General features: G+C 32.2%; 112 protein-coding genes and 1 other RNA gene (2 of these 113 cut by a window edge). 62 read left to right on the top strand and 51 right to left on the bottom strand.

All coding sequences use genetic code 11. The features are described 5' to 3' along the window. The 5 genes in view from AC1EUV_RS08875 to bioA are tightly spaced (at most 29 nt apart) and all read left to right on the top strand, a layout consistent with a single transcriptional unit that may run on beyond the window. Positions 1-2,919: the 3' portion of a DNA polymerase III subunit alpha gene (locus AC1EUV_RS08875; protein ID WP_480198340.1), read on the top strand. 54 nt of this gene lie to the left of the window's left edge; 2,919 of the gene's 2,973 nt are visible here — the last part of the coding sequence; its start codon lies beyond the left edge, outside the window; the stop codon is at positions 2,917-2,919. Continuing rightward, positions 2,919-4,136: a DNA polymerase IV gene (gene dinB, locus AC1EUV_RS08880; protein WP_480198341.1), complete on the top strand. Its 1,218-nt coding sequence runs from the start codon at positions 2,919-2,921 to the stop codon at positions 4,134-4,136. Before AC1EUV_RS08875 ends, dinB begins: the two co-directional genes overlap by 1 nt. Before the next feature lie 29 nt (positions 4,137-4,165). Continuing rightward, positions 4,166-5,326 (top strand): aminotransferase class I/II-fold pyridoxal phosphate-dependent enzyme, encoded by a 1,161-nt coding sequence (locus AC1EUV_RS08885; protein ID WP_480198342.1) that lies wholly within the window; start codon positions 4,166-4,168, stop codon positions 5,324-5,326. After that, positions 5,323-5,937, top strand: coding sequence for a dethiobiotin synthase (bioD, locus tag AC1EUV_RS08890; RefSeq protein WP_480198343.1), 615 nt, complete (start codon positions 5,323-5,325; stop codon positions 5,935-5,937). Before AC1EUV_RS08885 ends, bioD begins: the two co-directional genes overlap by 4 nt. Then, positions 5,934-7,199 carry an adenosylmethionine--8-amino-7-oxononanoate transaminase gene (gene bioA, locus AC1EUV_RS08895; RefSeq protein ID WP_480198344.1) on the top strand — a complete coding sequence of 422 codons (1,266 nt, stop codon included), beginning with the start codon at positions 5,934-5,936 and terminating at the stop codon, positions 7,197-7,199. Before bioD ends, bioA begins: the two co-directional genes overlap by 4 nt. Here bioA and AC1EUV_RS08900 read toward each other — a convergent pair. Further along, positions 7,185-7,619, bottom strand: a complete 435-nt coding sequence (locus tag AC1EUV_RS08900; protein ID WP_480198345.1) for a cytochrome c oxidase assembly factor Coa1 family protein — start codon at positions 7,617-7,619, stop codon at positions 7,185-7,187. The genes bioA and AC1EUV_RS08900 overlap by 15 nt on opposite strands. A 75-nt stretch (positions 7,620-7,694) precedes the next feature. On the opposite strand from AC1EUV_RS08900, the gene AC1EUV_RS08905 reads away from it, so the two are divergent. The 4 genes from AC1EUV_RS08905 (at position 7,695) to bioB (ending at position 12,052) form a co-directional block, all read left to right on the top strand. Continuing rightward, on the top strand, positions 7,695-8,849 hold the full coding sequence (locus AC1EUV_RS08905; RefSeq protein WP_480198346.1) for a beta-ketoacyl synthase N-terminal-like domain-containing protein: 1,155 nt from the start codon (positions 7,695-7,697) through the stop codon (positions 8,847-8,849). A gap of 41 nt (positions 8,850-8,890) precedes the next feature. After that, positions 8,891-9,463 carry a hypothetical protein gene (locus tag AC1EUV_RS08910; RefSeq protein ID WP_480198347.1) on the top strand — a complete coding sequence of 191 codons (573 nt, stop codon included), beginning with the start codon at positions 8,891-8,893 and terminating at the stop codon, positions 9,461-9,463. Positions 9,464-9,465: 2 nt separating this feature from the next. Next, positions 9,466-10,893, top strand: coding sequence for a flotillin family protein (locus tag AC1EUV_RS08915; protein WP_480198348.1), 1,428 nt, complete (start codon positions 9,466-9,468; stop codon positions 10,891-10,893). 61 nt (positions 10,894-10,954) lie between these two features. Next, complete coding sequence (bioB, locus tag AC1EUV_RS08920) at positions 10,955-12,052, top strand: biotin synthase BioB (RefSeq protein ID WP_480198349.1); 1,098 nt, start codon at positions 10,955-10,957, stop codon at positions 12,050-12,052. Positions 12,053-12,080: 28 nt separating this feature from the next. Here bioB and AC1EUV_RS08925 read toward each other — a convergent pair whose 3' ends face one another. From AC1EUV_RS08925 to AC1EUV_RS08965, 9 genes are all read right to left on the bottom strand, one after another. Further along, positions 12,081-12,548, bottom strand: coding sequence for a YciI family protein (locus AC1EUV_RS08925; RefSeq protein WP_480198350.1), 468 nt, complete (start codon positions 12,546-12,548; stop codon positions 12,081-12,083). A gap of 79 nt (positions 12,549-12,627) precedes the next feature. Next, positions 12,628-14,232: a CTP synthase gene (locus AC1EUV_RS08930; RefSeq protein WP_480198351.1), complete on the bottom strand. Its 1,605-nt coding sequence runs from the start codon at positions 14,230-14,232 to the stop codon at positions 12,628-12,630. A gap of 98 nt (positions 14,233-14,330) precedes the next feature. Next, positions 14,331-14,864 (bottom strand): lipocalin family protein, encoded by a 534-nt coding sequence (locus AC1EUV_RS08935; RefSeq protein WP_480198352.1) that lies wholly within the window; start codon positions 14,862-14,864, stop codon positions 14,331-14,333. A 52-nt stretch (positions 14,865-14,916) separates the two neighbouring features. Beyond that, positions 14,917-16,368, bottom strand: a complete 1,452-nt coding sequence (locus AC1EUV_RS08940; protein WP_480198353.1) for an aminoacyl-histidine dipeptidase — start codon at positions 16,366-16,368, stop codon at positions 14,917-14,919. Positions 16,369-16,375: 7 nt separating this feature from the next. Then, a complete protein-coding gene (locus tag AC1EUV_RS08945) occupies positions 16,376-17,008 on the bottom strand; it encodes an NAD(P)H-dependent oxidoreductase (protein ID WP_480198354.1) in 633 nt (210 codons plus the stop codon). A 10-nt stretch (positions 17,009-17,018) separates the two neighbouring features. Then, a complete protein-coding gene (locus AC1EUV_RS08950; RefSeq protein ID WP_480198355.1) occupies positions 17,019-18,845 on the bottom strand; it encodes an ABC transporter ATP-binding protein in 1,827 nt (608 codons plus the stop codon). Continuing rightward, positions 18,845-20,563 carry a phospho-sugar mutase gene (locus AC1EUV_RS08955; protein ID WP_480198356.1) on the bottom strand — a complete coding sequence of 573 codons (1,719 nt, stop codon included), beginning with the start codon at positions 20,561-20,563 and terminating at the stop codon, positions 18,845-18,847. The genes AC1EUV_RS08950 and AC1EUV_RS08955 overlap by 1 nt, the downstream gene beginning before the upstream one ends. 61 nt (positions 20,564-20,624) lie before the next feature. Next, entirely contained in the window at positions 20,625-21,572 is a 948-nt protein-coding gene (locus tag AC1EUV_RS08960; RefSeq protein ID WP_480198357.1) for a glycosyltransferase family 2 protein, read from the bottom strand. Between the two features lie 12 nt (positions 21,573-21,584). Next, positions 21,585-22,106: a DUF4199 domain-containing protein gene (locus AC1EUV_RS08965; protein WP_480198358.1), complete on the bottom strand. Its 522-nt coding sequence runs from the start codon at positions 22,104-22,106 to the stop codon at positions 21,585-21,587. Between the two features lie 129 nt (positions 22,107-22,235). On the opposite strand from AC1EUV_RS08965, the gene ffs reads away from it, so the two are divergent. The 3 genes from ffs (at position 22,236) to fsa (ending at position 23,959) form a co-directional block, all read left to right on the top strand. After that, positions 22,236-22,334, top strand: an RNA gene (ffs, locus tag AC1EUV_RS08970) — signal recognition particle sRNA small type. Between the two features lie 81 nt (positions 22,335-22,415). Further along, positions 22,416-23,219, top strand: coding sequence for an SDR family oxidoreductase (locus tag AC1EUV_RS08975; RefSeq protein WP_480198359.1), 804 nt, complete (start codon positions 22,416-22,418; stop codon positions 23,217-23,219). 86 nt (positions 23,220-23,305) lie between these two features. Beyond that, entirely contained in the window at positions 23,306-23,959 is a 654-nt protein-coding gene (fsa, locus tag AC1EUV_RS08980) for a fructose-6-phosphate aldolase (RefSeq protein WP_480198360.1), read from the top strand. A 47-nt stretch (positions 23,960-24,006) separates the two neighbouring features. Here fsa and AC1EUV_RS08985 read toward each other — a convergent pair whose 3' ends face one another. From AC1EUV_RS08985 to AC1EUV_RS08995, 3 genes are read right to left on the bottom strand one after another with little or no spacing between them, the layout of a single operon-like run. Further along, a complete protein-coding gene (locus AC1EUV_RS08985; RefSeq protein ID WP_480198361.1) occupies positions 24,007-24,459 on the bottom strand; it encodes a hypothetical protein in 453 nt (150 codons plus the stop codon). Beyond that, entirely contained in the window at positions 24,459-24,935 is a 477-nt protein-coding gene (locus tag AC1EUV_RS08990; protein WP_480198362.1) for a hypothetical protein, read from the bottom strand. Before AC1EUV_RS08990 ends, AC1EUV_RS08985 begins: the two co-directional genes overlap by 1 nt. A gap of 5 nt (positions 24,936-24,940) precedes the next feature. After that, the gene (locus AC1EUV_RS08995; protein WP_480198363.1) at positions 24,941-25,648 is read right to left on the bottom strand and encodes an SIMPL domain-containing protein; all 708 of its coding nucleotides are present in this window, start codon (positions 25,646-25,648) and stop codon (positions 24,941-24,943) included. 204 nt (positions 25,649-25,852) lie between these two features. Between AC1EUV_RS08995 and AC1EUV_RS09000 the strand changes: the two genes are divergently transcribed. Beyond that, the gene (locus tag AC1EUV_RS09000; RefSeq protein WP_480198364.1) at positions 25,853-26,836 is read left to right on the top strand and encodes a YceI family protein; all 984 of its coding nucleotides are present in this window, start codon (positions 25,853-25,855) and stop codon (positions 26,834-26,836) included. Here AC1EUV_RS09000 and AC1EUV_RS09005 read toward each other — a convergent pair. The 6 genes from AC1EUV_RS09005 to AC1EUV_RS09030 all read right to left on the bottom strand — a co-directional run bounded on the left by AC1EUV_RS09005 (position 26,833) and on the right by AC1EUV_RS09030 (position 33,443). After that, positions 26,833-27,876 carry an SMP-30/gluconolactonase/LRE family protein gene (locus tag AC1EUV_RS09005; RefSeq protein WP_480198365.1) on the bottom strand — a complete coding sequence of 348 codons (1,044 nt, stop codon included), beginning with the start codon at positions 27,874-27,876 and terminating at the stop codon, positions 26,833-26,835. The two genes, AC1EUV_RS09000 and AC1EUV_RS09005, sit on opposite strands and share 4 nt — an antisense overlap. A 216-nt stretch (positions 27,877-28,092) precedes the next feature. Beyond that, entirely contained in the window at positions 28,093-28,854 is a 762-nt protein-coding gene (locus AC1EUV_RS09010; protein ID WP_480198366.1) for a hypothetical protein, read from the bottom strand. Positions 28,855-28,957: 103 nt separating this feature from the next. After that, positions 28,958-30,946, bottom strand: coding sequence for an excinuclease ABC subunit UvrB (uvrB, locus tag AC1EUV_RS09015; protein ID WP_480198367.1), 1,989 nt, complete (start codon positions 30,944-30,946; stop codon positions 28,958-28,960). Between the two features lie 162 nt (positions 30,947-31,108). Then, positions 31,109-31,960 (bottom strand): ABC transporter permease, encoded by an 852-nt coding sequence (locus tag AC1EUV_RS09020; protein WP_480198368.1) that lies wholly within the window; start codon positions 31,958-31,960, stop codon positions 31,109-31,111. Between the two features lie 6 nt (positions 31,961-31,966). Then, positions 31,967-32,866, bottom strand: a complete 900-nt coding sequence (locus AC1EUV_RS09025) for an ABC transporter ATP-binding protein (protein ID WP_480198369.1) — start codon at positions 32,864-32,866, stop codon at positions 31,967-31,969. 67 nt (positions 32,867-32,933) lie between these two features. After that, complete coding sequence (locus tag AC1EUV_RS09030; protein ID WP_480198370.1) at positions 32,934-33,443, bottom strand: IS1096 element passenger TnpR family protein; 510 nt, start codon at positions 33,441-33,443, stop codon at positions 32,934-32,936. Between the two features lie 89 nt (positions 33,444-33,532). Here AC1EUV_RS09030 and AC1EUV_RS09035 point away from each other — a divergent pair, with 89 nt between their 5' ends. Genes AC1EUV_RS09035 through AC1EUV_RS09045 form a run of 3 tightly spaced genes read left to right on the top strand, consistent with a single transcriptional unit; the run spans position 33,533 to position 35,869 of the window. Further along, entirely contained in the window at positions 33,533-33,958 is a 426-nt protein-coding gene (locus AC1EUV_RS09035; RefSeq protein ID WP_480198371.1) for a hotdog fold thioesterase, read from the top strand. After that, on the top strand, positions 33,955-34,815 hold the full coding sequence (locus AC1EUV_RS09040; RefSeq protein WP_480198372.1) for an alpha/beta fold hydrolase: 861 nt from the start codon (positions 33,955-33,957) through the stop codon (positions 34,813-34,815). Before AC1EUV_RS09035 ends, AC1EUV_RS09040 begins: the two co-directional genes overlap by 4 nt. 1 nt (position 34,816) lies before the next feature. Beyond that, on the top strand, positions 34,817-35,869 hold the full coding sequence (locus AC1EUV_RS09045; RefSeq protein ID WP_480198373.1) for a chorismate-binding protein: 1,053 nt from the start codon (positions 34,817-34,819) through the stop codon (positions 35,867-35,869). Between the two features lie 117 nt (positions 35,870-35,986). Here the strand turns inward: AC1EUV_RS09045 and AC1EUV_RS09050 are convergent, their stop codons facing one another. Together AC1EUV_RS09050 and AC1EUV_RS09055 are read right to left on the bottom strand one after the other, a co-directional pair. Then, on the bottom strand, positions 35,987-36,664 hold the full coding sequence (locus AC1EUV_RS09050) for a class I SAM-dependent methyltransferase (protein ID WP_480198374.1): 678 nt from the start codon (positions 36,662-36,664) through the stop codon (positions 35,987-35,989). A 142-nt stretch (positions 36,665-36,806) separates the two neighbouring features. After that, positions 36,807-37,124, bottom strand: a complete 318-nt coding sequence (locus AC1EUV_RS09055; RefSeq protein ID WP_480198375.1) for a winged helix-turn-helix transcriptional regulator — start codon at positions 37,122-37,124, stop codon at positions 36,807-36,809. A 128-nt stretch (positions 37,125-37,252) separates the two neighbouring features. Between AC1EUV_RS09055 and AC1EUV_RS09060 the strand changes: the two genes are divergently transcribed. Both AC1EUV_RS09060 and AC1EUV_RS09065 read left to right on the top strand, forming a co-directional pair. After that, on the top strand, positions 37,253-37,618 hold the full coding sequence (locus tag AC1EUV_RS09060; RefSeq protein ID WP_480198376.1) for a cupin domain-containing protein: 366 nt from the start codon (positions 37,253-37,255) through the stop codon (positions 37,616-37,618). Positions 37,619-37,677: 59 nt separating this feature from the next. Next, positions 37,678-38,487: a CPBP family intramembrane glutamic endopeptidase gene (locus AC1EUV_RS09065; protein ID WP_480198377.1), complete on the top strand. Its 810-nt coding sequence runs from the start codon at positions 37,678-37,680 to the stop codon at positions 38,485-38,487. 94 nt (positions 38,488-38,581) lie between these two features. Here the strand turns inward: AC1EUV_RS09065 and prmC are convergent, their stop codons facing one another. Beyond that, a complete protein-coding gene (prmC, locus tag AC1EUV_RS09070) occupies positions 38,582-39,466 on the bottom strand; it encodes a peptide chain release factor N(5)-glutamine methyltransferase (protein WP_480198378.1) in 885 nt (294 codons plus the stop codon). A 1-nt stretch (position 39,467) separates the two neighbouring features. Then, on the bottom strand, positions 39,468-39,947 hold the full coding sequence (locus AC1EUV_RS09075) for a GNAT family N-acetyltransferase (RefSeq protein WP_480198379.1): 480 nt from the start codon (positions 39,945-39,947) through the stop codon (positions 39,468-39,470). A gap of 35 nt (positions 39,948-39,982) precedes the next feature. On the opposite strand from AC1EUV_RS09075, the gene ribD reads away from it, so the two are divergent. Further along, entirely contained in the window at positions 39,983-41,044 is a 1,062-nt protein-coding gene (gene ribD / locus AC1EUV_RS09080; RefSeq protein WP_480198380.1) for a bifunctional diaminohydroxyphosphoribosylaminopyrimidine deaminase/5-amino-6-(5-phosphoribosylamino)uracil reductase RibD, read from the top strand. Further along, positions 41,041-41,649, top strand: a complete 609-nt coding sequence (locus AC1EUV_RS09085) for an IMPACT family protein (protein WP_480198381.1) — start codon at positions 41,041-41,043, stop codon at positions 41,647-41,649. Before ribD ends, AC1EUV_RS09085 begins: the two co-directional genes overlap by 4 nt. On the opposite strand, the gene AC1EUV_RS09090 is transcribed toward AC1EUV_RS09085, so the two are convergent. Further along, positions 41,650-42,054, bottom strand: a complete 405-nt coding sequence (locus AC1EUV_RS09090; protein WP_480198382.1) for an acyl-CoA thioesterase — start codon at positions 42,052-42,054, stop codon at positions 41,650-41,652. Positions 42,055-42,231: 177 nt separating this feature from the next. On the opposite strand from AC1EUV_RS09090, the gene dnaA reads away from it, so the two are divergent. The 3 genes from dnaA to AC1EUV_RS09105 are packed head-to-tail and all read left to right on the top strand — an operon-like array spanning position 42,232 to position 44,825. Next, positions 42,232-43,659, top strand: coding sequence for a chromosomal replication initiator protein DnaA (dnaA, locus tag AC1EUV_RS09095; RefSeq protein WP_480198383.1), 1,428 nt, complete (start codon positions 42,232-42,234; stop codon positions 43,657-43,659). A gap of 9 nt (positions 43,660-43,668) precedes the next feature. After that, positions 43,669-44,118 (top strand): low molecular weight protein-tyrosine-phosphatase, encoded by a 450-nt coding sequence (locus AC1EUV_RS09100; RefSeq protein ID WP_480198384.1) that lies wholly within the window; start codon positions 43,669-43,671, stop codon positions 44,116-44,118. Then, on the top strand, positions 44,115-44,825 hold the full coding sequence (locus AC1EUV_RS09105) for an SAM-dependent methyltransferase (protein WP_480198385.1): 711 nt from the start codon (positions 44,115-44,117) through the stop codon (positions 44,823-44,825). The genes AC1EUV_RS09100 and AC1EUV_RS09105 overlap by 4 nt, the downstream gene beginning before the upstream one ends. 60 nt (positions 44,826-44,885) lie before the next feature. On the opposite strand, the gene AC1EUV_RS09110 is transcribed toward AC1EUV_RS09105, so the two are convergent. The 5 genes from AC1EUV_RS09110 to dapF form a co-directional block, all read right to left on the bottom strand. Next, the gene (locus AC1EUV_RS09110; RefSeq protein WP_480198386.1) at positions 44,886-45,518 is read right to left on the bottom strand and encodes a hypothetical protein; all 633 of its coding nucleotides are present in this window, start codon (positions 45,516-45,518) and stop codon (positions 44,886-44,888) included. A gap of 116 nt (positions 45,519-45,634) precedes the next feature. Further along, the gene (locus AC1EUV_RS09115) at positions 45,635-46,549 is read right to left on the bottom strand and encodes a DUF2279 domain-containing protein (protein ID WP_480198387.1); all 915 of its coding nucleotides are present in this window, start codon (positions 46,547-46,549) and stop codon (positions 45,635-45,637) included. A gap of 2 nt (positions 46,550-46,551) precedes the next feature. Then, positions 46,552-47,586, bottom strand: a complete 1,035-nt coding sequence (gene mltG / locus AC1EUV_RS09120; RefSeq protein WP_480198388.1) for an endolytic transglycosylase MltG — start codon at positions 47,584-47,586, stop codon at positions 46,552-46,554. After that, positions 47,583-48,107: a GNAT family N-acetyltransferase gene (locus AC1EUV_RS09125; protein ID WP_480198389.1), complete on the bottom strand. Its 525-nt coding sequence runs from the start codon at positions 48,105-48,107 to the stop codon at positions 47,583-47,585. Before AC1EUV_RS09125 ends, mltG begins: the two co-directional genes overlap by 4 nt. Continuing rightward, complete coding sequence (gene dapF / locus AC1EUV_RS09130) at positions 48,107-48,886, bottom strand: diaminopimelate epimerase (RefSeq protein ID WP_480198390.1); 780 nt, start codon at positions 48,884-48,886, stop codon at positions 48,107-48,109. Before dapF ends, AC1EUV_RS09125 begins: the two co-directional genes overlap by 1 nt. Positions 48,887-49,034: 148 nt before the next feature. Here dapF and AC1EUV_RS09135 point away from each other — a divergent pair, with 148 nt between their 5' ends. Continuing rightward, positions 49,035-50,480: a trypsin-like peptidase domain-containing protein gene (locus tag AC1EUV_RS09135; protein ID WP_480198391.1), complete on the top strand. Its 1,446-nt coding sequence runs from the start codon at positions 49,035-49,037 to the stop codon at positions 50,478-50,480. 125 nt (positions 50,481-50,605) lie between these two features. After that, complete coding sequence (locus tag AC1EUV_RS09140) at positions 50,606-52,048, top strand: glyceraldehyde-3-phosphate dehydrogenase (protein ID WP_480198392.1); 1,443 nt, start codon at positions 50,606-50,608, stop codon at positions 52,046-52,048. 155 nt (positions 52,049-52,203) lie between these two features. Here AC1EUV_RS09140 and AC1EUV_RS09145 read toward each other — a convergent pair whose 3' ends face one another. Continuing rightward, complete coding sequence (locus tag AC1EUV_RS09145; protein ID WP_480198393.1) at positions 52,204-52,557, bottom strand: hypothetical protein; 354 nt, start codon at positions 52,555-52,557, stop codon at positions 52,204-52,206. 148 nt (positions 52,558-52,705) lie between these two features. On the opposite strand from AC1EUV_RS09145, the gene ligA reads away from it, so the two are divergent. Together ligA and AC1EUV_RS09155 are read left to right on the top strand one after the other, a co-directional pair. Next, positions 52,706-54,700 (top strand): NAD-dependent DNA ligase LigA, encoded by a 1,995-nt coding sequence (ligA, locus tag AC1EUV_RS09150; RefSeq protein ID WP_480198394.1) that lies wholly within the window; start codon positions 52,706-52,708, stop codon positions 54,698-54,700. After that, on the top strand, positions 54,697-55,368 hold the full coding sequence (locus AC1EUV_RS09155; protein ID WP_480198395.1) for a lysoplasmalogenase: 672 nt from the start codon (positions 54,697-54,699) through the stop codon (positions 55,366-55,368). Before ligA ends, AC1EUV_RS09155 begins: the two co-directional genes overlap by 4 nt. Here the strand turns inward: AC1EUV_RS09155 and AC1EUV_RS09160 are convergent. After that, positions 55,361-55,684, bottom strand: a complete 324-nt coding sequence (locus AC1EUV_RS09160) for a YbaB/EbfC family nucleoid-associated protein (protein ID WP_480198396.1) — start codon at positions 55,682-55,684, stop codon at positions 55,361-55,363. The two genes, AC1EUV_RS09155 and AC1EUV_RS09160, sit on opposite strands and share 8 nt — an antisense overlap. Positions 55,685-55,823: 139 nt before the next feature. Here AC1EUV_RS09160 and AC1EUV_RS09165 point away from each other — a divergent pair, with 139 nt between their 5' ends. The 3 genes from AC1EUV_RS09165 to capB all read left to right on the top strand — a co-directional run bounded on the left by AC1EUV_RS09165 (position 55,824) and on the right by capB (position 60,396). Then, on the top strand, positions 55,824-57,920 hold the full coding sequence (locus AC1EUV_RS09165; protein WP_480198397.1) for a S9 family peptidase: 2,097 nt from the start codon (positions 55,824-55,826) through the stop codon (positions 57,918-57,920). Between the two features lie 57 nt (positions 57,921-57,977). Next, positions 57,978-59,015: a cysteate synthase gene (capA, locus tag AC1EUV_RS09170; RefSeq protein ID WP_480198398.1), complete on the top strand. Its 1,038-nt coding sequence runs from the start codon at positions 57,978-57,980 to the stop codon at positions 59,013-59,015. A gap of 133 nt (positions 59,016-59,148) precedes the next feature. Further along, a complete protein-coding gene (capB, locus tag AC1EUV_RS09175) occupies positions 59,149-60,396 on the top strand; it encodes a cysteate-C-fatty acyltransferase (RefSeq protein ID WP_480198399.1) in 1,248 nt (415 codons plus the stop codon). A gap of 582 nt (positions 60,397-60,978) precedes the next feature. On the opposite strand, the gene tsaD is transcribed toward capB, so the two are convergent. Continuing rightward, positions 60,979-62,010, bottom strand: coding sequence for a tRNA (adenosine(37)-N6)-threonylcarbamoyltransferase complex transferase subunit TsaD (gene tsaD, locus AC1EUV_RS09180; RefSeq protein ID WP_480198400.1), 1,032 nt, complete (start codon positions 62,008-62,010; stop codon positions 60,979-60,981). A 169-nt stretch (positions 62,011-62,179) separates the two neighbouring features. On the opposite strand from tsaD, the gene AC1EUV_RS09185 reads away from it, so the two are divergent. The 14 genes from AC1EUV_RS09185 (at position 62,180) to AC1EUV_RS09250 (ending at position 80,308) form a co-directional block, all read left to right on the top strand. Continuing rightward, positions 62,180-66,580: a translocation/assembly module TamB domain-containing protein gene (locus AC1EUV_RS09185; RefSeq protein ID WP_480198401.1), complete on the top strand. Its 4,401-nt coding sequence runs from the start codon at positions 62,180-62,182 to the stop codon at positions 66,578-66,580. A gap of 114 nt (positions 66,581-66,694) precedes the next feature. Next, complete coding sequence (gene pfkA, locus AC1EUV_RS09190; protein ID WP_480198402.1) at positions 66,695-67,681, top strand: 6-phosphofructokinase; 987 nt, start codon at positions 66,695-66,697, stop codon at positions 67,679-67,681. 12 nt (positions 67,682-67,693) lie between these two features. Continuing rightward, a complete protein-coding gene (gene gap / locus AC1EUV_RS09195; RefSeq protein WP_480198403.1) occupies positions 67,694-68,719 on the top strand; it encodes a type I glyceraldehyde-3-phosphate dehydrogenase in 1,026 nt (341 codons plus the stop codon). Between the two features lie 126 nt (positions 68,720-68,845). Then, positions 68,846-69,838, top strand: a complete 993-nt coding sequence (gap, locus tag AC1EUV_RS09200; RefSeq protein WP_480198404.1) for a type I glyceraldehyde-3-phosphate dehydrogenase — start codon at positions 68,846-68,848, stop codon at positions 69,836-69,838. Positions 69,839-69,919: 81 nt separating this feature from the next. Then, positions 69,920-70,780, top strand: a complete 861-nt coding sequence (locus AC1EUV_RS09205; protein ID WP_480198405.1) for a hydroxymethylglutaryl-CoA lyase — start codon at positions 69,920-69,922, stop codon at positions 70,778-70,780. 9 nt (positions 70,781-70,789) lie between these two features. Continuing rightward, positions 70,790-72,334 (top strand): bifunctional metallophosphatase/5'-nucleotidase, encoded by a 1,545-nt coding sequence (locus AC1EUV_RS09210; RefSeq protein WP_480198406.1) that lies wholly within the window; start codon positions 70,790-70,792, stop codon positions 72,332-72,334. Positions 72,335-72,469: 135 nt separating this feature from the next. Then, positions 72,470-73,642 carry a porin gene (locus AC1EUV_RS09215; protein WP_480198407.1) on the top strand — a complete coding sequence of 391 codons (1,173 nt, stop codon included), beginning with the start codon at positions 72,470-72,472 and terminating at the stop codon, positions 73,640-73,642. 111 nt (positions 73,643-73,753) lie between these two features. After that, entirely contained in the window at positions 73,754-74,290 is a 537-nt protein-coding gene (locus AC1EUV_RS09220) for an FMN-binding protein (RefSeq protein WP_480198408.1), read from the top strand. Positions 74,291-74,295: 5 nt separating this feature from the next. Continuing rightward, entirely contained in the window at positions 74,296-74,790 is a 495-nt protein-coding gene (locus tag AC1EUV_RS09225; RefSeq protein WP_480198409.1) for a hypothetical protein, read from the top strand. Beyond that, a complete protein-coding gene (locus AC1EUV_RS09230; RefSeq protein ID WP_480198410.1) occupies positions 74,787-75,014 on the top strand; it encodes a FeoA family protein in 228 nt (75 codons plus the stop codon). The genes AC1EUV_RS09225 and AC1EUV_RS09230 overlap by 4 nt, the downstream gene beginning before the upstream one ends. After that, the gene (gene feoB, locus AC1EUV_RS09235) at positions 75,011-76,981 is read left to right on the top strand and encodes a ferrous iron transport protein B (RefSeq protein WP_480198411.1); all 1,971 of its coding nucleotides are present in this window, start codon (positions 75,011-75,013) and stop codon (positions 76,979-76,981) included. Before AC1EUV_RS09230 ends, feoB begins: the two co-directional genes overlap by 4 nt. Further along, positions 76,982-77,107 (top strand): hypothetical protein, encoded by a 126-nt coding sequence (locus AC1EUV_RS09240; RefSeq protein ID WP_480198412.1) that lies wholly within the window; start codon positions 76,982-76,984, stop codon positions 77,105-77,107. A 72-nt stretch (positions 77,108-77,179) separates the two neighbouring features. Next, on the top strand, positions 77,180-78,655 hold the full coding sequence (gene guaB / locus AC1EUV_RS09245) for an IMP dehydrogenase (protein WP_480198413.1): 1,476 nt from the start codon (positions 77,180-77,182) through the stop codon (positions 78,653-78,655). Between the two features lie 213 nt (positions 78,656-78,868). Beyond that, positions 78,869-80,308, top strand: a complete 1,440-nt coding sequence (locus AC1EUV_RS09250; protein WP_480198414.1) for a T9SS type A sorting domain-containing protein — start codon at positions 78,869-78,871, stop codon at positions 80,306-80,308. A gap of 91 nt (positions 80,309-80,399) precedes the next feature. On the opposite strand, the gene AC1EUV_RS09255 is transcribed toward AC1EUV_RS09250, so the two are convergent. Next, positions 80,400-80,906: a flavodoxin family protein gene (locus AC1EUV_RS09255; RefSeq protein WP_480198415.1), complete on the bottom strand. Its 507-nt coding sequence runs from the start codon at positions 80,904-80,906 to the stop codon at positions 80,400-80,402. 106 nt (positions 80,907-81,012) lie between these two features. Here AC1EUV_RS09255 and AC1EUV_RS09260 point away from each other — a divergent pair, with 106 nt between their 5' ends. Genes AC1EUV_RS09260 through menD form a run of 3 tightly spaced genes read left to right on the top strand, consistent with a single transcriptional unit; the run spans position 81,013 to position 84,937 of the window. Beyond that, complete coding sequence (locus tag AC1EUV_RS09260) at positions 81,013-81,870, top strand: PPK2 family polyphosphate kinase (protein WP_480198416.1); 858 nt, start codon at positions 81,013-81,015, stop codon at positions 81,868-81,870. 8 nt (positions 81,871-81,878) lie between these two features. Then, positions 81,879-83,267: a M20/M25/M40 family metallo-hydrolase gene (locus AC1EUV_RS09265; protein ID WP_480198417.1), complete on the top strand. Its 1,389-nt coding sequence runs from the start codon at positions 81,879-81,881 to the stop codon at positions 83,265-83,267. Positions 83,268-83,272: 5 nt separating this feature from the next. Then, positions 83,273-84,937: a 2-succinyl-5-enolpyruvyl-6-hydroxy-3-cyclohexene-1-carboxylic-acid synthase gene (gene menD / locus AC1EUV_RS09270; RefSeq protein ID WP_480198418.1), complete on the top strand. Its 1,665-nt coding sequence runs from the start codon at positions 83,273-83,275 to the stop codon at positions 84,935-84,937. Positions 84,938-84,982: 45 nt separating this feature from the next. Here the strand turns inward: menD and AC1EUV_RS09275 are convergent, their stop codons facing one another. Further along, positions 84,983-85,402 carry a nucleoside-diphosphate kinase gene (locus AC1EUV_RS09275; RefSeq protein ID WP_480198419.1) on the bottom strand — a complete coding sequence of 140 codons (420 nt, stop codon included), beginning with the start codon at positions 85,400-85,402 and terminating at the stop codon, positions 84,983-84,985. A 137-nt stretch (positions 85,403-85,539) separates the two neighbouring features. Between AC1EUV_RS09275 and AC1EUV_RS09280 the strand changes: the two genes are divergently transcribed. The 3 genes from AC1EUV_RS09280 to AC1EUV_RS09290 are packed head-to-tail and all read left to right on the top strand — an operon-like array spanning position 85,540 to position 88,214. After that, positions 85,540-86,571 carry a DHH family phosphoesterase gene (locus AC1EUV_RS09280; protein WP_480198420.1) on the top strand — a complete coding sequence of 344 codons (1,032 nt, stop codon included), beginning with the start codon at positions 85,540-85,542 and terminating at the stop codon, positions 86,569-86,571. Beyond that, positions 86,561-87,091: a gliding motility-associated peptidyl-prolyl isomerase GldI gene (gldI, locus tag AC1EUV_RS09285; protein WP_480198421.1), complete on the top strand. Its 531-nt coding sequence runs from the start codon at positions 86,561-86,563 to the stop codon at positions 87,089-87,091. The genes AC1EUV_RS09280 and gldI overlap by 11 nt, the downstream gene beginning before the upstream one ends. Before the next feature lie 10 nt (positions 87,092-87,101). Next, positions 87,102-88,214, top strand: a complete 1,113-nt coding sequence (locus AC1EUV_RS09290; protein WP_480198422.1) for a peptidylprolyl isomerase — start codon at positions 87,102-87,104, stop codon at positions 88,212-88,214. A 74-nt stretch (positions 88,215-88,288) separates the two neighbouring features. Here the strand turns inward: AC1EUV_RS09290 and meaB are convergent, their stop codons facing one another. Then, positions 88,289-89,374 carry a methylmalonyl Co-A mutase-associated GTPase MeaB gene (meaB, locus tag AC1EUV_RS09295; protein WP_480198423.1) on the bottom strand — a complete coding sequence of 362 codons (1,086 nt, stop codon included), beginning with the start codon at positions 89,372-89,374 and terminating at the stop codon, positions 88,289-88,291. A gap of 100 nt (positions 89,375-89,474) precedes the next feature. Here meaB and AC1EUV_RS09300 point away from each other — a divergent pair, with 100 nt between their 5' ends. From AC1EUV_RS09300 to AC1EUV_RS09310, 3 genes are read left to right on the top strand one after another with little or no spacing between them, the layout of a single operon-like run. Next, complete coding sequence (locus tag AC1EUV_RS09300) at positions 89,475-90,023, top strand: RNA polymerase sigma factor (RefSeq protein WP_480198424.1); 549 nt, start codon at positions 89,475-89,477, stop codon at positions 90,021-90,023. Next, positions 90,016-90,576 (top strand): hypothetical protein, encoded by a 561-nt coding sequence (locus AC1EUV_RS09305; RefSeq protein WP_480198425.1) that lies wholly within the window; start codon positions 90,016-90,018, stop codon positions 90,574-90,576. Before AC1EUV_RS09300 ends, AC1EUV_RS09305 begins: the two co-directional genes overlap by 8 nt. Then, positions 90,557-91,582 (top strand): hypothetical protein, encoded by a 1,026-nt coding sequence (locus AC1EUV_RS09310; RefSeq protein ID WP_480198426.1) that lies wholly within the window; start codon positions 90,557-90,559, stop codon positions 91,580-91,582. The genes AC1EUV_RS09305 and AC1EUV_RS09310 overlap by 20 nt, the downstream gene beginning before the upstream one ends. A 47-nt stretch (positions 91,583-91,629) precedes the next feature. Here AC1EUV_RS09310 and AC1EUV_RS09315 read toward each other — a convergent pair whose 3' ends face one another. The 6 genes from AC1EUV_RS09315 to AC1EUV_RS09340 form a co-directional block, all read right to left on the bottom strand. After that, positions 91,630-93,351 (bottom strand): hypothetical protein, encoded by a 1,722-nt coding sequence (locus AC1EUV_RS09315; protein ID WP_480198427.1) that lies wholly within the window; start codon positions 93,349-93,351, stop codon positions 91,630-91,632. A gap of 10 nt (positions 93,352-93,361) precedes the next feature. Beyond that, the gene (locus tag AC1EUV_RS09320) at positions 93,362-94,549 is read right to left on the bottom strand and encodes a DUF4249 domain-containing protein (protein WP_480198428.1); all 1,188 of its coding nucleotides are present in this window, start codon (positions 94,547-94,549) and stop codon (positions 93,362-93,364) included. A gap of 225 nt (positions 94,550-94,774) precedes the next feature. Beyond that, positions 94,775-95,794, bottom strand: coding sequence for a DUF4249 domain-containing protein (locus AC1EUV_RS09325; protein WP_480198429.1), 1,020 nt, complete (start codon positions 95,792-95,794; stop codon positions 94,775-94,777). 48 nt (positions 95,795-95,842) lie between these two features. Then, positions 95,843-97,072, bottom strand: a complete 1,230-nt coding sequence (locus AC1EUV_RS09330) for a DUF4249 domain-containing protein (protein WP_480198430.1) — start codon at positions 97,070-97,072, stop codon at positions 95,843-95,845. 2 nt (positions 97,073-97,074) lie between these two features. Then, entirely contained in the window at positions 97,075-99,828 is a 2,754-nt protein-coding gene (locus AC1EUV_RS09335; protein ID WP_480198431.1) for a TonB-dependent receptor plug domain-containing protein, read from the bottom strand. A gap of 16 nt (positions 99,829-99,844) precedes the next feature. Further along, positions 99,845-100,546 carry a hypothetical protein gene (locus tag AC1EUV_RS09340; RefSeq protein ID WP_480198432.1) on the bottom strand — a complete coding sequence of 234 codons (702 nt, stop codon included), beginning with the start codon at positions 100,544-100,546 and terminating at the stop codon, positions 99,845-99,847. Between the two features lie 145 nt (positions 100,547-100,691). On the opposite strand from AC1EUV_RS09340, the gene cysS reads away from it, so the two are divergent. From cysS to ppk2 (AC1EUV_RS09375), 7 genes are all read left to right on the top strand, one after another. After that, positions 100,692-102,170, top strand: a complete 1,479-nt coding sequence (gene cysS / locus AC1EUV_RS09345) for a cysteine--tRNA ligase (RefSeq protein WP_480198433.1) — start codon at positions 100,692-100,694, stop codon at positions 102,168-102,170. A 9-nt stretch (positions 102,171-102,179) separates the two neighbouring features. Further along, positions 102,180-102,419: a membrane protein insertion efficiency factor YidD gene (yidD, locus tag AC1EUV_RS09350; RefSeq protein ID WP_480198891.1), complete on the top strand. Its 240-nt coding sequence runs from the start codon at positions 102,180-102,182 to the stop codon at positions 102,417-102,419. 79 nt (positions 102,420-102,498) lie between these two features. Next, the gene (gene lgt, locus AC1EUV_RS09355; protein WP_480198434.1) at positions 102,499-103,422 is read left to right on the top strand and encodes a prolipoprotein diacylglyceryl transferase; all 924 of its coding nucleotides are present in this window, start codon (positions 102,499-102,501) and stop codon (positions 103,420-103,422) included. A gap of 182 nt (positions 103,423-103,604) precedes the next feature. Next, the gene (gene rocD / locus AC1EUV_RS09360) at positions 103,605-104,849 is read left to right on the top strand and encodes an ornithine--oxo-acid transaminase (protein WP_480198435.1); all 1,245 of its coding nucleotides are present in this window, start codon (positions 103,605-103,607) and stop codon (positions 104,847-104,849) included. Positions 104,850-104,886: 37 nt separating this feature from the next. Further along, positions 104,887-105,327 (top strand): nuclear transport factor 2 family protein, encoded by a 441-nt coding sequence (locus AC1EUV_RS09365; protein ID WP_480198436.1) that lies wholly within the window; start codon positions 104,887-104,889, stop codon positions 105,325-105,327. Between the two features lie 10 nt (positions 105,328-105,337). Beyond that, a complete protein-coding gene (gene ppk2, locus AC1EUV_RS09370; protein ID WP_480198437.1) occupies positions 105,338-106,204 on the top strand; it encodes a polyphosphate kinase 2 in 867 nt (288 codons plus the stop codon). Between the two features lies 1 nt (position 106,205). Continuing rightward, on the top strand, positions 106,206-106,994 hold the full coding sequence (gene ppk2, locus AC1EUV_RS09375) for a polyphosphate kinase 2 (protein WP_480198438.1): 789 nt from the start codon (positions 106,206-106,208) through the stop codon (positions 106,992-106,994). Positions 106,995-107,031: 37 nt separating this feature from the next. Here ppk2 (AC1EUV_RS09375) and AC1EUV_RS09380 read toward each other — a convergent pair whose 3' ends face one another. Both AC1EUV_RS09380 and AC1EUV_RS09385 read right to left on the bottom strand, forming a co-directional pair. Beyond that, positions 107,032-107,358, bottom strand: coding sequence for a CCC motif membrane protein (locus tag AC1EUV_RS09380; RefSeq protein WP_480198439.1), 327 nt, complete (start codon positions 107,356-107,358; stop codon positions 107,032-107,034). Positions 107,359-107,375: 17 nt separating this feature from the next. Further along, on the bottom strand, positions 107,376-107,669 hold the full coding sequence (locus AC1EUV_RS09385) for a DUF2752 domain-containing protein (protein ID WP_480198440.1): 294 nt from the start codon (positions 107,667-107,669) through the stop codon (positions 107,376-107,378). 69 nt (positions 107,670-107,738) lie between these two features. Here AC1EUV_RS09385 and AC1EUV_RS09390 point away from each other — a divergent pair, with 69 nt between their 5' ends. Further along, positions 107,739-108,272 carry a Smr/MutS family protein gene (locus tag AC1EUV_RS09390; RefSeq protein WP_480198892.1) on the top strand — a complete coding sequence of 178 codons (534 nt, stop codon included), beginning with the start codon at positions 107,739-107,741 and terminating at the stop codon, positions 108,270-108,272. Here AC1EUV_RS09390 and AC1EUV_RS09395 read toward each other — a convergent pair. Further along, positions 108,269-108,781 (bottom strand): hypothetical protein, encoded by a 513-nt coding sequence (locus AC1EUV_RS09395; RefSeq protein WP_480198441.1) that lies wholly within the window; start codon positions 108,779-108,781, stop codon positions 108,269-108,271. The two genes, AC1EUV_RS09390 and AC1EUV_RS09395, sit on opposite strands and share 4 nt — an antisense overlap. Before the next feature lie 81 nt (positions 108,782-108,862). Here AC1EUV_RS09395 and AC1EUV_RS09400 point away from each other — a divergent pair, with 81 nt between their 5' ends. Then, positions 108,863-109,996 carry a cysteine desulfurase family protein gene (locus tag AC1EUV_RS09400; protein WP_480198442.1) on the top strand — a complete coding sequence of 378 codons (1,134 nt, stop codon included), beginning with the start codon at positions 108,863-108,865 and terminating at the stop codon, positions 109,994-109,996. A 148-nt stretch (positions 109,997-110,144) separates the two neighbouring features. On the opposite strand, the gene yidC is transcribed toward AC1EUV_RS09400, so the two are convergent. The 7 genes from yidC to AC1EUV_RS09435 form a co-directional block, all read right to left on the bottom strand. Next, on the bottom strand, positions 110,145-112,052 hold the full coding sequence (yidC, locus tag AC1EUV_RS09405; protein ID WP_480198893.1) for a membrane protein insertase YidC: 1,908 nt from the start codon (positions 112,050-112,052) through the stop codon (positions 110,145-110,147). Between the two features lie 245 nt (positions 112,053-112,297). Then, positions 112,298-113,194, bottom strand: coding sequence for an ATP-grasp domain-containing protein (locus tag AC1EUV_RS09410; RefSeq protein ID WP_480198443.1), 897 nt, complete (start codon positions 113,192-113,194; stop codon positions 112,298-112,300). Between the two features lie 4 nt (positions 113,195-113,198). Continuing rightward, positions 113,199-113,753, bottom strand: a complete 555-nt coding sequence (locus AC1EUV_RS09415) for a GNAT family N-acetyltransferase (protein WP_480198444.1) — start codon at positions 113,751-113,753, stop codon at positions 113,199-113,201. Continuing rightward, positions 113,753-114,415, bottom strand: coding sequence for a pyridoxamine 5'-phosphate oxidase family protein (locus AC1EUV_RS09420; RefSeq protein WP_480198445.1), 663 nt, complete (start codon positions 114,413-114,415; stop codon positions 113,753-113,755). Before AC1EUV_RS09420 ends, AC1EUV_RS09415 begins: the two co-directional genes overlap by 1 nt. Beyond that, positions 114,412-114,912: a hypothetical protein gene (locus AC1EUV_RS09425; RefSeq protein WP_480198446.1), complete on the bottom strand. Its 501-nt coding sequence runs from the start codon at positions 114,910-114,912 to the stop codon at positions 114,412-114,414. The genes AC1EUV_RS09420 and AC1EUV_RS09425 overlap by 4 nt, the downstream gene beginning before the upstream one ends. After that, entirely contained in the window at positions 114,884-115,174 is a 291-nt protein-coding gene (locus AC1EUV_RS09430; RefSeq protein ID WP_480198447.1) for a DUF1272 domain-containing protein, read from the bottom strand. The genes AC1EUV_RS09425 and AC1EUV_RS09430 overlap by 29 nt, the downstream gene beginning before the upstream one ends. Further along, positions 115,174-115,343, bottom strand: partial view of a DinB family protein gene (locus AC1EUV_RS09435; RefSeq protein ID WP_480198448.1) — the 3' portion only. Its footprint extends 349 nt past the window's final position; only the last 170 of its 519 coding nucleotides appear in the window; its start codon lies off the right edge, out of view — the gene reads right to left on this strand; the stop codon is at positions 115,174-115,176. Before AC1EUV_RS09435 ends, AC1EUV_RS09430 begins: the two co-directional genes overlap by 1 nt.

The raw sequence follows: 115,343 nt of genomic DNA on the forward strand, positions 1-115,343 counted from the left end.
GAGGAATTATTATTGCTAGCTAAAGAGAATGGTATTAAAACGTTAGCGCTAACCGATATTAATACTACTTCAGCATGCTTAGATTTTGTTCGACTGTCATCTAAATATAACATTAAACCAGTCTTAGGTGTGGATTTTAGGAATGCTGCTGATCAACAGTTTATAGTACTAGCGAAAAACAATCATGGCTTTCAACAGATCAATACTTATCTATCTATTTTTCTTCATGATGATTCTTTAAAAATCCTCAAGCGACCAATTCATATAGCAAATAGCTATGTGGTTTATCCCTTTGAAAAAGGAAAGAATTATGAACTTAGAGAGAATGAATATCTAGGCGTAAAACCTAAGGATATTAATCATTTAAAATTCTCTAAATGGAATAGAAAACTTGATAAATTAGTTATTTTAAGAACGGTTTCTTTTCAAAATAAAAAAGGTTTTAACACACATCGACTTCTTAGAGCTATTGATAATAACACCTTATTAAGCAAGCTTCCTTTAAATGAACAAGGCTGTGAAACCGATCAATTTTTATCACTAAATAATCTAAAAATCATTTATGCCGATTATCCTGAATTAATAGAAAACACACAACGTATTTTAGAAGATTGTCATATTGAATTCGATTTTTCACAAGCCACACCTAGTAATCAACGTTCTTATACAGAAAGTGAAGAATCAGATTGCAAATTATTAGAGAAGTTAACCTATAAAGGATTACAGTATCGCTATGAGAATCCAAGCGAAACCGTTTATAAACGTATTGAAAATGAATTATCTACCATAAATAAAAGAGGGTTTGTTTCTTATTTTTTGATTAATTGGCGCGTTTTAAAGTATGCGCGTAGCAAAGGGTATTTTTATGTAGGACGTGGAAGCGGAGCAAATAGTATTGTTGCTTATTTATTAAGAATTACAGATGTAGATCCGGTAGAGTTAGATTTATACTTTGAACGATTCATTAATTTATTTAGAAAGAACCCTCCCGATTTTGATATTGATTTTTCATGGGCAGATAGAGATGATATCATAGCGTTTATTTTTAAGGAATTTAAGAATACAGCACTTATAACGGTCTATAATACATTTAAATTAAAGGCTTCAATTCGAGAATTGGGAAAAGTGTTTGGATTACCAAAATCTGAAATAGACTTATTGACTAGGGGAAAATATAATTTAAACCGGTTAGATAACCTTTCTCGATTGGTTATTAAGTATAGTAAATATATTCAAGGGTTTCCTAATTATTTAGGAATACATGCAGGAGGTATTCTAATTTCAGAAAAACCTATTCATTATTATTGTGCAACCTTTCTTCCTCCTAAAGGATATCCTACAACACAATTTGATATGGTAGTTGCAGAGGATATAGGTTTGTATAAGTTTGATATTTTAAGTCAACGAGGTTTAGGAAAAATAAAAGACACTGTCGAAATAGTTAAATATAATCATCCTGAAAAAGACTCAATCGATATTCACGACATTAAACGGTTCAAGCAAGATAAAAAAATTAAGTACCTATTAAAAAATGCGAAGGCTATAGGTTGTTTTTATGTAGAGTCTCCAGCAATGCGAATGTTGCTCAAGAAACTTCAGGTAGATAATTATTTGGGTTTAGTAGCGGCTAGTTCGGTTATTCGGCCAGGTGTTGCAAAATCGGGAATGATGCGTGAATATATTTTACGATACCGTTATCCAGAACGACGTAAGGAAGCAAATGAAATATTGCTCGAGATTATGCCAGAAACCTATGGGGTAATGGTATACCAAGAAGATGTAATTAAAGTAGCAAATATTTTTGGAGGGCTAAATTTAGGCGAAGCAGATATGTTACGTCGTGGTATGTCGGGTAAATTTCGATCTCGCGACGAATTCCTAAAAGTAAAACAGCAATTTTTTGATAATTGTAAACAAGACGGAAAAACAGATAATCTTGTAGCAAATATTTGGCGACAAATAGAAAGTTTTGCTGGTTACGCATTTGCGAAGGGGCATTCAGCTTCATATGCAGTAGAGAGCTACCAAAGTTTATTTTTAAAAGCGTACTATCCTTTAGAATATATGGTCGCTACGCTCAATAATGGAGGCGGATTTTACAGAGCAGAGTTGTATGTGCATGAAGCAAGAATGCATGGAGCAAAGATAGAAGCCCCTTGTATTAATAAAAGTGATCGTCTTACTATTATTAATAATACTACTATTTATTTAGGGTTTGTTTTTTTACATGCTCTAGAATTAAATACAATCGAAAAAATAGTTGATGCAAGAAGTCAAGAAGGAGATTTTAAAAGTTTAGATAATTTTATAGATCGAGTTCCTATTTCTGTTGAACAAATTTCTATCTTAATTAAGATTAATGCTTTTCGTTTTACTAAAATTAATAAGCGTGAATTGTTGTGGGATGCTCGTATGAAAATTAGTAAAATACCTAAAGAAGAGCATATTATTACATTGTTTAAAACAGAACGTATTTCTTACAAAACACCTGAACTAAGAAGCACAGCTTTAGAAAATGCTTTTGATGAATATGAACTATTAGGTTTTCCGTTATGCAATCCTTTTGAATTATTAGCAAAACCACAAGATAGTTTCTTAAAAGCTCAAGAACTTATTAATTATAAAAACAATATAATTACTATAGAAGGTTATTTAATTACTACCAAAAACACAGCAACTTCTTCTGGAAAAGCAATGCATTTCGGCACCTTTTTAGATCGAGATGGTGATTTTATAGACACAGTACATTTTCCTCCAGTAGCAGCTAAATATCCTTTTAGAGGCAAAGGGATTTATACTATTACAGGAAAAGTTATAGAAGAATTTGATTGTATTAATATAGAAGTAATGTCAATGTATAGAAAAGCTATTATTGAAGATCCAAGATATGCGGAGGAAACAGAAAAAATAACAGCTTAATGCAAGAAGAAAGAGCTATAGTTCATATGGATTTAGATACATTCTTTGTGTCTTGTGAGCGACTATTAGATAGTAGGTTAAATGGTAAACCTGTGTTGATTGGCGGTACTTCAGATCGTGGCGTAGTAGCATCATGTAGTTACGAAGCACGTAAGTTTGGTATTCATTCTGCAATGCCAATGCGAATGGCTAAGCAATTATGCCCTGAAGCAATTGTATTAAGAGGAAATTCTGGAGTGTACACAAAATTTTCTAATAACGTTACAGAAGTTATTAAAGAAAATGTACCATTATACGAGAAAACTTCTATTGACGAATTTTATATTGACCTTACCGGGATGGACAAATTTTTCGGATGCCATCAATTAGCTAGCGAATTACGACAGCAAATCATTAAAGAAACTGGCTTGCCTATTTCTTTTGGGTTATCAATTAATAAAACAGTCTCAAAAGTTGCAACGGGCGAAGCAAAACCAAACAACCAAATTCGAATTATAAAAGGACAAGAAAAACCTTTTTTAGCACCTCTATCTGTTCGAAAAATACCTATGGTAGGTGAAGTCACTTATAAATCACTATGTGACTTAGGAATTAAGCGAATTTATACAATGCAAAAAATGCCAATGCAATTAATGTATCGTGTTTTAGGTAAAAATGGATTAAGTATATGGAAAAAAGCGAATGGAATAGATAATAGTCCAGTAGTGCAATATCACGAGCGTAAATCTATTTCTACCGAACGTACTTTTGATAGAGATACTACAGATATACATAAACTACGAAGTATTATTATCGCAATGGCAGAGAATTTAGCGTATCAATTACGACGAGGACATAAGTTAACTGCTTGTGTAACTTTTAAAATTCGTTATTCCGATTTTCAAACATATACCCAACAAAAGCGTATTCCATATAGCTCGTTAGATACTAGTATTATTCCAATAGTATTAGATTTGTTTAAAAAGCTATATAACAGAAGATTATTAGTGCGTTTGGTAGGAGTTAAATTTAGCCATTTGGTAGAAGGAGGGCATCAAATTAACTTGTTCGAAGATGACGAAAAATTAATTGGTTTGAGCCAGGCCATTGATAAAATGCGCGAACGTTTTGGAGATCGTTCTGTTATCTCTGCGGCTGGTATGGATGCTAAAAGTATCAGTAGATGGAATCCTTTTACAGGAGAACCACCTCCCTTATTAGCAAATAGAAGGAGGTAAAATATCTTAAGAGTCATATATTTGACATAATGAAAAAAAATCCTCAAAAGCTTCAACAAAAACTTAATGAACGAAAAGACGCAAATGCCTTACGTGTATTAAAGAACCAAGTAAGTCTTATTGATTTTTCGTCTAATGATTATTTAGGTTTTGCTAAATCAGAAGATATATTTGACCAGGCACATAAATATCTAGTCGATAGAAAGATTAAAAATAACGGTTCAACAGGTTCACGACTACTTTCAGGTAATCACATATTATATGATGAGGTAGAAAAAACACTTTGTAATTTTCACAAAAGTGAAGCTGCCTTAATCTTTAATTCAGGTTACGATGCTAATATTGGTTTCTTTTCGTCAGTTCCTCAAAAAGGAGATATAGTTTTATATGACGAATTTATCCATGCTTCGATACGAGATGGTGTTAAAATGAGTAATGCTAAAGCCTATAAGTTTAAGCATAATGATCTAAATGATCTGGATAAGATACTAAAACGAGTTCAGGGTAATGATAATGGTCAAACTGAGCATGCCGAAGTCTATGTAGTTACAGAATCTATTTTTTCTATGGATGGAGATTCTCCTAACTTATCTAAGATGTCACAACTTTGTAATAAGTACAATGCTTATCTTATAATCGATGAAGCTCATGCCACAGGTGTTGTAGGAAATAAAGGGGAGGGGTTAGTTCAAGAATTAGGATTAGAAAAAGATGTTTTTGCTAGATTAATTACATTTGGTAAAGCATTGGGTTGTCATGGTGCCGTCGTTCTAGGTAATGAACAATTAAAACAATATTTAGTCAATTTTGCTAGAAGTTTTATCTACACAACTGCTTTATCTCCACATTCACTCGCAACTATAAAAACTACATACGATGTCATGCTGAGCGCAGCAGAAACATCCAAAGAGCTTCACAGTAATATTCAACATTTTAAATCTGAATTTAAAAGGCTGAAACTAGGTTTTATAGAAAGTAACTCTGCTATACATTGTTGTATGATTCCTGGGAATAAAAAAATAAAATCTATTGCTCAAAAATTTAAAGAAAACGGATTTGATGTAAAACCAATTCTCTCACCTACAGTACCTAAAGGAAAAGAACGCCTGCGCTTTTGTATACACTCTTATAATTCTAAAGAAGAAATCACAAAAGTTTTAGAGAACCTTGCTACTTTTGTAGCCAGATGAAGCAAAAAAAATACTTTATTACTGGGATTGGGACTGATGTGGGTAAAACGATAGCCGCAGCTATTGTTACCGAAGCGCTAAATGCTGATTATTGGAAGCCCATTCAAGCAGGAGATTTAGATAACTGCGATACAAAGAAAGTAGAGCGATTAGTTTCAAATGACAAATCTAAATTTCATCGAAATAGTTATGCTTTAAACACGCCAATGAGCCCTCACGCTGCTGCTGAAATTGATGGAATTAGAATTGATTTAAAAAAAATTAAAGAACCTAATACTAAAAATAGTTTAGTGATCGAAGGAGCAGGAGGCTTGTTAGTTCCTATAAACGATAAGCAAACAATTTTAGATATAATTAAACCAGATTATAAGGTACTTGTTGTTTCGCGCCATTATTTAGGTAGTATTAATCATTCACTATTAACAATTAAGCTATTACAAGAAAAAGGATTTGATGTTTCAGTAATTTTTAGTGGTAGTGAGCATAAAACTACAGAATCAATTGTTCAAAAAATGACTAATGTAAAAGTTGTTGGTAGAATTGACGAAGAACCATATTTTGATCAAAACGTGGTTAAGGAATATGCTGAACGGTTTAAAAAGAATTTATGAGTCTAAAAGAGCGTGATAAAAAACATCTCTGGCATCCCTTAACACAACATAAGTTAAGCCCTGATCATATCGCAATTACTAAGGCTAAAGGATGTATTTTATATGACGAAGACGGTAATGAATACATTGATGGAATTGCATCCTGGTATACCTGCATGTTTGGGCATTGCAATGAATATATTACCAGTCGAGTGGCTAACCAAATGCAACAACTAGATCATGTTGTTTTTGCAGGATTTACACACGAACCCGCAATAAAATTATCAGAAGCTCTAATTGATATTTTACCAGATAGTCAACAAAAGATTTTCTTTTCTGATAATGGTTCTACTTCAGTTGATGTCGCTATTAAAATGGCATTGCAATATCATTTTAATAAAGGTGAAAAACGAACAAAGATTATTGCCTTAGAAGATGGATTTCATGGAGACACATTTGGTGCTATGTCTGTTTCTGGATTATCTGTTTATAATGGACCGTTCCAAGATTTTTTTATTGATGTGGAAAGAATTCCAGTTCCAACTAAGAATAATTTTGATGAGATTAAGAAACAATTCAAACAACTAATTAGTCATGATAATGTGGCTGCTTTTATTTATGAGCCTTTGGTGCAAGGCGCAGCAGCTATGAAAATGTATGAGGGCAATTTATTAGATGAGCTGCTTGCAGTTGCAAAGGAGAATAATGTATTAACAATTGCAGACGAAGTAATGACAGGTTTTGGAAAAACGGGCAAAAGTTTTGCATCTGAATATTTAAAGAATCAACCAGATATTATCTGTTTGTCAAAATCGTTAACAGCAGGATTAGTGCCAATGGCTATTACCAGTTGCACGCAAAAAATATATGATGCTTTTTTGAGTGATGAATTGGCAAAAGGTTTTTTTCACGGACATACATATTCAGCAAACCCAATAGCTTGTACCGCAGCTTTGGCAGGAATTGAATTGCTGCAGTCAAATGAGGTTCAAAATAATATTAAACGAATTATTAAATCACACCAAGATTTTAATGTTAAAATAAAAGATCACCCTAAAGTAAAAGAAACACATCAATTAGGTGTTATCTATGCGCTAGATCTTAATGTAGAAATGGAACGCTATGGTAATCTAAGAAATAAGCTATTTAATTTCTTTATGCAGAACGGCGTATGTTTACGACCTCTAGGAAACACAATTTATATTTTAGCTCCTTTTACAATATCAGACGAACAATTAGATAAGATTTATAATACGATAGAAAAAGTTTTAGATACCTTCTAGACCTTTGTTAATTAAATTTATTGTAATATTTTTCTCTTTAATTTTCACAAATAGTTCCTCATAAGTCCATTCTCCACTTTCTTTTCGACCGATAATAGTAACTGATCCTTTGCCTTTGCTTCCTTTTATAGGTATAGTAATATTAGCTTTTCCAGAGTTATTGTTTAGAGATATGTTTCCTTGGATTATTCCATCGCTTTCAATAGAATTGCCCAAATGTTCAATAACTATAGTGTCGTTTGCAGCCTTTTCAAGAGCGTATTCATAAGGTTCAGAACCTGTCATTAATTTCGTGACGCCAAAAATAGCAGCACCGACGCCAAATACTAATAATAAAATAACAACAAGACACCCACTTACTGGGACCACCCATAACCAATTTCTTGAAAACCAGCTTTTTTGTTGTACATACTCGCTCATAAGTGCTTCTTTTTATAAATATAAGTGTTTAGTAGATGGTTTTTGTTACACAGAAACTTAAATTTGCCACAGTTTATGAAAGAACCAATTTCTATTACAGCAATTTCTTCAATTTCTCCTTTAGGAGATTTTGTAGCTGATATTTGGAAAAATTATCAAAATGATAATCACTTTTTTTCTAAGAAAAGAATTCTTGATAAAGAAGTTCTTGTAGCAGCGCTCTCAACCTTATCAAAGAACAAAATTGATGAATTAAAAAATTCGAATTCAAAATATAGAGATCTCGATGATTCGGTTTTATACGCTTTGTTCGCTTCGAGAGAAGCTATAAAAAAAGCTGGATGGAATGCATCTGATAATTTTGGAATAAACATAGGTTCATCTAGAGGAGCTACTTCATTGTTTGAAAATTATCATAAAGAATTTTTAAAAGAAGGAAAGTCATCAACGTTAAGTTCACCAACAACAACGTTAGGTAATATTTCTTCTTGGGTTGCACACGATTTGCAAACTCGTGGACCTGAAATTTCACATTCTATTACTTGTTCAACAGCTTTGCATGCGTTGCTAAATGGAATTGCTTGGTTAAATTCCGGAATGACAGATAAGTTTCTAGTAGGTGGTAGCGAAGCACCACTAACGCCATTCACTATAGCTCAAATGCAGGCTCTAAAAATTTATGCAAAAGAAAATAAAGAGTATCCATGTAGAGCTTTAGACTTAGACAAGGGAAGTAATACAATGATTCTTGGTGAAGGAGCATCGGTTGCGTGTTTAGAGAAAGGTAAAAGACAAAATGCCTTAGCTGTTGTTGAAGGTATCGGTTATGCAACAGAAGTTTTAGAGCATAATGCTTCACTCTCAACTGAAGCAGATTGTTTTCAGCGTTCTATGAAAATGGCATTGGGTGATTTTTCGAAGGAAGAAGTTAATGTTATCGTTACTCACACCCCAGGAACAATTAAAGGTGATTTAGCAGAATTTAGAGCTATTGAAAAAGTATTTTGTAACAAAATTCCTTTTTTGACAACTAATAAGTGGAAACTAGGCCACACGTTAGGTGCTTCAGGCTTATTAAGTTTAGAACTGGCCGTCCTAATGTTGCAACACCAAAAAGTTGTAGAAGCGCCATACACCAAAACACAAAATCAACCAAAAACCATCCGAAAAGTATTGGTCAATGCTGTTGGTTTCGGCGGAAATGCTGTAAGTGTTTTGTTGTCGAAATAATTTTTATATTTATAATATCATTAACCAAAAAACAACTCACTATGCCAGAATGGTTTTCTGAATTAAGTCTCTTTCCCAAAATTTACTGGATTGTCGCACTTTTAGGATCTGCTATTTTTATTATCACGTTGATTATGACATTTTTAGGAAGTGATGCTGATGATTTAGATGTGGATGCTGAAGTAGATGGTGATACAGGTATGGGATTTCAATTTATTACATTCAAAAATTTGGTAGGCTTCTTTACCATTTTTGGATGGAGTGGAATCGCTTGTATTGATGCAGGCCTTTCAATGCCCCTAACAATAGTTATTTCTATTCTTTGCGGATTAGTAATGATGACAATAATGGCTGCCATGTTTTATTATATGCGAAAATTAAATGATAGTGGAACCCTAGATTTTAATAATGCTATGGATGCTGTTGGAGAAGTTTATCTTACTATAGGTGCTAATCGCTCTAAAATGGGTAAAGCACATGTAAGAATTCAAGGATCGCTAAGAGAACTTGAAGCTTTAACTGACGCCAAGGAAGACCTAAAGTCAGGTACTGTCATTAAAGTAAAAGAAGTAACTGATAACGGAATTTTAATTGTAGAACCATTAAATCAATAATCATGCTAAACATTGCCTTACAAGCGAGCCAATTTGGACTCCCGCTCGCATTAATCTTTGGAGTCTTATTTATTTTCTTATTCTTTATTGTCTTAATAAGACGTTACAAAAGATGTCCGTCAGACAGGATTCTAGTAGTTTATGGTAAAGTAGGTGGCGGTCAATCTGCCAAATGTATTCATGGTGGTGCTGCTTTTATTATGCCAGTTATTCAAGATTATGAATATTTAGACTTAACACCTATGTCTATTGAAGTAAATCTTGTGAATGCTTTAAGTAAGCAAAATATTCGTGTGAATGTACCATCAAGATTTACCATTGGTGTTTCTACAGAGCCTGGAATTATGCAAAATGCTGCTGAACGTTTGTTAGGATTAGGCTTGCCAGAAATACAAGAATTAGCGAAAGAGATTATTTTCGGTCAGTTGCGTTTAGTGGTTGCTTCGATGGATATTGAAGAGATCAATGCTGATAGAGATAAATTCTTAGCAAATATTTCTCAAAGTGTTGAATCAGAATTAAAAAAAGTTGGTTTAAAACTTATCAACGTTAATATTACAGATATTGTTGATGAGTCAGGTTATATTGAGGCACTTGGTAAAGAAGCAGCCGCACACGCTATCAACGCTGCTCGTAAATCGGTAGCAGAGAAAAACAGAGATGGTTCTATTGGTGAAGCCAATGCCGTTCAAGATCAGCGTACACAAGTTGCAGCCGCTGATGCTCAGGCAGTTGAAGGTGAAAATACGGCTAAAATTGCTGTAGCAAACTCTGACTCTTTGCGTCGTCAAAGAGAAGCTGAAGCTGAAAGAGTTGCGATTGCCTCCGAAAAAGTACAAGCTGCAAAAGCTTTAGAAGAAGCCTATGCTGCTGAGCAGATTGCCGAAGCAGCAAGAGCAGAACGCGAACGTGCTTCTCAAACAGCAGATATTATTGTACCTGCGCAAATAGATAAAAATAAAGTAGAAATCGATGCTGAAGCCGAAGCAGAAATGATACGTAGAAGAGCAAAAGGTGAGGCTGATGCCATACTATTTAAAGCCCAGGCAGAAGCACAAGGTTTATATGAGGTATTAACAAAACAAGCAGAAGGTTTAGATCAAATTGTAAAAGCCGCTGGAAATAATTCTAAGGATGCCGTTTTATTATTGATAGCAGACAAATTGCCTGAGCTTGTAAAAACACAAGCGGAAGCCATTAAGAATATTAAGATAGATAAAGTAACTGTTTGGGAAAACGGTAACGCTAAAGATGGTAAAACATCTACATCTAATTTTATTTCAGGTATGTATAAGGCGGTGCCACCTTTACAAGAAATGTTTAACATGGCTGGAATGGATTTACCAGAATATCTTAAAGGGAAAGATGCTCAAAAAGAAGCGAAACCAAAAGATAAAGAATCAGATTCTAAATTTGAAGATAAAAAGTAATTTAAAAATTCCGCTGCTAAGGCGGAATTTTTTACTTTTGGCCTAAAATTAACTCAATTATATGAGCGTTACTAGACATAACTGGACAAAAGAAGAAATCCTTGAAATTTATAATAAACCTCTAATGGAATTGCTTTATGAAGCAGCTACCATTCATAGAGAGCACCATGATCCGAATACGGTTCAAGTGTCAACTTTATTATCAATAAAAACAGGAGGTTGTCCAGAAGATTGTGGTTATTGTCCACAAGCAGCTCGTTATCATACTGATATAGAAGGTAATGATCTAATGACCGTTTCTCATGTAAAAGCGCAGGCATTAAGAGCAAAAGCTTCAGGAAGTTCTAGAGTTTGTATGGGTGCAGCGTGGCGTAATGTAAAAGATGGCCCAGAATTCGATCAAGTGCTAGAAATGGTTCGTACAATTAACAAGCTTGATATGGAAGTTTGTTGTACTTTGGGAATGGTTACTGAAAATCAAGCACAGCGTTTAGCAGAGGCTGGCTTATATGCCTACAATCATAATTTAGATTCTTCAGAAGAATATTATAAGGAAGTAATTTCTACACGAGGTTACGAGGATAGATTAGAAACCATAGATAACGTTCGAAAAACGAATGTTACTGTTTGTAGTGGTGGTATTATTGGTATGGGAGAAAAAGAAGAGGATAGAGCTGGAATGTTGGTTGCTTTAGCAACATTGAATCCACAACCAGAATCTGTACCTATAAATGCATTAGTGGCTGTGGAAGGTACACCTTTAGAAGATCAAGAACCAGTTTCAATTTGGGAAATGATTAGAATGGTAGCCACTACTAGAATTGTTATGCCAGAAACACAAGTTCGTTTGAGTGCTGGTAGAACTGAAATGAGTAGAGAAGGGCAAGCCATGTGTTTTTTTGCGGGTGCTAACTCTATTTTTGCTGGAGATAAGTTGCTAACTACACCAAACCCAGACGTAAATGAAGACATGGAAATGTTTAAGCTACTTGGTTTAAACCCTCAAAAACCATTTATAAAAAAGATGCAACCAGAAACGGTAGAAGCTAAAGATTCTCAATATAAAGATTTAGGAGAAAAACCAAAATGGACACGACCTGAGCATAATATAGATCGCAATGAAGAGGCTAAATTAAGAGCGAAAGAATTGATAAAATAAAAAAGAGACCGAAAAGGTCTCTTTTTTATTACATTTTTACTTTAGAAATCTTATCATGGTATTTATTTACTAAGCCCAAGGCCGCAGAGCCATACCAAGGGTGTAATTCCATCACCAAACTACCTGCTTTTATTGCTGGGTCAGTTTCTGTTAATTTTTTAGCTTCTTCAACAGATTCTACATTAAAAATATAGATACCACGTAATTCACCATTATCTAGAAAAGGTCCGGCAATAGCCAACTTACCTTCTTTAGCTAAACGACCAATATTTTCCATATGAGCAGCTTGTAATTTTGTTGCTTTTTCTTTGTCTTTTGTTCTATTTGGTCCTGCTTTTAAAAATGCCATTACATATTTACGCATACCATAATCATCTGCTTGCATTTCTTTGGCAAGTGCTTCATCAAAATCCGAAGTAATCGTAGAATCAGCCTGAGCAAATGAATTAAAAGAAAGCAATGCAATTAGAGAAAAAGTAAGTAAAATTCTTTTCATGATTTGTGAGTTTATCACAAATATAAAATTTTATGCTTTTTAAGAGTGTTAAAGAAAAAATAAAACTCAGAATGTCAAATTATTGTGACTTCTTATGTTTTAAAGATGCTTCTACAAACGAAATAAACAAGGGATGTGGATTCAATACAGTACTCTTATATTCTGGATGATATTGAACACCTACGAACCAAGGATGATCTGGTAATTCTATAATTTCTACTAGACCTGTTTTTGGGTTTACGCCTGTAATTTTCATACCTGCATTTGTAAGTTGTTCTAGGTATTCATTATTGAATTCATAACGATGTCTGTGGCGCTCACTTATCATGTCCTCACCATATGCATCATAAACTTTTGAATCTTTATCTAGTTTACAATCCCAGGCACCTAAACGCATGGTACCACCCATATTTGTAATGGTTTTTTGCTCTTCCATTAAATTAATAACAGGATGTTCTGTAGCATCTACCATTTCGGTCGAATTGGCTTCTTGTAATCCTAAGATGTTACGTGCAAACTCTATGACAGCCATTTGCATACCTAAACAAATACCTAAAAATGGAATATTATGTTCTCTTATATATTTTATGGCATCAATTTTTCCTTCAATACCGCGCTCACCAAAACCTGGAGCTACCAAAACGCCATCAAGATTTTCGAGCTGTTGTATTGTTACATTTTCAGAATGAATCCAATGTAAATTAACTTTTACTTCATTTGCTGCACCGGCATGAATAAAAGCTTCTGAAATCGACTTATAGGCATCATGCAATTCTACATATTTACCTACCAAGCCTATTTCTACAGTATGTTTAGGGTTTTTATGTTTATCTAAAAAACTATTCCAAGCATTTAATGTTGGCTTATTTTCTGAAGATAGCTTTAATTTATCGAGAACCACTTTATCCAAACCTTCATCGAACATTAAGTTTGGAACATCGTAAATAGTTTCTGCATCAAGTGATTGAATTACATCTTTCTGCTTAACATTGCAAAATAAAGCCAGTTTTCTTTTTATATCTTCTGAGATTTTATGCTCAGTTCTACATACTAAAACATTAGGGCTAACACCGCTTTGCATTAACATTTTGACTGAATGTTGCGTTGGTTTTGTTTTTAATTCTCCAGCGGCAGCTAAATAGGGGACTAAGGTTAAATGGATGACAATAGCATTTTCTTCGCCTAATTCCCATTGTAATTGACGAACAGATTCTACATATGGCAATGATTCGATATCACCAACGGTACCGCCAATTTCGGTAATCACAATGTCATATTCACCAGTATTACCTATTAATTGAATACGACGCTTAATCTCGTCCGTAATATGAGGGATTACCTGAACAGTCTTTCCTAAATAATCACCTTTACGTTCTCGGTTAATTACGGTTTGATAAATTCTACCAGTAGTTACGTTATTAGCTTGAGATGTAGGAATATTCAAGAAGCGCTCATAATGACCCAGATCGAGATCGGTTTCTGCACCATCATCAGTTACAAAACACTCTCCATGCTCGTAAGGATTCAAAGTGCCTGGATCAATATTAATATAAGGATCTAATTTTTGAATAGTAACAGAGAAACCTCGTTCTTGTAATAATTTAGCCAAAGATGCAGCTATAATACCCTTGCCGAGTGATGAAGTTACGCCTCCGGTAACGAAAACGTATTTGGTGTTTTTCATTGCTATTAGGTTTTGCCAAAAGTACGAAGTCTAAAAATTCTGGCAAATAAAAAAAAGAGGAAAAAATTCCTCTTTTTAATTAATGTAACTAAATAATATTATTGCTTGGTTAAAGACATTTTTGCTGTTGTTTCAGTTGTACTTGTAATACCTTGTACAACAACTTCTTGATTTACTTCAACTTCAAATTTTAAAGTTGTGTCATTGATTTCTGTTATTGTTGCTATTTGCGTTTCACTATTTTGTATTACCGTTAATTCAGATCCGTTTATTGACCAAGTACCTTCATTCAAAAAATCACTTATTTGTACAGGGATTTCTTGAGTCGTACCCTGACCTAATATGGTTATGGTAACAACACTAATATAACTACCAGAGCTCGTAAAATTATTCGGATTTTGAGTAAAAACTACTTGAGCGTTTATATTTTTACCTTCGGATGTAAAGTTTGAAGTAATTGGGACACCCTGTAAATCTGTAGTGGTAGTACCTTCTTGAGTTATTTCTGTTAATTTCCAAGTACCAACTAGCTGATTGTTTGTGGCATCAACACCTATTGTTTCATCGTCACTACAAGAGACAAAAAATAGCAATAAACAAATAAACACTAAAGATCTTTTAAACTTTTTCATTTTGATAATTTTATGTTTGATTTATAACCAAACGTGAAAAAGTAGATTTTATTTACTCTTTTACAGGAATATTCTTCAGAATTTCTAAAACGTATTTCCAATATTTTTGTGATGAGCTAATACTTGCCCGTTCATCAGGAGAATGCGCCCCTTTAATAGTTGGCCCAAAAGAAATCATGTCCATTTCAGGATAATTTGTTCCTAAAATACCACATTCAAGACCTGCGTGGCAAGCTAAAACATTTGGCTGTTCATTAAATAGATCTGTGTAGATATTTTTAAGTACTTTTAATATTGGTGAGTTTGGATTTGGCTTCCAACCCGGGTACGAGCCAGAAAGTTCTACATTGAATCCCGCTAATTCAAACCCTGATTTTATGGCGTTAGCCAAATTCATTTTACCTGATTCAACAGAACTCCGAGTTAAACAAAGTATTTTTATTTCACCATCTTTCACTAAAACTCTAGCAACATTATTAGAAGTTTCTACCAAATCTTCAATATCAGGACTCATTCTAAAAACACCATTATGAGTGGTGTAAACAGCTCTCAATAAGTTAATCTGCTCTTTTTTAGATATGATAGTAGACGGTGAAATGCACTCTTCTAATAATATTTCGATATCATTTTCAATATCACTATACTCTTCTATAATAGCTTTTGCTATTACATAAAATTCTTCTTCTAAAACTTCAGGATTATTAGTTGTTATAATAGCATTGCTCTCCCTTGGGATAGCATTACGTAAACCACCACCATCAATCTCAGATATATTCATCAAGTCATTTAACGCAAATAAAATGCGATTCATCATTTTATTAGCATTACCAAAATCTTTATGAATATCCATGCCGGAATGCCCACCTTGCAACCCTTTTACAGTTATTTTATAAGCTGAAACATCATCAGGAGTTGTTTGGGTATTGTATGATTTTGTTGCTGTAATATCTATGCCCCCAGCACAACCTACACCGATTTCATCATCATCTTCAGTGTCTAAATTTAAAAGTATTTCACCTTCAAGCAAACCACCTTCTAATCCCATTGCCCCTGTCATTCCCGTTTCTTCATCAATCGTAAATAATGCTTCGATTGCTGAATGTTCAATATCATTAGATTCTAGTATAGCCATAATAGTAGCAACACCTAAACCATTATCTGCTCCAAGTGTTGTACCGTTTGCTTTTACCCAATCTGCATCTATCATCATTTCAATACCTTGAGAGTCAAAATCGAAAGTTGTATCATTATTTTTTTGATGTACCATATCTAAATGCGACTGCATTACGATCGTTTTTCGGTTCTCCATGCCTTTAGTGGCTGGTTTTTTTACAATAACATTACCCACACTATCGACGAGTGTTTCTAAACCTAATTTATTGCCAAAATCAACCATAAATTGAATCACACGTTCTTCTTTTTTTGAAGCACGAGGAACAGCATTTAAGTCAGCAAAATTGTTCCATAATCTAGATGGTTCTAAGTTTCTTATTTCAGAATTCATAGTTCGGTTATTGAATTTTTATAACAGTTTGATTAATAGGCTTTCTAACCTTTTTTAAGGTGCTCATAAAATCATCACTTGCTCTATATCCTATAGGTAATAATAAAACGGATTTAAGGTTTTGCTCTTTAAGATTTAAGATGTCGTCATATTTTTGAGCAATAAATCCTTCCATGGGGCAAGCATCTATTTTTTCTAATGCACATACAGTCATTAAATTACCTAAAGTTATATATGCTTGATTAATGGCTGATTTTTGTTTCTCTATGGTAGATTTATTAGAGAATAAATCTTTAAGCTGTTCGCGATAAGGTTTTAAAATTTCTTCTGAGGTTCCTCTTATTTTTTTTTCTAAATCGAAATACGAATCAATATCATCTAGGGTAAAATAATCTTGAATACAAATAATAAATAAGTGTGAAGCATTGTATACTTGCTTTTGATTAAATGAATACTCAACAAGTTGCTTTTGAAGTTTTTTATTTTTTATGACTAACAATTTAAGTGGTTGCAGTCCGAATGAAGTAGCGGTAAGATTAAAAGCCTGGATTAGTAACTCAATTTTTTCTTCAGAGACTATTTTTTCTATATCAAACTTTTTACAAGCATAACGCCATTCTAAACTTTCTATAATATTCATCTTTTAATTTTTATGCAAGGGATTGCATTTCTACAAGCTTTTTGTAGATGCCATTTTGGGCTAATAATTCATCATGCTCGCCTTGTTCTACTATTTTTCCTTTTTGCATAACAACAATTGTATCGGCTTTTTGAATGGTTGATAATCTATGTGCAATAACTACCGAAGTTCTATTTTTCATCATTTTCTCTAAAGCATCTTGAACCAATCGTTCAGATTCTGTATCTAAAGCTGATGTAGCTTCATCTAAAATCATTATTGGTGGATTTTTCAACACAGCCCTAGCAATACTTAATCGCTGTTTTTGCCCACCTGAAAGTTTGTTACCGCTATCTCCAATATTAGTATCGATACCATTTGGTAAATCTTTTACAAATTCCCAAGCATTGGCAATTTTTAATGCAGCTATAATTTCTTCATCTGTTGCAAACTCAACTCCTAAAAGTATATTGTTTTTTACGGTATCATTAAATAAAATTGCATCTTGTGTTACAATGCCCATCTGATTTCTAAGGGAAGCTTTAGTTAGTTCTCTAATATCTACTCCATCAATTAATATTTCACCTTTATTGATGTCATAAAACCTGGTGATTAAATTTGCTAAAGTAGATTTACCACTACCAGATTGACCAACCAATGCAACCATTTTTCCTTTAGTGATAGTTAAGGAAAATTCATCTAAAACATACTCATCTTCATATTTAAAAGAGATGTTTTTAAACTGAATGTCTTTATCAAAACTAGTTTTCTCAATTGCATTCGGTTTATCTTTTAAAGGGTTTTCGGTTTCAATTATTTCTAAAACTCGCTCAGCCGCTGCATTACCTTGTTTAACGCTATATGATGCCTTTGATATAGCCTTAGCAGGAGTTAAAATATTATAAGCTAATCCCATATAAGCTAAGAATGCTTCGCCGTCTAGAGATTTTTCAACTAGCACAAGAGTACCACCATACCAAAGTAATACAGCAATAACTGCTATACCCAAAAATTCACTGGTAGGCTTAGCGAGGTTAGTTCTATTTAGTAAGCTATTGGAAAACTTATTGAAACGTTGAGTGGATTCTTTAAACTTAGCGTTGAACTTCCCTTCTGCATTAAATCCTTTTATAATTCGTAAACCTCCTAAAGTTTCTTCAAGTAATGATAAAAAATAGCCTTGCTCTTTTTGAACTTTATCAGATCTTTTTTTTAAGCTCTTGCCTATTAAAGAAATCAAAAAACCTGAAACTGGTATAAAAATAAAGACAAATAAGGTCAATTTTACACTTATAGTAAGCATAAAAATGATAGTGAAGATAATAGTTAAAGGTTCTCTAAATATCAATTCTAAGATTGATAAAAAAGAATGCTGTATCTCTAAAACATCTGTACCAATGCGTGCCATAATATCTCCTTTTCTTTTTTCAGAAAAATAGGAGAGAGGCAATGCTACTGTTTTATGGTACAATTCATTACGAAGATCTTTTAAAACACCATTTCGTAAAAATGTAATAAAATACATGGCTAGGTAATTAAAAATATTCTTTAATAAGAATACCGCTATTACCAAAACTATAACTACAATAAGTGCTTTTGATTTGTCATCACCAGCAATATCGGTGATATAATAATTCATAATATCTTTAAAATAATCACCAGCATTTGTTATTCCTTGAAAAACAGGTTTTTCAGTAATTTTTTCTACATCTTTTTTAAAAATAACTTGCAGTAAAGGCATAAGGACCATAAAAGATAGAGCGCTAAATAATGCATAGAAAATATTACAAACAATATTCAAAATACCATATACTTTGTAAGGAAGTGCAAAGCGGATTATCTTTTTAAAGTAGTTCATTAATATAACTTCAGTTCTTTAATAATGCGTTCAATCTTTTGATCTAGTAATCGTTCTGTTGGCATTACTTGGTCTAAATCATCTAGTTGAAGATTGACACTAAAATAAAATTTAATTTTAGGTTCAGTTCCACTAGGTCTGGCTGCAACTTTGGTACCATCTTCGGTTTGGTAGATAAGAACATTCGATTTTGGCAGGTCTATGTCAGTTTTTTTACCAGTTGACAAATTTTGGCAGATAGAAGTTTGATAGTCATAAACAAACTCAACTTTTGAACCATCAATTTTTGTAATAGGATTTTTACGCATTTTTGCCATCATCTGCTGAATTTCTTGCGCACCATTAGCTCCTTTTTTTACAAATGATACTAAATGCTCTTTATAAAAACCATGTTTTAAATAAAGGTTTAATAACTCTTTATAGAAAGTAGAATTATTATTTTTTGCATTAGCAGCAATATTGCACGCTAATAAGGTGGCTGTAACCGCATCTTTATCGCGTATAAAATCACCTACCATATAGCCGAAACTTTCTTCACCGCCACCAATAAATTCCATCTGATCGTAATCACGGATCATTTTAGCAATCCATTTAAAACCTGTTAAGCCAACTTTGGTTTCAACATTATAACTTTTAGCAATGGCTTTGACCAAATCTGTAGATACAATAGTAGATCCAACAAATTGACTCCCATTTAATTTTCCACTTTCGTACCATTGTTTGATTAAAAAATCAGTCATAACACTCATGGTTTGATTCCCATTAAGGAGAACCATGTTATTATTAAGGTCTCTAACGGCAATACCTAAACGATCTGAGTCAGGATCAGTACCAATTACTATGTCTGCGTTTATTTTCTCAGCTAAATCTAATGCCATTTTTAAGGCTTCAGGCTCTTCTGGATTCGGTGACTTTACTGTTGGAAAATTTCCATTAGGTTTCTTCTGTTCTTTTACAATAGTTACCTTAGAAAATCCAGCTTTCTTTAATGCTTGAGGAATTGACATAACAGAAGTGCCATGCAAAGGTGTAAAAACTACTGACAAATTATCTTTGTTAGATATGTTAAAATTGGTATTTTCTACCGATGCTTTAATAAATTCAGAATCTATTTTTTTACCAATTGTTTCAATTAAGTCTTCCTTAGCATTGAAGTTAATTTCAGAAAAATCTAAAGCAGCTACTTCTGCAATAATTTCACCATCTTGTGGAGGTACAATTTGCCCACCATCGTTCCAATAAACTTTATATCCATTATATTCTGGCGGGTTGTGCGAGGCAGTCAATACAATACCAATATCGCACCCTAAATGACGTACTGAAAACGAAAGCTCTGGTGTTGGTCTTAAATCTTCAAATAAAAAGACTTTTATATTATTAGCTGAAAAAATACTTGCTACAACCTTTGCATATTCTTTACTATTATGACGACAATCATAAGCTATAACAGCTTTTAATACTTTATCAGGAAAACTTTTATGTAAATAATTTGAAAGGCCTTGTGTTGCTTTTCCTAAAGTGTAATTATTAATCCTGTTTATACCGGCACCCATAACACCACGCATGCCACCTGTGCCAAATTCAAGATCTTTATAAAAACGATCTACAAGATCGTCTGAATCGTTAGCAATTAATGTTTTAATTTCTTGCTGAGTGTTATCATCAAAAGTAGGGTCAAGCCATTTATTGGCCTTTTCTAAAATAGTGTTCTTTTCCATAAAATATTTTACTCCTAATAATTGTTAGGAACAAAGATACTAATTTAGATATTCAAGAAATCTATAAATTAATGGTATTACTTATTTTATAACGATCATTATCTCGTTTACTTCTTAGAATAAGTTCACCTAAAAATCCAGCTAAAAATAACTGTGTACCTAAAAGCATTGCCACTAAAGCAATATAAAACTGAGGTCGTTGAGTTATTAATCTGCCCGACGGATTTAGAACTAGTTTGTCTATACCCAAATACAAGGCAAATAAAAATCCGATAATAAACATTAAACTACCTAGTAAGCCAAATAAATGCATTGGGCGTTTGCCAAAACGTGAGAGAAACCAAATAGATATAAGGTCTAAAAAGCCATTTATAAAACGATCCATACCAAACTTGGTAACTCCATATTTACGAGCCTGGTGCTGTACTATTTTTTCGTCTATTTTTTTAAAACCTTCATTTTTAGCTAGTACAGGAATGTAGCGATGCATTTCACCGTAAACATCTACATTTTTTACCACTTCTTTTTTATATGCTTTTAAGCCGCAATTAAAGTCATGTAAATGTAAACCAGAGGTTTTTCTGGCGGCAGCATTAAATAATTTTGACGGTAGATTTTTTCTTATTTTAGAATCATATCGTTTTTTCTTCCAACCAGAAATAAGATCGTAATCTTCTTTAGCAACTAAATCATAAAGTTCAGGGATTTCGTCTGGGCTATCTTGCAAATCAGCATCCATTGTAATAACCACATTACCTTGAACTTCTTTAAAACCTGCATGCAATGCTTGCGATTTACCATAATTTTTTTGAAATCGAATTCCTTTTACATTCGTATTCTGATGAGATAGTTCTACTATAACTTGCCAAGAATTATCTGTACTGCCATCATCTATGAAAATTATTTCATATAAAAACTGATTGGACTGCATAACACGTGCAATCCAATCATGTAATTCTTGTAAAGATTCTTCTTCATTAAGTAGTGGGATAACTACCGATATGTCCATATATTTTTCGGTTTAGTATTCTTCTTTTTTCTGCATTATCGCAGAAGAGATCAAAGATATAACAAAACCAAGAAATATTGTCCACAACATGCCAAAAGCAGCAATCATTCCTGGAGATGAGAATTTCTCTTGCATTTCTATGGCATTATCAATTTGTTCTTCAGAGAAACTAGGATTGTTAAACATTTCTTCTCTAGCCATTTCTAGTTTTTGTGCCATAAAATCTGGCTCTATTACTGACATAAAAATCATGGTATAAATTATGCCGATTACGCCACCAATTAAAGCTATTCCAATACCGGTTTTTAATCCTTGTCCTAGAGTTAAAAGACCACTGTTTAATTCCTTATATTTCTTAATACCTAGAACTATAATTACTATCATAATTACTAAACTTAATATGCCAAAAGGCATATCATTGTCATATTGCATACCTAAGGCATAACGAATAACGCCTATTAGTATAGAAATGACTCCAAGATAGAGTCCGTAGTTTAGAGCGATTTTTTTTGTTGGGTTTTGTTGATCTTCCATTGAGTTAAATTTTTTGAGTTAAACAAATATAATTATTTAAGCGCTAGGCACTTAATTTTTACACTTAAAGAGTTGTTTAAAAAAGTGCAAAAACTATAGGAAAATTAGAAATTGGTTGTAAATTTGCAGCGGCAAGTCCTACACAACCAGCTCCCTTTGAATCCTCCAGGGCAGGAATGCAGCAAAGGTATTAGGTCGTAGCGGTGTGATGTAGGTCGCTTGCCATTTTTTGTTTACAAAAAATTCTAAACTTCGATTAGTTAGTAACACAAAACTTCATTTTGTTACATTTGCTTAAACAATTTATACATGTCTAAAGTAGTTTTAATTACAGGTGCTTCTTCGGGTATTGGTAAAAGTATTGCTGAGTTTCTCTATGATAAGGGAATGAAAGTTTATGGTACTAGCCGTAATCCTGATAAATTTAAAGATACTAAAATCAATATGTTGGCTTTAGATGTGACTAATGTTAAATCTATAGATGAAGCAGTAGATAGTATAATTTCTACTGAAGGTCGCTTAGATGTATTGGTAAATAATGCGGGTATGGGTATTACCGGTCCTATAGAAGATACACCTACAGAAGAAATGCGAAAGGTTTTTGAAACTAATTTTTTTGGTGCCATTGAAGTGATGAAAGCTGTATTGCCTCAGATGCGAAAGCAACAATCTGGGCTCATACTAAATGTTACTTCTATTGCAGGCTATATGGGTTTGCCCTTTCGGGGAATTTATTCTGCCACTAAAGGAGCATTAGAATTGGTAACCGAAGCGATACGTATGGAAGTGAAACAATTTGGAATTGAAATAACAAATATTGCTCCTGGTGATTTCGCAACAAATATTGCTGCTGGGCGCTATTATACACCTGTTTTTGATGATTCTGCATACAAAGAAAAGTATGCTGAAAATTTAACATTAATGGATATGCATGTAGATTCGGGTATGAACCCTAACGAAATGGCTAAAATGGTTTATAAGATCATTAATACTAAGAATCCTAAAGTACATTATAAGGTAGGTACTTTTATGCAAAAATTTTCAATTACGTTAAAACGAATCCTTCCCGACAAGGTTTACGAAAAATTACTAATGAATCATTACAAGTTATAGCTTGTAAAACATGTTAATAAAATCTACGTTATCTATTAGCATCTATTTTTTCTGAAAAGTATATTTGCTCAACTTAAAACAACACAATGAAATTTTTTATAGACACAGCTAATTTAGACCAGATTAGAGAAGCTCAAGATATGGGTATTCTAGATGGTGTAACTACAAATCCTTCATTAATGGCTAAAGAAGGTATAACTGGCGAGGCTAATATTATGAATCATTATAAAGCTATTTGTGAAATAGTTGATGGTGATGTTAGTGCAGAAGTTATTGCAACCGATTACGAAGGAATGATTAAAGAAGGAGAGGCTCTTGCGCAATTACATCCACAAATTGTTGTAAAAATACCAATGATTAAAGATGGTGTAAAAGCATGCAAATATTTTTCTGATAAAGGAATTAAAACCAATGTTACCTTAGTCTTTTCTGCGGGACAAGCATTGTTAGCTGCTAAAGCCGGAGCTACCTATATGTCCCCTTTTATTGGTCGCTTAGATGATGTGTCTACAGATGGTTTAGGTTTAATACAAGAGATTCGTTTAATTTATGATAATTACGGATTTGAAACTCAAATTTTGGCAGCTTCTGTTCGACATACAATGCATATTATGGATTGCGCTAAAATTGGCGCTGACGTTATGACTGGACCATTAAAAGCAATAGACGGATTGTTAAAACACCCATTAACTGATATAGGCTTAGCTAAATTCTTAGCAGATTATAATAAAGGAAATTAGGTCTTTTTGAATAGACAAATGAAAATCCCGCTGGAAGCGGGATTTTTTTATTTTAAAATGTCTCTACAAATTTTTAAATGATGTTCAGTATGTAATCTTAAAAATTTCTTTGTTTGATCTAAATTAAGAATGCCAAAATAAGGATGCTTAAAATTACTTTTAGAATTTAGGCCTTTAATACTTGCTAACTGTTCTTTAGCTTCAGTAAGTTGTGAAGTTAGGTCCTCAGGTTTAATCTCATCAAAAGATCTAACACGTTTTGGTGCTTTGCCTTTCCCTCTTGGAATCCAGTTCAATGAGAAAACTACAAGACGCCAAAAATTAAAATTTGATTTATAATTAATAGGATCAGATTTTTTAAGTGCTTTAGGTACGCCAATAATCACTTTTAATGAATGATCCAAATGCCAATCGATTCCTTTTTTTGAAACCGATTCATTACTTACAGAAGCTTTCTCTATAAGTTGCGAAATCTCGGTTAATTCTTTTTCTAAAAACATTAACTTTCTATTTGTTTTAGTTCTAACTCATAATCGTATTGTAAATCTTCGTGAAGTGTAACCACTATTTTTTTAATTAATAGTAGTTGACGATTTAGAATATTTTGCAATGTCTGATTCCTAGCTATTGAGGGTTTCATATTTTTTAGAACTTCACAGAAGTGAAGTAGTATTTCGACTTCAGTTTCTTTCTTTTTAGAATAGCGAATATATTTTTTTGCCATTCGTAATATTTTGCGAACACTCTTTTTAATATAGAAATAACTACTAGTATTAATTAATTTAAATTGCTCATCAATTTCTTGTTTTACACTTTCAATATAGCCAGCTTCACTATCAGATTCAAAAAGTAAGTAGGTAAGTAATTCTTTATTTTCTTTTTTAAAACGAGAAAGCCTTAAACATAGTTCTAACAACTGCTCTTTTGTTTGGTGGTTTAGTGCAGTTTTTAGTTCTTTTACTGTAGCTGCTTTCATAAGATTTAATCTTCGAGTTGAAAGTCTATGGTAGAAACTACTCTTACAATTTTTATTTCGGGAGTATTTTGATCTCGATCATTTATGGTAAATAAACCTTGTCTAGCTTTTCTAATTTCGCCAACCTTAGAATTAGAATCTTGAGCAAATTTTTCAGCAACGTCACGTGCATTTTTTGTTGCTTCTTCAATCATAGATGGCTTTAATTCATTTAACCCAGTAAAAATATATTCAATAGGTCTCCATGTATTTTTTGAACTCAATAAAATATCTTTAGTAATTAGGTCTAAAGATTCTGCTAAAGCTTCTTGTAATTTTTCTACATTACTAGTTCTAACTGTAAACTCAGACTTTGCTAAATAACGATACCTAGTATTTTGATTATTATTATAAATATTAGCACGTGCATCATTAATAGTGGCAATACCTTTTGTTAGCTCACTTTTATCAAAACCTTGATTGATAAAGAAATTATAAACTTCGTCATTTTGTCTTTCGATCTCACTTTTCAAGGTTCTAAGATCATTTCCAGTAAGGGTAATATTCATTGGCCAAACAGCAAGATCAGCTGACACCTCACGTTCAGACAACCCCTTTACTTGTACATAACGATCATATTTTTTACCTGTTTTATGCATATTACCTATAAAGTAACCAGCTATAATTATAGCTGTTGAAAGTAAAAGTGCTAGAATCCAGTTGCTGTTTTTCATAATGCTAATTTTTAAGTCAGAATGTTCCTTGAAAAGAGTAAAACAAGATACAATTCTTTTACAATAGTTTTTATGGATTTCTACAAAAATATATGCGACTATGATATTGTTTTAAAGTGCTGTATATTAAAGTTTAACATTTTATTATTACAAACCTCAATGCGTAAAAGTTAATTTTAAGAAATTAATTATAAAATCCAAATAATGTTTAGAATTATAATTTTATTACTAACTGTTTTAACGGTACATTCACAGAAGGAAGATTTTAATATTAATGAGTTTTATCCTATAGAAAATTCACATTCCTATATTGAGTTTACTTCAAAATATATGGGATATGCCAAGGTAAAAGGCAATTTTGAAAAGTTTAATGGTACATTTCGATATGATCAAGATAATATTTCTAAAATCTCAATTTCTATAGCCATAGATGTTAATTCAATTGATACAGATAATAATTGGAGAGATAAAGATCTAAAATCAGAGCAATGGTTTAATGCAGAAAAATTTCCATTGATTACATTTAAAAGTATGATGTCAAAATCTACTGATACTGGATTTGAAATAATTGGTGACCTTACTATTAAAGAAGTAACTAAAGAGGTAATTTTTAAAATGAATCCTGCTTCTGGTGTTCTTAAAGATACAAGAGGTGATTTGCAAGTAATCCTTTCTGGTGAGACCATTATTGATAGAACTGATTTTGGAATTGAAGGTAAAAGGTGGAGTGCACTAAAAGAAGGTATTGCCGGTGTTGCTGATGAAGTTAAAATTGAATTAAGTGTTTTAGGTAAACAGGTTAAGTTAAGAAATGCTAAAAATTGGGTAAGAAAAGAGAATAGACCACAGTCAAAAATTTATAAAGTAATCTCTGAAAAAGGTGTTAAAGAAGGACTTACACTATATAGTCAAATGAAGGCAGATGCAGAGATAAAATTACGCTCTAATGTTCTATCTATGGTAGGTTATATATTACTTTACGAAGATAAAAATGATGATGCACTAGCTGTTTTTAAAGAGAATATAAAATCATTTCCAAATGAAGGCAATTCATATGATTCTTATGCAGAAGCTTTAGCTGCTTCTGGTGATTTAGAGCAAGCAAAAATATATTATAAAAAAGCACTAGAAAAAGATTCAAATAACCAAAACGCCAACGAAATTTTTAGGCATTTAAAAGAGAATTAATTTCTTTCTAAAATTAAGAACTCATCATCCATAACATTACCAGTTAAGATGAGGTTTCCAAAAGGGGCTGCCACAGTAGAAGCAGACATTTCGCTACCGTCTTCGACATAGATTTGTTCAATTGTATAATCTCCTTTTTTTCTGTAGTTTATTTTAATGATTTCTGATGGCGAAGTCTCCTTTTTTCCTTTTGCATACGAAGCAAAACGCAATAGATTAGGGTGTGCACCTATCCATAAATTACCTTCAGTATCAAATTCTATATTATCGATACCAGTATCGCAATCAATATTTTCAATAAATTCTAGTGACCCATCAGTATTTCTTTTGTATACTTTTACCAAGAACTTGCGAGGCGAGGCTACAAATAGTAAGTTTCTTTTACCATCATAATTAATACCATTGGCGTACGAAATTCCATCGGCTACTTCTGTATAATTTTTTCCATCAAAATAAATAACATTAGATATATTTAAGCCACCATAATCTTCGATTAATTGACCTAAACCTTTAGTGTATTTATGGTCATTGGTAAAATAGAAACGATTGTTATCAATTAACACAATATCATTTGGACTTATCATTGAAGAATGCTCAAGCGTTTCGATAAATTCTAAATACTGACCGATGAGTTTAAAAACCTCAATCGAATGCCCTGTAGGTGTGTGATTGACAGCCATTATTTTATAGGCACTATCTATCTTAGCCATAGAAATACCATGTGGAGCGAAAGGTTTTTTAAAATTGGAAGTTAAATGTATTGGTTTATAATCCTTGGTCTTTAAATCTAAATAATACAAACCTCCAAATTCTTCTTTAGCTCTGGGTAAGGATTGTCTTGCAGTTGCTGAAACAATAGCGAAGCTATCAACAACACTTACAGTAATGTCTTCTGCACCTGCAATTGGAATTCGTTTTACTATTTCACCTTGAAACTTAGGTTCTATAGTTCTAAAAAAACCTGTTGAAATAAAAATATGGGCAACAAAGCCAAGTAGTAGCACTAAAAGAAGTAGTGTTATTTTTTTGAAGAGCTTCATAAGAAATTATAAAAAGTTACAATTTACTTATTTTATATCTAAGTTAAAATTAGGTTGAGGATTTGGAATTTCGCTTATCGTTTGGTGTATGGTGCGTTGCGTTAGGTTTAGCACCTAATTTAATAAATAAAACTGGCGATAGTTCTTTTGCGAGTGATTTTCCGAAGGGAAAATCCGAAGCAATGAGCTATACATGTTGTTGTACACTTTTATTAACTAGTTGCCAAGTTCTTTTTGATAACTAAGTTTAAAAGTCCTTCTGTTTTCGGATAGGCCGATGATTTCATTCAATAGGCCTTCATATTCTTCTAACTTTCCATTATTTTTCATCCAATTTTTAGGAGTATCCATTCCATCAAAATTACTCGCATCAGGATAGAACCATACCAGCGTTATTTTTCCGTATCCACCTATTGATCCTCTACTGGCTTCAAGTGGGAAAGGATAGTTAGAATCTAGCAGCAGTTTTGAGAATTTTCTTAGAACCTTGTCTATTTTATCTAATGATAATGAACGAAGTTCATATTCTATCATTTCGGCATATGGAAATTCAGAAACTGACATTTCTGCAACAGTGCTCCATGGTAGAATCATTTCCTTGGTATAGTTGAACTTAATACTTATATCAAGCTTTGAAAGATTTTCTATGACGTAATCAAATAACTCACTAGAATTAGCGCTTGCAAAAACTTTTCGATAATCACTTAACGTAAGTATGCTATTCAGGTCATCGCTAAAATTAACTAACAAGAATTCACCCTTCTCAGATTCATAAGTTAGCCAATCATAATTATAATCAATTTTGAACTCTTTGGCTCTATCTGCTATGATTTTTAGATTGTTTTTAAAAGATTTTTTATCCTTTTCATTAACATTCAGAAGCGTTAATTGAGTACAAATTTCAATGTCCTTTTTGGTAAGGGAGGATTGTCCATATCCTAAGTTTACAATTAATAATGCAAGTAAGAGATTTTTCATACTAATAATTGTGTACAACAATGTTTAGATATGGCTTCGTTTTAATGAACTATATCAATCGATAAGCGAAGTTAGCCGAAAAGGAATTAAGAATCAAGTTAAACTATAATTGTTCTCGCAGTACTTTAATCTCATCTCGCAATTGAGCGGCAGCAATAAAGTCAAGTGCCTTAGCTGCTTCTTCCATTAGTTTTTGGCGATCCCTAACACGTTTTTCAATTTCTGGTTTTGGTAAATATTCTAAATCTTGCTCCGCAGCTTTTAATACCGCAGAGTCGTAATGAAAAGAGGTGATGTTATTCTTGGTTAGACTCTCATCAATATTCTTTTTAATCTGAGTAGGCGTGATATTATGTTCGGTATTATAAGCGACTTGTTTTTCGCGACGACGATTGGTTTCATCAATGGTCAATTGCATACTTCTTGTAACTTTATCTGCATACATGATTGCTCTACCATTTACATTTCGCGCAGCTCTGCCCACTGTTTGCGTTAATGATCTGTGGCTACGTAAAAAACCTTCTTTATCAGCATCTAAAATGGCAACTAAAGAAACCTCTGGTAAGTCTAAACCTTCGCGTAGAAGATTTACCCCAATCAGCACGTCGAACAACCCTTTTCGGAGGTCTTGCATAATTTCTACACGCTCAAGCGTATCTACATCACTATGAATATAACGGCAACGAATCTGAATCCTGCTTAGATATTTTGTCAGTTCTTCCGCCATTCGTTTAGTAAGTGTAGTCACCAAGGTGCGTTCGTCTTTTTCTACACGTACTTGTATTTCTTCAATTAAATCATCTATCTGATTTAAACTTGGGCGTACATCAATCACGGGATCTAGTAACCCAGTTGGGCGAATAATTTGCTCTACAAAGATACCTTCTGTTTTTTGCAACTCATAATCTGCAGGCGTAGCACTCACATAAATCACTTGATTTTGTATAGCTTCAAATTCTTCAAATTTTAATGGACGATTATCCATGGCAGCTGGTAATCTAAAACCATATTCTACCAAATTTTCCTTGCGAGAACGATCACCACCATACATAGCATGTGTTTGAGGTATGGTTACATGACTTTCATCTATAACCATTAAATAATCATCCGGAAAATAATCTAATAAACAGAAAGGTCTGGTGCCTGCTTCTCTTCCATCAAGGTAACGTGAATAATTTTCTATACCAGAGCAATAACCCAATTCGCGAATCATTTCTAAATCGAATTCGGTTCGTTCTTTAAGACGTTTAGCTTCTAAATGCTTTCCAATTTCTTTATAATAATCTACTTGTTTTACTAAATCTTCCTGAATCTGATGGATGGCATTTTGTAATACATCTGGAGAAGTCACAAATAGATTTGCAGGGTAAATATTGAGTTTTTCATATTTCTCAATAATCTTATTGTTGACAATATCGAAACTTTCAATTTCTTCTATCTCATCACCAAAGAAGTGTACGCGATAACCATAATCTCCATAAGATGGAAAGATGGTAATGGTATCACCTTTTACTTTAAATGTGCCGCTTTTAATCTCAAAATCAGTTCTAGAATACAAGCTTTGAACCAATTGGTGCAAGAATTTTGTTCTGGCTAATTTTTGATCGACTTCAATAGAAATAACATTCTTTTTAAACTCTATCGGATTACCAATACCATATAAACAAGAAACCGATGCTACTACCAGTACATCACGCCTACCAGAAAGGAGGGAAGAAGTAGTGCTTAATCGCATTCGTTCTATATCATCATTTATTGATAGATCTTTTTCTATGTATGTTCCAGAAACGGGTATATAAGCTTCTGGTTGATAATAATCATAATACGAAACAAAATATTCTACTGCGTTGTTCGGAAAGAATTGTTTGAACTCAGAATACAATTGTGCAGCCAACGTTTTATTATGTGCTAGAACCAAAGTTGGTCGTTGAATATTTTGTACCACATTTGCCACCGTAAATGTTTTACCTGAGCCCGTTACTCCTAATAAGGTTTGATAACGTTCACCGGATAAAACTTCGTTACTAATCTGCTCAATAGCTTGTGGCTGATCTCCTGTAGGTTTAAAGTCTGATTCTAGTTTAAACTGCATCCTACAAAAATACGGTAATTTGTGTTGATTTTAATTCAGAATAAAAACAAACTTTATATCAATTTGAGTGATTTTTCTAAGAAAAATTATATCGAGAAATCTTCTGTTTTTGATGCAAAATTGCTATCGCAATTCCACTCAAACTGAAAAGATTTTTCTAAACTATAAATCTCTCCTCTTAAGTAGTCTATACGATAAATAGATGAAAAGGAATGTCCAAAAAGAGACGATAAGAACATCAGTAAAATGAACTGAAAAGTCTTTAGACAAATCTTCGCCTACTTGTTTGGCAACACTTTGTACAGCATTTAATCTGGTAAATGGTTCTTTGATTAAATTAGCCATAGACTCTAATGGTAGAAACTGCATAAATTGATTCACTTTTTCAGTGATACTATCGAAGCCAGTATCTCTAAATTTCCAGAAAAGAAATCCTTTTAAAATACTTTCTAAAATAAACCAAACTAAGATACCTCCGACGGCAAAAGCAGAACGTTTTACCAAAATACCCATAAAGAGCCCAAAAGAAAAGAACCCAACTAATTTTATAAAGAACGCTAATAGATATTCTAAATCAGAAAATACAATACTAAATTCATTATAATCTGAATATGCATATCCTAAAATTAAAGAAACTACAAATACAAATACGGTAGAAACAGCAGCAAATACTAATACCGTATAAAATTTAGATAGAATAAATTCTTTTTTACTTAACCCATCTATTAAGTTCTGTTTTAAGGTTTTGTTGCTGTACTCGTTAGCCATCATAGAGACAATTACCAGTAATAAAAAGAACTTAAAACCGGCTGCCACAAAGCTGTTAAAATGCCAGATGTATGGAAAGTTGAAAATACCTTGATCTGCCAAGTGAAATTGTACTGGGCCAATATCAAACTTAATCGCAGCAATTAATGCAATTGAAGTCAGTAGAGCAAAATAGATAATAGACAGAACTTTGCTGGCTCTGTTATGTTTTAGTTTATGAAATTCTATATTTAAAAGACGTAACATGATTGATTAGTTGTTGTTGGTTAAGGTTAAGAATTGTTGCTCTAAGCTTGGTTTACGCTTTACTAAATGAGAAAGTGTAATACCATTTTTAAATAAATAAGCATTGATGTCTGTAGCTGATAATTCTTCGTTTAAAGTCGCTATGATCTTTCCTTCATCTTGCTTTACAGAACTTATTGATGCATGTTGCTCTAACAATTCTTTTAATTTGTTTTCATCTCCGTCAGTATTCAATTCAAAAAAACCGCTTGTGGCTACTATCTCGTCAACTCTACCATCATATAATTTGACTCCTTTACGGATAACAACTACATGAGAACACACCTTTTCAACTTCATCTAATAAATGTGAAGCCAATAAAATAGTAGTACCATTGCTTGCAATTTCTTTAATGATTTTTCTGATCTCATGAATACCTTGAGGATCTAATCCGTTTGTTGGTTCATCGAGAATTAATATTTCAGGATTGTTTAGCAGGGCCGAAGCAATGGCTAAACGTTGTTTCATTCCTAAAGAATAGGTTTTAAACTTACTATCTTTTCTTTCATAAAGATTAACAACCTTTAATTTTTCATCAATCTTATCATAAGACACTCCCTTAATCTTGCAAATCAGTTTTAAATTTTGACTTGCTGTCATGTATGGGTAAAAATTAGGGCGCTCTATAATAGCTCCAACTTTTTTAAGTGCTTCATGCGTTGAGATGTTTCCATCGAACCAACTGAAATCACCAGAAGTGCGGTTTACTACATTTAAAATGATGCCTAAAGTGGTAGACTTCCCACTTCCGTTTGGCCCTAAAATACCATAAACATTTCCTTTTTTAATATCAAAAGAAAGGTTATTTACGGCATGTACAGATCCAAATTTTTTATCAAGATTTTTTAGGGATAAGATTGTTTCCAAGTGTATGATCGTTTTGGTTGTTGTATAGTATGACGACCAAAATAATCTTTTGTAACAAAAAAATCGATTAATTCATGAGTTCATCGAAATTATCGAAGTCAAAATCATCGATGTTTATATCGTTGTCTACAATATTAGAAACATCATCAACCAATTCGCTTTTAAATTCTTTTTCAGGAGCTTTATCTGGTACATTTCCAAGAGAAAGAAGTAGTAGTGGTAATTCACTTTCACTAAGGTTATCTATAATATCTACCAGTTCAACAAAGAAAGACCACATAGAAAAGAAATCATACACATAGATTAACTTCGATTTTTCCTCATCTATAATTTCAGATAATAAGATGTGTTGCATGGTGATAGCGTCTCCATTTTCACTCATATCGAATAGAGGAATCTCCTCACCTTGATTCCAATTGTCGTCTGTCGTAAAGAACGAAGCCATTTCCGATCCATCGAAACCAAAGGCATTAGTAACTGCATTGTGCAAATCTTCTAACGAATCATTTTTATGAATAGCGATTTCGCGAATAACGTCTTGCTCGGTGTCTAATATGATGCGTAATTTGTATACCATTAATAGTTGTAAATACTGTGCAAAGTTAGCTATTTTAGTAGGATATAATAGTATAGTTTTAATTACTTTTACCTTTCTAAATTTTATAAATGGAAAAAGAAACATTGCTAAAATTGGTAAATCAAGCTTCGCAAAACACTTTAATGGAAACATTAGAAATAGAGTTTATAGAAGTTTCGCAAGATAAAATGGTAGCTAAGATGCCAGTATCATCTAAAGTACATCAACCTGATGGTGTTTTGCATGGTGGTGCTAGTGTCGCTTTAGCGGAAACCGTTGGTAGCTTTGCTTCTTTCTTTTCAATAGATAGAGAGAAAAAAATAGTACGAGGTCTAGAAATATCAGCAAATCACTTACGTGGAATTAAAGATGGATGGGTAATTGCTACGGCAATACCATTACACAAAGGTAGAACTACTCATCTATGGGAAATTCGTATTGAAGATGAGCAACAGAGACTTATTTCTTTATGTAAACTCAGTACTATTATTTTAGACAAAAAACCATCTAAATGATGCGTGTGCTAAAACGTATTTTTAAAATTTTATTAATTATAGTTAGCGTACTTGTTCTCGGATTGCTAATAGCTGCTCATATATTTATGAGGTCCAGTTCAGACGAAAAAATATTGGAAAAACTAACAACAAGTTTTACGAATCCTCACGTTACTTATAAGAACTATAAAGGTTTTGAATATCGTGTTATTTCTATGCAAAAAGGAATAGATACAATATTACCTATTTTGGTTTTTGTGCATGGTTCTCCAGGTTCAGCAATGGATTATGAACGTTATTTTAAAGATTCTTTATTGAATGCAAAAGCAAATATTTTAGCTTACGATCGTGTAGGATATGGCCCGAAGAATCTTGGCGATGTTCAAGCATCTACTGCTTTTGAAGTTGAGGTGTTGCACGATCTAATTAAAGATTATCCAACAGAGAAGATTGTGCTAGCTGGCTATTCGTATGGAGGCCCAGTAGTATTAGCTTCAGATAAGGATTATAAATACAAAGTTTCTATGGCCAGCGCAGTAGTTGGTGAATATGAACCCATGTTTAAGGTGTTGAATTTTTATAAATGGAAGTTAACAAGGTGGTTACTTCCAGCTAAGGTAAAGGCCGCGGCAAAAGAAAAGTACGCGCATGTAGAAGAGTTTCCAAAATATAAAGATGTATGGAATAAAAGCCCTTCAAAGATTATTAATATACATGGAGATAAAGATTGGATAGTGCCCTATAAAAACTCTGAATTTTTACAACAGGTAATTGATAAAGATAAGTTTGATATGGTTACTATTGAAGAGGGAGGGCATGATCTTATATGGGCAGACTTTGATTTGATTAAGACTGAAATTTTAAAAACATTGAATTAAGTTGGAGTTTCAAGAACTTTTAAGAAAAATAGAGTCTTCACATAAAAGTAGGTTGCCTTTTGCTGCTTATAATAAACCGAATGCTAATAAAATTATTGGTTATTTTCAGAAGAATGATGAGTTAAATTTTCTTGGTTCTTTTTCTGATTCAGGTTTTATTTTCGCTCCATTTGATGATAAGCAGCAAACTATTATTATTCCTGAGCTTTATTCAACAAAATTAGTTGTTGCGCTTCCTTCTAAGCAATATCGTCAAGATGATATTGCAATTGAGTCTTCAGAAACTCGTAAGCAGTTTCATTTAAATTTGGTTACAAAAGGAATTGATTTTATAAAGTCTGACAAGGCAAAAAAGATAGTATTATCTAGAAAAGAAGAGATTATTTTAAGTAATTTCTCTGTGGCTTCTATTTTTGAAAAACTATTATTTAGTTATCCACAAGCAATAACCTATGTGTGGTTTCATCCAAAAGTTGGATTGTGGATGGGTGCAACGCCCGAAACGCTGATTTCAGTGCAAGAAGATACTTTTGAAACTATGGCATTAGCGGGGACTCAATCTTTCACGGGGAATTTAGATGTTAAATGGGATCAAAAGGAATTAGATGAACAGCAATTTGTAACCGACTATATAAATAATCAATTAGATGAGAAAGTTGAAGAATTAACTTTTTCAAATCCATATACTGTTAGAGCTGGAAATTTGTTACACCTAAGAACAGATATTTCTGGAAAGGTAAAAAATAAAGAAGATTTAAAAACTTTAATTGATGGTTTACATCCAACCCCGGCTGTTTGTGGTTTGCCAAAAGTAATAACAAAGCAGTTTATTTTAGATAATGAAAATTATAATAGGGAATTCTATACAGGCTATTTAGGAGAGTTGAACATTAATGATTCGTCGAACTTATTTGTAAACCTACGTTGTATGAAAATTGAAAACAATGTAGCATCGGTTTTTGTGGGTGGTGGTATTACCAAAGATAGTATTGCAGAGAATGAATGGCAAGAAACTGTAGAAAAATCGAAAGTAATAAAGAGTTGCTTGATTTAAAGCATAAAAAAAGCCTTAGCTTTTTGCTAAGGCTTAACCCCTTTATTATACTTTGTTTTTAATTTCTATATATAAAACAATCATTGTTTAAAAACTCCTACCTTGTTTTGAGAATTTTTATTTTTGAGCTTTAAAGTGTACCCAATAAGTGTCTTTTATTGAGATTTCAAAGTTTTTAAAACCTACTTTTTTTAACCAATTAAGTTGATCTGTTAAGCTGTCTGGCTTATCAAATTCATTATAATGATCCATGAGCCACTCCCACTTTTCATTGTTAGAATAGTTATTTAAAACAAAACTCTGCCAATATTCTAGTAATTGTTTATGCTCAAGAGAATTTTTATTGATCATAAGATCAGAACTAGTATAGATGCCATTTAGTTTTAAAGATTGGTAAATGCTTTTAAAAATTTCTTGTTTTTCTTCTCTATTACAATGGTGTATACTAAACCCGCTCGCAATTAAATCAAAATTATTTACTGGAAATTCATAATCATTAAAATAAGACTCAACTATATTGATGTTTTTAAAGCGCTTTTGACAATTAGAAAGCATTTCTTGCGAAGCATCTAATAATGTGTATTTCGCATTTGGGAATAATATTGATAATTGTTCAGTAACATTACCATTACCACAGCCAAGGTCTAAAATAGCTGTTGGATTAAAACCTTTTGGGTAACCATTAGAAAAACAAGACAGCAAAAAATCATAATGCGGTACACACTTTTGCATATCGCTAGTATAGTTTTTAGAAAACTCATCAAACTCAGATGCTATATTACTTTGTATTTTCAAGTTTCGCTTATCGTGTTCGTGTATGGTTAGTTGCGTAAGCAACTAAGATAACAAAAAAGCGTAGGAGTAAGGAAATCCTTCGGATTTCCGAGACACTCTTTAAACACCATTTGCAATGAACTATACACGTTGTTATCTGCTTTTATTTATTCTCTTTTCCCCATTTTTGCATGCTATAAATAATGGGCATTAATGACACACCTGTTTTAGTTAAAAAATATTCAACTCTAGGAGGAATTTCTGCATAAATCTTTCTTTCAATAATTTCATCTTTTTCTAATTCCCTGAGTTGTGTAGTTAACATTTGTTTGCTAATGCCTTGAATTCTCCTATTAAGTTTTCCAAAGCGATTAAGTTTCTTGGAAATTAGATATAGGACGATAGGCTTCCACTTTCCTCCAATCTTTGACATGCAATAAACTACTGGGCATTTCTCATATACTAATTTATCTTCCTCCATTTAACAATTTTATTTAATTATAAATAGTTGATTATCAATTATAGTCTGTTATATAAACTAAGTAATTATATTATAACTACTTGCAAAAATAGTATTAATACTTTAATATTGAACTATAAAAGCAAAAAATGACGTTTGAAGTAATTAATCTAAGAGACAAATATGACTTATTTCATGATTATTGGAATCCGAGAATTGTTGCAGAACTGAATGGGCAGCAAATAAAACTTGTAAAAGTAAAGGGAGAACTTATTTGGCATACGCATAAAAATGAAGATGAACTATTTTATGTGATCAAGGGAGAGCTAAAAATTTGCTTTGATACATCGGAGAGGGTAATTAAAGAGGGTGAAATGTTAAATGTCCCTAAAGGAGTAAGGCATAAACCAATTGCTACTAACGAATGTTGGCTGGTACTTTTCGAGCCATCTCGGATAATGCATACTGGGAGTGAGAATTGTGAGCAAACAGTATCGGAATTTAAATGGGTATAAATAGGACATAGATGAAAAAAATAATAGAGAGTTGGATTTCAAAAATTATTATTGGAGTTGTGGCCTGTGTCTTTGGCACGTTCGTTATTAAGAAATACTTAACTCAGCCAGTCCTTGCGGTAATTATTGAGCATCACGAACTGAGAGATGGAGTACAATATTTATTGTCTGGCCTTGTAATTATTGGGATGTATTATATGGTCTATAAATTATTAGAGAAAAGAAAACTTGGTGAGTTAGCTCTAAATAAAATAGGAAAAGATATGTCCATTGGTACATTTACTGGTTTTGGACTCATTTCACTTTGTATATTTTTACTATATGTATCTGGCTATTTCGAGGTGTATGGGTTTAATAATTTTTCAGTTGTTTTACTTCCCATGGCATTATTAATATCTGCTGCGTTATTGGAAGAAGTAGTATTTCGAGGAATTATTTATCGAATTCTGGAAGAACGTTTCGGTACTAATATAGCATTAATTCAGGCCTTAATTTTCGGAATAGTACACTATGGTAATATAAATGCCACGATAACTTCGGTTTGGTTTGTAGTAATGCTTGGTGTAGTTTTAAGTCTTATGTATACCTATACCCAGAGACTTTGGTTGCCATTTTTCTTTCATCTTAGCTGGAATTTTGCTCAAGTCGTGTACGGAACACCGCTCTCTGGAGATACTAATTTTAAAGCTTTATTATCTAGTAAATTTAATGGTCCAGGCTTTTTTATTGGCTCAGAATTTGGTTTAGAAGATTCATTTTTTTCAATTCTTTTTATGACGGTGCTTGCCATCTATCTCTATTACACGTGTAAGAAAAAAGGAAAGCTAAAAGGCATTAAATTTTATCAAGGTATAAAATCATCAACTTGAGGCCTTCTTTAATTGCAAATAATGTTTAGATATGGTTCCGTTTTAATGAACTATATCCTTCGATAAGCGAAGTTCGATGAAAATTCATTAAGAATCAAGATAAATTATTGCTTACTTTTATCATTCGATCATTACCAAACAAGTCTTTTCGTAGTTCTATATTTGTAAACCCTTTTTGTTTTAATATCTCAATAGTTTCTCTACCTAAATATTGATTAATTTCAAAAAATAATAAACCAGTTTTATTTAATTGCTTTTTAGCTAGATCAGAAATTTTATCATAAAACAATAATGGATTTTCATCTTTTACAAATAAAGCTAGATGCGGTTCATTGTCTAAAACATTGGCTTTTATTTCTTGTTTTTCAAGCTCACGTACATATGGTGGGTTCGAGATTATGATGTCAAATTTTTGCCCAGCTAATAGATGCTTCGACAAGCTCAGCATGACATTTGTGTTTAGAATATCTTGTTGAATTAAGTTAATTGATACTTTGTTTAATTCAGCGTTTTGTTTTGCTATTGCTAAAGCCTCTGTAGAAATATCTAAGGCAAAAACTTCAACGTTAGAGAGGTTTTTTGCTAAAGAAATTGATATACAGCCACTACCAGTACCAATATCGAGAATCTTTAAATTTCCTTTTCTGTTTTTAGTTTCTTTAATAATCCAATCAACCAGCTCTTCTGTTTCTGGTCGAGGTATTAAAACATCTTTGGTAACTATAAATGATAATCCATAAAATTCAGTTTTTCCTATTATATATTGTATAGGCTTTTCTTGCTCTAATTCCGCGAAAGCGTTCAAAAAGAATTCTAAATCACTTCCTCTAATTACTAAATCAGATTTTGTAACCAAATCTATTTTAGACATACTTAACTGATGATTGGCTAGTAGTTGAAAAAAAGAAGTGATTTCTTCTTTAGGGTAGAAGTTATTTAATTCATTATTGAATTTAGAGCGTAATTCTTTTAAGGTCATTTTACAGATCTTTTAGCATCCAGATACCACAAGCAGTATGACCAGTGTTGCCAATAGGGCCATTTAAATGTTTAAAGCCGTTCTTTTCATAAATCTTAATAGCAGATAACATAGTTGGGTCAGATTCTAGATAACATTGTTTGTAGCCAAGATTTTTAGCTGCTTGCAAGCAAGTGTCAAATATGTTTTTACCATAACCTTTGCCTCTAATTTTTGGCATTAAATACATTTTTTGAAGCTCACATATTTTGTCTTCAGAGCCATTTAAAGCTTTAATACCTCCGCCACCGACTACCTCGTTGTTAACCTCTAGAACAAAATATACCTGATCATCACTTTGATATGCTTCATACATTGCTGTTGTGTCTCCGTCTTCAAAAGCACTCCCTGTAGTTGGTAAGCCAAATTCAAGAATTGTAGACTTTACTATTTGTTCAATTTTCGGATTGTCTTTTGCTTCTATTTTTCTAATATTCATCATATAAATACTATATCTTAAAACTGTACATTTGTGATGTGAAGATACACGAAAAATACATAAAACGTTGTCTAGAATTAGCTAAAAAAGGATTGGGAAATACGAGCCCAAACCCGATGGTCGGTTGTGTAATTGTACTTGATGATGTTGTAATAGGTGAAGGGTATACAAGTGCTTACGGAGGAAATCATGCAGAGGTTAATGCTATAAATTCTGTTAAGGATAAATCATTACTAAAGAACGCTACATTATATGTTAGTTTAGAACCTTGCAACCACTTTGGCAAGACACCACCGTGTTCCAATTTAATTCTAAAAAACGGAATTAATAATGTGGTTATGGGTTGTGTTGATCCTTTCGAAAAAGTTGCAGGCAGTGGCATCCAAAAATTAAAAGACAATGGATGCAATATTATAACTGGGATATTAGAAAAGGAATGTAAAGAGAGTAATAAACGATTTTTTACCTATCAAACTAAAAAACGACCCTATATTATTTTAAAATGGGCAGAGACAAAAGATGGTTTTATTGATATCGATAGAGAAGTTATGACTATTGAAGATGCAAAGCCAAATTGGATTACAAATAAATATTCACGACAGCTAGTACATAAATGGAGAGCAGAAGAAGATGCTATTCTTGTAGGAACTAACACAGCCATAAAAGACAATCCTAAATTAAATACTAGAGATTGGGAAGGTAAAAATCCTGTGCGAGTAATATTGGATAGAAATCTACGAATCCCAACTTCTTACCATATATATAACGAAAAGGTAAAAACAATAATTGTTACTGAACAGGAAAGAGAGTCTTCTGATAATCTGATTTTTGAAAAAATAGATTTTTCTAATAATGTAGCTAAAAGGGTACGCGAAATTATTTATAAGCATAATTTATTATCAGTGCTAGTTGAAGGCGGTAAACAAACGTTACAATCTTTTATTGATGCTAATCTTTGGGATGAGGCCAGAATTTTTGTAGGAGATACCAACTTTTTAAAAGGAATAGATGCACCAAAGCTTTATGGAGAATTAATTTCTGAAACCAATATTCAGGAAGATGTTTTAAAAATTATTAGAAATACTTCTTCTCAAAAATGATAGATATTTTTAGAACTATTTCAAAACCTTCCAATGAGGCTATTTTTAAAGATCGAGGGAGTAAATTTTTAGGTTATGCTTTTCCATTAGAACAAGAAGAGCAAGTAAAAGAAATTATTGGTCATTTAAAGGAGCAGCATCATAAAGCGAGACATTGGTGTTATGCATATAGAATTGGTGAAGAAGAAAATGCTATAAAGTTTAGAGCTAATGATGATGGTGAGCCCAATAACTCTGCTGGCCAACCTATTTATGGACAAATTCTTTCAAAAGATTTAACTAATATCTTAATAGTAGTTGTTCGTTATTTTGGCGGAACTAAACTTGGTGTAAGCGGACTGATAAATGCTTATCGAACGGCAGCAGAAATGGCTTTAGAAGTATCAGATATCTTAGAAAAGACCATAGAGGTCAGATTTCGAATAGTCTTTGACTATAAAGACATGAATAAGGTAATGCGCGTTATAAAAGAGAAGAACGTACATGTTTTAGAACAAAAAATGGAAATGAATTGTGATTTTGTTGTTTCAATTAGAAAAAAGGAAGTCGAAAACTTAAAGTGGGCACTTGAAAATTTACGTTGTTTAAAGATTAAACAGGTTTAACTAAAATAGCTTTTCAACTTTCTCTAGAATATAATCTGGCGCCCTAGTAGGTTTGTTTTTTTGCATATCGATAAATACCAAAGAGCAATAGGCTTTATTTAGCAATTCATTGTCTTCATTATACAATTCAAAATTAAATTCTATCCGCACTGACGGTTTCTTAATTAAGGTAGTTTTTAGTATAAGTAAATCATCATATTTGGCAGGTTTTAAATAATCGATGTTTAAATTTAAAACTGGTAACATAATACCGAGCTCTTCCATGCGTTTATAAGATATGCCAAGGTTGCGCAACCATTCAACTCTCCCCATTTCAAAGTATTGGGCATAGTTACCATAATAAACGTAGCCCATTTGGTCTGTTTCACCATACCTGACGCGGATTTCAATAGAGTGTGATTGCATTTTTTTGATTCTAAAAAGTTGTGAGAATACGGAAAAAATAATTAAAAATCAATAGGAATTTTATTTTTTTATGACAAAAAATATTCACATTTTTGTAATACCAAAGAATGAAAGGATTCTCACCCAAGAATTCTTGATTTTTTACCCTTAACCAAAACAAAAACTAGACCCTAAAGAATGACAAAAACTGCAACTTCAGTTTGGAATAATTGCCTGTCCTTTATAAAGGACAATATTAAGCCTCAAGCATATAAAACTTGGTTCGAACCAATTAAGCCTATTAAGATTACTGGAGAAGCATTAACTATTCAAGTACCAAGCAAATTTTTTTATGAATGGTTAGAAGAGCACTACATTAAATTATTAAGAGTTGCTTTAGTTAGAGAATTGGGTGATGATGCAAAGTTGATTTATGATGTACGTATGGAAAATGCGTACAGTAGTAAGAACCCTCATACAGTAAAAATACCTAGCTCAAATAGAAAACCGTTCAATTCACAAGGAGTAACAGTTCCTTTAGAATTTGATAAACGCGAGTTAAGAAATCCATTTGTAATTCCAGGTATTCAGAAGGTTAAAATTGAATCTCAGTTAAATCCTAATTATAATTTCGATAGTTTTATAGAAGGTGATTCCAATAGATTAGCGCGTTCAGCTGGTATGGCTGTTGCTAATAAACCAGGAGGTACTTCTTTTAACCCTTTATTGATTTATGGAGGAGTAGGATTGGGTAAAACACACTTAGCACATGCTATAGGTGTTGATATTAAAGATAAATATCCTGAAAAAACAGTTTTATATATTTCAGCCGAAAAGTTTACACAACAATATATAGATTCTGTTAAAGGTAACACAAGAAATGATTTTATTCATTTTTATCAGATGATAGATGTACTAATTATTGATGATGTACAGTTCTTATCTGGTAAATCAGGTACGCAAGATGTATTCTTTCATATTTTCAACCATTTACATCAAAATGGTAGACAGGTGGTGCTAACGTCTGATAAAGCGCCTGTAGATATGCAAGATATTGAACAGCGTTTATTGTCTCGTTTCAAATGGGGTCTTTCTGCTGAATTGCAAGCTCCAGATTATGAAACACGAATCTCTATCCTTCAAAAGAAATTATTTAGAGATGGTGTAGAGATGCCGGAGGAAATTGTTGAGTACATTGCTAAAAATATAAAAACGAACGTTCGTGAATTAGAAGGCGTTCTTATTTCTATGATTGCTCAAGCTTCTTTTAATAGGAAGGAGTTTACCTTGGCTTTAACCAAGCAAATAGTAGATAAATTCGTTAAAAATACGAAGCGTGAGGTTTCTATAGATTATATTCAGAAGGTGGTATCTAAGTATTTCGAAATGGATGTTACAACTTTGCAATCTAAAACAAGAAAACGTCATATTGTACAAGCCAGGCAATTGGCAATGTATTTTGCTAAAAAAATGACTAAAGCTTCATTGGCAAGTATTGGCTCTCAAATTGGTAGTAGAGATCATGCTACTGTGTTACATGCTTGTAAAACAGTAGATAATCTAACTGAAACTGATAAGCAGTTCAGAAAATACGTAGATGATATTACCAAAAAATTATCGTTTTAATTTATTGATATGACTCGAATTCTAATGGTTTGCTTGGGCAACATTTGTCGCTCACCATTAGCTGAAAGTATTTTAAAGTCTAAAGTTGATTCTCATAGAGTGTCAGTGGATTCTGCTGGTACAGGAGGTTATCATATTGGAGAATTGCCTGATAAAAGATCAATAGCTGTTGCTAAAAAAAATGGTTTAGATATAACTGATCAACGTTGCCGAAAATTTATAGTAAAAGATTTTGATGAGTTTGATATAATTTATGTTATGGATAATTCAAATCGTCGAGATGTACTATCCTTGGCAAGAGATAAAAAGGATGAAGAGAAGGTGAAAATGATTTTAAATGAAATATTTCCTGACGAAAATGTAGATGTTCCTGATCCATATTATGGTGGAAGCTTTGGTTTTGAAAGTGTGTATGATATGCTTGATAAAGCTTGTGATAAAATCGTGGAGAAATTATGAGTCTAGGTAAGCTGTATTTAATACCAACTACTTTAGGAGATAACGAACCTTTAGAAGTTCTACCGCTTTCGGTGAAGCAGGTTATTGAAAAAACAAATCATTTTATTGTTGAAAATGAAAAAGCTGCAAGAAGATTTATAAAAAAAATTACACCGCGTAAATCTCAACCTGATATTACTATCTATAAGCTTGATAAATTTACTAAAGAAGAGGAGGTGCAAGATTATTTAGATGCTTGCATGCAAGGTAAGAATGTTGGGTTGATTTCTGAGGCTGGTGTACCGGCTGTAGCAGATCCTGGCGCTATAATAGTCAAGTTAGCTCACTATAAAGGTGTGCGTGTTGTGCCTTTGGTTGGCCCATCATCAATAATTATGGCATTGATGGCTTCTGGTTTAAATGGGCAAAATTTTGCTTTTAACGGTTATTTACCTATAGATAAAAGTGAACGAAAAAAGAAGATTAAGCAATTAGAACGTTTATCGTTAGAACAGAATCAGTCGCAAATATTTATTGAAACACCTTACAGAAATGAAAAGATGTTTACTGATTTATTACAAGCATTAACACCTACTACAAATTTGTGTATAGCTGTTGATATTACATTGATCAGTGAATATATTCATACATATTCAGCCAAAGAATGGAAAGGTAAAAAACCAGATTTACACAAACGTCCAGCAATCTTTATTTTGCACAAGAAATAAAAAATCCCCGACAAAAGCCGAGGATTTTTTAACTAACTAACCAATAATTATTATAACCAATCAAATTGCAGGTTTTCTGTTTGCTTCAATAAGTGAAGTGTCATAACCAGCAAACTTTTTTAAGTAATGTTCAATTGATGTGCCATAAGCATCGCTAAATTGAAATTCACCATTACTTCTTAAATATTTCTTTACACTACCAGCACCAGCTAAGTGAGCTGCTGCTAGAATACCAGACTCAGTAATTCTAATACCGTTGATTTTTTTACCAACGCTACGCTTAATGTCTCTTATTAAGATCCATTTATTTACAGAACACAAAGCTGAGAATGCATCTTCTTGTAGTTTTGCATCTTTTAAAAATTCTGTTGTGTTGTAAATTTTAAAGCGTTTAAGTGTAGATTTACCAAATTGGTACTTGCCTAAATAACCTAAGGTGTTAACAGTGTTGTACTTACCTTGAGATTCTTTAAAGCCTAATGCTTCTTTAAAACCAATGAACGATCTACCAGTTACAGGTAGTAAGGGCTCTACTTGTTTCTCAATCAATCCGGTAGGGTTTACCGTATAGATTGCATTTTTCGTTGGTACATTGTACTTTACAGATACTTGTTGTTTCCAGGTTGTAAAACCTGTTGTAATAAAGTATATTACTGTAATAATACTGAATACCTTTAGTACTTTCTTTTTCATGATATTGCAAATTAAAAACCAACCGAGGTTGGTTTAATTTGAGCGTGCAAATATATAGCAATTGTTCAAATATACAAAAAAATTAATAAAATTTTAATAAACTGTAAATCAGTAACTTAAAAATACAAAGTATGAAATTTAAGCTTGCCTTTAGAGTTTATTTCGAGTGTAGGAGCCGGAATTTTGATAAAATTAATCGTAGAGAATACAGTTTTAAGAAGTTTTGAGCGTGTTTTAATCTTAGTTAAATCTACATCTAAACTTAAGTAAAATTGACGATAACGTTCAATTTGCGATAGACTGGCATCTAATGGCTGATTTTTTTTAGCAGATATCATTCCTTCGGCGCCATAACCTAGAGCTAAATTAATCCATTTAGGGAAGTTACTTTTTTTATTAAAAGACCATAAATTAGCTGATAACCAGTAGGTTTGACCATTATAGTCTTTTAGAGTTTGCTCTAAAAAATTCTCACCTAATAACTCAGGACGCATATCAGCATAGGATGTAGTATGAAAAGAATATTTTAAGGTAATCCGCTGCTCATTCCATAGAAGTTCTTGTCCTATTAATAAACCAGTTCCAGTGGCATTTGCAATTAAGTCACCTGTAGAAAATCCCCATCGTTCAGAAAAACCATCTAAAACTTCTACAGAAGTTAAAAATAGAAAACCTAAAGGGGCTCCGTAGATTAACTTATTTTTTTTGCTTTCGCCGGCCCAATCTAATACTTCCATTCCTAATTTACCTACATAATATGAGGTCATAACATGCCCCACTTTATCCATCTGTAACCAATGACTATTATCATTTATGGTTTGAAAAGAAGTGCGTGGGTAATCAGCATACCACAGTTGATTCATTCCGACAAGAGCTATTGCGGCAGCCGATGCTTCTGTAATATAGACAGCATTTCTGCGCGATTTATTTAGGGTATCTGACTTTTGCCAAAAAGTAGTGCTGTTTTGACTAAATACGCTAGAACAAATAATAATTAGAAAGCCAAATATGCACCATCTATTATGACACATATTTATCTATTTATACCTTGTTGACTTACCCATCTATGGTATTTACCCGCATTAATGTTATGTTGAGCTAAGGTTTTAGCAAATTCGTGATACCCAAGTTTGGTAACACTAGCACACATATAATAATAATCATGCCTTTTATCATTTAAAACGGCATCTATAGAAGATATGTCTGGCATGGCTATAGGTCCTGGAGGTAAACCTTGATTTACATACGTATTATATTGAGACTCAATTTGAAGATCTTTATTCAATACACGCTTATATACTTTGTCTTGCCCATATTTTTGTTTTAAAGCAAAAATGATTGTTGGATCTGCGCCTAATGGCCACCTACTTCTTAATCTATTTAAATATAAACCTGCAACTATAGGTCTTTCTTCTGTTCGAGAAGTTTCTTTCTGAACAATAGAAGCTAATGTTATTACTTCATTTTTAGATAAATTAAGTCTCTCAGCTTTAGCTGTTCGATTTTTATTCCAGAATCTATTGTATTCATTTAGCATCCTGTCTCTAAACTTTTCTGGGGAAGTATTCCAATAGAATTCGTACGAATTAGGAACAAATATTCCTAGAATAGTAGCTTTTGTCAGTTTATTCTTTTTAAGAAACTCAGAATCTAAAATAGTGTTTACTAGTTCGGTAGAATCAGCCTCTAGTTGTTCTGCAATTCTCCCAGCTAATTTTTCTACACTATCTTGATTGTTAAATGCTATTTTTATAGGAGTTTGTTCGCCACTACGTAAAAGATCAACGAGATCATTATTGTTCATTCCTTTCTTAAGTATGTAATGTCCTGCCTTTATCTTGTTAGGATAATTTTTTTTATTGGCAACCCACACAAAACTATCTTCATTTTTCAGAAAAGAAGAGACGGCTTTTATTACTTCTTCAAAAGTAGCTTCTGTTGGTATATAGATAGAGGTTTCATCTTTAACATTATCGTTAAAGATTTTTGCATAATAATTATACCCTAAAATTCCTCCTCCGATAAGGAGAATTACTAAAAGACTTAGAATAATTCTTTTTAAACTCATTCTTTTATTAATTGAAATAAAATTTCATCTTTAAAATTTCCATTTGAGAAAATCCAATCTTTTTTAGAGCCAACTTTTTCAAAACCCATCTTTTTAAATAATGATAAACTCTTTTCATTCTCTTCTGAAATGTTAGCGAATAATTGATGTAAGTTTAATACAGTAAAACAGTAATTCTTTAGTATTTGCAAAGCTTCAGTAGCAAAACCCTTATGTTGATATTCTTTTATAATTAAAATACCAACACCTGCTCTTTGATGTTGAGGATTAAAATCAAATAAATCGATCATTCCTATAGAAGTATTTGTACTATTACCAGCAATAATTAGACGTAACTGCTTGGCTTCATATATGTCTAAATGGGCATTGATAATATATTGTTCTAGTAAATGCCTAGAAAATGGTGCTTGCGTGCTACTTACTTCCCAAAATTCATTATCATTTTCTATAGAAAATAAAAAATCTAAATCTTCTGGCTCTAAAGCTCTTAATTGAATATGTTCACCTTTAAGTACTTGCATTAGATTTCAATAGTTCCTTTAAAAACTTGTGTAGCTGCTCCTTTTAAAAACACATTTTTGTACGAATTATTATCGTAATCAAACGAAACTTCTAATTCACCACCTGGCGTTTTAAGAACAATAGTATTATTATTAGTTTTTTGTGCTTTATGTGAAGCGATGGCTACAGCTGTGACGCCTGTGCCACAACTTAAAGTTTCGTTTTCTACGCCACGCTCATAGGTTCGAACTTTAAACGTATTATTGTCAATTTGTTCAACAAAATTGACATTGCTTCCTTTCTCAAAATACGGAGATCCATAACGAATGGCACTTCCAGTATTTTTTACGTCTACATTCGAAACATCATTAACATATGTTATATGATGAGGTGAACCAGAATCTAAAAACAAATGATCATCAAACTCCTGAATTTCACTTATATTATTCATTTTTAAATTCACAACATTATTTTCTATTGTAGCTTCATGTAGTCCGTCGATAGCGTCAAAAACAACTCTGTTTTTTATGATTTCAAGGTATTCAGCAAAAGCAACAATGCACCTACCACCATTACCGCACATACTACTTTTGTTACCATCAGAATTAAAATAAACCATTTTGAAATCGACGGTATCAGAGTTCTGTAATAAGATTAGCCCATCTGCACCTATGCCAAATTTTCTGTCACAAAGTCGTGCTATAAGTTCGGTATTATTTTTGGAAAATTTTTCTTGTCGATCATCAATCATTACAAAGTCATTTCCGGTACCTTGATATTTATAAAATGTGAAGTTCATAAGTAGGACAAATGTAACGATAATTTCAAAAGAAAAAAGCTTGTTAAAGTATCGTTAAAGTCGTTTTTTATTTATAATAATGGCTTAATTTTGGATGTTGTGTTGATTGATTATTAACGACTTATTTGTAAAAATTTAATTTTTAAACATGAAGAGAATAGCAAGTTTAGTTTTAGCATCAGTTTTTGGAGGAGCATTGGCTTTAGGTGGCTTCTTTTTATTAAATAGTTTATCTGAAAGTGAATCATTAGCAAAAGATGCTGACCAAAGCCCAAAAGTATTTCAAACAAATTATATACCTAGATCTAAAGTTTCTTTAAGTAGCGATGCTATTGATTTCACAAAAGCAGCAGAAGAAACAGTTAATGCAGTTGTACATGTAAAGAACAAAGCAATTGCTGGATCTAATCCTTTAGAAGAATTTCTTTTTGGAAATAATAGAAGATCTGGTAAGCCTAGAACTGTAGGTGCTGGTTCAGGTGTTATTATTTCGCCTGATGGATACATTATTACAAACAATCATGTAATTAGAGGTGCTGAAGATCTAGAGATTACGTTAAACAATCAAAAAACATATAAAGCAGAGGTGATTGGAGCTCATGAACGCTCAGACATTGCTTTATTAAAGATTGATGATACAGATTTGCCTTTTGTACCATTCGCAAATTCTGATAATGTTAGAATAGGTGAGTGGGTATTAGCAGTTGGTAATCCTTTTAACCTAACTTCAACAGTAACTGCTGGTATTGTAAGTGCAAAAGCGCGTGATATTAATATTTCTAATAATTCTAAGATAGAATCTTTTATTCAAACCGATGCCGCGGTTAACCCTGGTAATAGTGGAGGGGCATTAGTAAATGTTCGAGGTGAACTGGTTGGTATAAATACTGCTATTACTTCGCAAACAGGCTCATATGTAGGTTATTCTTTTGCGGTACCATCTAATATTGCCAAAAAAGTAATCGAAGATATTATGGAGTTTGGCGATGTACAAACGGCTTATATTGGTATTGGATTTGCCGAATTAGATAGTGAGGAAGCTCGAAATCTAGATTTAGGTGCTACCGAAGGAGTTTTAATTACTAGATTAACCGATAATGGTGGTGCCCAAGAAGCTGGTATTAAAGTGAATGATATTATCATTAGAGCGGAAAATGTTAGAATAAATAAATTTGCTGACTTGCAAGGCTTTTTAAGTTCCAAACGCCCGGGAGATAAAGTGAATGTCACAGTACTTAGAAATGGATATGAAAAAGACTTTACAGTTAAGTTGAAAAATCAATTTAGTAAAGAGACTATTGATAAGTTGGATTATACTAAAAATTATATTGGAAGTCTTAAGAAGATTTCAAAGAAAAAGGCTTCGAAACATAGGATTAACTATGGAGTTGAAATTTTAGGAAATATGCATGATTATTTAGTTCAACAGGAAGTAAATGTTGGAGATGTTATTCTTAAAGTAAATGATACTAAAGTTTATGATGTGGATGATGTAGAAGGTATTTTAAGAAAGAATAAAGGAAAAAGAGTGGTCTTACAGGTGCTAAATGAAAAAGGTTTTGCGGAATATATTCAAGCTTTTATTCAGAATTAATAAAGTATAGCGAATAATAAAAAATCCATCAATTTATTGGTGGATTTTTTTTGTAAAAATTGTTACGAAAACGTTTGAAATGAGTACTTTTGCGCCAAAATTTAAACACAACAAAATTTAAAAAAATGCATACAAACGAAACGTATGAAAAAGAACTAGCTTTTCAAGCTGATCGCCGAAGAGCTGCTGTAGAGTTTATCAATATTACCAGTGATTTATGGTATGATAATGCTATTGAATTGGTGCTTTTTAGAAATCAATTAATTGATAGAAAAGTAAGTGAGATTTTAAACCTTACTGAATATGCAGGCGACTTTGTACAAAAACCTATTTCTATTTTCGATGCTGTAGAGATTGCTAGGGCTATTAAGCAATTAGATTTGCCGCCTGCAAAATTAGACATTGGTAAATTGGCTTACGAATTCCATATGGATGATTCTGATGATGTAGTTTCTTTTGTGTCTGATAAATTGAAAGATGCTAGCAAGAACAATGATATTCAACCTAAAGATGTTGTGCTATACGGCTTCGGTCGTATTGGTCGTTTGTTGGCTAGAGAATTAATGACTAGAACAGGTAAAGGTAAGCAGATGCGTTTGCGTGCTATTGTAACCAGAGGTACGGTTGATAAAACTGTTTTAGAAAAAAGAGCTTCGTTATTACGTAGTGATTCTGTGCATGGCGACTTTCCTGGTACGGTAAAAGCGGATGTAGAAAATAGTGCATTGATCATTGATGGTACAACCGTACATATTATTTCAGCAAATGCTCCAGAAGATATAGATTATACACAATATGGTATTAATGATGCCTTAGTTATAGATAACACAGGTGCTTTTAGAGATAAAGAAGCGTTAAGTCGTCACCTTGTTGGGAAGGGCGTAGATAAGGTATTATTAACCGCTCCTGGTAAAGGAGTTCCAAACATTGTGCATGGTGTAAATCATACAGACCATAATCCGGATGAAGTAGATATCTATTCTGCTGCATCTTGTACTACAAATGCAATTACGCCAGTATTAAAAGTGATTAATGATAGTTTTGGCATCAAATCAGGGCATTTAGAAACCATACATGCATATACTAATGACCAGAATTTGGTAGATAATATGCATAAAAAATACCGTAGAGGTAGAGCAGCGGCGTTGAATATGGTTATTACCGAAACAGGTGCGGGTAAAGCAGTTTCTAAAGCCTTGCCAGAATTGGAAGGCAAATTAACTTCTAACGCCATACGCGTACCGGTACCAAATGGTTCATTAGCAATTTTAAATTTACAATTAGAAAATGCAGCTAGTGCAGATGCTTTAAATGCTACTATGAAAAAATATGCCTTAGAAGGTGATTTGGTAGAACAGATACAATATTCATTAAGTAACGAGTTAGTATCTTCTGATATAGTTGGCACTTCGGCACCATCTATCTTTGATAGTAACGCAACAATTGCCACGCCTGATAACAAAACATGTATTATTTATGTATGGTATGACAATGAATACGGTTATAGCCATCAAGTAATACGCCTAGCTAAGCATATAGCCAAAGTAAGACGTTATACTTACTATTAGTATCTAACAACTTAAAAATAAAAACCGAAACATTTCTGTTTCGGTTTTTTATGTGCTAATTTTAAAGTTTCGAGATCTCATTCTCCTATAACCATCATTAGCGCACTTATATATGTTAATTCTTGGTTTAGAACTATGGCTAGCAGTGCTTATTATTAACATGTGCCCCAGTAGAAAGTACCACCAGCACACCATTGTATAGGTTCTACGATAAAGCTTCCCGGATTTACATAAAAACACTTTACGCAATTGGGCCCAGAGCAATTGTTTAATACTATATAGAAATAATCTCTTTGATTACATGGGTTATCTACTCTTACATTGATGTTACAAAAGCTATCACCAATCCATTTCCAACTAGGTGAACATTGGACATCTGAGGAGTTAATATTGTAATTTTTCTCTAAAATTTCGACTGCATTGATATCCTTTTTATTTTCAATTGGTTTTGAGTATAAGCTTAAAATGAAAGAAAAGCATACTCCTAATAAAATAATGTACTTTCTCATATTGTTGGTTTTAATAGTTAGACTGGTATAAAGTTCGATTTTATCTTTTTTAAAATCAACAGGGTTTTTCGTGTTTTTGTAGGGGATTTTTCCTGTTTTTTTAAATGGTATATTTCATTAAATTTAGCTTCTCTATTTTAACCACTCAATGCCTAAACCAAAACAACAAATTGAACAGCTACGTGCAGCACTTGAAGAGCATTCTTATAATTATTATGTATTAGATAACGCTACTATCTCAGATTATGAGTTCGATATAAAACTCAAAGAATTAGAAGCATTAGAAGCTGCTCATCCAGAATTTTTTGATATTAACTCACCAACACAACGCGTAGGAGGTGAGATTACTAAAAACTTTAAAACTGTAACTCATAAAAACCGTATGTATTCTTTAGATAATAGCTATTCTAAAGAAGACCTACTCGATTGGGAAAAACGATTGCAAAAAATATTAGGTAGTACAGATATAGAGTATACATGCGAATTAAAATATGATGGTGCTTCTATTAACTTAACTTACGCAAATGGTGAATTAAAAAATGCGGTAACTCGAGGTGATGGCTTTCAAGGAGATGATGTAACTACCAATATTAAAACGATTCGTTCCATTCCGTTAAAATTAAAAAACAATAGCGTTACTGATTTTGAGATGCGTGGTGAGATCATTCTTCCGCTTGACGGATTTAATAAAATGAACAAAGAACGTATTGCTGATGGTGAAGAACCGTATCGTAATCCGCGTAATACGGCGAGTGGCAGTTTAAAATTACAAGATAGTGCTGAGGTGGCAAAACGACCTTTAGATTGTTTACTATACCACATGGTTGGTAAATTGCCGTATAAAACACATTATGAATCATTGAATAATGCTAGAAAAGCAGGTTTTAAAGTTCCGACGGCTATAAAAGTGGCTAAAAGTATTAACCAAGTTTTAGAATTTATTACTCATTGGGATGTAGAGCGCCATAATTTACCATACGAAACCGATGGTGTTGTTATAAAAGTAAATTCTTTATATCAACAAGAAGAATTAGGATATACTGCTAAAGCGCCACGTTGGGCGATTGCTTATAAATTTAAAACTGAACAACAAAGTACATTGTTAAACAAGATTACATATCAAGTTGGTAGAACGGGAGCTATTACGCCAGTTGCTAATTTAGAACCTGTGCAATTAGCAGGCACCATAGTAAAACGAGCATCTTTGCATAATGCAGATCAAATAGCAAAATTAGATATTAGAGAAAATGATACTGTTTTTGTAGAAAAAGGTGGTGAAATTATTCCGAAAGTAGTTGGTGTCGATTTATCAAAGCGTTCTAAGCACTCTCAACCAACACAATATGCTACTAATTGTCCTGAATGTAATACCGAACTTGTTAGAAAAGAAGGTGAAGCACAACATTATTGCCCTAATGAATATGGTTGCCCAACACAAATAACTGGTAGGATTCAACATTATATTGGTAGAAAGGCAATGGATATAGATGGTCTTGGTGCTGAAACTGTTGAATTATTGTATAAAGAAGATTTAATTAAGAACTATGCTGATCTATATAATCTAACTGTAGATCAAGTTATTCCATTGGAACGTATGGCAGAAAAATCTGCTCAAAATTTAGTGGATGGAGTAGAGGCTTCTAAGCAAATTCCTTTTGAAAAAGTATTATTTGCATTAGGAATAAGATTTGTAGGCGAAACTGTTGCTAAAAAACTAGCAAAATACTTTAAAAGCATGAGTGCTTTGATGCAAGCATCATTTGAAGAATTGATAGCTGTTGATGAAATCGGTGATCGTATAGCAGAAAGTGTAATAGATTTTTCACAAGATCCTCAAAACATTGAGATTATTAATCGGCTGCAAAATTATGGAGTGCAATTAGAGCTTTCAGCAGAAGTACAAGAAGGACAAACAGATAAATTAAAAGGTAGTATATTTGTTGTATCAGGAGTTTTCGAAAAATTATCTAGAAACGAGTTAAAGAAATCTATTGAAGATAACGGAGGTAAAATCTCTAGTTCTATCTCAAAGAAAACAACCTATGTGATCGCTGGTGATAATATGGGACCTAGTAAGCGGATAAAAGCTGAAGATTTAGAAGTGCCTATTATTACAGAAGACGACTATTTGTCTATGCTATGAACAAATCTAATCTTGTAAAATTATTTACTGTCCTATTTTTTTTAATAGGTGCATTAGATATGGTTGGGTTAATTCTCAATGATATTCGTATAAGAAGTGTTTTTAAGCCACTAATAGTACCAACTCTAGTTTTGGTGTATATATTTTCTGTAAAAAAGATTAACTGGTTATATATTCTAGCTTTATTTTTTGCTTTTTTAGGGGATGTATTATTGCTTAATAGTAGTGATAGCTTTTTTCTTTATGGATTGTTTGCTTTTTTAATTGCTCATTTATTTTACATCTTAATAATAAATAAGAGTATTAACAAGTATAAACTAAAGACTCTATTAATAGCTTCTTTGCCTTATATTTTAACCTTAGTTACTATATTATTAGTTATTAAAAATAGTTTGGGGGAATTGATGGTTCCAGTTTTTGTTTATGCTACCATCATAGCAATTTTTGGAATTCTTGCTTTTTATAACTACTTAGAGAAAAGGAACAGCACAGCGCTTCTATTGTTTATAGGAGCTTTTATTTTTGTAGTTTCAGACGGTATAATAGCCATAGAGAAGTTTAAAACAGATTATAGAGAACTTGAGCTAGGTTTGAGCATTATGGGAACTTATATATTGGCACAATATTTAATTTACCTATATATGATTAAAAAGGATGAAACTATTTAAATAAATCCATTCCGGGTATGTTAGGTATTCCGTCTTTGGCGGCAGCGGCTAATTCAGCTTCGTTAATTTTTGTTGCCTTAGAAATGGCATCGTTTATAGCTAAAATAAGGTAATCTTCTAATTCTTCTTTGTCTTGTAAAAGAGCGTCAGCAATAGTAATTGACTTTACTTCTCTATTTCCCGTAACCGTAACCTTTATGGCTCCACCTGTTGATTCTCCATCAACTAAAACGGTATTCAATCTTGCCTTAGTTTCTTCTACTTTTTGCTGAGCATCTTTTAGCTTTTGCATCATACCCGATAGGTCTCCAAACATATATTTTATTTTAACATTTTCTTATTGCAAAATTACTATTTTAGAAAGGTTTAATTCATTAATTAAAGAATAATTTATTTAGAATTTTAGTTGTAATATCCCTTACTTTTGCAACTTCGTGTAATCCGAACAAGAACAAATGAAAAGATTAGATATACAAGTTCCTATAGCCGATAAAGAACCTAAAGAATTAGAAAAACACGGTGATATACGTATCGATAATTATTACTGGATGCGATTGACAGATGAGCAGAAAACAGCTAAAAACCCTGATAAGCATACACAAAAAGTGTTGGACTATTTAAACTCTGAAAATAGTTATTACGATGCTATTACCGCACATACTAAAGATTTTAAAGATTCACTTTTTCAGGAAATGAAATCTCGAATTAAAGAAGATGATGAATCAGTACCTATTAAAGATAATGGCTATTATTATATCTCGCGTTATGAAAAAGGAGGGCAATACCCTATTCATTCACGTAAAAAAGAGAGCTTAGAGGCCGGTGAAGAGATCATATTTGATGTAAATAAAATGGCTGAGGGCTATGATTATTATGCGCTTACGGGTTTAAATGTGAGTGAGGATAATAAATTAGCTGTTTTTGGTATTGATACTGTAAGTCGTCGTCAATACACATTGCAATTTAAAAACCTAGAAACAGATGAAATCTATCCTGACAGAATAGAAAATACGACAGGAGGTGCTGCCTGGGCCAATGATAACAAAACGGTTTTTTATACCAAAAAAGACCCGGTTACTTTACGTAGCGAAAAAATATACAAACATGTATTAGGTACAGATCCTTCTAAAGATGAAGTTGTATTCCATGAAGAAGACGAAACCTTTGATGTTTTTGTATATAAAACCAAATCGAAAAAGCATATCATAATAGGTTCGTATAGTACATTGACAAATGAATATCAATTTATGGATGCTAATGATCCGAATAGTGAATTAAAAATTATTCAACCTAGAATTAGAGGCTTAGAATATAGTGTATCACATTACGGAGAGCATTTTTATATTTTAACCAATAAAGATGATGCTACCAATTTTAAATTGATGAAAGCACCAGAAGATAAAACTACTCAAGAAAATTGGGTAGATGTAATACCGCATAGAGATGATACACTTCTTGAGGATATTTCTATTTTTAAAGACTATCTAGTGTTAGAAGAACGCAATAATGGATTAAATAAAGTACGTTTTAAAAGGTGGGACGGTGCAGAAGATTATTATTTACCATTGGATGAAGAAACATATTCTGTTGGTGTATATAATAATCCTGAATTTGATACGGATATTATTCGTTATGCATATAATTCATTTACTACACCTGCATCGGTCATCGATTTTAATATGAAAGATCGATCAAAAGATATTAAGAAAGAACAAGAAGTCCTAGGTGGAAAGTTTGATAAAAATAACTATACCAGTGAGCGTGTTTGGATTGATGCTATAGATGGCGAAAAAGTCGCAGTATCAATTGTGCGCAGAAAAGATACAAAACTAAATAAAGACACTCCCTTATTATTATATGCTTATGGTTCTTATGGTTATACTGTTCCAGATAGTTTTAGTACTACTAGATTGAGTTTATTGGATAGAGGTTTTGTATATGCTTTAGCACACATACGTGGAAGTCAATATTTAGGCAGACATTGGTATGAAGATGGCAAGCTGCTTAACAAAATGAATACGTTTACGGATTTTATAGACGCAGGTAGAGGATTGATTGAGAAAGAATACACTTCAGCTGATCATTTATATGCCAGTGGCGGTTCAGCCGGAGGATTGTTAATGGGAGTTGTTGTAAACTTAAAACCTGAATTATTTAATGGAGTTATAGCTGCTGTACCTTTTGTAGATGTAATGACAACCATGTTAGATGAAAGTATCCCTTTAACAACATCTGAATATGATGAATGGGGTAATCCTAATAAAAAAGAATATTACGATTATATGTTGTCATATTCACCCTATGATCGGGTAAAAAAACAAGAATATCCTAATATGTTGGTTACAACTGGTCTGCACGATAGTCAGGTACAGTACTATGAACCAGCTAAGTGGGTAGCTAAACTCAGAGAATATAAAACGGACGATAATATTTTACTAATGCATACCAATATGGAAGCTGGTCATGGAGGCGCTTCAGGTAGATTTAATGCTTTAAAGGAAACTGCGCGCGATTATGCTTTCTTACTTGACTTAGAGGGTATAAAAAAGTAATTAAAAAAAAAATAGTAAATTTGCCAAGATTTTAAACATTAACCGGATAAAATTGTTATGAAACAAAATTTAGGTGTAAACCAAAATGTGTTAGAACTGATTGGTAGCACTCCTATGATCAAACTAAACAAGATTACGGAGGATATAGAAGGAGAGTTCTACACAAAGTTTGAGGGTTTTAACCCTGGCCATTCAACTAAAGACAGAATTGCGCTTCATATAATTGAACAAGCTGAGAAAAAAGGAATCCTTAAAAAAGGAGATACTATTATAGAAACAACTTCAGGTAATACTGGTTTTAGTATTGCTATGGTTAGTATTATTAAAGGTTACGAGTGTATTTTAGCCGTAAGTTCTAAGTCATCTAGAGACAAAATAGATATGTTAAAAGCTCTTGGCGCTAAAGTATATGTATGTCCTGCGCATGTGAGTGCTGATGATCCTCGCTCTTATTATAACGTAGCTAAAAAATTACATTCAGAAATTGCTGATTCCGTATATATCAATCAATATTTTAATGAGTTAAATATTGATGCGCATTACAATACTACTGGTCCAGAAATTTGGGAGCAAACTAAAGGTGAGATTACGCATTTAGTAGCTGCTAGCGGCACAGGAGGTACAATTTCTGGAACTGCACGTTTTCTAAAAGAACAAAACCCAAATATTAAAATTATCGGTGTTGATGCTTTTGGTTCTGTATTGCAAAAGTTTCATGAAACTGGTGAGCTAGATCCTAAAGAAAGTTATCCATATAGAATCGAAGGCCTAGGTAAGAACTTAATACCTACAGCTACGGATTTTGATATGATCGACAAATTCGAAAAAGTAAATGACGAGGATAGTGCCCATAGAGCACGCCAGATTGCTTTGACCGAAGGGATTTTTGCTGGTTATACTAGTGGAGCGGCAATGCAAGCAGTAATGCAATTAGCTGATCAAGGTGAATTTAATGCTACTAGTAAAGTTGTGGTTATTTTTCCAGATCATGGTTCGAGATATATGGCTAAAGTTTATAGTGATGATTGGATGCGTGAACAAGGCTTTTTTGATTCTCAAAAACATGCTCAAGAAGTAATAGAGTATATAAAATAGAACTCAATTTATACAATGAAACTAGAGGTTTACAGCAACTGTAAGCCTCTTTTTTTGTTAAAAAAAATAAATAATACGTTTTGTATAGCCTTAAAAAAGTGGTTACTTTGCAACCGTCTAAAAATCAATGAAGATGAAGGATTTATTTGAAAGAATAATAAAGGATAAAGGACCATTAGGTAAATGGGCTAAGCAAGCTGAAGGATATTATGTATTTCCAAAATTAGAAGGACCAATTTCTAATAGAATGTCATTTAATGGCAAAAAGGTAATTACTTGGAGTATTAATGATTATTTAGGTTTAGCTAATCACCCTGAAGTTTTAAAAGTTGATGGTGAGGCTGCTATGGAGCACGGAATGGCATACCCAATGGGTGCTAGAATGATGTCTGGACATACTAAATACCATGAACAATTAGAGCAAGAATGTGCTGAGTTTGTTGGTAAAGAAGCTGCTTATTTAGTAAATTTTGGTTACCAAGGTATGGTATCTGCAATTGATGCATTGGTTTCTAAAAATGATGTGATAGTTTATGATATGGATACGCATGCCTGTATTATTGATGGTGTACGTTTGCATGCTGGCAAGCGCTTTGTTTATAAGCATAATGATGTTGAAAGTTTAGAGAAAAACTTAAAGAGAGCTGAAAAAATGGCAACCGAAAATAACGGTGGTATTTTGGTGATCTCTGAAGGTGTTTTTGGTATGAGAGGTGAGCAAGGTAAACTAAAAGAAATTGCTGAGTTAAAAAAGAAATATAATTTTAGATTGTTGGTTGATGATGCGCATGGTTTCGGTACTTTGGGTGATGGCGGTAGAGGCACAGGTTATGAGCAAGGCGTGCAAGATGATATAGATGTCTATTTTGCAACTTTTGCGAAATCAATGGCAGGTATAGGTGCTTTCTTTGCTGGTGATAGTGATATTATTCAGTATTTGCAATACAATATGCGTTCGCAAATGTTTGCTAAATCGTTGCCAATGCCAATGGTAAAAGGTGCATTAAAGCGTTTAGATATGTTGCGTACTATGCCAGAATTAAAAGAGAAGTTATGGCAAAATACCAATGCACTTCAAAATGGATTAAGAGAAGCAGGTTTTGATCTTGGTACTACACAAACATGTATTACACCAGTTTTCTTAAAAGGAGACATACCAGAAGCAATGGCTATGGTGCACGATCTTAGAGAAAACCATGGTGTTTTTTGTTCTATAGTTGTATATCCGGTAATACCAAAAGGATTGATTATTTTACGATTAATACCTACGGCAACTCATACTTTGGAAGATGTAAAAGAAACTATCGAGGCGTTTTCTGCAATTAGAAGCAAATTAGAGGGTGGTATTTATAAGCGTATTGCGGCTGCAATGCAAGCATAAAATGTCTCTAGAAATAAAAATTAAAAATCCGCGTTAAGCGGATTTTTTTGTGATTGATTTTATTTCAATGTAGTACAAACCAAAATTAATTATAGCCGTTGTTGCGGTGTTGTTCTTATTGAATTTTTTCATTTGTTATTCATTAATTTTTTCAAAGCATTTCGATGATTAATCAAGCGTCTATAGGTAGAACTAATTAAAGTAATTCCTAATAAATACAATAAAAGTGTTCCGCATAAATATAAGTAACTTGAATAGCTAAAGTCGAATTCCATTGTTTTTTCAAAGCGAAAAACGCTAGTAATTATAATTATGAGAATACCAATTATTGTAAAGAGAATAAAATTTAAAAAAACTGATTTCTCTCGTTTTCGATATAGCTCTATTTTTTCGTTTAATTTTTTATCTCCTTCACAATTTCTTATCTACTGATTTTTATTCCACTTTCGCAACAATCTTCCAAATACATCACAACGATTCAAGTATATGATCTCGTTTTAATGTTGCAGCTTTGTTCAGTATCGTTTAATTATATATACCGATAACGAAGTTCTATAAAAATAATTAACATACAATAGCAAATTATTCCAAAACACTTAATCTCGCTTTAGCAGTAACAGAAATACCATCAAAATCTTCTTTCAAAAATTTGTGATAACCAACAATACCGATCATGGCTGCATTATCTGTGGTATATTCAAACTTTGGTATATAGGTTTGCCAATCATATCTTTTTTCAGCATCTTTTAAAGCATGTCTAATTCCTGAATTCGCGGAAACACCTCCAGCAATAGCTATATGCTTAATACCAGTTTGTTTTACAGCTTTTTTAATCTTTTTTAATAAAATATCAATAATGGTATATTGAATCGATGCGCAGATATCATTAAGATTTTCTTTTATAAAGTCAGGATTCTCTTTTACTTTTTTCTGAATAAAATAGAGGATAGAGGTTTTTAATCCACTAAAACTAAAGTCCAATTCATTTTTTGTCTTAGGATTTGGAAACTGAAACGCTTTCGGATTACCAAATTGAGCAAACTCATCAATCAATGGCCCTCCAGGATAACTTAGTCCTAAAATTTTAGCAGATTTATCAAAGGCCTCACCAACGGCATCATCTATTGTTTCACCGAGAATTTCCATATCAAAATAATCATTGATTTTAATCAATTGGGTGTGACCACCACTAATGGTCAAACAGATAAAAGGAAAGCTTGGTTTTACATGAGATTCTTCCTTAATAAAATGAGCCAATATATGAGCTTGCATATGGTTAACAGCAATTAACGGAATATCTAATGCTAACGCCATAGATTTTGCAAATGAAGCCCCAACAAGTAATGAACCCATTAATCCTGGTCCTCTAGTAAAAGCAATTGCATTAAGCTCTTTTTTGTCAATATTAGCTTGTCTTAATGCTTGATCTACAACCGGAACAATATGTTGTTGATGGGCCCTGGATGCAAGTTCTGGTACAACGCCACCATATTGTGCATGAATTTCTTGATTTGCTACAACATTAGCCAATACTTTATCGTTGTGTAAAATAGCAACACTCGTGTCATCGCACGAAGATTCAATTGCCAATATATATATAGAACTTTTACTCATCAATTATTTAAAAAAGGCACAAAAATTGTGCATAGAAAATGTGTACTTTTAGTGTTGCAAATTTATAATATTAAATTCTATCAAAAGACTTAAAAAAATAACCATAAGATTACTACTAGGAATCATCTTTTTTCTATTAGTTACAGTTATTTTATTACGACTTCCAATAGTGCAAACTCAACTTGGTAAACGAGTTACAAGTTATCTTAATAATAGTTATGGAACTGATATGACAATTAAAAAGGTGGACTTTTCTTTTTTAGGAAATGTTAACCTTAAAGATATTCAGATCAATGATCATAAAAATGATTCTCTTATTTATGTAAAAAGCTTAGTTACTTCTTTATTTAGCTACAGGAATATATTAAATAATAAATTAGAACTTGGTGAAGTTGACCTTAAAGGTGTAACCTTAAATATGATAACTCATCTAGGTGAAGAAAATGATAACCTTTCTGTTTTTGTCGAAAAGTTCGATGATAATAATGCAAAGAATACAAATTCACCTACATTTTTAATGACTTCTTCTAAGCTTAATCTAGAAAATGTCAATTTCATTTTATATGATAAAAATAAGCGGGAAGCACCTATTGTTTTCTATAAACATATAACAGGTCAGGTTGATGACTTTAAAGTTGAAGGCCCTAACGTTTCGGCAAAAATTAGAAGGCTTGCTTTTGTGGAAGATCATGATATTGAAGTTACAGATTTAACAACTGATTTTGAATATACTAAGCAGCAAATGCTTTTTTCAAACACCAAACTTCAGACAAAACATTCATCATTAAATAGTGATATTGTTTTTAAGTACGATAGAAAAGACCTAGCAGATTTTAATAATAAGGTGCTTATTGAAGCAGATTTTAGTGAATCGTCAGTATCATTAATAGATCTAAATAAATTCTATAATGAATTTGGAAAAAATGATAAAATTAACTTTACAACAAAGCTTCTAGGTACACTCAACGACTTTAGACTTGAAGGTCTTAGCTTAATTTCTAATCGTAATTCTATAATAGATGGAGATTTACACTTTAAGAATGTGGTTAATACTGAAAACGGATTTTCATTAGATGCTAAACTTTATGAATTATCTTCTAACTATGAAAATCTTAAGCTATTATTACCTAATATTTTAGGAAAAACCCTACCTACTACATTTCAAAAATTTGGCAGATTTTCATTAGCGGGTCAATCATTTATAACAGATAGGTTAGTTAATGCGAACATTACAATTAAGAGTGCGTTAGGCAGAACAATCTCTGACTTAGAACTTACCAATATTGATAATATCGATAATGCTAAATATAATGGTAATATAGAATTTGTAGATTTTAATTTAGGCAAAATTGTTAATGATTCATTGGTCGGTAATATATCATTGATAGCCGACGTTGATGGCTCAGGGTTTACTTTAGAAAAACTAAATACTTCTGTAAAAGGAAATGCATCAAAGTTTGAATATAAAGGTTATCAATACTCAAATATAGATGTGAATGGTGTAATTAAAAACCAACTGTTTGATGGTAGTTTAATAACTGATGATCCTAATTTAAAAATGACATTCAAAGGTTTGGCTGACCTGTCAATAGATATCTATAAGTTTAATTTTAAAACCAATATTACACATTCAGACTTTAATAAATTAAATCTTTTTACTAGAGATAAATTAGCTGCTTTAAAAGGTGATATTGATATTAAGCTTACAGGTAGTTCTGTAGATAATATGGCAGGTGAAGTTGATTTTAAGAATACTTCCTACACCAATCATAATGACAGTTATTTTTTTAAGGATTTTAATGTTACATCATCATTTAGAGATAGCACTAGAATACTGACGGTAAATTCGTCAGATATAGTAGAAGGTTCGATTAAAGGAAGGTTTAAATTTGGAGAATTGGTCAAATTGACTAAAAATTCATTAGGTAGTATCTATACCAATTATGAACCTGATAAGGTCACATCAGGACAATTTTTAGATTTTAATTTTAAGATTTATAATAAAATAGTAGAAGTTTTCTTCCCTGAAGTTAATTTAGGATCGAACACTTCAATCAGAGGAAAGATAAATGCTGATAGCGAAAAATTTGAACTACTGGTAAAATCACCAAAAGTTGATGCTTATCAAAATCTAATTAAAGATGTTCGTTTGCAGATTGACAATAAAAATCCACTTTATAACACATTACTTAGCATTGGTAAAATAGACACCAAATACTATAATATTGCGGAGTTAAATTTGGTAAATGTTACATTAAATGACACGTTGTTTTTTAGAACCGATTTTGCGGGTGGTGATAAGTTAAAAGAGAAATTCGATTTGAGTTTCTTTCATACGTTAAATGAAAATAACCAGTCGGTTGTAGGTTTAAAGAGATCAAACATTAGATTTAAGAATAATGACTGGAAAATAAACCCCACTAATAATAACCAGAATAAGGTTGTTTTTGATGAAAGATTACAAACTTTTGCTTTCGATAAGATTGATGCTATTTCTGGAAACCAAAAAATTGATGTTTTAGGGGTTATAACTGGAAAGAATGATAAAGACTTAAAATTAAATTTAGAGAACGTTAAACTAGAAGGGGTCACACCTAAAATAGATAGCCTTGCTTTTAAAGGGTTGGTAAATGGGATTATTAATTACAAACAATTAAATGGTGAACTGTTACCAATAGCCAATCTTAATATTAATGATTTAGAAATCAATGGATATAGAAAAGGAGATTTCTTGGTAACAGCGAGAGGAGATAACTCTTTCAAGAAATACACTATAGATGCTACTCTAAAAAATGAACAAATAAATAGTTTAGCAATTAAAGGTGAAGTAGATTTTGCTCCAAAACAACCAACAATACTTGGTAGTTTCTCTTTAGAAAAATTTGCTATAAAACCATTTAATCCTTTGGGTGAAGGTGTTTTAGATAATATGAGAGGTAATGTATCTGGGTCTGGTATCATCACTGGTCTTTTACGAAACCCAAATATTGACGGTGAGTTATCATTGGAAAATGCAGGGTTGGCTTTTCCTTACTTAAATGTAGATTACGATTTTATCGGAAAAACAAAAATTGATCTTAATAAACAAACTTTTACATTTTCTCCAACTACCTTAGTTGACGTAGCTCATGATACTGAAGCTAGATTAACAGGTAGTATTACACACCAACAATTTGAAAGATGGTTTTTAAACTTCGATTTAAACACGAGTAATCTATTGATATTAAATACAGAAGAAAATGAAGATATTCCATATTATGGTACAGGCTTTTTAGAGGGTGAAGCAAGTATAAAAGGATATACAGATCAATTGGTGATCGATGTTGTCGGTAAAACAAATCCAGGCACTAACTTTATCATTCCGTTAAGCGATGTTAACGCCATCGGAGATTCTAAATTGATAAAGTTTATTTCAAAAGTTGAAAAAGGGATTGATGAAAATACCGCCAATGAATTAGTATTTAACGCAGTAAAGGGTTTAACCTTAAATTTTGATCTAGAAGCAACAGATGATGCTAGAGCAGAAATTGTGATTGATAAAAATACGGGTAGTGTATTAAGTGGAAGAGGTAATGGTTATTTAAATATAGCTATTAATACCAACGGAAAGTTTGAGGTAATAGGCACCTATGTTGTTAGTGAGGGTATTTATGAATTTAGAAACATAGTTAATAAAGACTTTGTTGTACAGCCAGGAGGAACAGTAGTTTGGGATGGAAACCCGTTTGATGCATATTTAAATATTGATGCAATTTATCGGGCTCAAGCGAACCCAAATGTTTTATTAGAAAATGTAAATTCCAGAGAAATAGATATTGACTTAATAGCCAAAATTTCTGGGCAATTATTAAATTCTAATATAGAATTTGATTTGCAAATTCCTAATTCAACGTCATTAGTTAATTCAGAATTACAATTTAAATTAAGCGACCAAGATAGTAAGATGACTCAGTTTTTTTCGCTATTAGTAGCTGGTTCTTTTACTAATGTAGATACAGGAGGTATAGGATTTGATGCTGGTGCCGCGGGTACATCATTACTATCGGAAAAAATATCTAGTGTGTTATCCAACCTATTAAAAAGTAGAGGTGATAAATTTAATGTAGGTGTATCATATAGAATCGGAGAGGATAATAATTTGAACCAAGCACTAAATACGGATGATCAATTGGGTATTACAGCTTCTGGTCGTTTAGGTAAAAAAATAATTTGGAATGGAAAAGTGGGTGTTCCTGTTGGTGGGAATACGCAATCTAGAGTTGTTGGTGAGGTTGAACTGGAGTTACCACTAAATAAGGCGGAGACATTTAGATTAAAAGCCTATAACAGACAAAATGAAGTGGAATTTGCTGTGGCCGATGAGGAGGGATATACCCAAGGTGTAGGGTTGTCTTATCGTGTAGATTTTGATAGTGGCAAAGAATTAAAAGAAAAGATTTTCGGCACAAAAAGTAAAAAAGATGCTAAAAAGCAAAAAAGAGATAGCATTAAGGTAAAGAATAAGCTTATCAAGTTTACTTCTAAAAAGAAAGATACAACTAAAGTTAGTTCAAAATCTCCCAAAAGATAATCTAGTTTTTATAGGTTTAGATTATACAGATTTATCGATAACGTTTTCGTACAAAAAGTTGTTTTTGAAGAGAAAAAATGATTATAATATATAATTTTGTCAAACCATTTTAATATGCCACAAAAGATAAAAAAAATAGGTGTAATTACTTCAGGAGGAGATGCTCCGGGTATGAATGCTGCAATAAGGGCGGTAGTTCGAGCATGTTCTTATTATAATGTCGAATGTATAGGCTTTTATAGAGGCTATCAGGGAATTATTGACAATGATTTTATCAAACTAAATGCGCGTAGTGTTAAGAACATTATTAGTAAAGGAGGTACTATTTTAAAGACGGCAAGGTCTAAGGAGTTTAGATCAGTTCAAGGTAGAAAAGCCGCTCTAGATAATTTAAAAAGAAATGAGGTTGATGCACTTGTTTTAATTGGTGGTGATGGTACTTTTACAGGAGGTGTAGTTTTTAGTAAAGAGCATAACATTCCATTTATTGGAGTTCCTGGTACTATTGATAACGATATTGCTGGTACAAGTCATACAATAGGATACGACACAGCTTTAAATACAGTTGTTGATGCGATAGATAAAATTAGAGATACAGCAATTTCTCATAACCGCTTATTTTTTGTTGAAGTTATGGGGAGAGACGCTGGTTTTATTGCTTTAAATGCTGGAGTTGGAGCTGGTGCTGAAGAAATTCTAATTCCAGAAGAAGATTTAGGACTAGAACGATTACTTGAATCGCTAAAACGTAGTAAGCGTAGTGGTAAGTCATCAAGTATTGTAGTTGTTTCTGAAGGTGATAAAATTGGAAAGAATGTTTTTCAATTAGCCGATTATATTAAAGAGCATTTGCCCGAATATGAAGCTCGAGTGTCGGTACTAGGGCATATGCAACGTGGCGGTGGGCCAACTTGTTTCGATAGAGTGCTTGCTAGTAGATTAGGAGTGAAAGCAGTAGAGTTATTACTAGACGGTAAATCAAATTTAATGGTCGGTCTAGTAAACAACAGTGTTGAAACTACCGATATTGAAAAAGCTATCAAGAATGAACACGATGTTGATAGAGAATTGTTAAGAATATCAGATATATTATCAATCTAAATAGATTAAAGAATGATTAAAATTGGAATTAATGGTTTTGGTAGAATAGGTAGAATTGCCTTTAGGTCAGCCATAGCTAGAAAAAATGTACAAATTGTTGCTATTAATGATTTATTAGAAGTAGATTATTTAGCTTATTTGTTAAAATATGATTCTGTTCATGGAAAGTTTGATGGAGAAGTTGAAGTGAAAAACGGAAAGTTAATCGTAAATGGCAATGAAATTAGAGTAACAGCTGAACGTAATCCGGAAGATATCAAGTGGGATAAAGTAGGGGCTGATTATGTTATTGAATCTACTGGTATTTTCACAACGTTAGATCAAGCTCAGTTGCATATCAATGGTGGGGCTAAGAGAGTATTTATTTCTGCACCATCTAAAGATGCACCAATGTTTGTAATGGGTGTAAATCATCACGAAATGACAGTTAATGATACTATCGTGTCAAATGCTTCATGTACTACCAATTGTTTGGCTCCAGTTGCTAAAATACTAAACGATAAGTTTGGAATTAAAGAAGGCTTAATGACGACAGTTCATGCATCAACAGCTACTCAAAAAACAGTCGATTCTCCATCAGTTAAAAATTGGAGATTAGGAAGATCTGCTCTTAATAATATTATTCCTTCAACTACAGGAGCGGCAAAGGCGGTTGGTAAAGTGATTCCTGAATTGAATGGTAAATTAACAGGTATGGCATTTCGTGTGCCGACTGCAGATGTGTCAGTTGTAGATTTAACAGTTAATTTAAAAGAGGCGACTACTTATGAAGCAATTTGTGATGCAATGAAAGAAGCTTCAGAAGGAGATTTAAAAGGTATACTAGCATACACAGAAGAAGAAGTTGTTTCACAAGATTTTGTTGGAGAACCATGTACTTCTATTTTTGATGCTAAAGCTGGTATTGCGATCTCAGATACTTTTGTTAAAGTAGTGTCTTGGTATGATAATGAATATGGTTATTCTACTAAAATAGTAGATTTAGTAGAGCACGCAGCGAAAGTAGAAGTTGAAAATTTAGAAACTGTTTTAGCATAAAATATTCTGAAATTTATAGTAATTTTAAATCCTGCTTTTGGCAGGATTTTTTTCTTTTATAACTATTTGATAATTAAAGTATTGTCAAGATTTGAAAGATATTATAAATTTTAAGACTAAATAAAAATGATTAAAATAGGAATTAACGGTTTTGGTAGGATAGGTAGATTGGCATTTCGATCTGCTGTTACCAGACCTAATGTACAGATAGTGGCTATTAATGATTTATTGGATGTAGAGTATTTAGCTTACTTATTAAAATATGATTCTGTTCATGGCAGATTCGATGGTGAAGTAGAGGTGAAAAACGGTAAGTTAGTAGTAAATGGTAATGAAATTAGAGTTACTGCTAATAAGAATCCTGAAAATTTAAAATGGAATGAAATTGGGGCTGAATACATAATAGAATCTACAGGCTTTTTTACTAAAGAAGATGCTGCTGCAAGACACCTAAAAGCAGGAGCAAAAAAGGTGATTATTTCCGCACCTTCTAAAGATGCGCCTATGTTTGTTATGGGTGTTAATCATAAAGATATTAAACCCAATCAAAAGGTTATTTCTAACGCTTCTTGTACAACAAATTGTTTAGCGCCGTTAGCTAAAGTTTTAAACGATAACTTTACAATTACAGAAGGTTTAATGACTACGGTCCATGCTGCTACATCGACGCAAAGTGTTGTGGATGGACCAAATAAAAAATGGCGTAGAGGTAGAACCGTTGTAAATAATATAATTCCAACAACAACTGGTGCTGCAAAAGCTGTAACAAAGGTAATTCCAGAATTAAAAGGAAAATTAACGGGTATGGCCGTGAGAGTTCCTGTAGCTGATGTTTCATTGGTAGATCTTACTTTTAAAACGGAGAAAGCTACATCTTATAAAGAGATTATGAAAACTCTTAAAGAGGCATCAGAAAATGAATATAAAGGAATTATAGGTTATACAGAAGATGAAGTAGTATCGCAGGATTTTGTTTCAGAAACAAGAACATCTGTAATTGATGCTAGCGCAAGTTTAGAATTGAATGAAAATTTCTTTAAGATTATTTCTTGGTATGATAATGAGTTCGGATATGCAACCAAGATTGTAGATATGGTAGAATATGCTGCCAATATTTAAATAAGATTAATATTATTATAGAATCCTGCTTCGGCAGGATTTTTCTTTTTACTTCCTTAAAAAGTACTATTTTTATCCGTAATGAGTAAAGCTGTAAAAATTATTGAATGCCCAAGAGATGCCATGCAAGGAATCAAGGAGTATCATATTCCAGCAGAAGTAAAATCTACTTATATAAACTCATTATTAAAGGTTGGATTTGATACTATCGACTTTGGAAGTTTTGTGTCTCCAAAAGCAATTCCGCAAATGCGAGATACAGCTCAAGTATTAAATATGTTAGATTTATCTGATACTAAAAGTAAACTACTTGCAATAGTTGCCAACGTTCGAGGGGCTAATGATGCATCTCAGTTTGAAGAAATAGATTATTTAGGGTATCCATTTTCTATTTCAGAGAATTTTCAGATGCGAAATACAAGTAAAACCATAGTGCAATCTGTTGAGGTGTTAGATGAAATTTTAACGATAGCCGATACATCAAATAAAGAAGTGGTTGCCTATTTGTCAATGGGTTTTGGTAATCCTTATGGTGATCCTTGGGATGTTGATATTGTTGCTAGTTGGACGGAAAAGTTGGCTGGTATGGGTGTTAAGATATTATCTTTATCAGATACTATAGGGAGTTCAAACCCTAAGATTATTGATTATTTATTTTCAAATTTAATTCCTCAATATCCTGATATAGAGTTTGGCGCACATTTACATACAACACCAACCAAATGGCACGAGAAGGTGGATGCGGCATATAAGGCAGGGTGTAAACGATTTGATGGAGCTATAAAAGGATATGGAGGTTGTCCGATGGCCAAAGATGAACTAACGGGTAATATGCCTACAGAACATTTGGTTGCCTACTTTAAAGAAAATAATACCAATATCAATGTAGATTTTGATAAGTTTAAAAAAGCATACATTCAATCCTCTAAAGTATTTCATTAGCAAAAAGTCATGAAAAATTTTAAATTATTTCTTCCGGTTATTTTTTTAGGATTATTAATTTCTTGTTCATCAGTAAAGCAAACTGCTACTCAAACACAATTTGTTGTAGATGATGGTAAAATAGCATTTACCTTTTTACAATTGAATGATGTATATGAAATTGCTCCGCTCGAAGGCGGTAAAGTAGGAGGAATGGCGCGCGTTGCAAACCTAAGAAACCAATTAAAGAAAGAAAATTCGAATACATTTACTTTTATGGCTGGTGACTTCTTGAATCCATCATTACTGGGTACGGTAAGATATGAAGGTCAAAGACTTCGTGGAAGACAAATGATTGAGGTGATGAATGCTTTAGGAATGGATCTAGTAACTTTTGGAAATCATGAATTTGATTTAAGTAAAAATGACCTTCAACAACGATTAAACGAATCTGATTTTGCATGGACTTCTGCTAATGTCCGTCAGAAAGTTTGCGGAAACACTTATCCATTTTACAAAGAGAAGAACGGAATTAAAGAATTTGCTACAGATACTCACATTATAGAAGCACAAGATGATGATGGAACAACTATTAAGATTGGTTTTTTTGGCGTTCTTATACCTTCAAACCCGGTGAGCTATGCTGAATATACAGATATGTTTGAACAATCAAAAAGAGCATATAATTCTTTAAAAGATAAGGTTGATATTATTTTTGGCTTAACCCATGTTGAGGTAGAACAAGATCAAAAAATTGCAGAAATGTTACCTGAACTTAAATTAATTATGGGCGGACATGAACATAATAATATGCTAGTTGAAGTTGGCAATACTAAAATTGCTAAAGCAGACGCTAATGCTAAAACAGCTTATGTTCATAGATTAAATTATGATAAGAAAACAAAAGAACTTAAGTTGAGCTCTGAGCTTGTTCCTATAAATGAACAAACAGGTGAAGATCAAAAAGTAAAAGCTATTGTTGACAAATGGAATAAAGTTCTAGATGCTAAGATCAAAGAAATAGTAGCAAATCCAAATGAGGTAATATTGGTTGCTAAAGAACCATTAGACGGCAGAGACAAACCTATTCGAAGTATACAAACCAATTTAGGTGAGCTCATTACAAAAGCTATGGTTTATGGTTTTGATAATAAAGTAGACGCTGCTCTTGTAAATGGAGGATCTATTAGAATTGATGATCAATTAGAAGGTAACATTACCAGTGTTGATATTTTTAGAGTATTACCTTTCGGTGGAGGTATTTTAAAAGTTGAATTAACAGGAAAACTTTTAAATGAAGTTTTAGATTATGGTAAGTCTCATGCTGGTGAGGGTTCATATCTACAACGCTATTTAGCAGAACAGAAAGATGAAGAATGGTTCATAAATAATAAGCCAATTGATCCTGAGAAAGTCTACACGGTGGCTTTTAGTGATTACTTATTAAAAGGTTTCGATATTCCTTTCTTGAAAGCAGATAATGAAGACGTTATTAGTATTTATACTCCTAAAAAAGATGAGCTAGGTTTTGATATTAGAAAGACAGTTATTGCTTATCTTAAATCCTTAAAGTAAATTTTCTTATCTGAAAATTAATTAGTTACAACTTTATTTAAAATTATTCTAAATAAACTTTTGTCAGAATATTTAGGCTATATATATTTGCCATCAGAAATTATTCACTATTTATAATTAGTCTAAATAAAAGAAATGAAAAAAATCAACTTACTCGTTTTTGCACTAATAATAAGTGCGTTCTCATTTGGTCAAACTGTGCCAGATTCTTTATATACAAATCCTCAAAATCAACAAAATGCTGCGCAGCGTATCCTTTCGGGTAATATCAATACGGGTGTTACCGTTGGTGGTTATGGTGAAATTTTATATAACCAACCAGAAGGCGATAATGGTGAGCTAGATGTACAGCGTTTAGTAATACTTTTTGGATATAAATTTAACGACCGAACTCAGTTCGTTACAGAAATTGAATTTGAGCATGTTGAAGAGGTTTTTGTTGAACAAGCATTTTTGCAATATAGTGTAACCGATAATGTAAACTTACGAGCAGGTTTAATGCTAGTGCCAATGGGTATTGTTAATGAGTTTCACGAGCCTACTACATTCAATGGTGTAGAAAGACCTAGTATAGATGGAGCTATAGTTCCTACAACGTGGCGTGAAATTGGGTTTGGTGTCTCTGGTAGATTAAACAATGCTTCATTACGATATCAAGCCTATATAATGAATGGTTTTAAATCTACCACACCAGATGGCGATGGTGTAAGAGGGTTTTTAGGCGGAAGTTCTGGTTTACGTGGAGGACGTCAGAAAGGAATTCAATCTACAATTAATAAACCAACTTTTTCGGCTAAGTTAGATCACTATGGTATACCAGGATTGCGTTTAGGTCTTTCAACTTATTTTGGGAGAACTCAGGCGGACGATGATATAGATGATATTGAAGGAGCAGATGTAGGTATTGTAATGGTTGGAGCTGATGCCAGATATGCATATCAACGTTTTACAGCAAGAGGACAATTTATTCATGCTACTATTTCAGATTCAGAAGCTTATAATGACCTTACTGGAAGAAACTTAGGTAGTGCCTTACAAGGATGGTATTTAGAGGCTGCATATAATTTATTACCTCAAACTAAAAAGCAACAATTATTTGCATTTGCTCGCTATGAAGATTATGATACGCATCATTCTGTTGATGGTGGTTTAAATAAAAATCTTTCTTATGATAGAGAAGAATGGACTTTTGGATTAAGCTATAAATTAGCTCCTGGCGCTGTTGTAAAAGCAGATTATCAGTTAAGAGATAATGCAGCTGATACTGGTGTTAATCGCTTAAATTTTGGAGTAGGCGTTTGGTTCTAAAAAAATATTTGAGTTAGTTATTTATAAGAAACCGAAGTCAAAAATGATATTTTTACTTCGGTTTTTACGTTTATTTAGATTTATTTTAAATAAAAATACTATTTTTGTTGCATGAAATTTTCTAAAGTTTTATTCCTTTTTGTTGCTATTTCTTCAGTTGGATTGATGTCTTTCAATTTGTCTTCTAGAATACAAAAGAAAGTTTCTAAAGAAATAAAACTAGCTTTTAATATTGAAGAATTTTCTCTAGAGAAAATCGCAGTTTCAGAAGAAGTTAACAAAGAGCTTGTTCATAAAATTAAGGGAGATAATTTTTTTAAAATTTTTAATGATCAGCAACTGTTAGGCTATGCTTTTGTAGATAAAGCTCCAAGTAAAACAGATGAATTTGATTATTTGGTACTATTTGATAAAGATCTTGTTATAAAAAAGGCTAAAGTGTTAGTATATAGAGAAGATTATGGTGGAGAGATCGGTAGCAAGCGCTGGTTAAAACAATTTATTGGTAGAACAAAAACTGATAGATTGAAATATGAAAAAGATATTATTGCCATCTCTGGAGCTACCATTTCTGCAAATTCAATGACTATAGCTGTAAATAATCTTTTGCAAACCATCGAAAAACTTCACAAGCATAAGGTGATATAATCAGCATGCAACTAAACGGATTACTACTTACCTTTCCTAAAGAAATAAAACTCCTTATCGGAGCTTTTTTATTGGTTTTAAGTATTGGTTTTTATACGGGTTTAGCATTTGTAAACGAAACTTCTGGAACAAACCCAGATGGAATTGAAGAAAATTATATTGGGAATGAACATGTAGAAGAAGCCGAAGTGATGAAATTCAAAAAATCAGATAGAGAGATGTTAACCATTGTGCATTCTCATATTTTGTCAATGTCTTTGATTTTCTTTCTGCTAGGGTTAATACTTAGTACAACCAAGTTGAGTTATCGTTTAAAACTATTCTTACTCATAGAACCTTTTATTTCTGTTTTACTCACATTTGGAGGAATTTACTTTCTATGGAAAGGTGTTTCTTTTATGAAATACATTGTCATATTTTCGGGTACACTAATGACACTTTCGTTCACACTTTCGGTACTTATAATATTAAGTCAACTTTTAAAAAAAGCTGAAAAATGAAAAATACAGTAGCCGATTTGCTTAAGGGAGAAAAAGCAATAATAAAAAAAGTTCCTGTTAAAGAAATTCCTTTAAAATTAATAGAAATGGGCTGCATAGAGGGTAGTTATGTAGAGCTAGTGCAACATGCTCCATTTTCTGATCCTTTATATTTAAATATTAACGGTACTTATTTGGCGGTTCGTAAAGAAACTGCTGCTCAAATTCAAGTTGAACGAGTATGAGCAAACAATTAAAAGTAGCCTTGGTTGGTAACCCCAATACAGGCAAAACTTCATTATTCAATACTCTTACTGGGCTTAATCAAAAAGTTGGTAATTATCCTGGTGTTACTGTAGACAAAAAAACGGGTATTAGTAGTTTATCTGATACTACAAAAGCCTTGGTAATAGATTTGCCAGGTACTTATAGCTTAAATGCGAGTTCAATTGATGAAGATATAGCTGTTAAAGTATTATCAGAATCATCCTATCAAAATTACCCAGATGTTGCAATTGTTGTCGCCGATGTAGAAAATCTAAAACGTAATCTTTTATTATTTACACAAGTTAAAGATCTGGGTTTGCCAACTATTCTTGCAATAAATATGCAAGACCAGATGAAAGCGAAAGGAATTTCTATTGATGTTGAGAGTTTAGAGCAAAGTTTAAAAACTAAAATTGTTCTAATAAGTACCAAAGAAAATACTGGTATTAAACAACTTAAAAAAGAGATTGTTGATTATCAATCGCTGAATTTAGAACCTTGTTTTCAAAATGTAGAGGGAATCTTAGATAAACAAGACAACGATGAGAAAAAGATTAAACATCGCGAAACAATAAAGAGATATCAATTCTTAACTGATGCATTAAATAAATCGTATACCGTAAGTAGAAATAAAGCAACCGATTTGCGAGCTAAATTAGATGCCATATTAACGCATCCAATTTTGGGCTATGTCATTTTTTTCGCGATTCTTTTCTTAATCTTTCAAGGATTGTTTTATTGGTCAGAAGCACCTATGGACTTTATTGATGCGTCTTTTGCTTCAATGAGTGAGTGGATAAAAAATAATTTACCATCTGGCTTATTTACCAATTTATTGGCTGAGGGTATTATACCTGGTATTGGCGGCGTAGTTATTTTTATACCTCAAATAGCCTTTTTATTTATGGTGCTTTCCATTTTAGAAGAGAGTGGTTATATGAGCCGCGTAGTATTTCTAATGGATAGAATTATGAAACGCTACGGCCTTAGCGGGAAGAGTGTTGTACCACTTATTTCGGGTACAGCATGTGCGATTCCGGCGATTATGGCGGCAAGAAATATAGAAAGCTGGAAGGAACGTTTAATTACTATTCTAGTAACACCTTTTACAACTTGTTCAGCTAGAATACCAGTATATGCTATTATTATTAGCTTAGTTATCCCAAATAAAAGCGTATTAGGTGGCCTTTTCAATGTACAAGGCATTACATTAATGTTGCTTTATTTATTAGGATTCGTAGCAGCGATTTTTTCAGCAGCAATTTTAGATAAAATATTAAAGATAAAATCAAAGTCGTATTTCGTAATCGAAATGCCAGATTACAAATTACCATTAGTTAAAAATGTATTATTTCATATGCTCGAAAAAACAAAGGCTTTTGTTTTCGGAGCAGGTAAAATCATTTTAGCAATATCCATTTTATTATGGGTATTAGCCTCTTTCGGGCCAACAAACAATTTTAAAAATGCCGAAGAGATTGTTAGAAAAGAGTATGTTGATGTAAGTTCTGAAGAGTTAGACAGCAAAATAGCTTCATATAAATTAGAGAACTCTTATATTGGTATTTTAGGCAAATCGATTGAACCAGTTATTAAGCCATTAGGGTATGATTGGAAGATCGGTATCGCCTTAATTACCTCGTTTGCGGCTAGAGAAGTTTTTGTTGGAACTCTAGCCACAATTTATAGTGTAGGTTCAGAAGAAGAAACTCCTATTAAAAATAAAATGAGAAACGAAGTAGATAGTGTCACAGGAAGGCCAATCTATAATTTCGCTTCGGGTATTTCTTTATTGCTATTTTATGCTTTTGCTATGCAGTGTATGAGCACACTTGCAATTGTTAAGCGTGAAACAAATAGTTGGAAGTGGCCTGTAATTCAATTAGTGAGTATGACGACCATTGCTTATATAGCCGCTTTAATTGCGTATCAGTTTTTAAAATAAATGAACCTCATTCAAAACATATTATTAATTGCTGCAGTTGGTTTTGCATTATGGATTTTATATGATAAATTTCTAAGGAAGAAGAAAAAAACTGACAGTTGTGGTAATGATGACTGTGGTTGCTAGTTTTTTGACTTTAAGTATTATAAATTCCTCTAAAAGAAGTACATTTGCTCGCAATTAAATCTTAATTGCATCATGACATCTCATCAATCTAAGTTTGTAGGAGAAGGATTAACCTACGACGACGTACTTTTAGTTCCAGCGTTTTCAGAAGTATTACCACGAGAAGTAAATATTCAAACAAAATTTTCAAGAAACATTACTATTAATGTTCCTATAGTTTCTGCTGCTATGGACACAGTAACAGAATCTGCTATGGCAATAGCAATTGCTCGTGAAGGTGGAATTGGTGTGTTGCATAAGAATATGACTATCGAACAGCAAGCTGCCGAAGTTCGTAAGGTAAAAAGGGCTGAATCTGGTATGATTATCGACCCTGTAACTTTACCTATATCAGCTAAAGTCTTAGACGCAAAAAGAAATATGGCTGAGCATAAAATAGGTGGAATACCAGTAGTAGATGATGCTGGAAAATTATTGGGTATTGTTACAAATCGTGATTTAAGATTTGAAAAAGATAATGATCGTGCCATTACTGAGGTAATGACAAGTAAGAATCTAGTTACTGCAGATGAAGGAACTTCTTTAAGTGATGCAGAAGTTATATTACAAGAAAATAAGATTGAAAAACTTCTTATTGTAGATGATAATTATAAGCTTTCAGGATTAATAACTTTTAGAGATATTACCAAGGTTACCCAAAAACCAATAGCGAATAAAGATAAGTATGGTCGACTAAGAGTTGCTGCCGCTTTAGGTGTTACACCAGATGCGTTAGATAGAACAGATGCGTTGGTAAATGCTGGTGTTGATGCTGTTATTATTGATACCGCTCACGGGCATACTAAAGGTGTAGTAGAGGTGTTGAAAAGTGTAAAAAATAAGTATTCAGATTTAGATGTAGTTGTTGGTAATATTGCCACGCCAGAAGCTGCGAGATATTTACTAGACGCTGGTGCGGATGGTGTAAAAGTAGGTATTGGTCCAGGTTCTATTTGTACTACTAGAGTAGTGGCGGGGGTTGGATTTCCACAATTTTCAGCGGTATTAGAAGTAGCAGAAGCTATTAAGGGTAGTGGAGTGCCTGTAATTGCAGATGGTGGAATTCGATATACAGGCGATATACCAAAAGCGATTGCCGCTGGAGCGGATAGTGTCATGCTTGGTTCTTTATTAGCAGGAACAAAAGAATCGCCTGGTGAAACGATTATTTACGAAGGGCGTAAGTTCAAATCGTATCGTGGTATGGGTTCTGTAGAAGCCATGAAGCAAGGTTCTAAAGATCGATACTTTCAAGATGTCGAAGACGATATTAAAAAACTAGTACCAGAAGGTATTGTGGGCCGTGTGCCTTATAAAGGTGAATTGTTCGAAAGTATTCATCAATTTGTAGGTGGTTTAAGAGCTGGTATGGGCTACTGTGGTGCTAAAGATATTGATACGCTTAAAGAAACTGGAAAGTTTGTAAAAATAACAGCATCTGGTATTAATGAAAGCCACCCGCACGATGTAATGATTACCAAAGAATCACCGAATTATTCTAGGAGGTAATTTTTTAATAACTTCCCATTTAATGAAGCATTTGGATACTACTGAATAAGCTTAATCAATTTTTACCAGTTTATTAGATTCAGATTGGTAAGTAGGCGTTTATTCATAAAAAATAAAACTCATTATTTTTTAAACCTTTCTAAAGCAGTAATCTACAGATTATGGCAGTATTTAATAAAAGAGTATTTTCAGGACTTTTAAAAAAAAGAATTTATGAAAAAACTACTACTATTACTTATATTGAGTCCTATAACATTATTTAGCCAAGTTCAAATTGGTTCAGATATTGATGGAGAGTCACAAAATGATGATGCTGGTAGGTCCGTAAGCCTGTCCGCTGATGGTAGTGTTATTGCGATTGGAGCTCCCAAGAATAGCGCATCAAATCATGGGCCAGGATATGTAGATATCTATAACAATAAAAATGGTGTTTGGACTCCGGTGGTAACTATTAATGGAACTGTAGATCGAGATCGTTTTGGTTATTCAGTGAGCTTATCCTCTGATGGCAATGTAGTTGCTGTTGGAGATATCTTTTCTGAATCAGTTAGTATTTATAGAAATATAAATGGAACTTGGAGTCAAGTAGGATCGGATATTGTTGGAGAAGCTGTGGGTGATCAATCAGGATATTCTGTCAGCTTATCTTCAGATGGTAATATGGTTGCTATAGGCGCAAGACAAAATGATGATAATGGAAATAATTCTGGCCATGTACGTATTTATCGCAATCAAAACGATGTGTGGACTCAAATAGGATCGGATATTGATGGAGAAGCTGAGGGTGATCAATCAGGATATTCTGTCAGTTTATCTTCAGATGGAACTATCGTTGCTATAGGTGCACCTGCCCCCTTTAATGTTGGCGTTGGAAATAATTCTGGCCAAGTACGTGTATATCGAAATCAAGGTGATGTATGGACTCAAGTTGGATCGGATATTGATGGTGAAGCTGACTTTGATCATTCAGGAATTGCTGTAAGTTTATCGTCCGATGGTAGCATGGTTGCAATAGGTGCTCCATCTAATGATGGAGGTGGCGGTAACTCAGGCCATGTACGTGTTTATCGCAATATAGGTGGAGTATGGACCCAAATAGGGCCAGATATTGACGGCGAATTTGCAACTGATAATTCAGGAAGTTCAGTAAGTTTATCTTCAGATGGTAGCGTGATTGCAATTGGAGCTATTTATAATGGCTCTCTTAGAGGACATGTACGCATTTATAGGTACTTGAATGATGAATGGACTCAGGTAGGCTCTGATATTGACGGAGAAGGTGAAGATTTTTCGGGAACCTCTGTAAGTTTATCGTCGGACGGTAGTATGGTTGCTATCGGAGCACCATTCAACAATGGCGGAGGACTTCGCTCTGGTCATGTAAGAGTATATGATTTAAATTCAGTATTATCTACTAATGATTACGTTTTGTCACGTTTCAGTATATACCCAAACCCAACAAAAGAAATTGTTAATGTGCAATTAGAGAATGGTTTAATATTACAAAATATTAATTTATACAATAGTTTAGGTCAGATTGTAAGTACGAGTAAAAATGAAAAAGTAGTTATCTCAAATTTGACTGCAGGACTTTATTTTTTAGAGGTAGAAACAGATAAGGGAAAAGCTTCAAAAAAAATAATTGTAGAATGATTATAGTATTTATCAGTTTTAAATCAAGAGGGATTCAATTTTATTTAGCGACTAATGAGCGAAGTTAGCCGAGAATAAATAAAGAATTAAACTAAATGATTTTTCTAAATCGATCAATTATTTTTTTAACTTCACTATCGATCTTTCCATTTTCAACCCAAGTATGTATATCGCCTAAATAATGCATGCCTAAATAATTGGCTGATTCTTTAAAAGGCATTTCAAACCCTTTTTTAAGATCATTCGCATTATTAATGCTAATCATGGCCATGTTTTTACCACGTAATTGTCTACCTAAATCTTTTCTGTAATGTAATAGATCAGACATTCTATCAAAGAAAATTTTTAAACGACCACTCATAGAGTACCAGTAGACAGGTGTGGCAAAAACTATGGTGTCATATTTTTCAACAATACTTTCTAGTAGCGGTATAAAATCGTCATTGGCGTTTTTATATTCATAATCATAATGTCCAATTTTATAATCAATTAAATCAATAATGTTAAACTCGCCAGAAGAATTCAGTTGATTTACAACCAGTTTTGTATCACCATCATTTCTAGAGCTTCCTTGTATAATAACTGTTTTGCTTTTCATACTATAAAAGAATTCTTTTTTATTTATTTACAGCAATAAAAAGCATAGATATTTCTAATAAAAGAAAAGGTATTATTTATATCTTTAGCACTCATTTTTTTGAAATATGAGTACAGAAAAATATAAAGTTTCCGATAAGGTGAACTTAAATAAAATTGCGACAAAAGAAGTTAATGAGTCGGCAAAAAAGAAATTAAAAAATCTCCGCAAAGAATTAAGCGAATTACAAGATACTATGTATGCACATGGTAAATATAGTATGCTTGTTTGCTTACAAGGAATGGACACTGCTGGTAAAGATAGCCTTATTCGTGAAGTTTTTAAAGATGTAAATGCACGAGGTGTTGTGGTGCATAGCTTTAAAGTACCTACAGATAAAGAATTGAAACATGACTTTTTATGGAGGCATTATATTGCTTTACCTGAACGTGGTAAAATAGGAGTTTTTAATAGAACGCATTACGAAAATGTATTGGTAACACGTGTTCATCCAGGTTATATTATGGGTGAGAATATTTCTTCGGTTAAAGATGTGAAAGATTTAGATGATGCATTTTATCACAAGCGAATGGATCATATAAACAACTTTGAAAAACATATTGCAGAAAATGGCACCATAATCTTAAAATTCTTCTTACATCTATCAAAAGAAGAACAGGCTAACAGACTATTACGTAGAATAAATCTTAAAGAAAAAAATTGGAAATTTTCTGCTGGTGATCTAAAAGAACGAAAATTGTGGAATAAGTATCAAGAATGTTATCAAGATTTATTAAATCGAACTTCCAAAAAGAATGCACCATGGTATATAGTTCCTGCAGACGATAAGCCAACGGCAAGATTAATTGTTGCTAAAACAATAGTAGAGACGCTTAAAGAATACAAAGATATTAAAGAACCTGAGCTAGACGCTGAAACTAAAAGTCAATTAACTGAGTTCAAGAAACAATTAGAAAAAGAGTAATTACATTTATGAAAAATATAATTAAACTAGCAATTTTTTGTTGCTGCCTTACTATTACAGCCCAAACAAATCAATTTAAAAAAGATTCTGTTGAGATTAAAAAAATATTTAATGAAACGCTCCTTAACGGAAACAGTTATAAATGGCTTAGATATCTTTCAACAAGAATTGGACATAGATTGGCGGGTTCAGAAGGTGATAAAAAAGCCGTAGCATGGACAAAAGCAGAGCTTGATAAATTAGGCTTAGATAAAGTCTGGCTACAACCAGTAACCGTACCACATTGGGTAAGAGGTGAAAGGGAAGAAGCTCAAATAGAAACCAATTTTGGTAACTATAAAGTGTCGATATTAGCTTTAGGTGGATCTATAGCTACACCAAGTGATGGTATAAAAGCAGAAGTAATAGAAGTAAAGAGCCTAAAAGAAGTTGAAGAACTAGGAGAGAAAGTAAAAGGAAAGATTGTTTTTTATAATAGACCAATGCCAGCTGATAAAATTGAAACTATGCAGGCTTACGGAGCAAGTGTAGATCAACGTTATAGTGGCGCTCGTGTTGCAGGTAAATATGGAGCTGTTGGCGCTATCGTGCGATCAATGAACTTAAGTATAGATAATCACCCGCATACTGGAATGATGAGTTATGGTGAAAATACTGATGCTGAAAAAATACCAACGGCTGCAATTAGTACAAATGGAGCAGATTTATTAAGCTCGCTTCTTAAGCAAAAGGAGAAGTTAAAACTTAAGTTTTATTTTAAACAGAGCTGTGAAAGTTTACCTGATGCTCAATCTTATAATGTAATTGGAGAAATTAAGGGTTCTCAATTTCCAGAAGAGATTATAGTAGTAGGTGGCCATTTAGATTCTTGGGATGTTGGTGACGGTTCTCATGATGATGGGGCTGGTGTAGTACAATCTATGGAAGTTGTTAGATTGTTTAAAGAATTAAAAATTAGACCTAAAAGGACTTTAAGGGTTGTACTTTTTGCTAACGAAGAAAACGGATTAGCCGGCGGTAAAGAATATGCAAAGATTGCTATAGAAAAGAATGAAAAACATATTGTTGCTCTAGAATCTGATTCTGGTGGGTTTACACCTAGAGGTTTTGGTTTTACATGTAATGACGAAAATTATAATCAGGTTTTAAATTGGACGAGCCTTTTTACTCCTTATAATCTTCACATTTTCGCTCGAGGCGGCGGCGGAGCTGATATTGGTCCGTTAAAAAAGGATGATAATGTTCTTTTGGGGTTACGACCAGACTCTCAGCGTTATTTTGATTATCATCATACAGAAATTGATACGTTCGATAAAGTAAATAAGCGTGAATTAGAATTAGGTGCTGCATCTATGGCTTCAATTATTTATTTATTCGATAAATACGGTATTAAATAATATTGATGAGTTATCCCAAAAAAGAACTAGCACAACTTATAATATCTTATTGCGCTGCTTATTATGTTGAAGATGTTGTAATTTCTCCAGGTTCTCGTAATGCACCATTAACAATAGGATTTACAAGCCATCAAAACTTTAAAACCTATAGCATAGTAGATGAGCGCTGTGCTGCTTTTTTTGCGCTGGGTATTGCTCAGCAAAAACGGAAACCTGTGGCAATTGTTTGTACTTCTGGCTCTGCTTTATTAAATTATTATCCCGCTATTGCGGAAGCTTTTTATAGCGACATACCTTTAGTAGTTATTTCTGCTGATCGTCCAAGATATTTGATCGATATTGGTGATGGCCAAACTATTCGACAAGAAAATGTATTTCAAAATCATTCGTTGTTCAATGCGAATTTGGTTGAAAGTGATGATTATACTTCCGCTAATTCTTCCTTAATTGAAGAAGCACTTCAAATTTCTATTCGGCAAAGAGGTCCAGTTCATATCAATGTTCCTTTTGACGAACCATTGTATGAAACAGTAGGCGAATTATTTGTGAAAGAAATTCACCCTAAAGAAATCTTAAATCAAGATTCGATTTTAGGAGATGAGTTAAAAGAATATGCTGATATATGGAATACTTCCAATAAAAAGATAATACTTGTTGGATCTAATTTTCCTGATAATGAATTGCAAGAATATATAAGTGTGTTTAGCAAAGATCAATCTGTATTAATTTTCACAGAAACTTCTTCTAACCTTAGTAATGAAAATGTTATTAACGGTATTGATAAATTGATTATTCCATTGAATGATGAAGAATTTGAGCAATTACAACCAGATGTATTATTAACGTTAGGTGGTTTAGTTGTATCAAAAAAAGTAAAACAATTCTTAAGAAAGTACCAGGCTAAACATCATTGGCATATTGATAAAAAGAAAGCTTTAGATACTTTCCATTGCTTAAGTAAACATTTTAAGATAATTCCGAAGATATTTTTTAATGAGTTTAATAAACTAGTTAAAGACGTTGATAGTACATATCAAAATACTTGGATGTTATTAAAACAATCAAGAGCAGATAAGCACAAAGATTACTTAGAAAGGTCTAACTTTTCTGATCTTAAGGTTTTTGATGAACTTTTAAAGTCGATTCCAAGTAATTCAATGTTGCAATTAGGAAACAGTTCAGTAATAAGATATACCCAATTGTTTGATATAAATCCGACGTTAAAAGTTTTTTGTAATCGAGGAACAAGTGGTATAGATGGTAGTACATCTACAGCCATTGGTGCTGCATTGGTTAGAAAAGAACAGACTACTTTTATTACTGGCGATATTAGTTTTTTTTACGATAGTAATGCATTGTGGAATAATCACATTAAAAATGATTTTAGAATAATTTTAATAAACAATAGTGGGGGAGGAATTTTTAGATTTATACCAGGCCCAACTTCTACAGATGCAATAGAGTATTTTGAAACAGATCATAATTTAAATGCCTCTCATTTATGTACTATGTTTGGTTTTGATTATGAATGTGCAGTTAATGAGGCAGACCTTAATCAAAAGTTGAAAGATTTTTATGAAGTTACTGATCAACCAAAGTTGCTGGAAATCAATACCCCTAAAGAATTGAATGATAAAGTACTTAAAGAGTATTTTAAGTATCTAAAATAAAAAAGCCTGCTGAAAAGCAGGCTTCAATATTTTATAGATGTTATATTAAAACATTTCTCTTTCAGAAAAATGAAAAGCACCTTCTATAGCTGCATTTTCATCACTATCAGAACCATGTACAGCGTTTTCACTAATAGAATCTGCAAACATTTTTCTAATGGTGCCTTCTGCTGCTTCAGCAGGATTTGTAGCTCCAATTAAAGCTCTAAAGTCTTCAACAGCATTGTCCTTTTCTAAAATAGCAGCAACAATTGGTCCGCGTGTCATGTATTCTACTAATTCACCAAAGAAAGGTCTTTCTTTATGAATTGCATAAAATGCTTGCGCATCTCTTGTAGTCATTTGCGTTAATTTCATAGCTACTATTCTAAAACCAGCAGCATTAATTTTTTCTAAAATTGCTCCAATATTACCTTTTTCTACAGAATCAGGCTTAAGCATTGTAAATGTTCTATTTGTTGTCATTAGTATCTTTTGAAAAATTCTGTGCAAAAATAGCGTATTTTATGGTTTACCAAAATTATCTTAGTATTAATATTTTACAAGGATGTATTGGCAAAATCAATTTATATAGATTTTAATTTATTGTATATTCGCAAGCAATGAATTCAGATCAAATTAAAGACTTCAAAGAGTTACTTTCCGTATCTAAAGACGTAGTAATAATTCCACATAGAAATCCTGATGGTGATGCTTATGGATCATGTTTAGCGTTGTATCATTATTTAAAAAAAATTGACAAAAATGCTGCAATTGTTTCGCCTAATGATTGTCCTGATTTTTTAAAATGGTTACCTGGCCAAAGTGATATAATTATTTTCGAAGAGCAATCTGAGGCTGCAAAGAACTATATTGAAAAAGCCGATACAATTTTTACCCTAGATTTTAACGCTTTACACCGAGTTGGTCATGATATGCAGCAGGTTTTAGAAAAAGCGGATGCTAAATACATCATGATAGATCACCATGAGCAACCAGACGATTATGCTATAGTTACTTATTCAGATGCTTCGATGTCATCTACTAGTGAAATGGTATACAATGTATTTGATAAATTAAAGACGTTGGATAAAATTGATACTGATATAGCAACTTGTTTGTATACGGGCATTTTAACAGATACGGGCTCATTTAAATACCCTTCAACCACCAAAACAACATTAAATATTGCTGCAGATTTAATGAGTAGAGGTATAGATCATACTAAAATTCATAATAGTTTATATGATACTAATTCTTACAATAGGTTGCAGTTATTGGGTACCGCGCTAAGGAATTTAAAAACTATAAATGATTGTGGAACTGCATATATTACTATTTCACAGCGTGAATTGAATAGATATAACTTTAAGAAAGGTGATACTGAAGGGTTTGTTAATTACGGACTATCACTAAAAGGAATTACGTTGGCCGTTATTTTTATTGAAGACCAAAAACAAGGAATCATTAAAATATCTTTTCGATCAAAAGGAAAGTTTTCGGTAAATCAATTTGCTAGAAATCACTTTAACGGAGGCGGTCATGATAATGCTGCAGGCGGTAGAAGTGAATTAAGTTTAAAAGATACTGTAGATAAATTTTTAAAGATCGTACCACAGTATAAAAAAGAATTACAAGAGTCTTATGAAGAATAGTATATTTTTAATAGCAGTTTTATTAATTATAGGATGTTCAGAACCACAACCTAGAAAGCCTGTAGTTCGTAAAACATCTACATTTTTAAAAGAATCTATTGAGCGGAATAAAACTATAAACAAATTAGAAGAGGAAGAGTTACTTCGTTTGATGAAAGAGGATTCTACTACTAATTATATTGCTTCCTCAAATGGATTTTGGTATTACTACAACGTTAAAGATACATTGAAGACAGTTTTTCCTGTTAAAGGGGATGAGGTTCTTTATGAATATGAAATAGCTGATATTTATGGTAAACAAATCTATTCTAAAGAGGAGTTAGGTGAACGAAGTTATGTCGTTGACAAACAAGAATTGATTACTGGTTTACAAGACGCTATAAGGTTGATGAAAGAAGGTGAAACCATTACATTCTTATTTCCTTCGCATAAAGCATATGGTTATGCTGGCTATCAGAAAATTGGTGGTAATCAACCTTTAAGATATACAGTAACTTTAAAACAGCTAATTAAAAAATAGTGTGCTTATAATGAACAGGTTAAGTATCTTCATTATTGGTTTAGTGCTAGCGTTAATGTCTTGCAAATCTGAAAAGTATAAAAACTTATCCGATGGCCTATATGTAGACATAGAGACAACAAAAGGCGATATTTTATTAGCTCTTGAATATAAAGATGTACCTATTACCACTGCTAATTTTGTTTCTCTTGCAGAAGGAACTAATTTATATGTTCAAAATAAATATAAAGGTAAACGATTTTATGACGGGCTAACATTTCATAGCGTTACTCCTAATTTTATGATACAGGGAGGAGATCCGAACGCAAATGGTTCTGGTGGACCAGGATATGAATTTGAAAATGAACATCCTAAAAAACAAGATAGCACTGATTTATTTGTTTTCGATAAACCAGGAATATTAGCTATGGCAAATGGAGGTAGAGATGCCAATGGAAGTCAGTTTTTTATAACCAATGCTGAGTACCAAAGTTTAAACGGCAGCTATACTATTTTCGGTCGGGTTGTACTCGGGCAGAATATAGTTGATAATATTGAGGTTGGAGATAAAATGAATCGTGTCAAAATTGTTAGAGTTGGTAATGAAGCTAATCAATTTGATGCTTCAAAGGTATTTACTACTTATTTTGCTGAATTAGAAGAGAAGGCACGACTTAAAAATGAAAAAATAGCCAAGCTTAAAGCTGAGTTTTTAAAGGATGTAGAAGCTAATAAAGTTAAAGCAGATTCTTTACAGTCTGGCCTTAAAATGTTAATTCTTGAAGAAGGCTCTGGTATAAAACCAAGAAAAGGAACTACAGTACGCATCAATTATGCCGGTTATTTTACTGATGGTAACTTATTCGATACAAGTTACTCTGAGTTGGCAAGAAGTATGAATAAATTCAACGTTCGTAAGGAAGAAGCAGGATTATATAATCCTTTTCAAATGGTTTATAGCGAAGAAGCTACATTGGTACCTGGTTTTAGAGAAGGAATGTTAAATATGGATTATGGTGATAAAGCCATGCTCTTTATACCTTCACATTTAGGATATGGTGTTCAAGGTTCTGGTTCTATACCACCAAATACAGATCTAATTTTTGTAATTGAGGTGGTTGATGAAAGTCAAGACCTAGAGTAAAAAATTTATATGTTTTGTTATCGTTAAGCTAATGTGAGTTTTAATTCATTTTAGCGACTGATAACGAAGTTCGGTTATTTTTTAGGCAATGTCAATAGTAGTTTAGCAGCTTCAAATGGTGTAATTTTAGCTTGTTCTATAAGTTGCAACTGTTTATCTAACTCCTTTTTGATAGTTGCATTAGAATAAAATCGATTTTTTAACTGTTGATTAATAGTTTCAAATAGCCAATACTTATTCTGTTCATTTCGCTTTTGTTCAAAATAATTATTGTCTTTTGTAGTCGATAAGTATTCCTCAATAATTTGCCAAACCGAATCAATACTTTTTTCATATAAAGCACTACTAGTAGCAACTTTTGGCTGCCATGTGCTTTCTTTTAACGGGTATAAATGTAAAGCTCTGGCAAACTCTGTTTTAGCCAATTTTGCAGCCTTTATGTTATCACCATCTGCTTTGTTAATTACAATGGCATCTGCCATTTCTATAATGCCGCGTTTAATACCTTGTAATTCATCACCAGCACCAGCTAATTTTAAAAGCAAAAAGAAATCGACCATAGAATGTACTGCGGTTTCAGACTGACCGACACCAACTGTTTCTATAACTATAGTGTCATAACCGGCAGCTTCACAAAGAATAATCGTTTCTCTAGTCTTTTGCGCAACGCCACCTAAAGAATCACCAGAAGGTGAAGGACGTATAAAAGCATTGTCATCTTTTACCAAAGCTTCCATACGTGTTTTGTCGCCAAGAATACTTCCTTTATTTATTGAACTACTTGGGTCAACTGCAAGTACCGCCACTTTTTTCCCTAATCCTGTTAAATGTTTTCCAAAGGCTTCTATAAAAGTACTTTTGCCTACACCCGGAACACCAGTAATACCAATTCTAATAGAACTATTGGCGTGTGGTAAACATGCATTAATAATTTCTGAAGCCTGTTGTTGATGTTTAGGATTAATGCTTTCTATCAATGTAATAGCTCGACTTAAATAACTACGATTTTCCTTTAAAATTTGTTCTACAAATTCTTTCGTATCTGGTAGTTTATTTCTGCTTAATTTTATCCTATTAATGGAGGAAGAGTCAGTTGATTTTGGTTGATTTATTCCATCCACTTCATGTAAAGCACTTATATGTTTTGATCGTTTATTCATTCCGCGAAAGCGATAAAATGTAAATTTATGATAAAAAAAGTTAGAAAAGTGCAACGCAAGATGTAATTAATCGTATTTAGAATAGAATCAAAAACAGATCATGAGCCAAACCAAATTTTTACAATCTCGTTTGATCAAAGAATGTAAGAAAAACAATAAAAAAGCGCAGTTGCAATTATACGATATGTACTGCGGCGCAATGTATAATACCGCTTATAATTTTGTGAAAGATGAAGCTGTGGCGGAAGATATGACCCAAGAGGCTTTTATAAAGGCTTTTCAGAATATAGATGGGTTTAGTGGTGAAGTTTCGTTTGGTGCATGGTTAAAACGGATTGTAATTAACCGATGCTTAGATTGGTTAAAAAAGAGAAAACTAACAATAGTTTCTCTTAATAATCAAAAGATTCAGGTAGCAGATGAGGAAAATTGGGAAGTTGATGATAGTACAACGATTGACAATATTAAAAATGCAATTCATCAGTTACCAGAAAAATATAAAGTAGTTGTAAAACTATTTTTATTAGAAGGGTACGATCATCAAGAGATCTCAAAGATATTAAAAATTTCTGAAGTTTCATCACGATCACAATTGCATAGAGGAAAGAACAAATTAAAAGAATTATTAAAACAATATAATTATGCCTAAAGATATAAGAGAGATTTTAAAAAATGCTGAGCATAATCAATCAGAGCTTCCTAAAGGTCACAGAAACCGATTTGAAGATAGATTGTCTGAATTTCATAAGCCAGAAAAGAGAAATAACTTCTTTTTCTTAAAGATTGTCGCATCATTAGTGTTGTTGGTAAGTCTAGGCTATTATGCTTTAAATACAAATATTGGCGCGACTCAAATAGAAGAAACTCCAGAAATTAAATTTGCCAGCTTAGGTAGTATTTCACCAGAAATGCAAAAAGTAGAAAACTATTACTTGGCTGCAATTAATTACGAATTAGCTGGTCTAGAAGAAACGCCAGAGAATAAAAAAATTCTTGAAGATTATTTAGAAAAAATAGGCAAGCTAGATGAAGATTATAAACGGTTAAATAAAGAATTGTCTGAGAATGGAATTAATGAAAAAACGATTAATTCATTGATTACTAATCTACAATTGCGCTTGCAACTATTACTTCAGTTAAAAGATCAGTTAAACGAATTAAAAACATCAAACTCAATAAAAAATGAAGACAGTACAATATAGAATGGTTTTTGTTATGGCATTTTTAATGACCATAATTCTTAGTGCCCAAGACAAAAAGAAAAATTTTAAAGAACGATTTATAGTTAAATCAGATGTGGTAGTAGATATTAATACTAAATATACTGATATTGAGATTGAGACATGGGATAAAAACGAAGTTGTTGTTGAAGCTTTTATGAAAATTGATGGAGAAGTAGATAATAAAATGAGAGATGATTTTTATAATCGATGGGATTTTGAGGCTATAGGTAATAAGGATAAGGTAAAAATAAAATCAGGGTCTTCTAGCTTTATAGATATACATTCATTTGATTTTGATGCTCCTGATTATGATATAATTGTAGAAGAATCTTTAAGAAATGTTAATGAAAATCTACGATATGTGTTACCAGAAATTTCTGTGGCTAGTTTAGAGTTATTAGACTCTTTAGATTTTGTAATACCAGATATTGTGATTCCTCCAATGCCACCTGTTGAACCATTCGTTTTTGATTTTGATGACATTTTTATGGTTGATAAATTTGATTTTAAAAAGTACAAAAAAGATAAAAACTATTTAAAAGAGTGGAAAGAGCGTAATAGAGGCGCTTTGAGGGGAGCAGATATTAAAATTGGCAAAAACTCGATTATAATTTCTACAGATAGAGACGATCTTTCTGCTGAAGAATTAGAAAAACGTCAAGAAGAATTAGAAAAAAGAATAGAAGAACGCGAAAAACGCTATGAAGAAAGAATTGAAAAAAGAGCCAAAGAATATGAAATGCGTTTAAAGGAAAGAAAAGAAAAACTAAAGGAAAAAGCGGAAAAACGCAAGCTTGATTTAGTAAAACGCCAAGAAACTTTAGAGAAGCGTAGAGAGGCATTGGCTAAGCATAGAGAAGATGTTCGAGTTATCGTAAAAAATAGAGATAAATTAAAAGTCAAAAAACATATTAAAATAAAAGCACCTAAAGGAGCAAAATTTAATATGAATGTACGTTATGGTACTTTGAGCTTCCCTAAATAAAGTTCTTGCAAAAATCAACTTATAACCACTCATTCGGGTGGTTTTTCTTATTTCACACTAATGTTTTTTGTAATTGAAATTGGATTACCATTGTTTGTAAACCCTTCAATACTAATTAAGTACTCTCCTAAATTATCAGAAGTATAAAAACTAATGGAGGCTTCTTTTTTGTCTATTTTTAAATTTGGTAACCACAATAATTGACTTCTATAGTCGGGTATACGATCATAATTATTGCCACCTGTATAATTTGGAGAAAAATATTTTTTTGGGAGTTCAGGCTTGAATAGTTCAATTTCTTTTATATAGTTGTTTTTATTAGGATTGCTATAGTTGCCGTCTTTAGTATTAATAGATATTATACCCTCAAAAATATGAGGACCATAAATATATTGATCTCTAATAATGCTAATTCTGTCTATTTTATTAGAATCATAATCAATAATTTCTGAGTGATCTTGAATTAAAATACCATCAACAAGTAATAGCGTAGCTAAGTCATAATCAATAGTTCTTAAATCTCTTTTTATTTTAAATGAATATTTGTCTTTTTTAGATACTATCCAAGCGTTTTCAATAACTTCTACAAAGGTTTCTTTTAGTGTTGGAAACCTTTTATAATCATCTAAATTATAAACTGTTGCTTTAGAACCATAAAACGGATCGACTTTTCTAAACTTTATTATTGAATCTTTTTTAACGCTACTAAAAGAATTTTCTATTTGATTATGTATGCTGTTATTGAGAATAAAATCTTTTGATTGTTCATTAATATAGTAGTTGTTAAATTCAAATTGACTATAATCAATCGGTTTTTCCTTTAGAATAATAATTTCGTAGGTATTGTTTAGGTCTCCAATTACTTGAAGTAAAGCAGAAGAATTTTCATATCGATCATTTAGATTAAAGTAAAACGTACCATCTTCGTTTGTACTTGCAATTTTAAATATTGGGTTTTTACCAGGAATAGACAGTGCTACTTTTTTATTAGGAACTGCATCATTAGTTTTTTGTTGTATAACTTTTCCAATCAATAATTCACCTCTAAATTCAGGGATAAAAAGATTATTTCCTACCGGCAACTTTTTTTGATCCTTCATTTTGTCTTTATCAATAAAAGACGTTTTCTTATCAGGCGCTTTGATTGGATTCACTTTTTTTACTGAAACAGAATATGTACCATAACCGTCACTCCCCAAGATTGAGCTTAACTGTAATGATACTTTCTCTCTTGTTGTTAATCTATCAGAAGAAATTTTTAATAAAAGAGATTTATTAGTAGCTGTAGCACTATTGACGTTTTGTTTAAGAGTTCTATCTAAATTAGCATTACTAACTGTATCTAAAACTTTAGACTGGTCTTCATGAAAAGGATTAACAATAAACAAGTCGTTTTCGAAAAAAAGATTTTTATTTCTCATTAGTAGGGTATAAGCAATTAATTTATAGCTACCAGAATTTAGAGATGCTGGGATTAAGAAATCGCTATACCCTTGACCGTTTATTAACTTGATTTTTTGTTTAAAAATAGATTTTTTATCTTGATTGATAAGTTCTACATAGGCTATTTTACTTAAAACTGTTGGCTTATTTGTTTCTCTATCTTGACAATAAACTTTATAATATAAAGTTTCACCAGACACTAGAAAAGTAGTGTTTATATGTACAAATATTTTTTCTTGTGGAATATCTGCTAATGTTAGTTTTGATTGACTAAAACCAAAAACATTTGCTAAAAGAAGAAGGGCGATAATTAGTGTTTTTTTCATATTTCTTTTATTAATCTATCCAAAAATCTGGTTTTATATTAGACCCATAAACCGTACAATCTCCACATTCTCTTTGGGTCATTAAAAATGGCCCAGGTCTTTCTTCGGTAGGCTCTAAATTAATATCTACAAATTTCAAAGTATTTGCCTCAATTGCTCTTACTAATGGAGAATTAGAATCATCTCCAATACTAAGTGGAGGTGCAAGAAGGTCACAATCTATAAAATAAGGAGCCCTACCTTCATTTGGATATAGGTCCTCATAATTTATAAAAATTCTTTTAGATTTTAAAGATGTAACTTCAAATAAACCTAGTACTTTATCATTAGCATTTGTTTCAGAAAAAATATTACCCGTTAAAAACCCTGGTTGATTTTCTGAGAATACACTTTCAGAATTAGAAAATTCATTCAATGTTTCATAATAACTATATGCTTCTAAAGACTGTACATATTGCTTTACTAAAATACTATATCTGTCTCTAAGAACTGGATTTTGTTTAGAAATAAATTTTAATGGCAATTTTGTCACTCGATCTTCCATTAAATTATTGGTTTCAGTTTGTATAATAGTATTGTTCAAAATGGTATTATAGCATATCCGTTCTTCTTTTTCTCTAGGTTCAGTACTAACACTAAAAGGGCGCTGATTTGAAGTGATTATGGCATCTAAAGGGCTCCATAACGGAGCTATTATTTTATAGGTTTCTTCAAACTCATATCTATAGTAAGTAGAGTTATCTAAAGGATCGAAACCATCCACCACAATATCAATTCCTTCTTCACCATCAGAATTAGTAGTTTTTATATAAGAAACGTTAGTCAATTCTGCTGTATTATTTGTTGAGTTCACAGCTGATGACTTATAAGATCTGTTATCTTTTGTCTTTATATGTAAGGTATAACTTTTATCTAATTCGGCATTAAACTCTACTATTGATAAATATTTACCTGGAACCGTTTCTCTAAATTCAAAAGAGTTCTGATCACTATCAGTAATTATAATATCAGCTTGACTTTCTACAATAGGACTTTCTTCAAATTGAAAAGTTCTAGACAATCTAATTTCTTGAAGCTTTAATTCATCTGTTATTGTGGCTTCTACAACAAGCAAATCTTCAAAAGTCTGTGTTTCTGGCACGAACTCTTCAACACAGCTAGTCATCAAAATACAAATCAATAAAATTATTTTCTTCATTATGATTAATCTAATCTATCCAAAAATCTGGTTTCACATTGGTGCCAAAAACTGTACAATCACTGCATTCTCTATTTATTAATATAAATGGTCTTATCGGATCAAGCTCATCTGTAAAGAATTCAAAATTCAAATCAAAAATCTCATATTCTCCAGAGTTTAATTGATCAATTAATGGAGAGAAGTTGAGATTATTTGCATCTGTTAGTAACGGCGATTCTAGATCTATGCATTCTGCAAAAAAAGCGGTTTATTTTCGTTTGGAAAAACATCACGATAATTAAAAAACAATCTTTTTGAAGAAACAGAATTAATTTCAAAAAAACCTATAACCTTTTCATTCGAATCAATTTCTGAAAAAATATTTCCTTCAATAAAGCCTGGTTGATTTTCTGAGAATACACTTTCAGAGTTTGAAAAGTCATTCAGAGTTTGATAATATGTATAAGCTTCTAAAGATTGTACATGCTGTTTTACTAAGACACTATACCTGTCTCTTATAACTGAAGCATTTTGTGCAATAAATCTTATCGGAAATTTTGTAATTCTATTCTCCATGAGTCCATTAGTCTGTGTTTGTATAATGCTATTACTTGATATAGTATTAAAACAAATTCTTTCATTTTCAGTTCTCTGAGTAAAATCTACCATAAATGGTGGTGAGTCTGATAGTATAACAGCTTCATGTGGACTCCAGAAAGGTGGAGCAATAACATATGTTTCTTCGTATTCATAACGGTAGTAAGATGAATTCTCAGATGGATCAAAACTATCTACTAAAATGTCGATACCATCCACACCATCTGAGTTGGTAGTTCGTTGATAAGAAACATCAGTTATTTGTGCTGTATTGCTTGGTAATTGAGATGAAGTCGAAGAATAAGATCTATTATTATTTGTAATTATCTTTAGAGTATAACTAATGTTAGGCTGAATACTAAACATATTTGAGGAAATGTATTTACCCGGTTCAGTTTCATTGAATTGATAAATATTCTGATTGCTATCAATAATTTTTACATTCGCTTCACTTTCAAAAGTTGGTTCTTGTTCGAATTGAAAAGTTCTTGATAGTTTAACTTCCTGAAATTTAAATTCGTCTGTTATTGTAGCTTCAACAACTAGTAAATCTTCAACAACTATGGTTTCAGGTATAAATTCTTCAACACAACCAGATAGAAGTATTAAAATACAAATAAATGCCTTATTAAAAATGGATTTTATATTTTTAAAATTATATTTCACAAGTCATTAAAAAATTATATACAATGAAAAAAATGAGGCTTTACGATTTTAATCTATCCAAAAATCTGGTTTTACATTACTACCCCAAAAAGTACAATCACCACATTCTCTAGGTGTCACTTCAAATGGTGGATCTTCAATAAAATTTCCGAAAAAATCTTCATTTCTTGCATAATATACTACCTCATTTCTATTGAGAAGATCAATTAAAGGTGAAAAACTTGGGCTTTCAGGATCAACAAGCGCAGGAAAAGTTCTTACTCCTTTGCCACAAGATGCAAAAAAAGGCAATTGGTTGGCATTAGGAAAAACATCTCGATAATTTAGGAACAAACGTTTTGTCGAAACTGAACTTATTTCAAAAAAGCCTAATACTTTTTCAGTTGGATTGGTGTCGGAAAAAATATTTCCAGTAAGAAAACCAGGTTGATTTTCTGAAAAGACACTCTCAGAATTTGAAAATTCATTTAATGTTTGAAAATATATATAGGCTTCCAAAGACTGTACATGTTGTTTGACTAGAATACTGTAGCGATCTCTAATAATAGAATCATTTTTTGAGATAAATTTTACTGGGAACTTTGTTACTCTATCTTCAGATAAATTATTTGTTTGTGTCTGTATAATGGCACTGTTGCTTGTAGTTGTTTTATAACATGTTCTATTTTCTTCTGTTCTAAAAATTGCATCAACTTCAAAAGGAGGTACATCAGAAATAATCACTATTTCTTGAGTTCCCCAATCCGGAACAACTATTCGTTGTGTTTCTTCAAATTCATACCGATAATAAGTTGAATTTCCGGATGGATCAAAACTATCAACCAGAATATCAATACCTTCGACATCGTCTGTATTAGCTGTTCTAATATATGAAACATCTGTTATCTGAGCTTTATTACTCGGTAATTGAGCTGAATTTGAAGAATAAGATTTATTATCCTTTGTAGTTATTTTCAAAGTATAATTTCTATTAGATTGAATACTAAACATTGTAGAAGAAATATATTTACCAGGTTCTTTTTCATTAAATTGATACATATTTTGTAAATCATCTACAATCATTACATTGGCTTGACTTTCAATAATTGGTTCTTCTTCAAAACGAAAAGTTCTAGATAAATTTATTTCTTGAAACTTAAATTCATCAGTTACAGTAGCTTCAACCACCAATAAATCTTCAAAAATGATTGTTTCAGGGACAAATTCTTCAATACAACCATTAAGAATTAATGTGCTTACGACTAGGGTAAATTTTGTATACCTTTTAATAATAGCCATTCTTAGAATCTAAAATTATAGGTTATTGTAGGTACAGGTATTGCGAAAATTGAGCTTTTGTATGCTTTTATTTCACCATTTTCTGTAACAAAAAATACCGAATACGGATTGTTCCTTCCTAAAACATTATAGACAGAAATATTCCAAAAACTATGAGCAAACTTTTTAATTTTATGATTTCCTTCAATATTTAAGCCAATATCTAGTCTATAATAATCTGGTATTCTAAATTTATTTCGATCACTATAAAATACGCGCTGCGTACCGTTAATTACAAAGTTACCAATCGGGTATGTTACTGGTCGCCCTGTTTGATAAGTAAAATTTGTTGAAAGGCTAAAACGCTTTGTTAATTTGTAATTAGCTACTAAGTTAACGTCATGCGGTTTGTCAAAGTTCGAAGGGAAAAATTCGCCGCCATTAATCCGTTCTTCAGCAAACTCACTATCTAATTTATTAAAAGATCTTGAATAGCTATAGCCTAGCCAACCATTTAGTCTGCCTTTATTTTTTCTAATTAAAAATTCAACGCCATATGCTTTACCATCACCTTGTAAGACTTCTGCTTCTATGGTTTCGTTCAGTAATAGATTTGCACCTACCTTGTAATCTAAAATATTTTTAGTTTTTTTATAATATCCTTCAAGACTTAGTTCATAATTATTACTATCAAAATTTTTAAATAATCCTAATGAAACTTGTTGCCCCTCTTGGGGTTTAATATTTAGGTCTGATAACTTCCACGTATCAGTTGGAGATACAGTAGTATTATTCGAAAGTGTATGTATATATTGGTATGTGCTATTATAGCCAGCTTTTATAGAAAAGTCTTCGCCAAGAAAATACCTAGCAGATGCTCTAAATTCAGGCCCTCCATAAGTTTCTATAACTTCATTCTTGTCAAAGTCTTCTGTGCGTTCAAGAGTTCCTTGATTTCTGGGTAAACCATCAGCATAAATTCGTTGAGTTGATTCACCTAATGAGGCATAAAATGAATATCTAACCCCTAAACTGAGTAATAATTTTTTATTCACTTCAAATTCATCAGAAATAAAAACAGCGGATTCTAAAGCTCTTTCTTTTGGAATTATTAACGACTCAACTATAGATTCGCTATCCAATGGTTTGATACTACCCGGGTCTACATTGTATAATTTACTTGACAATCCATAATCAAATTTATGTTTGTCACTATGTAAATATTTCATTTTTAGTTTTAATTCGGTTTCATTCACCTTATAACCCAAATCAAAATTTCTGTCTAAATTCCCATCAAATTCAATATTAAACTTATATTCACTATTTGCTAAAATTAGATTTAAAGTATTTTTTTTATTGACTTTATGAATCCATGAAAACGATGCCAATCGATTACTATAATTGAATAAAGAATCAGAAGTTATACTAAATTCATCTTTACTAAAATACCCTGTTAATTTAATATCATTATTTTCGTTAATAGTGTGATCATATTTTGCTACTACATCAAAAAATGAAGCTTTACTTTTATTAAGTCTTTCGTCATCTAATGATCTTAATATCCAGTTAGAATAAGTACCTCTACCACCCACTAAAAGGGAAGCTTTGTCTTTTTCAATAGGTATCTCTAAAGTTAAATTGCTTGTAACTGGTCCTATTGAAGCTTCGCCAGAGAATTTTTCAACATTTCCTTTTTTGGTCTTAATATCAAAAACTGATGCTAATCTACCACCAAACTCAGAGGGAATATTTCCTTTATAAATTTTAGCATCACCTGAAGTAAAAGGATTTATAGCTGAAAAAATACCAAAAAAGTGTGAAGGATTATAAATTACACCATCATCTAATAAAATTAGGTTTTGATCTGTCTTACCGCCTCTTACATTATAACCAGAAGCACCTTCACCAGCTGTTTTTATCCCTGGTAGAGTAGTAGCGACCTTTAAAATGTCTCTTTCACCTAATATTAATGGGATGTTCTTAATTTCTTCTATTTTAATCTGAGAAACTCCAGTGATTGCTTCTTTAACATTTCTATCACCTTCAGCTTCAATAATTAATTCATCTAGTAGTTCAGAAGACTCATTTAAATTTAAGTTTAATGTACCATTATTATATAAAATGACTCTTCTTTTTGAATCTTGAATACCAAGCGATTTTGTTTCTATTATATTTAAGCCAGCCGGTAGTTCTAAAGAATAGAATCCTTTGTTATTAGTCACAGTATTAATGCCTCTATTGCTTACATTAATAACTAAATTAGGAATAGGATTTCCAGTAGTGCTAACTTTTGCCACTCCAGAAAGGACATATTTTTTTCTATTAGAAGTAGGGTTCTCTTTACCTATTCTGATAGTTTCTATGCTAGAACTAGTACTTTGAGCAACGTTTTCTACAAAAATGACGGTTTCGTCGTTTTCTTCGATTTCAGCTTTCTTTAGCGTAAAGAAATTTTTTGGAAGCTCACTTCTTATTAAGTTATTTTCAGTAAGAATTATTTTTCCAGTTTTTGAAACATAATAGTTTATCAAAGAATTTTTAAAAAGATTATTTAAAACAGAGTTTATCGATGCATTATTAAAATTACCAGATACCCTATTTGTATCTAACCATTTTTCAACAAAATAGAATTTGTAATTAGACTTTTGTTCTATAAGTTCAATTACTTCTATTTTTTTTAAGTTATCAAAATCTAGAGTAATCTTTTCAGTATCATTTTGACCTATTAAGCTTAATGAACTAAATAGAATAAATACAATTATTAGAAGGTTTTTCATATTTATTTACAAAATCTTATTGGTTAGCAATTTGTTGGAAAAGTAATTTCATAAACTGGTCTCTGTTATTATTATAGAGGTAATTATTTTTTGAAGAAAAATTAGTAATTACTTTTTTATCGTTGGGTAAAAGTTTTAGAATACTTTTTTTAGTATCTGCTTTAGAAATTTCACCATCTATAAGTGCTAAAAGATTAGATTTCTTTTTAAAGCTATAATAAACCAATCCATTTTCAACATGTTTCTGCCTCTTTTTAAAGTGCTTTTTTAAAAGCTTTAAGTTTTTACTTTCAAATAATACTTCACAGAATTCAGCTTCACCATTAGTTTGTTTTTTTATTGCAATGAATTTTCTACCATCAATAATAAATTCCTTTACCTTATCTTTAATTAATTGTATTGTTCTTATATTATCTTTTTTATAATACCTAAGAATTAACTGATCGGTAAATAAATTATACTGCAAATTTACATTGCCGTATAATTGTTGATCATATGTCAAATCAGCAGTTAAAAAATCAGCAGTTAAATAATATTGGTGATACCCTTTTTTGGTTTTATAAGCTTCTATATAAGAAGTACCATCACTTAAACTACTATTTCTGGCATCGGTTACATCATCAAACCATTGAAAATAGGGCTTTGCATTTTCATTTAATTGAGAATGAGTACAATACGTATAAAAGAATAAAAACAGGAATATTGCAATTTTTTTCATTATATAAACTTATGCATTTTTTGCTAAAAAAATGTTAATTATGATGCAATGATATTAAATATTGTTTTAAATATTATTCGAATTAATAATTTCGAACTAATATTTTCTTTCTAAATTTACCACCTCAGTAATTAGTACTTGTCAAATGAATTTATTCGAGAGTCAACAAATTAAAATCTATAATTCGCTAAGCAATAAAAAAGAAGATTTTGTGCCTTTAACAGAAGGCTATATAGGTATGTATGTTTGCGGACCAACGGTATATAGTAATGTTCATTTGGGTAACGTGAGATCATTTATGTCTTTCGATATGATCTTTCGCTATTTTAAGCATTTAGGGTATAAGGTGCGTTATGTGCGTAATATTACGGATGCTGGGCATTTAGAAAATGATGCAGACGTAGGCGAAGATCGAATTGCAAAAAAGGCACGTTTAGAGCAATTAGAACCTATGGAAGTAGTGCAACAATATACTGTAGATTTTCACAATGTCTTGCGGCAATTTAATTTCTTACCACCTAGCATAGAGCCTACCGCAACTGGTCATATTGTTGAGCAAATAGAGATCATTAAGACTATAATTGATAAAGGCTTGGCTTATGAAGTCGATGGTTCAGTGTATTTTGATGTATTAAAATATAATCAAAAAGAACACTATGGTATCCTAAGTGGTAGGAATATAGAAGACGCCATTCACAATACACGCGTTTTAGATGGACAATCTGAGAAAAGAAACCCTCAAGATTTTGCTTTATGGAAAAAGGCTCAACCAGAGCATATTATGCGTTGGCCTTCACCATGGGGAATTGGTTTCCCAGGTTGGCATTTAGAATGCACAGCGATGAGCACTAAATATTTAGGAGATCAATTTGATATTCATGGTGGCGGAATGGATTTAAAGTTTCCGCACCATGAATGTGAAATAGCACAGGCCCAAGCCAACAAAGGAATTTCACCTGTTCGTTATTGGATGCATGGTAATATGTTGACGTTGAATGGCAAGAAAATGGCAAAATCGACAGGAAATAATATTTTACCGGGTGAGATTATTTCTGGAGATAATGACATTCTAAGTAAGCCATTTCCGGCAACAGTTGCAAGATTTTTTATGTTGCAAGCACACTATAGAAGTATTTTAGATTTTTCTAGTGATGCTTTAGAAGCTGCTGAAAAAGGATATAATAGGTTGATTAATGCTGTAAATGACTTAAAGAACTTATCACATTCAAATACGTCTTCAATTAATGTTCAAGCATGGAAACAATTATGTTATGATGCCATGAATGACGATTTCAATACGCCTATATTAATTGCTCATTTATTCGAAGGAGTCAAATATATAAATCAATTAAAGGAAGGCAAAACCACTTTGAATGCTGAAGATTTAAAAGAGTTCATCCAAACAGTAAACGCTTTTATTTTTGACGTTTTAGGGTTAGAGAATGTGTCTGAACAAGATAATTCTGATAAGTTAAATGCTGTTGTTGAAATGTTGATAGGTATGAGAAATGATGCTAGAGCAAATAAAGACTGGGCTTTGTCTGATAAAATCCGTTATGAATTATCAGATATAGGTATTCAACTAAAAGATGGTAAAGATGGCACTACTTTTTCTGTTAATTAAGTTCATTAAATAATTAGACAAATACTTACATATCCTTTTATTCTTTTAGTTCGTTTTTACCAAGGAGCTATTTCACCTTTTTTACCTGCTAGTTGTCGCTATACACCAACTTGTTCTCATTATACTATAAAGGCCTTGCAAAAGCATGGTTTGTTCAGAGGAGGCTGGTTAGCAATAAAAAGAATTGGTAGTTGTCATCCTTGGGGAGGAGAAGGGTATGATCCGGTGCCAGAATCAAAAAATAAGTAAATTCAAAATTCTGAAAGGCTAAATCTTAACTTTAGCTTTTCGTTTATAAAACTTATATTTACCGCTCTAAATTTTATACATGAATTTATTATTAGCCATTGACTGGAATTTCAATCCAGACCTATTCAAATTAGGCTCTTTTCCGATAAAGTATTACAGCTTAATGTATGTGTTGGGCTTTATTTTGGGTTTACAAATAATGAAACACATTTATAAAAAGGATGGAATCTCTTTAGATAAATTAGATCCTTTGTTTATATATACCATTATTGCAATGTTAATTGGTGCTAGACTAGGACATTATTTATTTTATGAAGAAGATTATACAATAGCAGAAGTATTTCTTCCATTTAAATTAAGTCCTTTTGAATATACTGGTTTTCAGGGGCTTGCAAGTCACGGAGCAACTATTGGAATAATGCTTGCGATGTTTTTCTATGCTAAAAAAGTTGTAAAGAAACCTTTTCTTTGGGTATTAGATAGAATGGTAATTCCTTCCGCTTTAGTTGCAGCATTGGTTCGATTAGGAAATTTATTTAATTCAGAAATTGTTGGTAAACCAACGGGAACTGACTTTGGATTTAAGTTTATAAGAAATGATATAAGTGAATACCAAGCAATTCAAAAGACTGGTGCAAAAACTGTAGAAAAAGCGTATGAATTAATTGCTAATAGCTCGCGTTTCAAAGAGGTTTTGGCGGATGTGCCAAATAGATATCCAACTCAGTTATATGAAGCTTTAGGTTATATATTAACTTTTGCCATATTATGGTATGTCTATTGGAAAACAGACAAAAAACAAAACTTAGGTTTCCTTTTCGGATTATTTATGGTACTGCTATGGTCAATACGCTTTATAGTAGAATTCTTTAAAGAATGGCAAGGGGGAATTGAAGAGTGGGTGGATTTTGGTGTGCAATTAAATACAGGTCAATGGCTCAGTATTCCATTAGTTTTGATAGGATTTTTCTTTATGTTTAGAAATAAGCAAAAACAAACTTAGCTTATATTGTCATAACGAATAAACTTTTTTTCGAGGATAAAAATTTGAAATAGATAAAAATTCCCGAAATTAGCTTAAAATATTAGGGATGATTTCTTTCCCACGCTGAATTTTCGATTTTCTTCGAAAGGATAAAGGTAGATAAGGAATGGTTATTTTATTCACTTTAAAATTTTATTAAAATGGCTGTTTTAGACCAATTAACTTCGCAACAAGCGATCGATTTAGAAAACAAGTATGGTGCACATAATTATCACCCACTACCAGTAGTATTGAGTAAAGGAGAAGGTGTTTATGTTTGGGATGTAGAAGGAAAGCGTTATTACGATTTTTTATCGGCTTATTCTGCTGTAAATCAAGGGCATTGTCATCCAAAAATAGTTGGGGCAATGACTTCACAAGCTGAGACTTTGACTTTAACGTCAAGGGCATTTTATAATGATATGTTAGGGCGGTATGAACAATTTGCTACTAATTATTTTGGTTTTGATAAATTATTACCAATGAATACTGGGGCAGAAGCTGTAGAGACTGCATTAAAGCTTTGTAGAAAGTGGGCATATGAAAAGAAAGGAATTGATGAAAATGAGGCGCAAATTGTAGTTTGTGAAAATAATTTTCACGGTAGAACTACTACCATTATTTCTTTTTCTAACGATCCAGTGGCAAGAATGAACTTTGGACCTTTTACTAAAGGATTCATAAAAATAGAGTATGATAACTTAAAAGCTTTAGAAGAAGCCTTAGAAAATAATTCTAATGTGGCTGGTTTTTTAGTAGAGCCTATTCAAGGAGAAGCTGGTGTATATGTACCTAGTGAAGGATATTTAATAAAAGCAAAAGCGTTGTGTGAAAAACACAACGTATTATTTATAGCTGATGAAGTGCAAACAGGTATTGCACGCACAGGTAAGTTGCTAGCAGTAAATCATGAAAATGTAAATCCAGATATTCTAATTTTAGGGAAAGCCCTATCAGGAGGAGCATATCCTGTGTCGGCTGTTTTGGCTGATGATGCTATAATGGGTGTTATCAAACCTGGTAATCATGGTTCTACATTTGGTGGTAATCCTGTGGCGGCAGCTGTAGCAATTGCAGCATTGGAAGTAGTTGAAGAGGAAGGATTGGCTGAAAATGCTGAAGAGCTTGGTAAAATATTTAGAAATAGGATTGCCGAATTTGCAAAGGCGAATGACTTAGTGAGCCTTGTAAGAGGTAAAGGATTGTTAAATGCTATCGTTATTAATGATGTCGAAGATAGTTCTACTGCTTGGGATATTTGCATGAAGTTAAGAGATAATGGTTTATTAGCTAAGCCAACACATGGAAATATTATTCGTTTTGCGCCACCTTTGGTTATGAACGAAGAGCAACTAGAAGACTGTATATCTATTATAATTAATACTATTTCTGAATTTGAAAAGTAGAAATATATTTATTCTTAGAATATTGATAGCAGCTATTATGCTGCTATCTTTTTCAGATAGCATTTCCGCGCAAAGCGATAAAGAAGAAGAACTTAAAAAAGTAATAAGTACTTTTTTTAAAGGATTACAAACCGGTGATACACTTACGCTAAAAAGTACGTTGACTGATAATGTTGTTTTACAAACGGTACATATTAATAAAGAAGGGAAATCTATTTTGCAAACGGACGATTTAAAAAAAGTTTTAAATAGTATAGCAAATAAAAAGCCTGAAGATATTTGGGAAGAAAACTTACTTTCATATAACATACAAATTGATGGAAGTATGGCTAATGTTTGGACACCTTATGAATTTTATTTTAATAAAAAGTTTAGTCATTGCGGAGTGAATTCTTTTCAATTATTTTATAATAGTTCTGAGTGGAAAATAATTTATCTAATAGATACTAGAAGACGTAAAGGTTGTAAAGAAGAATAGATTAATTCTTATGGAAGAGGTTACCGATAATAAAGAAATTACCCTAGAAGAGTTTAATAGTTTAAACTCTAATGCTGAGTTGCTTAAGTTAATTAAGAATAAAGATGTGCATCAACGTTGGATAGAAAAAAGGATGCATTATGAAAAAGAAAAAAGATTACTTCAAATAGAGTTAGTTAAACTTCAACAATGGGTAGTAAAAAATAAAAAACGAGTAGCTATTATTTTTGAGGGTAGAGATGCAGCTGGTAAAGGAGGCTCAATTCGCAGATTTACAGAACATTTAAATCCAAGAGCATCTAGAACTGTAGCCTTAAATAAACCTACGGAAATAGAAAGAGGACAATGGTATTTTAGACGTTATATAAAAGAATTACCAAACCCAGGAGAGATTGTTTTTTTTGATAGAAGTTGGTATAATCGAGCTGTTGTAGAACCTGTTATGGGGTTTTGTACAGAAGCACAGTACGATAAATATATGTTACAAGTACCAGATTTTGAGCATATGTTATATGAAGACGGAGTGCATGTTATAAAATTTTGGCTTTCAATTTCTAAAGAAGAACAACTAGAGCGATTTAATGACCGTATTGGTAATCCGTTAAAACGTTGGAAGTTTAGCCCGGTAGATAAAAAAGGACAAGAATATTGGGACCGTTATACCTTGTATAAAGAACTCATGTTCAGTAAAACACATACAACTTATAGTCCTTGGATGATTGTGCATGCTAATGATAAAAAAACTGCACGTTTAGAAAGTATGCGTTATGTTTTGTCTAAATTTAATTATAACGGAAAAGAAGCTTCGGCAACTACATTGTTTCCAGATCCAAATATTATAATGCGTTATCACCGTTCATCACATCAAATAGATTAATATGGAAAAGTTTGTTTTAGATGAAATAGGAGGTAAAAAGCTTAATTCTAAAAAAGGCTTATTAGCCTTATTATCTCGTGAGCCATATAACTTACAAAGAGCAATTCGTTACGTAGATTATGAAAAACGTTTAGCTAGGTTGCAGGTTGAATTGATAAGATTGCAAACTTGGGCGATACAAAATAATGAGCGTATTATCATCATTTTTGAAGGGAGAGATGCAGCTGGTAAAGGTGGAGCTATTCGTAGAATTACCGAACGTATTAATCCTAGACATTTTAGAATTGTGGCTTTGCCAAAACCAACAGAAGAAGAAAGTACCCAATGGTATTTTCAACGTTACGTGAATCAGTTTCCTATGGCGGGTGAGATAGTTTTCTTTGATAGAAGTTGGTACAATAGAGCAGTTGTAGAACCAGTAAATGGATTTTGTACGCAAGAAGAGTATAAAATTTTTATGAACCAGGTAAATAACTTCGAACAAATGATTACTGAATCTGGTATTCGTTTAGTAAAAATTTATATGTCAATTTCTAAGCGAGAACAAGCAAAAAGATTTGCCGAAATTAAAAATGATCCGCTAAAACAATGGAAGATGACATCGGTTGACGAAAAAGCTCAAGAATTGTGGGATGTGTATACAGAATATAAGCATAAAATGTTTGAAAATACCAAATTAGCAAAACAACCATTTAAGATTATTAAAGCGAATAGAAAAACTTTGGCAAGAACAGCAGCTATTCAACACATTCTAAACTCAATACCTTACGATAAAGATTTAGAGATATAAAAAAGCCAACTCATTGAGTTGGCTCTTTTATATTAGATTATTGCCATTGTTCCATCATTTCATTTGCTTTTTCCATATAGCCATCTATTCCACCTACTGAGTAAATGACGAAAATAGTATAAATCAATATTAATATACCCAAAATTAACCCTATAATAGAAGTAATTCTACCCGTATTTGCGTTATTCATTCCATCATACATATCTGGACTTTCGTCATATAATGTTTTTGCTTTTTTGGCCTCATTCATCCCTATAAAGCCTAATACAATACCTGGTACCCCCCAACAACAGCAAGCGGTTACAATAGATATAATTCCTAAAATAAGCGAGGATTGAGAATGTGGTAATTTTTGTTTTTCCATAATTTGGTTGTTTTTGATTAAAATATTTTTAGTAAGTAATTTATGATCATAATTGCCACATTGGTAATAAAAAGTATTAATAAAATCCTATGACCAATTTTAAAATTGAATTTTAGATGTAGAATCAAATACCCGAACATAATTATAAGTGTATATATAGCTGGATACATGTAAAAAGCATCTATAAATTCTCCTTTTAGCAAATGAATAATAGAGCGTTGCATACCGCAACCAATACAGTCTGCACCAAACTGCTTTTTTACTTGGCAACTCAACATATGCTTTTCTAAAAAAGAAACAATACCGCTCATTATTTAAATTTCTTTAAAAGTATAAAAAATAATACTATTGTTTTTACTTTTATAATTGTGAATTCAGAATTGAAAATAGGAGATAAAGTTGCAGTATTAGACGATACCATTCGCGGTCAAGTTTCTATGGTGAACGAAAATATGATTACCATTGTTACCAGTGATGATTTTTCTCTAATATATGATGTTTCGGAATTGGTTTTAGTAACTGAAAATCAAAAGCAGTATTCAAAATACATAGATATCAAGAATAAAGATTTAATTGAAAAAGAAAAGCCCAATAAAACTCTAATATCCAAGAAAAAACCTAAAAAACAACCACCTTTAGAAGTAGATTTGCATATCCATCATTTAACAAGTTCTACTAGAAGAATGACAAATTATGAAATGCTCACTTTACAATTAGAAACTGCTAAGAAACGTCTTGATTTTGCCATTAAAAAGAAGATTCAACGAGTAGTTTTTATTCATGGTGTTGGCGAAGGAGTGCTTAAAAAAGAATTAGAATTTCTGTTAGCTAAATATAATGTTGAAGTCTACCCAGCATCTTTTCAAAAATATGGCTTTGGCGCTACAGAAGTATATATTTATCAGAATAATTAAGGAGTTACTATAGAAGAAGGATGACTGCCAAAATCTAAAGTGTCAAATCGTAACTCTTCACCATTGCTTTCTAATACTAGATCGATAAAAGTTATTTTATTATTTAAACTGCTTGGATCTCCATTGGTATCATTAACTACCTCCGTATCAATAACAATACTTCCTGATGTCGCTTCCCAATTTCTAGTAATTGTTGGTGTAGTAGGTGGAATACTTTGACAAAAATAACTAGTAGTAACACTTTCGCTAAAGAGCCTGTAGGTTATAGACCTGTCGCTTCCTATGCTTAAGGTTTTACTTAAATCAGTTGGTACAGCACTAGGGATATCACCGCTTGTCAAGGTTAAAATTAGTGCTTCAAGACTATTATTGTTTCCTAATTTGTATAATACCGTATTATCATTACAATGATTTATAGTCGAGCTGAAGTCAAAACTTGGTATTTCAAGATCTCCATCATTACAAGATAAAAAAGTGATTACTAAAAAAAAGACATATAATTTTTTCATTAAAACAAAAATAAAGGTTTTACAATTCAGAGCGAAACATATGGAGCTTATTTTAGTTATTTTTGCATCAGTTTAATAACAATGAAAAAAGTATACCTAGATAACGCTGCTACTACACCAATTTACCCTGAAGTAATAGAACGAATTACTGAAGTAATGACTAATACCTTTGGCAATCCTTCTTCTACACATCAATTTGGTAGAAAAGCCCGTGTTATTGTAGAAGAAGCTCGTAAAGGTATTGCCAAGCATTTTAATGTTACGGCTAGTGAGGTAGTTTTTACATCTGGTGGTAGCGAAGCTGATAATCTTATTTTGTGTAATGCTGTAGAAAATTTAGAGGTAAAACATATTATCACTTCGAAAATTGAACATCATGCAGTATTACATACAGTAGAGGCTATTGAGAGAGAACATTCTGTCAAAGTAAGTTTTGTAAATCTTAACGAGAAAGGAGAAGTAGATTTTGATCATTTAGAAACATTATTGCAAGAGAATGATCAAAAAACGCTGGTTAGCCTCATGGCAATTAATAATGAATTGGGTAATATTTTGGATACCAATCGGGTTTGCGAGTTATGTAAAGAATACAAAGCCTTATTTCATTCTGATACGGTACAAGTCATTGGGCATTATAAGCTAGATTTACAGGAAACGTCTATTGATTTTATTACAGCTAGTGCTCATAAGTTTCATGGACCAAAAGGTGTTGGTTTTGCGATCATAAAAAAAGGATTTGGTATTAAACCTATTTTAATTGGCGGTGAGCAAGAGCGTGGTGCACGTGCGGGTACAGAAAATGTACATAATATTGCCGGTATGCATACAGCTTTGGATATTTGTAACACTGAAATGGAAAAAGATGCTGCATACATTAGTCAGTTAAAAGAATACTTTATTGAAAAATTGACTGAACTTGATGCTAGAATACAATTTAACGGACTTTCTGATAATTTAGATAAAAGTACATATGTCACTCTAAATGTTCGTTTCTCTAAAGAATTACCAATGTTATTGTTTAACCTTGATCTTAAGGGTATAGCGGCCTCTGGTGGTAGTGCTTGCCAAAGTGGTAGTAATAAAGGCTCTCATGTGTTAAATACTATCTTACCAAAAGAAGATGCCATGAAAACTTCGGTGCGTTTTTCTTTTAGTAAATACAGTAGCAAAGAAGATATTGAATATACTATCGAAGTGCTAAAGAGTTTTTTATAGCGTTCGTTTAACTCTAAGCTAAGAGGAGTTTTAATTCCATTTGGCGACTGTTAAACGAAGTTCGTATTTTTTACTGAGAATGTCAAGAGTAATACTTCAACAAAAAACAGAAGCATTGCTTCTGTTTTTTGCTAGAAATTAAAATAATCTATTTTCTTTTCTTTTGTTGAGATTGTTGCTCTTGAGCTTGTTTCATAGCATCATCTAAACGTTGTCTAAACTTACTTTTCTTTTTCTCTGGGCGTGCCTTGTTCTCTTCAATCTGTGCATGTATCTTATTCTCATCAATAACATAATTCTTAATCACTAACATAATTGCAATAGTTAATAGATTAGAGATAAAGTAATATAAACTCAAACCACTAGCATAGTTATTAAAGAAGAATAACATTAGTAATGGAGAAAAATACATCATCATCTTCATCATTTTACCCATATCTGGCATGCCTTCTTGTGCGGGAGGAGTCATATTAGCTTGTTGACTCTGCGTCATACGCATATAAAAGAAAATTGCAATAGAAGCTAATATTGGGAATAAACTTACATGATCACCATAGAAAGGTATCTTAAATGGTAATTTAAAGATGGTGTCATAAGATGATAGATCGTTTGCCCATAAAAATCCTTTTTGACGTAGATCGATGCTTGTTGGGAAAAACTTGAATAAGGCAAAGAATATTGGCATTTGTATCAATGCAGGTATACAACCGGATAACGGGCTTACGCCAGCTTTACGCTGCAATGCCATGGTTTCTTGTTGACGTTTCATAGCATTTTCTTTACCCGGATACTTATCATTAATAGCTTTCATTTCTGGTCGTAAAACCTTCATGCGAGCACTAGATAAATACGATTTATAAACTACTGGAGACATCAATATTCTAACAACAATTGTCATTAGAATAATTAGTAACCCATAATTATTTATAAATGAACTTAAGAAATTAAAAACTGGTACAAAAACAGCACGATTTATCATACCGAAAATACCCCATCCTAAATCAACAGTTTCATCTAGATCTGTACCCTCATATTCTTTTAAAATTTTGTAATCACTTGGTCCATAGTACATATTCATGGCGTAGTTTAATTCGCCACTTTTCATTTCTAATGGAGCACTTACTGCAAACTTTCTAAAAGTAATCGTATCTCTATCTTCATCTTCAACTAAATTTTTTGACTCTATTTTTGCTGTTGCAAAAGGAGTGTCAGTTTTTAAAATAGAAGTAAAGAAGTGCTGCTTAAAAACAACCCAATCTACGTCCTGTTCAGTTTCATCATCATCCTTATTTAAGTAGTCAACATCATCTTCAGCTTTATAATAATACCAGGTATACATATCTTCCGCGTAAGCACTTTTTTCATTTCTATACGCGTTTAACTGCCAATCTAAATTAATAGGTTGAGATGCATTAATAACATTGCTTAGACCTTGAGAACGAATTCCAAAATCTAACATATAATTATCTGGTTTTAGCTCGTAACGATATTCTAAAAATCGATTGGCATCAACTTTTAGCTTCATTGAAAGCACCTGATTTTCACCATTCTTGGTTAAAGAAGGCTCAAAAAACAAGTCTTTAGTGTTTAAAATACGATTGTCGGTAGTACCAAAATTGATGTTAAAAGAAGCGTTGGCATCTTTTATTAAATATAAAGGTGCTTTTTTCCAAGTTTTATAATCTTTCAATTCTACTTCTATAATCTGACCACCTTTATTGCTGATTTTTATTTTTACCAGATCATTTTCTATGGTAGTTTCTTTCCATGTCGCGGAAGGCAAAGTTGCGCTATAAGCAAATGCACCTAATTGATTTTGAACTTTTACTTGATTTAATGAATCTGATTGATAGGAAGTAGCTGTAGAATCAATTGATATTTGATCTACCGGAGCGGTATTTTGCTGAATTCTTTGAATTGAATCTTGAACTTGTTCTGTTTTTTGTTGTTGAAGTTCTTCTTGAGTTGGTTTATTCATCTGAAAATACCAAATCATAATTAACCCTAATAAAAAGAATCCTATAAGAGAATTGAGATCGAATTTTTTTTCTTCCATATGTGTAAATGCCAAAATGGCATAAATAGTTTAATATTAAGTGGTTAAAAATCAGACAAGCGCTTGAAGTAAGCTAGTAGATTTTTACTGCGCGAAAGTATAAAAAACTAGGCAAATAGTTAGATTTGAGTAACTTTTATTTCTTAATTATTATGGAAAATTTGAATCAAAAATAATTTTAGAATTTTTCGCTAACTCTATAATTCAAAGAGTATTCCAAACGGGTTGTTTGTCAGTAAATATATTTAGAAGTACTTTTTTATAGCAATAGATAAGTCTTCCGCTGCCGCTGGATTATTTCTAAACCAAAGTTCTGGCTCAATCAATTCTAATTCGGCCAAGGCAATTTTAGCATTATTGTCATTAAAGATATCAACCCTCGCATACATAGGCTTTGGATCACATGCATTTACAGCTTTTTCTGCAAAAGTTACCTCATCTTGTGTAGGAGTGTAAATATGTACTGAACCACCGAAATCATCTTGTACTCTGAAATCTCCTTTTTTGGCAATCTTTAAAACTGCATGTGTGTAGTTTCCGTCAATTAGAACTAATGACTTTTCACCTTCAGAAACTATATTATATTGAAAAGGTTGTAAGAGCATGGGTTCGTTTTCAATCAGTTCTTTAAAAATTTGCTCATGTTCTTGTAGATTCTCTTTAGTAATTTTATAGGTATGTCTGGCCGCTCCAGAGAATACGGGCTTTAAAACTGTTTCATTAAAATTGTATTGAGCGTATAGTTCTTGTAATGTTTTTGTTTGGTCTTTTTCTATAAAGATGGTCTCAGCAATATGTATACCTTTTTGTTCTAGGTCTTTTAGATAGCGTTTATCAATATTCCATAGAATGATGCTTTCTGCGTTAATCATTTTTGTTTGACCACTAATTCTATTAAGCCATGCAGAAAACTCATCAAAACGATCAAAATAATCCCAAGTTGATCTAAAAAGTACATATTCAGTGTTAGACCAATCAAATTCTGAGTCATCCCAAGAAAGACGTGTGACGTTGAGTCCTTGTTTTACCAAAGCTTTTAGAACCAATTCATCTTCTAACAGTACATTTCGGTTATTGTCATTAATCTCTTCAGGGTTAACATACCGATGATCAGTAAGTATAACTACATCGTAGATTTTCATTTACTTAATGATTAAAAATTTTATAAAGATGCTCAAATTTTTCTTTGGTCAATTCATATAGGTTTACTTTTTGCTTAAAACTTATCCTACCAGGAATTACCTCATGTGTATTAATAAAATCGAAACCCAATTTTCGTAGTGTACTGTTAGGTGCAGGGTTTAAAGCATAAGGTCTACAGTATAAAGTTTTGAGTTGAAATTTTTCGAAGAAGTAAGGAATACTCTTTTTAACAAATTCAAACCCTAATCCTTTATTTCGGGTAGTATTTCTCCACATATGTAAATGCATAAACGCTTCAGAGCCAAATTTTATATCGTTAATATTACAGTGGCCAACCGACAGGCTATCCAATTGCCAAGTAACATAATAAATTGACTTTTGTTTGTTTTCTTTTTTAAATTCATTAACCATGTAACCTAGCCAATCCTTTTTTGTTGGTAGCTTATTCGGATCTGCACCCATGCTCAATAAAAACTGAGGATCTGCATCTAAAAAATAATTGATAATGTTTTCAATATTTTCAAAAGATAATTCTTTAACAGATAGCTTATTTCCCATTAGCCTTTGTTTGCTTGATAATAGTTTAAAACGTGCGACGGAATATCAATTTCGGCTTTGAGATCTTCATCTGAAATGGGATATTCGGCTATTTGTTTTATTGGAACTAATCCTGCCCAGACAGGTAGGTCATAATCTTCTGGCTCATCATTAACGCCAACGTCTCTAATTTTTGCAGAAGCAGTTTCTATTGTCATTTCTGCAACTAGTGTGCGATCTAATTCTTGTTGATGCATTGATCTAATACCCTCCCAGCGGCCGACCATCATATGGTCCATAAAGCATTTTAATGCCATTTCTTTTTCATTATCATTTTCTACTTTTTTAACCGAACCAAATAAAGTAGCAGAGCGATAGTTGACTGAATGATGTAACCCAGAACGAGCTAAAACAAGAGCATCTAAATGCATAACGGTCATGCTCATTTCTTTAGCATCGAGTAATGACAATAACATTCTATTGCCCTGAGAACCATGCAGATATATTTTATCTTTATTTCTACCATAAGCCATTGGTAAAGTTATAGCACCACCATTGTACACATAACTTACATAGCCAATAAAACCAGCATCTAGAATTTTATTAATTTTTTCTACATCGTAAGTAGCTCTATTCGCTCCTCTTTTTACACGATTTAGTTTAGTTTTTGAATATTCTTTCATGTTATTTGAATATAATAGTCATTACGGTAATTTTCAAAGTCAGGATTTTCTGATTTGCCTAGAACATGCTGTATCCATGCTTTACGTTCATGATAAAAAATTTCTAATTCCCAAATACAAACCAATTGCTTCGGATCATAAATTGATGGTTCAACTTTCGATGGATTCTCAAAATCTGCAAAATAGATTTTGGTTTCAACCATATTTTCACCAGTCCACCAACTTAATAAAATTAAAACGCCTTCTCTAGCTTCATGGACAATTAAAAATGCATGCTTATGTGTCGGAATACTAGATTCTTTTGCATTTTCAATCCATTTTGGTAATGCCTTGATACCAGTCTCTAATGATATATCTGATTCAAAGCTTACTTTGTTAGTTATGGTATAGACCTTAATATTAAAATCATCAACGCTTACATTTTTTATAAATTCTATTTTTCTCGCTTGATAATGATCAAACTCTTTATTACCTATCTTTTGGGTCAAGTTTTCCATATTTATTAACCTTTTTTTGAGCTTCGATCAAATTTTTTGGTTCTAAAATTTTCTTCTTAGAAGCTGGATATTTTCTGACCATTACTTTTGGTCGAATTGGCCTTTCAACAAAATTTCCACCACAACTAGGGCATACATTTTCGAATAATTCTAAGGCGCAATCTTTACAATAAGTACATTCGAATGAGCAAATCATAGCTTCTGTAGAAGTATTCGGTAAGTCTTTACCACAATGCTCGCAATTTGGTCGTATTTCTAACATTATAAATACCTATCCTTTACAATTTCAATATGCCAGATGTCATGACCTGGTATAATAAAAGCTGCTGCGCCTGCTGATAAATGACTACCGCTTGCATTACCTATAAACCTTAAGCTTTCATCAGATAAACTTTTTAAAAGTGCAATTGAATTATCTCTATTTACAATAA

This window comes from Maritimimonas sp. 2304DJ26-3 (assembly GCF_056591635.1).

What these genes read in the sequence shown, in the direction of transcription:
- dinB (WP_480198341.1), top strand. Translation starts at nt 2,919, where the DNA reads ATGCAAGAAGAAAGAGCTATAGTTCATATGGATTTAGATACATTCTTT.
- AC1EUV_RS08885 (WP_480198342.1), top strand. Translation starts at nt 4,166, where the DNA reads ATGAAAAAAAATCCTCAAAAGCTTCAACAAAAACTTAATGAACGAAAA.
- bioD (WP_480198343.1), top strand. Translation starts at nt 5,323, where the DNA reads ATGAAGCAAAAAAAATACTTTATTACTGGGATTGGGACTGATGTGGGT.
- bioA (WP_480198344.1), top strand. Translation starts at nt 5,934, where the DNA reads ATGAGTCTAAAAGAGCGTGATAAAAAACATCTCTGGCATCCCTTAACA.
- AC1EUV_RS08900 (WP_480198345.1), bottom strand. Translation starts at nt 7,619, where the DNA reads ATGAGCGAGTATGTACAACAAAAAAGCTGGTTTTCAAGAAATTGGTTA.
- AC1EUV_RS08905 (WP_480198346.1), top strand. Translation starts at nt 7,695, where the DNA reads ATGAAAGAACCAATTTCTATTACAGCAATTTCTTCAATTTCTCCTTTA.
- AC1EUV_RS08910 (WP_480198347.1), top strand. Translation starts at nt 8,891, where the DNA reads ATGCCAGAATGGTTTTCTGAATTAAGTCTCTTTCCCAAAATTTACTGG.
- AC1EUV_RS08915 (WP_480198348.1), top strand. Translation starts at nt 9,466, where the DNA reads ATGCTAAACATTGCCTTACAAGCGAGCCAATTTGGACTCCCGCTCGCA.
- bioB (WP_480198349.1), top strand. Translation starts at nt 10,955, where the DNA reads ATGAGCGTTACTAGACATAACTGGACAAAAGAAGAAATCCTTGAAATT.
- AC1EUV_RS08925 (WP_480198350.1), bottom strand. Translation starts at nt 12,548, where the DNA reads ATGAAAAGAATTTTACTTACTTTTTCTCTAATTGCATTGCTTTCTTTT.
- AC1EUV_RS08930 (WP_480198351.1), bottom strand. Translation starts at nt 14,232, where the DNA reads ATGAAAAACACCAAATACGTTTTCGTTACCGGAGGCGTAACTTCATCA.
- AC1EUV_RS08935 (WP_480198352.1), bottom strand. Translation starts at nt 14,864, where the DNA reads ATGAAAAAGTTTAAAAGATCTTTAGTGTTTATTTGTTTATTGCTATTT.
- AC1EUV_RS08940 (WP_480198353.1), bottom strand. Translation starts at nt 16,368, where the DNA reads ATGAATTCTGAAATAAGAAACTTAGAACCATCTAGATTATGGAACAAT.
- AC1EUV_RS08945 (WP_480198354.1), bottom strand. Translation starts at nt 17,008, where the DNA reads ATGAATATTATAGAAAGTTTAGAATGGCGTTATGCTTGTAAAAAGTTT.
- AC1EUV_RS08950 (WP_480198355.1), bottom strand. Translation starts at nt 18,845, where the DNA reads ATGAACTACTTTAAAAAGATAATCCGCTTTGCACTTCCTTACAAAGTA.
- AC1EUV_RS08955 (WP_480198356.1), bottom strand. Translation starts at nt 20,563, where the DNA reads ATGGAAAAGAACACTATTTTAGAAAAGGCCAATAAATGGCTTGACCCT.
- AC1EUV_RS08960 (WP_480198357.1), bottom strand. Translation starts at nt 21,572, where the DNA reads ATGGACATATCGGTAGTTATCCCACTACTTAATGAAGAAGAATCTTTA.
- AC1EUV_RS08965 (WP_480198358.1), bottom strand. Translation starts at nt 22,106, where the DNA reads ATGGAAGATCAACAAAACCCAACAAAAAAAATCGCTCTAAACTACGGA.
- AC1EUV_RS08975 (WP_480198359.1), top strand. Translation starts at nt 22,416, where the DNA reads ATGTCTAAAGTAGTTTTAATTACAGGTGCTTCTTCGGGTATTGGTAAA.
- fsa (WP_480198360.1), top strand. Translation starts at nt 23,306, where the DNA reads ATGAAATTTTTTATAGACACAGCTAATTTAGACCAGATTAGAGAAGCT.
- AC1EUV_RS08985 (WP_480198361.1), bottom strand. Translation starts at nt 24,459, where the DNA reads ATGTTTTTAGAAAAAGAATTAACCGAGATTTCGCAACTTATAGAGAAA.
- AC1EUV_RS08990 (WP_480198362.1), bottom strand. Translation starts at nt 24,935, where the DNA reads ATGAAAGCAGCTACAGTAAAAGAACTAAAAACTGCACTAAACCACCAA.
- AC1EUV_RS08995 (WP_480198363.1), bottom strand. Translation starts at nt 25,648, where the DNA reads ATGAAAAACAGCAACTGGATTCTAGCACTTTTACTTTCAACAGCTATA.
- AC1EUV_RS09000 (WP_480198364.1), top strand. Translation starts at nt 25,853, where the DNA reads ATGTTTAGAATTATAATTTTATTACTAACTGTTTTAACGGTACATTCA.
- AC1EUV_RS09005 (WP_480198365.1), bottom strand. Translation starts at nt 27,876, where the DNA reads ATGAAGCTCTTCAAAAAAATAACACTACTTCTTTTAGTGCTACTACTT.
- AC1EUV_RS09010 (WP_480198366.1), bottom strand. Translation starts at nt 28,854, where the DNA reads ATGAAAAATCTCTTACTTGCATTATTAATTGTAAACTTAGGATATGGA.
- uvrB (WP_480198367.1), bottom strand. Translation starts at nt 30,946, where the DNA reads ATGCAGTTTAAACTAGAATCAGACTTTAAACCTACAGGAGATCAGCCA.
- AC1EUV_RS09020 (WP_480198368.1), bottom strand. Translation starts at nt 31,960, where the DNA reads ATGTTACGTCTTTTAAATATAGAATTTCATAAACTAAAACATAACAGA.
- AC1EUV_RS09030 (WP_480198370.1), bottom strand. Translation starts at nt 33,443, where the DNA reads ATGGTATACAAATTACGCATCATATTAGACACCGAGCAAGACGTTATT.
- AC1EUV_RS09035 (WP_480198371.1), top strand. Translation starts at nt 33,533, where the DNA reads ATGGAAAAAGAAACATTGCTAAAATTGGTAAATCAAGCTTCGCAAAAC.
- AC1EUV_RS09040 (WP_480198372.1), top strand. Translation starts at nt 33,955, where the DNA reads ATGATGCGTGTGCTAAAACGTATTTTTAAAATTTTATTAATTATAGTT.
- AC1EUV_RS09055 (WP_480198375.1), bottom strand. Translation starts at nt 37,124, where the DNA reads ATGGAGGAAGATAAATTAGTATATGAGAAATGCCCAGTAGTTTATTGC.
- AC1EUV_RS09060 (WP_480198376.1), top strand. Translation starts at nt 37,253, where the DNA reads ATGACGTTTGAAGTAATTAATCTAAGAGACAAATATGACTTATTTCAT.
- prmC (WP_480198378.1), bottom strand. Translation starts at nt 39,466, where the DNA reads ATGACCTTAAAAGAATTACGCTCTAAATTCAATAATGAATTAAATAAC.
- AC1EUV_RS09075 (WP_480198379.1), bottom strand. Translation starts at nt 39,947, where the DNA reads ATGATGAATATTAGAAAAATAGAAGCAAAAGACAATCCGAAAATTGAA.
- AC1EUV_RS09085 (WP_480198381.1), top strand. Translation starts at nt 41,041, where the DNA reads ATGATAGATATTTTTAGAACTATTTCAAAACCTTCCAATGAGGCTATT.
- AC1EUV_RS09090 (WP_480198382.1), bottom strand. Translation starts at nt 42,054, where the DNA reads ATGCAATCACACTCTATTGAAATCCGCGTCAGGTATGGTGAAACAGAC.
- dnaA (WP_480198383.1), top strand. Translation starts at nt 42,232, where the DNA reads ATGACAAAAACTGCAACTTCAGTTTGGAATAATTGCCTGTCCTTTATA.
- AC1EUV_RS09100 (WP_480198384.1), top strand. Translation starts at nt 43,669, where the DNA reads ATGACTCGAATTCTAATGGTTTGCTTGGGCAACATTTGTCGCTCACCA.
- AC1EUV_RS09105 (WP_480198385.1), top strand. Translation starts at nt 44,115, where the DNA reads ATGAGTCTAGGTAAGCTGTATTTAATACCAACTACTTTAGGAGATAAC.
- AC1EUV_RS09110 (WP_480198386.1), bottom strand. Translation starts at nt 45,518, where the DNA reads ATGAAAAAGAAAGTACTAAAGGTATTCAGTATTATTACAGTAATATAC.
- AC1EUV_RS09115 (WP_480198387.1), bottom strand. Translation starts at nt 46,549, where the DNA reads ATGTGTCATAATAGATGGTGCATATTTGGCTTTCTAATTATTATTTGT.
- mltG (WP_480198388.1), bottom strand. Translation starts at nt 47,586, where the DNA reads ATGAGTTTAAAAAGAATTATTCTAAGTCTTTTAGTAATTCTCCTTATC.
- AC1EUV_RS09125 (WP_480198389.1), bottom strand. Translation starts at nt 48,107, where the DNA reads ATGCAAGTACTTAAAGGTGAACATATTCAATTAAGAGCTTTAGAGCCA.
- dapF (WP_480198390.1), bottom strand. Translation starts at nt 48,886, where the DNA reads ATGAACTTCACATTTTATAAATATCAAGGTACCGGAAATGACTTTGTA.
- AC1EUV_RS09135 (WP_480198391.1), top strand. Translation starts at nt 49,035, where the DNA reads ATGAAGAGAATAGCAAGTTTAGTTTTAGCATCAGTTTTTGGAGGAGCA.
- AC1EUV_RS09140 (WP_480198392.1), top strand. Translation starts at nt 50,606, where the DNA reads ATGCATACAAACGAAACGTATGAAAAAGAACTAGCTTTTCAAGCTGAT.
- AC1EUV_RS09145 (WP_480198393.1), bottom strand. Translation starts at nt 52,557, where the DNA reads ATGAGAAAGTACATTATTTTATTAGGAGTATGCTTTTCTTTCATTTTA.
- ligA (WP_480198394.1), top strand. Translation starts at nt 52,706, where the DNA reads ATGCCTAAACCAAAACAACAAATTGAACAGCTACGTGCAGCACTTGAA.
- AC1EUV_RS09155 (WP_480198395.1), top strand. Translation starts at nt 54,697, where the DNA reads ATGAACAAATCTAATCTTGTAAAATTATTTACTGTCCTATTTTTTTTA.
- AC1EUV_RS09160 (WP_480198396.1), bottom strand. Translation starts at nt 55,684, where the DNA reads ATGTTTGGAGACCTATCGGGTATGATGCAAAAGCTAAAAGATGCTCAG.
- AC1EUV_RS09165 (WP_480198397.1), top strand. Translation starts at nt 55,824, where the DNA reads ATGAAAAGATTAGATATACAAGTTCCTATAGCCGATAAAGAACCTAAA.
- capA (WP_480198398.1), top strand. Translation starts at nt 57,978, where the DNA reads ATGAAACAAAATTTAGGTGTAAACCAAAATGTGTTAGAACTGATTGGT.
- capB (WP_480198399.1), top strand. Translation starts at nt 59,149, where the DNA reads ATGAAGGATTTATTTGAAAGAATAATAAAGGATAAAGGACCATTAGGT.
- tsaD (WP_480198400.1), bottom strand. Translation starts at nt 62,010, where the DNA reads ATGAGTAAAAGTTCTATATATATATTGGCAATTGAATCTTCGTGCGAT.
- pfkA (WP_480198402.1), top strand. Translation starts at nt 66,695, where the DNA reads ATGCCACAAAAGATAAAAAAAATAGGTGTAATTACTTCAGGAGGAGAT.
- gap (WP_480198403.1), top strand. Translation starts at nt 67,694, where the DNA reads ATGATTAAAATTGGAATTAATGGTTTTGGTAGAATAGGTAGAATTGCC.
- gap (WP_480198404.1), top strand. Translation starts at nt 68,846, where the DNA reads ATGATTAAAATAGGAATTAACGGTTTTGGTAGGATAGGTAGATTGGCA.
- AC1EUV_RS09205 (WP_480198405.1), top strand. Translation starts at nt 69,920, where the DNA reads ATGAGTAAAGCTGTAAAAATTATTGAATGCCCAAGAGATGCCATGCAA.
- AC1EUV_RS09210 (WP_480198406.1), top strand. Translation starts at nt 70,790, where the DNA reads ATGAAAAATTTTAAATTATTTCTTCCGGTTATTTTTTTAGGATTATTA.
- AC1EUV_RS09215 (WP_480198407.1), top strand. Translation starts at nt 72,470, where the DNA reads ATGAAAAAAATCAACTTACTCGTTTTTGCACTAATAATAAGTGCGTTC.
- AC1EUV_RS09220 (WP_480198408.1), top strand. Translation starts at nt 73,754, where the DNA reads ATGAAATTTTCTAAAGTTTTATTCCTTTTTGTTGCTATTTCTTCAGTT.
- AC1EUV_RS09225 (WP_480198409.1), top strand. Translation starts at nt 74,296, where the DNA reads ATGCAACTAAACGGATTACTACTTACCTTTCCTAAAGAAATAAAACTC.
- AC1EUV_RS09230 (WP_480198410.1), top strand. Translation starts at nt 74,787, where the DNA reads ATGAAAAATACAGTAGCCGATTTGCTTAAGGGAGAAAAAGCAATAATA.
- feoB (WP_480198411.1), top strand. Translation starts at nt 75,011, where the DNA reads ATGAGCAAACAATTAAAAGTAGCCTTGGTTGGTAACCCCAATACAGGC.
- AC1EUV_RS09240 (WP_480198412.1), top strand. Translation starts at nt 76,982, where the DNA reads ATGAACCTCATTCAAAACATATTATTAATTGCTGCAGTTGGTTTTGCA.
- guaB (WP_480198413.1), top strand. Translation starts at nt 77,180, where the DNA reads ATGACATCTCATCAATCTAAGTTTGTAGGAGAAGGATTAACCTACGAC.
- AC1EUV_RS09250 (WP_480198414.1), top strand. Translation starts at nt 78,869, where the DNA reads ATGAAAAAACTACTACTATTACTTATATTGAGTCCTATAACATTATTT.
- AC1EUV_RS09255 (WP_480198415.1), bottom strand. Translation starts at nt 80,906, where the DNA reads ATGAAAAGCAAAACAGTTATTATACAAGGAAGCTCTAGAAATGATGGT.
- AC1EUV_RS09260 (WP_480198416.1), top strand. Translation starts at nt 81,013, where the DNA reads ATGAGTACAGAAAAATATAAAGTTTCCGATAAGGTGAACTTAAATAAA.
- AC1EUV_RS09265 (WP_480198417.1), top strand. Translation starts at nt 81,879, where the DNA reads ATGAAAAATATAATTAAACTAGCAATTTTTTGTTGCTGCCTTACTATT.
- menD (WP_480198418.1), top strand. Translation starts at nt 83,273, where the DNA reads ATGAGTTATCCCAAAAAAGAACTAGCACAACTTATAATATCTTATTGC.
- AC1EUV_RS09275 (WP_480198419.1), bottom strand. Translation starts at nt 85,402, where the DNA reads ATGACAACAAATAGAACATTTACAATGCTTAAGCCTGATTCTGTAGAA.
- AC1EUV_RS09280 (WP_480198420.1), top strand. Translation starts at nt 85,540, where the DNA reads ATGAATTCAGATCAAATTAAAGACTTCAAAGAGTTACTTTCCGTATCT.
- gldI (WP_480198421.1), top strand. Translation starts at nt 86,561, where the DNA reads ATGAAGAATAGTATATTTTTAATAGCAGTTTTATTAATTATAGGATGT.
- AC1EUV_RS09290 (WP_480198422.1), top strand. Translation starts at nt 87,102, where the DNA reads ATGAACAGGTTAAGTATCTTCATTATTGGTTTAGTGCTAGCGTTAATG.
- meaB (WP_480198423.1), bottom strand. Translation starts at nt 89,374, where the DNA reads ATGAATAAACGATCAAAACATATAAGTGCTTTACATGAAGTGGATGGA.
- AC1EUV_RS09300 (WP_480198424.1), top strand. Translation starts at nt 89,475, where the DNA reads ATGAGCCAAACCAAATTTTTACAATCTCGTTTGATCAAAGAATGTAAG.
- AC1EUV_RS09305 (WP_480198425.1), top strand. Translation starts at nt 90,016, where the DNA reads ATGCCTAAAGATATAAGAGAGATTTTAAAAAATGCTGAGCATAATCAA.
- AC1EUV_RS09310 (WP_480198426.1), top strand. Translation starts at nt 90,557, where the DNA reads ATGAAGACAGTACAATATAGAATGGTTTTTGTTATGGCATTTTTAATG.
- AC1EUV_RS09315 (WP_480198427.1), bottom strand. Translation starts at nt 93,351, where the DNA reads ATGAAAAAAACACTAATTATCGCCCTTCTTCTTTTAGCAAATGTTTTT.
- AC1EUV_RS09320 (WP_480198428.1), bottom strand. Translation starts at nt 94,549, where the DNA reads ATGAAGAAAATAATTTTATTGATTTGTATTTTGATGACTAGCTGTGTT.
- AC1EUV_RS09330 (WP_480198430.1), bottom strand. Translation starts at nt 97,072, where the DNA reads ATGGCTATTATTAAAAGGTATACAAAATTTACCCTAGTCGTAAGCACA.
- AC1EUV_RS09335 (WP_480198431.1), bottom strand. Translation starts at nt 99,828, where the DNA reads ATGAAAAACCTTCTAATAATTGTATTTATTCTATTTAGTTCATTAAGC.
- AC1EUV_RS09340 (WP_480198432.1), bottom strand. Translation starts at nt 100,546, where the DNA reads ATGAAAAAAATTGCAATATTCCTGTTTTTATTCTTTTATACGTATTGT.
- cysS (WP_480198433.1), top strand. Translation starts at nt 100,692, where the DNA reads ATGAATTTATTCGAGAGTCAACAAATTAAAATCTATAATTCGCTAAGC.
- lgt (WP_480198434.1), top strand. Translation starts at nt 102,499, where the DNA reads ATGAATTTATTATTAGCCATTGACTGGAATTTCAATCCAGACCTATTC.
- rocD (WP_480198435.1), top strand. Translation starts at nt 103,605, where the DNA reads ATGGCTGTTTTAGACCAATTAACTTCGCAACAAGCGATCGATTTAGAA.
- AC1EUV_RS09365 (WP_480198436.1), top strand. Translation starts at nt 104,887, where the DNA reads ATGCTGCTATCTTTTTCAGATAGCATTTCCGCGCAAAGCGATAAAGAA.
- ppk2 (WP_480198437.1), top strand. Translation starts at nt 105,338, where the DNA reads ATGGAAGAGGTTACCGATAATAAAGAAATTACCCTAGAAGAGTTTAAT.
- ppk2 (WP_480198438.1), top strand. Translation starts at nt 106,206, where the DNA reads ATGGAAAAGTTTGTTTTAGATGAAATAGGAGGTAAAAAGCTTAATTCT.
- AC1EUV_RS09380 (WP_480198439.1), bottom strand. Translation starts at nt 107,358, where the DNA reads ATGGAAAAACAAAAATTACCACATTCTCAATCCTCGCTTATTTTAGGA.
- AC1EUV_RS09385 (WP_480198440.1), bottom strand. Translation starts at nt 107,669, where the DNA reads ATGAGCGGTATTGTTTCTTTTTTAGAAAAGCATATGTTGAGTTGCCAA.
- AC1EUV_RS09395 (WP_480198441.1), bottom strand. Translation starts at nt 108,781, where the DNA reads ATGAAAAAATTATATGTCTTTTTTTTAGTAATCACTTTTTTATCTTGT.
- AC1EUV_RS09400 (WP_480198442.1), top strand. Translation starts at nt 108,863, where the DNA reads ATGAAAAAAGTATACCTAGATAACGCTGCTACTACACCAATTTACCCT.
- yidC (WP_480198893.1), bottom strand. Translation starts at nt 112,052, where the DNA reads ATGGAAGAAAAAAAATTCGATCTCAATTCTCTTATAGGATTCTTTTTA.
- AC1EUV_RS09410 (WP_480198443.1), bottom strand. Translation starts at nt 113,194, where the DNA reads ATGAAAATCTACGATGTAGTTATACTTACTGATCATCGGTATGTTAAC.
- AC1EUV_RS09415 (WP_480198444.1), bottom strand. Translation starts at nt 113,753, where the DNA reads ATGGGAAATAAGCTATCTGTTAAAGAATTATCTTTTGAAAATATTGAA.
- AC1EUV_RS09420 (WP_480198445.1), bottom strand. Translation starts at nt 114,415, where the DNA reads ATGAAAGAATATTCAAAAACTAAACTAAATCGTGTAAAAAGAGGAGCG.
- AC1EUV_RS09425 (WP_480198446.1), bottom strand. Translation starts at nt 114,912, where the DNA reads ATGGAAAACTTGACCCAAAAGATAGGTAATAAAGAGTTTGATCATTAT.
- AC1EUV_RS09430 (WP_480198447.1), bottom strand. Translation starts at nt 115,174, where the DNA reads ATGTTAGAAATACGACCAAATTGCGAGCATTGTGGTAAAGACTTACCG.